Consider the following 85394-nt stretch of genomic DNA (forward strand, 5'->3'; position numbering starts at 1 on the left):
GGAATTTAACTCATTTTTCAATTGAACCATTGGTTTGAAATGTTGATATGATAAGGTTTTGAGCGTTTATGTGAGAAAACCTGACATACTTTTGTATTATAAGTAAATCTATGCTAAATTAGTGTCAAGTTCAAAAGTAGAGGAGAGGTACAAGTGCAGTCTAACGATTCCATCAGACGAAACATGGCCGTATTCTCTATGAGTGTTGTGAGCAAACTAACTGAATTAAGTCCAAGACAAATTCGTTATTATGAAACACATGAACTCATTACACCAGAAAGAACTCAAGGTAACAAAAGGTTATTTTCAATGAATGATTTGGACCGCCTTTTAGAAATTAAGAGTTTAATTGAGAAAGGATTTAATATCAAAGGTATTAAACAAATCATATTTGATGACCAAGATCACTTAACTACAGACGAACAAGAGACTAGAAAAAGAATGATTGTAGATGCAACGCAGAAACCGCGTAGCGAAACATTACCAATAAATCGTGGTGACTTATCAAGATTTATTAAATAAAATTTGGAGGATTCAAACCATGCCAAAACGTAGTTTTACAAAAGACGATATTCGTAAGTTTGCTGAAGAGGAAAACGTAAGATATTTAAGATTACAATTCACTGATATTTTAGGAACAATTAAAAACGTTGAAGTTCCTGTAAGCCAATTAGAAAAAGTTTTAGACAATGAAATGATGTTCGATGGTTCATCTATCGAAGGTTTCGTACGTATTGAAGAATCTGATATGTACTTACAACCAGATTTAGATACTTGGGTGATTTTCCCATGGACAGCAGGTCAAGGTAAAGTTGCGCGTTTAATCTGTGACGTATTTAAAACAGATGGTACACCATTTGAAGGTGACCCTCGTGCTAACTTAAAACGTGTCTTAAAAAAAATGGAAGATATGGGCTTCACAGACTTCAACTTAGGGCCTGAACCAGAATTCTTCTTATTCAAATTAGATGAAAAAGGTGAACCTACATTAGAATTAAACGACGATGGAGGTTACTTCGACTTAGCACCAACAGACTTAGGTGAGAATTGCCGTCGCGACATCGTTTTAGAATTAGAAGATATGGGATTCGATATCGAAGCAAGTCACCACGAAGTTGCACCTGGACAACATGAAATCGACTTTAAATATGCTGATGCTGTTACAGCTTGTGATAACATTCAAACATTTAAACTTGTTGTTAAAACAATCGCACGTAAGCATAACTTACATGCGACATTTATGCCAAAACCATTATTCGGTGTCAACGGAAGCGGAATGCACTTTAATGTTTCATTATTCAAAGGTAAAGAAAATGCATTCTACGATCCAGATGGTGAAATGCAATTAACTGATACGGCTTACCAATTTACAGCAGGTGTGCTTAAAAATGCACGTGGATTCACTGCAGTATGTAACCCATTAGTAAACTCATACAAACGTTTAGTACCAGGTTACGAAGCACCATGTTACATTGCATGGAGTGGTAAAAACCGTTCTCCATTAGTACGTGTACCTTCTTCAAGAGGTTTATCAACTCGTATCGAAGTACGTTCAGTTGACCCAGCAGCTAACCCTTATATGGCTTTAGCAGCTATCTTAGAAGCTGGATTAGACGGAATTAAAAACAAATTAGAAGTACCAAAACCAGTAAACCAAAATATTTACGAAATGAATCGTGAAGAACGTGAGGCAGTTGGCATCCAAGACTTACCTTCAACATTATATACTGCATTAAAAGCAATGCGCGAAAATACTTCAATCAAAAACGCTTTAGGTAATCACATTTACAATCAATTTATTAACTCTAAATCAATTGAATGGGATTACTATCGCACTCAAGTTTCTGAATGGGAACGCGAGCAGTACATGAAACAATACTAAAGCGCTAAACAAAACAGGGGAAAAACAATAGGGGTAAGAGCTGAGACACAATTGTCTTGGCTCTTTTTTGCGTTGTGAAAAGATATCCTTTTGGTCAGTTACATTTTGAAAAATAGATCATATTAAAGTATGGATAGAGTGAAGCTATTTTGAAAGAGATTTTATATGTGAATAAAATATTATTTTTAGTAGTTAAAGGTAATGAAAAGACTCGCTATAATTTTAGTTTTATTATTTTGGTTAAATATCTTTTTGGATAATAGAATTACTCATATTACCTTAGCACTCATTACTACACTAGTTATTATCAGACTCAATAAAATAATAGTAATAAAAATTAAATAATTAAAAGACATTGAAGTAAGATTCTGTTATTCAGTATCAAAAGAATGAAATTTGATTGACCGCTTGATTTGCATATTTAGTTACTAAATATGTGAAGCGTAAAGATTTTAGCGATGAGGCAAACAACGCACTTAAGCTTTATAACTTGTCTATGAAAGTATCTAGAGAAAAACTATTAAAGCAGCAATTAGATTTGATAGTCAAAGACTCCACTTTAGATATTCAAGATGAAATAAAAAATAACTTAGTTGATGCAGTTGATAGAGAAGTTAAAAGACAAGCACATATACTTGGTGAACATGTGAAAATTGATGACACTGAAGTAAAAGCGGTTGTTAACAGTAACTTCAAAGGTGTGAACTGGTCAACTAGATTATGGCAAGATATGGCTGTAGTTCAAAAAGAAGTAGAAAGAACAACGAGTAATGTATTACTTAGAGGGAGACATCCCAATGAGTATATAAAGGATTTTAAGAAACAAACTAACACTACTACTTATAATGCAAGTAGATTGTTAGTTACTGAATCAGCACGTGTTCAGGCTGAATCACAGAAGCTAACTTATCTTAAAGATTTAGGTGAAGATGGCGAGTATAAATACGTGGCCAAAATAGATAAGAAAACATCTAAAATTTGTCACTCTCTAAATGGCAAAGTATTTAATGTTAAAGACATGATACCTGGCATAAATGCACCACCAATGCATCCTTGGTGTCGGAGTACTACAGTACCACATGTGGGAAACTGGCGGGATAAATTCTTTACTGAGCGTAAAGGTAAGTATCAGACAGAGAATAAAGAATCAGAAAAAGAAAAAATACAAGAAAAAGCAAAAAAAGAAATGCTTGATATGATACGTAGTGGTAAAATAAAATTAGATATAAACCCAGAAAAACAAAATAGACATTTGTTAGGTCATAAATCATACGAAGAATACAAACTGAAGAATTTAAAAAATGGAAAAGCAACTCCTAGTTTTACATTACTAACAAGCGATGAACTTAATCCTTTGATAATTCAAAAAAGCGGTAGTGGAAGACTGATAACTGATTCAAAAGGAAAATGGAAAAATAAAGAAATAATTGACTTCGGAAAAATTATTGGCAAAGATTATATTGAGGGTAAATTTAAAACTACAAAAGTGGGTACAGTACATTATTCAAAAACTGGTACTCATATTATTCCAAACGGAAAAGAGGAGAAGTGATGAAATTATGGTCTTACATAGGTGAAAATGTATTGATAGAGTTGACCAATGGACAACAATTCATTGGTAAAGTTACAAACTATGATGATGAAGTAGACAACGAAAGTGGAGAAGATTCTATACATTTAGATGATGGAAAATTGTTATATGATTTTGATGAAAGTGAAATTAAATATATAAAGATTATAGATAAAGCATCTACCCGATAATAAAAGGCCGAGATGCTATTTTTATACACTTTTTAACCTTCTACGGAAGGTTATTTTTTTATGTCCAAAACGTGCTGATGACGTTATAAAAGCAAGTATGGAATGTAAAGTCGACAGACTATAAATGGAGGTATATCTCATGGAACACAATCAAAGTAATATTACTGAAGAAACGAAGCATAATGATAATTTTGAAACAACTCATGAACAAGCACAACAAAATGAGAAAACATTCTCTCAAGAAGAAGTGTCTCAAATGATTAAAGACCGTCTAGCTAGAGAAAGAAGAAAATCTGAAGAACGTATGAAAGATGCAATTCAGGAAGCTGAAAAACTAGCCAAGATGAATAAAGACCAAAAGAATCAATATGAGTTGGAAAAGCTGTTAAAAGAAAATGAAGAACTAAAAGCAGAAAAAGCTTTATCTCAAATGAAGAATGAAACGCGTTCAATGCTTAATGAATTTGGTGTGCAAAATTTTGATGAACAAATTGTTAATGTATTAGTCGAAGCATGACAGCAATAGATAATGTGATTGTTAAAGTAACATCTGCGTTTATAAGTGATATTGATATTATCAATTGAATAATTGATAATATAAAATATTCAATTAAAATTATAACATTGGAGTGATACAGCATGAGTAATATAACTATTCATATAGATGATCAATTTATGCATAAATTAGTTGAAGATAAATTAGAAAAAATACTACAAAATTATAAAAGACAATATGCTTCGGTAGATATTAAAGATTTGGTAATGATAACAGGACTTAGTAAATCAACACTTCAAAATAAAATAGTCTGTGAACCAGAAATAGTGAAAATAACTCGTCGCATTGGATCTAGGGTAATTTATCTATATCCTCAAGTACTTGAAGCATATCAACAAGTAATAACAAGAATAAGTAACTAAGATTGTATTTATCAAATTAATAAAAATATTTCACTTAGAAAGGTATTACTATGAAAATTAAAATCAGAGAAACTACAATTTAAGAAAAATTAGAATTTTTAAATGGAATTGCAATTATGACTTTACTTTATATATTTATTAAAAATAGATATTGAAATAGAAAACAAACATAATAAAAAAGATTTCGTCGAATTCTTATAATATTTAAAACGTTTACTTTTTATTACTATATTTTACGTTCAAAGTAAACTAAGAATAGACGAAATCTTTTTAACACAAACTTCCATTCGATATAATAGCTTCAAATTTAAAAACGATATATTAAATTAACTTCAATAACTCTTCTACATTTTCTTCGGTAGTTGCCCAGCTTGTCGCAAATCTTACAACGCGGTGATTATCGTCATACTTCTCCCAAATTGCAAATTTAACTTTTTGTTCTAATTCTTTAATTTTATCATTACTTATCACAAAGAATTGCTGATTCGTAGGGGAATCGAAATATAACTGATACCCTTTATCTAAAAATCCTTTCTTAACTTTCTTAGCCATATTAATGGCATGTTTACTAATTTTAAAATACAAATCATCTGTAAATAATTCTAAAAATTGTATGCCAGTTAAACGACCTTTAGCTAATAACGCACCATGATGTTTAATAATTGTTGTGAAATTCTTAGGTTCATTGTTTTTAGTAAATACAATGGCTTCACCACATAATGCACCAATTTTAGTACCACCTATGTAAAAGATGTCACAGTACTTTGCGACGTCTTTTATTGTGACATCAGTATTCTCACTCATTAAACCATAACCGAGTCTTGCGCCATCCATAAATAAAGGAATCTCGTGTTTTTTGCAAACCTTTGCCAAACTTTTCAATTCATCTTTGGTATACAATGTTCCATATTCAGTTGGGTGTGAAATATAAACCATTCCTGGAAAGACCATGTGCTCTCTTTTAAAATCACTATAGAAAGTATCTAAGTACGCTTCAACACCCTCGGCAGATATTTTACCTTCACTTGATGGTATAGCTAACACTTTGTGCCCACTAAATTCAATTGCGCCGCCTTCATGAACAGCGACATGGCCTGTATCTGCTGAAATAACGCCTTCATAACTCTTTAACATTGAATTGATGACAACTTGATTCGTCTGAGTTCCGCCAACTAAAAATCTTATCGTTGCATCAGGACATTGTATTGTTTCTCGAATTTTGTCAGCTGCTTGTGCTGAAAAATCATCAAATCCGTATCCAGCAGCTTGTATTCTGTTTGTTTCAACTAATCGTTTTAACACTTGTTCATGTGCACCTTCTAGGTAGTCATTTTCAAATGAAATCATTAACTTTCCCTCCTAAGTTAAATCCATGTTGCAATATTTTCCAACTTATCTTCACGCTCTAACTTTTATTAGAAAATAAATTCTTTATAAATAAGAGGTAGTTATCAAGAAAATATAAACTAATAAATTATAGTAAAAGATAGATAATTCTGAATATTCAATCGAATGTTGTTATTATACATCATAATACCTTAAATTCAAATATATTCCGTACAACCTATTAAAGTTCATTTCATCACATCTGATTGTCTTAATAATAATTGAATTTTTGTATGAAAAGTTCTATCATTTAATCAACATAGAGAAAGGGGAATGAACCTTATGCAACAAATTAAATTTAAAACATTTACTGAAGATTCTTTAGAAAGATTAGAAAAAAGTGTTAACGAGTTCCTTCGTTCTGACGATGGGAGTTCATACAAATTATTAAATATTTCGATTAAGCAAGTCGAGGAACGTAAGTTTCCAAATATAGAAGAAGACTATAACGCTGTGTTAACATTAGTTACTCAAGAGTAGTAAAATTAAATTATCCACTTGAATCATTTTGAGTGGAAATACATATAGGAGTACAATTTCATGGATTTTGGATATTTAGGTACTATATTAACAATCATATTAGTACTCGGATTTATTATTAATCTAGTACTTGCGTTTGTCATTATTTTTCTAGAGAAGGATCGAAGAAGTGCAAGTTCCACTTGGGCCTGGTTATTTGTTCTCTTCATACTACCGATTATCGGTTTCATTCTATATCTATTCTTAGGCAGAACCGTTTCTAAAAAGAAAATGGAAAAAAATAATGGTAAAGAGTTAGATGCCTTTCAAGATTTAGTAAAAGCTCAAGCTGATAGTTTCGAAAAATTAAATTTTGAATCTACGAATGACCAAGTTGAGAAACATCACGATTTAATTCGTATGTTATTAATGAAACAAGATGCTTTTCTAACTGAAAATAATAAAATTGACTTATTTACAGATGGTCATAAACTATATGACAAAGTAATAGAAGATATTTATAATGCGAAAGACTACATTCATTTAGAGTATTACACTTTCGAACTTGATGGTTTAGGGAAAAAGATTATAGATGCGCTTGAAACTAAACTTAAAGAAGGTTTAGAAGTTAAATTATTATATGATGATGTTGGTTCTAAAAAAGTCAATATGGCTAAATTTAAGCAATTCAAATCTTTAGGTGGAGAAGTTGAAGCATTCTTTGCATCAAAATTTCCACTTGTCAATTTTCGAATGAATAATCGAAATCACAGAAAGATCATTATTATTGATGGCCAAATAGGTTATATTGGTGGATTCAATATCGGTGACGATTATTTAGGATTAGGTAAGCTTGGCTATTGGAGAGATACACATTTACGTGTTCAAGGTGATAGTGTGGATGCGTTACAATTAAGATTTATTTTAGATTGGAACTCTCAAGCACATCGTCCACAGTTTGAATATGATCAAAAGTATTTCCCTAAAAAGACAGGCGAAAAAGGTGACAAAGCATTACAAATTGCCTCAAGTGGGCCTGCGTTCGACTTACATCAAATTGAATACGGTTATACGAAAATGATTATGAGCGCTAGAAAGTCAATTTATCTTCAAAGTCCGTATTTTATACCGGATCAATCTTATATTAATGCGCTGAAAATGGCTGCAAATAGTGGTGTTGAAGTTAATTTAATGATTCCTTGTAAACCTGACCATCCATTTGTTTATTGGGCTACATTTTCAAATGCGGCAGATTTATTAGATAGTGGCGTGAATGTTTATACCTATCAGAATGGTTTCATTCATTCAAAAATTCTTATGATTGATGATGAAGTATCTTCAATAGGTAGTGCGAATATGGACTTTAGAAGTTTCGAGTTGAACTTTGAAATCAATGCATTCGTCTATGATAAGGAGATTGCGCAACAATTGCGACAAGCTTTTGAAGAAGATATTAAAAAATCTAAATTACTTACTAAAGAAAAATATGATCAACGTCCGTTATCAATTAAATTTAAGGAAGATTTAGCTAAATTAGTTTCTCCAATTTTATAAAATACTTAGAATTCCTGCTTTCTATAAGCGGGAATTTTTTGTTGTACATAGAAATATTATGTAAACTTAAAAGAATTTTCATGACAAATGTCATATACAAAACGTGACAAAATGAACTAAATATCATAACGACTCAATGCTAAATTAGAATTATCTTATAGCAAAGGTGTGACATGTGGTGATAAAGTTACAAAACTTAGCAAAGTCCTTTAATAACAACAAAGTTCTTAATGATATCAGTCTTGAGTTGAAAGAAAATACGTGTACGGCTTTAATAGGCAAAAATGGAGCAGGGAAAACAACACTTATCGATATCCTGATTGGCAACATACAGGGTGACGAAGGGCATATTGTTGATGAATCGAAGATGATTGATACAAATCATATGGGTGTGTTATATCAAAAAACGAATTTTCCTAAATTTTTCAAAGTAAAGGAATTGTTTCACTTGCATCAATCATTTTATAAAAATCCTATTACGCTTTCACAATTTATCAATATTACTCAATTTAATGACAAGCAGATGAACCAAATGGCGAGTCAGTTGTCTGGAGGTCAGAAGAGGATACTAGATTTCGCCTTAACATTAGTAGGACAACCTGAATTTTTGATACTTGATGAGCCAACGTCAGGGATGGATATTGAAACAAGAGAACATTTTTGGAGTATCATAGAAAAGCTTAAGCAAGCGCATGACACTATTCTTTATACTTCTCATTACATTGAAGAAGTCGAAAGAATGGCCGACCAAGTAGTTCTTCTTGATCAGGGTCAAATTCAACTCGACGATTCTCCTGAACATATTAAAAACACTCAAAATAACTCAATCATCGTACTTCCAGTTATTGATGATGGATTATTAAGTGACCTAAAGAATGAGTTCAATATTAAAAAGTTAAAAAATCATTATGAGATAAAAACGAATCAAGTTGAACCAGTCATCCAGAAATTAATAGAGTATAAGTTCGATTTAAACAAAATAGAAATTCATAAAATGTCATTATTGGAAATCATGTTTTCAGGTATTGAGAATCAAAAAGGAGTGATGACCGAATGTTAGATACATTTTTAAAGACAGAAATTAAAATCATGTTTAGGAAAAAATTATATCTATTTATGTCTATTTTCCTACCTGTCGCATTTTACTTATTATTTACCTCATTATTAGATTTACCAGAGGAAGCTAAAAAACCATTTTATAAAGAATATATGTATAGTATGACAGTGTTTAGTTTGATGAATTTTTGTATGATGTCGTTCCCTTTAGATATGATAGAAGAAAGAAACAATGGTTGGTATAAACATTTAATGTCTACGCCTTTGAAACCTGTTCATTATTACTTAGCTAAAGTTTTAAAGACGATGTGCCAATTTTTAGTGGCAATTATTATTATTTTTATGGTTGCTCATTTTTATAAAAATGTGAATATGGACTTCACAAATTGGATATTATCAAGTGTTGTTTTATGGATAGGAGCGAGTTTATTCTTAACATTTGGGTTAGTTATAGCTCAATTTAATGATATTCAAAAGGCAAGTAGTGTTGCAAATTTACTCAATATAGCGATGGCCATTGTAGGTGGCTTATGGTTTCCAGTCAATACCTTTCCCGATTGGTTACAAGTCATTTCGAAAAAGATGCCAACGTATCATTTAAAACAAATAGCACTAGATCTAGGGAAGGATAAAGGTATTAACTTTACGTCATTTGGCTTTTTAATTCTTTATAGTATAATTTTTTTGAGTATTGCTTTATTGATTAATAAAAAGAAAGATGTGTCATAGATGAACGTAAAACGTAGTTTCGGAGTTAGAATGGGAGAAATTTCTTCACTAGTTTATTTAATATTTCCGATTTTTGGTTTATTTGATTCTGAACATATATTTAATAAGTCGATATATTTTATCGCTTTATCCATTTTTACGGTTTCATATTTAATGCTCGTTCTGCTGCACACTAAGTTGAATAAAAATCATCTATATATCTTACTGCTTATCCATTATGTATGTATTATGTATTTCGTTTATGCTTATGAACCATTACTAAGTATGTTTTTCTTTTATAGTGCCTTTGCATTGCCCTTCATTTTCGATGTGGGATTGAAATCAAAAGAATTTATAAGCTATATCATCACAATGATTATTTGTGTTTTGTTTATTTATATTATGCATCATGATCAAGTTTATATGATGATTATATATTATGTCGTCATTTTAATGATTATGTTTGGAAATTTTCAAGTTAGAAAGGATCGCAAAGTTCGAAAAGAGCTTGAAGAAAAGAACCGCTATATTAATGTGTTAATTACGGAACAAGAACGTAATCGTATTGGTCAAGATTTACATGATACACTCGGACATGTCTTTGCAAGTTTGACTTTAAAGTCTGAATTAGCTGCGAAACTCATAGATACTGATAAAGAATCTGCGAAGAAAGAAATGATGGCTATCAATCAACTTTCTAGAGAAACCCTTAATAAAGTTCGTTCAATTGTTGATGATTTAAAGGTACAATCTTTCGATGAGGAAGTGTCTTCGGTAGAGACGATTTTACGTGATGCGAATTTGAGGTTTATTTTCAAAAATAAAGGCGTAGCAAAGTCATTAAACCCTGCTAAGCAGTCAATATTATCCATGATATTAAAAGAGGCAATTAATAATGTGATTAAACACGCCCATGCTACAGAAGTCATAGGGCAACTGGTTGAAGAACATCAGCAAATTAAATTAATCGTACAAGATAACGGCGTTGGCATAAAAGATAAAGAAGCATGTCATTTAAGAAGTATTAAAGAACGCGCTGAATATTTAAATGGCAAGGTGGCTGTTAAATCTGAAAATGGAACAACCGTGGTCGTGACGATACCAAGGGGTGAATTAATGTGATTTCACTAATTATTGCAGAAGATCAACTTATGCTTAGAAAAGCGATGGTTCAGCTTATTGAGTTAAATGAGGAAATGAAGGTTTTGAAAGATGTTGAAAACGGCAAGGAAGCACTTCAATTTATTGAAAATGAAAAACCAGATGTGGCTATTTTAGATATTGAGATACCTGGCATGACAGGATTAGAAATTTTGGCACAAATAAGGGCTAAAGGATTAAATACGAAAGTGATTATTGTGACGACGTTTAAGCGACCAGGTTATTTTGAGAAAGCTGTCGCCAATGGTGTGGATGCCTATGTACTTAAAGAACGTTCAGTAGAAGACTTGGTCAGTACGATTTATAACGTAATGAATGGTGAAAAAGAGTACAGTACATCATTAATGACCTCTCTATTTAAAGAATCCAATCCATTGACACATAAAGAACAAGTCGTTCTGAGGGAAATAGGAAATGGTTTAAGTAGCAAAGAAATTGCTGAAAAATTATATCTTTCTGATGGCACAGTTCGAAATTACACAAGTACAATTATCGATAAATTATATTCTGACAATCGGTTTGATGCATGGAAAAAAGCTACGGCGAAAGGTTGGATATAGTTCGTTAAAATATATATTTAAATTTGATTATTTATATTTTAAGCTTGGTTTGATTCGATTTATCAATATGATCTGATAAAAGAGTTAGAATTTCTATTACTTTTTTAGTGGGTGTATCAGTACTTAATGTATGATGAAACACATTACCGCCTGTCGTTTTCACTATATAAATTGCTGAATTTGTATCAATCACGCAATCAAGAATTTCCATTATGTTGTACCTCCTATTTGAATAAGTTGTAAAGTGGCCACTTTAGTATGATGTAACTATACCACTATTGAGATTACTTACTCTTGATTTCAAGAATATAATAGGGAAATTGCTAAAAAAGTTAAAAACGCCTTCAAAAGATAGTTTGAATAATCTTTTGAAGGTGTTTATTTTCGAGATATTTAATTAATTTGAAATTCTATTTTTTTCTTTTATTAAGCGTAGATTGAATAAGGTACACGATAAAACCGACTAAGATACCTAGTAATATTGCTACAACTACACTTACTATAATCGGTAACTTAAAGACGATTTGTAATATAACGCCAACAATAATTGCTACGATAATTGCGACTAAAGATATTTTACTTTCATTAGATGAATCCATCTATTTCACTCCTAACGTATTGTATTATACCATGCACTTCTCATTTGAAAAAATAAGTTTAAAACAAGCGTTTTCAATCAATATTTTTTATTTTATCAATATTGACTGTGAAAGTATTTTTAATTAACATTAATCAGTATATAAAGTGAAGTAAGGTGACAACTATGAAATCGAAAAAATCATTATCGCTGATTGTTCTTGCACTTATTGCGATAATTGTAATAATGTTCCAATTGATCAATCATTCCGGTCCTTTTAGTAAAATTGGAACAAATCAACAGAACCAAAGTACTGATTTAAAAGGTAAAGACAAAGTGTATGTCGAACGAGTAGTGGATGGGGATACTTTTGTAGCCAATAAAGATGGCAAAGAAATCAAGGTGAGAATGATAGGTATGGATACCCCTGAAACCGTTAAACCCAATACGCCTGTTCAACCTTATGGGAAAGAGGCTTCAAATTATACGAAGAAAGCTTTAACGCGTCAAAATGTTTATTTAGAGTATGATAAAGAAAAAAATGATAGATACGGACGAACTTTAGCATATGTATGGATAAATGATAAAAGAATGTTCAATGAAGAATTGGTTGAAAAAGGTCTAGCTAGAGAAAAATATTACTCACCTAATGGTAAATATCGAGATGTATTGATTAAAGCTCAAAACAAGGCAAAACAGAATAAAGTGAACTTATGGAGTTAAGTTAATTGAAAAAGCCTAGAAGATTTCAAACGAATGCTTCTAGGCTTAACTATTGTACTTCATTATTTAGGATTTAAGAATGCAACTTTATTTAGTTATTCATATGTTGTTTGAAACTGTTAGATATTTCTTCAATTTGATTATCGTTAAGTGGATGTTTAGAAAGTTGCACAGCTTCGTCTATGACTTTTTCAAGTGAAGAACGCGTAGAGACTGTATCTACATATTTATCACTTTCGTCAGAACCTTCAATGATATTTACACTTCCATCACTGAAGTAAATCACACCGATACTTTGTATTTTAAACTGGTAATCCTTTTCAATCTGATCTTTCAATGCCTTAGCATTGTTTGCAGCTTGTTGATACGGATCATGGTCATAGAATTCATATATCACGCGATTATCTTGAAGAATTTCAGTGAATGTGTAAACACCACTACGAGTTGTGTTAAATTGGCTGTGATATCTACTACTGATGTAATGACCTACTACTTTATCAGTGTTATATTGATTGCTTCCTTCTTCAGCGTGTTTGTCTGGTACATCAAAGTGATAGAATGTTTTTTGATTCCAATTTTTAACATCTACATTAATCAGACCAACTTCTGTAATGATTATGAAATCAAAGGAGCGCGCATATTCAAATAATGGATGTTTAATAGCTAAATTACTTGTAGGAATAATTGTATATGATTTTAGTCGACCCTGTTCTATAAAACGATCTAAAATCTTTTGTAATTCACGTTTCGCATTTTTAAAAGCGTGATGGCCAACATCATTATTCGAACTCAACATTTGGTTCTTTAATGATAAATTTTCCTCGCTTAATATAGAATTTTTCGCAATTAATTGATTTCTAGCATATTCTTCCGTCTCAACTCTATCTTTCATGTATCTTTGATTTAGGAATAGAGCTATTACTAAAATAATGATAATTACAGATAAAATGACCGTTACAGACATAAATATTCACCCGAATCTTTAAATTTTAAATTCTAATTGCCAAAATAAATTATAAACGTCTTAAAATTTGAGTTCAATAAAAATGAGAAGAGAATATGATTAATTAAATAGTGAGTACGACAAATGTTTACAAAATTTTAAGAATTATAAAATTGTTCTCAGAATACAAATAATTGTTTATTCAAATCTTTATGATATGTGATAAAGATTCAATTTTTACTTTTTACAAATAGTTTAATTTTAATTTACTAAATGTTCACAAATCTGCGTTTGATTATTAAGTACTTCAAATGTATAATTAAAGTTATGAAAGCGCTTGCTTAGGAGGTGGTTGAATGAAATTAGAAGAGCGAAATGCTGTAGATGACCTTGTTCAAATTTTGATGCAAACGTCCTCGCACTCATTTAAATTTCATGGTGTTGTTGCTATGCAATTATTTTTAAATGATGAGTTTAAACTGCCAGCCAAAGTTGATATATGTGTGGAACGTAAAAAATTAATTGAAATTATTAAAGTGATTCCTAAAGACTTTTCAATACAATATTATGGGAAAGGTCATTCTCCACATCAAACTGAGAGACCTTCGCTATCAGAAGTTGCACACGTTGAGATACTTAAAGATAACAATATCGTACTTAATATTTTTGTTTACGATGTGGTAAATGATGAGTGGATTTTTAGGTTAGATAGTAGTATTCGTTTACCGAAGAATAATATATATTTTCATTCATTAAATTGGAACGTAGATTATATTAAACCAGAAATAGTTTTAATGTATGATTTGATGGATAATCAAGAGTATCATCAATTTTCAAATTATAAAGCAGTTATAGATGCATTGAGTTACTACCAATTTTATATCTTGAAATTAGTAGTAGGGGAAAAGCGTATTGAAGAAGCGGTTATTAATAATAGAAAGACATCATAAAAAGATTTCTACGACATACACACTTTTTAGATTATAGAGTGAAGTAGTATATGTTTTGTAGAAATCTTTTTTTATTTTAAGAACATAAATTTTTTAAACAGACACCGTGATAGCAAAATTCATAAGTAGAAAGCACAGCCTTCTCTGCATCTTCTTCACGAATACCGAACATCATTGAGATTTCAGAGGCACCTTGGTTAATCATCTTTAAATTAATATTGGATTCTGAAAGTGCATGAGTGATTTTACTTGCAGTACCAACAACTTGGTTCATTCCTTCTCCGACAATCATCAGTATTGCTAAATCATGATCGACACTCAACTCATCAACCTCACAACGTTTACGTATTTCATTTAACACTTGGCTTTCTTTTCCTTTAAGTTGATTGCTCCGCATAATAATACTGATATTGTCGATTCCTGATGGCATATGGTCAAATGAAATATTAAATTGTTCTAATACTTCTAAAATCTTTCTTGTAAAGCCAACTTGTCTATTCATTAGATATTTTTTGATGTTAATGACTGTAAATCCTTTGTCACAGCTAATACCACTAATAACATTGTCTGAATTAATTTCTCTGTCATGTCTGATATATGTTCCTTTATCATTTGGGCGATTCGTATTCTTAATAACAACTGGAATTCGGTCTTTATAGAGCGGTTGCAAAGCTTCGTCATGAAACACTCCAAATCCTGCGTATGACAATTCTCGCATTTCTCTATAAGTAATTTCTTCAATTAATTCTGGTTGATCAATAATTGTAGGATTTGCTTTGAAAATACCAGAAACGTCAGTAAAGTTTTCATAAATAGAGGCTTTCACACCTCTAGCAATAATTGCACCTGTAATGTCAGAACCTCCTCGAGGAAATGTAACAATGTCATTTTGTTTAGAAATACCGAAGAAACCTGGAATAATAAGTTTTTCTTTATAATCACGTAATTTATAGATATTTTCATATGAAGAATCTAAAATTTGAGCTTGTTGTGGTAAATCAGTCACTATTAAACCGGCTTCTTTAGGAGAAATATAACGTGTTGGTATCCCTTGGTTGTTATTATAATTAGCAATTAATTGCGCATTAAAATCTTCACCACAAGAGACTAAAGCATCGTAAAGACGAGAAGGTTTATCTGAAAGTTGACTAATGTAAAGTTCTAACGTTTCATCAATAGTGGTTAATATCTCATCGTCCATTTTTAAACCTTCAACAATATCAGCGTATCGTTGAATAATTTCATTCTTCTTATCCTGATAATTAATTCCGTTTAATACCTTTTCATATAAACGGATGAGTAAATCAGTTGTTTTAATATCATCTTTACTTCTTTTACCTGGCGCAGAGACAATGATAATCTTTCGTTCAGGATCTTCGTTTACAATTTTTAATACTTTTTTAATTTGTTTGGCATTGGAGACAGAGCTACCTCCGAATTTTGCAACTTTCATGAGTTATCAACCTTTCTAAAAAATCAGAAAATTCTATTCAGTTTTCTGATTAAGCATGGTACTATAGATTTGTATTTTCAATATTAAGAACTTTACAAAAATTAAGAATGATTTTATACTAAACCATTATCTAGTATTTTTCAACAGTACAATTGTTTTTCTCGAAAGCACAAACGGAGGTATGATATATGAGAGAATTGAATATTGCATTACTTGGTTTGGGAACTGTCGGATCAGGTGTTGTAAAAATCATTGAGGAGAATAGGCAACAAATTAAAGACACCATCAACAAGGATATCGTCATTAAGCATATTTTAGTGCGCGACACATCAAAAAAGCGTCCGTTAAATATTAGTCAATATCATCTAACAGAAGATATTAATGAGATATTAGAAGATGAATCAATTGATATTGTAGTTGAGGTGATGGGAGGTATAGAACCAACCGTAGACTGGTTAAGAACAGCATTAAAAAAGAAAAAGCACGTCATCACTGCGAATAAAGACTTGTTAGCAGTTCATTTAAAACTTTTAGAAGATTTAGCAGAACAAAATCATGTAGCATTAAAATTTGAAGCAAGTGTTGCAGGTGGAATTCCTATTGTTAATGCTATTAATAATGGATTAAATGCTAACAATATTTCTAAATTTATGGGTATTCTTAACGGAACTTCTAATTTTATTCTCTCTAAAATGACACGTGAGCAAACGTCATTTGAAGAAGCATTAGACGAAGCACAGCGTTTAGGTTTTGCCGAAGCGGACCCTACTGATGACGTAGAAGGTGTAGATGCAGCTAGGAAAGTAGTCATCACATCTTATCTATCATTTAACCAAGTGATTAAATTGAATGACGTTAAATTAACAGGTATTAGCGGCACAACTTTATCAGATATTAATGCAGCTAATGACTTAGGATATAAAATTAAATTAATTGGTAAAGGGACTTATGAAAATGGACGAGTTAACGCATCTGTCGAACCTACACTCATTCACAAAACACATCAACTTGCGTCTGTTGAGAATGAATATAATGCTATTTATGTAATTGGAGATGCCGTTGGAGACACAATGTTTTATGGTAAAGGTGCTGGTAGTTTAGCTACAGGTAGTGCCGTAGTAAGTGATTTACTCAATGTAGCATTATTCTTTGAGTCAAATCTTCACACTTTACCACCACATTTTGAATTAAAAACGGATGAAACAAGGGAAATGATGGATGGTGAAGAACCTGTAGCAATTAAAGAGAAGTTAAATTATTACATAGTATTGCAACGTAACAACTTAGCTATAGATAAACTGGAAAATGAAATTAAAGCACAATTACCATTCCATAAATCATTACAGATTGTTGAACGAGATGATCAAACAGTAGCAATTATCGTTATTGGTCTAGATCAATCTCCAGAGAAAGTGTTAAATAAAGCAGGATTCAATGTTGAAAAAATTTATCCTGTAGAAGGAGTTTAATAAATATGAAAAGATGGCAAGTTTTAGTTAAAGAATTTAGCGAATATTTACCAGTCAATGAGGAAACACCACAACTTACATTAAATGAAGGTAGTACACCGCTCATTTATTGTGAAAAACTTTCAAAAAAATTAGATATCGAATTATATGTGAAATATGAAGGTGCAAATCCTACTGGTTCTTTTAAAGATCGTGGAATGGTAATGGCGGTAACAAAGGCAAAAGAACAAGGCAAGAAAGTAGTCATTTGTGCTTCTACGGGAAATACTTCTGCTTCAGCAGCAGCTTATGCAGCACGTGCTGGTTTAAAAGCGATTGTAGTAATTCCAGAAGGTAAAATCGCTTTAGGAAAGTTATCGCAAGCAGTGATGTATGGTGCTGAAATTGTTTCAATTGAGGGTAATTTCGATGAAGCTTTAGAAATAGTGAAAGAAATTGCTGCAGAAAACAAAGAAATTGAACTGGTGAACTCAGTCAATCCTTTTAGAATAGAAGGTCAAAAAACAGGTGCATTCGAGGTAGTCGAACAACTTGATGGTGAAGCTCCTGATGTTTTAGCAATTCCAGTAGGTAACGCTGGAAATATCACTGCTTACTGGAAAGGATTCGTTGAATATCACGATAAGAAAAAAACGCAATTACCACAACTATTTGGATTCCAAGCAGAAGGTGCTTCTCCAATTGTTCAAAACAAAGTTGTGAAAAACCCTGAAACAATTGCAACAGCTATTCGAATTGGTAACCCAGCAAGCTGGCAAAAAGCAGTCAAAGCTCTAGACGAATCAAATGGGTTAATTGATAGTGTAACTGATGAAGAAATTTTAGAAGCATATCAATTAATGACGACAAATGAAGGGGTATTTAGTGAACCAGCAAGTAATGCATCTATTGCAGGCTTAATCAAACTTCATAGAAAAGGTAAGTTGCCTAAAGGTAAGAAAGTCGTAGCAGTACTCACTGGTAATGGCTTAAAAGATCCTGATACAGCCATCTCATTATTAGATAATCCAATTCAACCGTTACCAAATGATAAGGATAGTATTATTAGTTATATTAAAGGGGCAATTTGATATGGAAGAAGTTTTAAAACTTAAAATTCCGGCATCAACTGCTAATTTAGGTGTAGGTTTCGATTCTATTGGAATGGCATTAGATAAATATCTCTATATGTCTATTAGAAGAATAGAAGGTAGAGATTGGGAATTTTTATATTATAGTCCAGAATTAGAGTCCCTTCCAAAAGATGAAAGTAATTATATATATAAAGTAGCACAAGAAGTTGCTCAAAAATTTAATGTAACTTTGCCATGTTTACAAATTGAAATGAGAAGTGATATCCCACTAGCTAGAGGACTTGGTTCTTCTGCTTCAGCGCTAGTGGGCGCTTTATATATCGCTAATTACTTTGGGAATATTCAATTGTCGCAATATGAGTTATTACAGTTGGCGACAGAAATTGAAGGTCACCCTGATAATGTGGCGCCTACGATTTACGGTGGACTTATATCTGGTTATTACAATCCTGATACTAAAGTTACAGATGTGGCACGCATTGATGTACCAAAAGTTGACATTATTATAACAATTCCACCTTATGAACTAAAAACGGAAGACTCTAGAAATGCATTGCCAGAAACTTTTTCACATAAGGCTGCAGTACAAAATAGTGCTATAAGTAATACAATGATATGTGCGTTAATTCAACATAAATATAAATTGGCAGGTAAAATGATGGAACAAGATGGTTTTCATGAGCCATATAGACAGCATCTTATTCCGGAGTTTGGACAGGTACGACAAATATCAAGAGAACACGATGCATATGCTACTGTCATAAGTGGAGCAGGTCCTACAATTTTAACATTGAGTCCTAGAGAATATAGTGGAGAATTAGTAAGAACATTGCGCGATAAAGTGACAAATTGCATATCTGAACTCGTTACAATTAACGAAGTAGGCGTGATAGATGAAGTAGTGTACCAAAAGTCTTAAACTGTTGTAAAATATAGTTAAGAAAGAGTTTTGACTATGTCATGGAAGGAGTTCTATTGCTATATGAGTAAATATAAAATGATAGTATTAGACATGGATGACACACTAATGAATGGTGAGAATCAAGTTTCACCTGAAACTAAATCCTATTTAATTGATATTCAAGAAAAAGGATACAGTGTCGTTTTAGCTTCTGGCCGTCCTACAGAAGGTATGATTCCAGTAGCTAAAGATTTAAAGTTAAACCACAATGAAAGTTTTATTATTAGTTATAATGGTGGGAAAACTATCAGAATGTTTGACGAAGAAGTTGAAGTGAGCAAAACAGTTTCTAAGGAAAACTTTGATTTAATTGTTGATTACTGTAGAGATAGAGGATTTTTAGTTTTAACCTATGATAATGGCTATATTATTCATGATAGTGATCATGAGTATATGAATATTGAATCTGAATTAACTGGCTTGCCAATGAAACGCGTTGATGACATTAAGACTTACATTAAACATGATGTCCCAAAAGTTATGGGTGTCGATTATGTAGGTAATATCACTGAAGCACGTATTGATTTAAATGGTTTCTTCAACGAAGACATTGATGTTACAACTAGTAAGCCATTCTTCTTAGAGTTCATGGCGAAAGATGTGTCGAAAGGGAATGCAATCAAAGCGCTCTGTAATAAAATGAATATAGGTTTAGAAGAAGTGATTGCATTTGGTGATAGTTTGAATGACCAATCTATGTTTGAAGTTGCTGGTTATTCAGTTGCTATGGGTAATGCAAGTGATGAACTGAAAGCTCTAGCTGATGAAGTTACATTAGATAATAATTCGAATGGAATTCCACATTTATTAAAGACATTGCTTTAAAATATAAATAAGACTTAGGTAAAGTTTGAAAAGAAGTGCTCTGAACCTTAAAAGTTAGACTGAAATTCTAACCTAAAGGGTACACTTTTATCAAATAACCTAAGTCTGTTTTTTTATTTTTATTTAGCTGTGTGCGTCCAATCATGTTTACCTTTATATCGTTTCACATGAGCATAAACTTGATCAGCAGCATAATCTAGGTTTGTATATACAGTAATGCTAAAGGCTGATTGGTTTTCTTCAAAAGGTTCATCTAAGAATACTTCTTTTAGATGCGTAAATAAATCGTTCATTTGATTATGTTCTAAACTAGGATATTCTCTTAATGTACGTTTCAATAACTTACCGTTTTTTTCTTCTAGTGCTTGTACGACGATAACAAAGCGTTCATCCTGTTTCATAACATCATCAAATAAGTTAGTTTGTCCAACCATGTTATCCACCTCTAAACCGTTTTATTACTTATATTATACATGATTACTTATAAACATAAAATATTGAAAGTTAGCGCTAGAAAAGTTTGTTTTCAAAAATTTGAATAAGAAAATTTGAATATTGTAATAAAAAAACGATGATTCAAAAATGAATCATCGCTTTTAAAAATTAATCTTTATAATTGTGTGGTGTTAAGTCCATCGCCTCTAATTTAACAAAGTGTGTACGTTTAATAACTTTATGAACAAAATAAATAATTGCAAGTATGATGATTGGCGTAAAGTTTCTTAATACGCTTAAGAAATCGCCTGAAATAATACTTCCGAACGAGTTACCTAATAGTAAAAATAACAATGTAATAATCACTATAATTGGACCAACTGGATAAAATGGTGCTTTATAAGACAGTAATTCATTTGGATTCTTACCTTGTCGTTTAATAGCTCTACGTAATCTAATTTGAGACCATATACTTGATCCCCATACAACTATAACCATTGAACCAATGATATTAAGAAGATTAAACACTGCGTTAGCATTAAAATTTGCGTATATAATGACAAGCACAATTAATACATAAGTTGTAACTAACGCACGCATTGGTAATTTAGTTTTGTCGTTTAACTTACCGAAAAATTTAGGAGCTTGACCATTTGCACTTAATGAAAATAGCATTCTACTCGTTGTATAGATACCAGAGTTTGCCGCTGATAATAATGAAGTTAAAATGACAGCATTAATCACTGATGCCGCAAAAGCAATACCAATCCTATCAAATACAATTGTAAACGGACTTTGAGATACAGATTCGTGTTTATTAAGTAACAAAGGATCTGTATATGGAATAATTGCCGCGATAACTGCGATAGATAAAACATAGAATAAGAGAATTCTCCAGAAAACTTGTTTAATCGCTTTAGGCATAGATTTCTGAGGATTATTAGACTCTCCAGCAGTTACTGCAACAACTTCGGTACCTCCAACAGAGAATCCGGCTACAAGTAACACACTCAATATTCCTGATATACCTCCAACAAATGGTGCTTCTCCTTTAGTATAATTTTCAAAACCATAAGAATGGCCACCTAATATACCGAAAATCATTAATATACCAAATATTATAAAAACAATAATCGTAATGACTTTAATAAGTGATAGCCAGAATTCAGTTTCACCAAAGGCTTTTACTGAAAATATATTGATTAAGAAAATGAATGTTAGGAATATCAAACTCCAAGTTAAAGGACTTAATACTTTAAATACATCCCAGAATTGTAAAACATTTGAAGCTACAATGACGTCCACGCTTGTTACAAGCGACCACATTCCCCAATAAAGCCAACCCATAGTAAAACCTAAAGAAGGGTCAACGAAGCGGGTAGAATAGGAACTAAAAGAACCTGAAACTGGGTAAAATGTCGCTAATTCACCAATAGATGACATTAAAAAGTAAAGCATAACTCCAATAAGTATGTAGGCTAATATTGCACCGCCAGGCCCAGCTTGTGAAATTACACTGCCGGTTGCTACAAATAGACCTGTACCGATAGCGCCACCAATTGCAATCATAGATATATGTCTCGAATTGAGACTTCGTTTCATATTGTTATCTTCCATATGGTGTCTCCCATCTAATTAAATATATCCACCATTTTAATCGTTTTAGATAGAGTATTCAATAACTTTTTAGCACTTTAAAGTGAAAAAATATTTAAAATTTCTGTGAAAATTCTAATACGTAGTGAATTTGTGTTTAATTGCTTATTAAAACGGGTTTAATTAAAATGTATATTACATTGTAATTATTATTAAAAGTAATAAGAGGGGGAACTTATAATGTCAAAACAAGATGGGAAATTAACGGGCTTATTTGGTGCACCAGTATCAGATAGAGAAAATAGTATGACAGCTGGTCCACGTGGTCCTTTATTGATGCAAGACATTTATTATTTAGAACAAATGTCACATTTTGATCGCGAGGTTATTCCAGAACGTCGTATGCATGCAAAAGGTTCTGGGGCTTTCGGTACTTTCACAGTGACAAACGATATAACAAAATATACGAACGCTAAAATCTTTTCTGAAGTTGGAAAACAAACTGAAATGTTTGCACGTTTCTCAACAGTATCTGGTGAAAGAGGGGCTGCAGATTTAGAACGTGATATTAGAGGATTTGCTTTAAAATTCTACACTGAAGACGGTAACTGGGATTTAGTAGGAAATAATACACCTGTATTCTTCTTTAGAGACCCAAAATTATTTATTAGTTTAAACCGTGCTGTGAAGCGTGATCCTCGAACAAATATGAGAAGTCCTCAAAATAACTGGGATTTCTGGACAGGGGTCCCTGAATCATTACACCAAGTTACAATCTTAATGTCAGATCGTGGTATGCCTAAAGGGTTCCGTAATATGCATGGATTCGGTTCCCATACTTATTCAATGTATAATGACGAAGGTGAACGCGTTTGGGTAAAATACCATTTTAGAACGCAACAAGGTATTGAAAACTATACTGATGAAGAAGCGGCTGAAATCGTGGGAATGGATAGAGATTCTTCTCAAAGAGATTTATACAATGCCATTGAAAAAGGGGATTATCCTAAATGGAAAATGTATATCCAAGTTATGACAGAAGAACAAGCTAAAAATCATCCAGACAATCCATTTGATTTAACTAAAGTATGGTACAAAGGTGATTATCCATTAATAGAAGTCGGAGAGTTTGAATTAAACCGCAATCCTGAGAACTATTTTATGGATGTAGAACAAGCCGCATTTGCACCTACAAATATTGTACCTGGATTAGACTTTTCACCTGATAAAGTGTTACAAGGTCGATTATTCTCATACGGTGACGCACAACGTTATAGATTAGGAGTTAACCACTGGCAAATTCCTGTTAATCAACCTAAAGCTGTTGGCGTAGAGAACTTATGCCCATTTAGTCGTGATGGTCAAATGCGTTTCTTAGATGATAACCAAGGTGGAGGGCCACACTATTATCCTAATAACCAAGGTGTTTATGATTCACAACCTGAATTCAAGAAACCGCCATTCCCAACTGATGGCGATGGTTATGAATATAACTTCCGTCAAGATGATGATAATTATTTTGAACAACCAGGTAAGTTATTCCGTTTACAATCAGATGATGCGAAAGAACGTATCTTTACTAATACTGCAAATGCGATGGACGGGGTGACTGAAGATGTGAAAATTCGTCATATACGTCATTGTTATAAAGCTGATCCAGAATATGGTAAAGGTGTAGCTAAAGCATTAGGCATCGATATCAACCAAATTGATTTGGAAACTGAAAAAGACGAAACTTATGAAAATTTTAAATAATTAATTTGAAATGATTAGATTGCACACCTTCATATAATATGGTAGAATTTTAAATCGTAAGAATTCCTAACAACATTAGAAAGGGTGTTTAACGTGCGCGTAAATATTACATTAGCTTGCACTGAATGTGGCGATCGTAACTATATTACTACTAAAAATAAACGTAATAATCCAGAACGTATTGAAATGAAAAAATACTGCCCTAGATTAAATAAATATACGTTACATCGTGAAACTAAATAATTTTCTTATCTTTCAAATACGACAATTTGAAATTGATAGTCTCTTCTGTAATTTATGGAAGAGACTTTTTTGTTGCTTAAATAGTTTTTAATGACAGACGGGTAAATTAGTAGACATGTATGATGATTGTTAAAAGAAATTTTTTACTTGTATAAATGAGAATTTATGTTATTCTATAAAACGTAATAATTACGATTTATAGAAAAGAGGTTATTTTAATGGCTAAGAAATCTAAAGTAGTAAAAGAACAAAAAAGACAAGAACTTGTAGAAAAATATTATGAGTTGCGTAAAGAATTAAAAGCAAAAGGTGATTACGAAGCTTTAAGAAAACTACCAAGAGATTCTTCTCCTACAAGACTTACTAGAAGATGTAAAGTCACTGGTAGACCAAGAGGCGTTTTACGTAAATTTGAAATGTCTAGAATTGCTTTTAGAGAACATGCACATAAAGGTCAAATTCCTGGCGTTAAAAAATCAAGCTGGTAATTTTAATATAAGTCTTTAGTCCATTTACAATAGTCGAAAAACAATGTACAGTTAATAAGGATATAAATAACTGAATAATATAAGTGTTTTTAATGAGATTATTCGGTTTTAATAAATTATCCTGATTAAAATTTTCTATTGTAAGGGGAAAAAGAAAAAATGAAGATTTTTGATTATGAAGATATACAATTAATTCCAAATAAATGTATTGTTAGTAGTCGTTCAGAATGTGATACTTCTATAAAGTTCGGACCACGTTCTTTTAAATTACCTGTGGTACCTGCAAATATGCAAACTGTAATGAATGAAGAATTAGCTCAATGGTTTGCTAAAAATGACTATTTCTACATTATGCATCGTTTCGATGAGAAAGCACGTATTCCTTTCATCAAAAAGATGCAAAATGAAGGGCTATTTGCTTCAATTTCTGTTGGCGTGAAAGATAATGAATTTAAATTTGTAGAAGAACTCGCTTCAGAATCTCTAGTTCCTGAGTATATTACAATCGATATTGCACATGGTCATTCAGACTCTGTAATTAATATGATTAAACATATCAAAACATATTTACCAGAAAGCTTTGTGATTGCTGGTAATGTTGGAACACCTGAAGGCGTTAGAGAGCTTGAGAATGCAGGTGCTGATGCCACAAAAGTAGGTATTGGACCAGGACGTGTTTGTATCACTAAAATTAAGACAGGATTTGGTACAGGTGGTTGGCAATTAGCTGCACTTAATATCTGCAGTAAAGCAGCACGAAAACCTATTATAGCTGACGGTGGGTTAAGAACACATGGTGATATTGCCAAATCTATTCGATTCGGAGCATCAATGGTTATGATTGGTTCACTATTTGCGGCGCACGAAGAGTCTCCAGGTGAAACAGTTGAACTTGAAGGTAAAAAATATAAAGAGTATTTTGGTAGTGCTTCAGAATTCCAAAAAGGTGAACATAAAAATGTTGAAGGTAAAAAGATGTTTGTAGAACATAAAGGTTCACTTAAAGATACTTTAACTGAGATGCAACAAGATTTACAAAGTTCAATTTCATATGCAGGTGGTAAAGACTTGAAATCACTAAGAACTGTTGACTATGTCATTGTGAGAAACTCTATTTTTAATGGTGATAGAGACTAAAATGAAGTAGTAGGTGGAAATAATTAAAAGGTTTCTATTATTTTTTGTAGTTTTATTATGTGTTGTTATATTCACTCCGATTAAAGAAGTAGCGCCTTTGATTCATTTTCAAAATGAGGTTCGACACAAAGTAGACATTTGGTTAAATGATGATACAAACAGTAGTGAAAATGCTTTAGCTATACCAAATAAACAAGAATTTGCGATTAACAATATTCAAATGAATATGACTAAAAAAGATGTTGAAAATAAATTAGGTCATCAAAAGCGTGTGACTTCCAATGAGTATGGAACAAATTGGTATACGTATTACGACAAAGATTATAATAACTTTATTATGATTAGCTATATTAAAAATCGAGTTAATGCGATGTATACAAATCAGAACTTAATTTCTTCCAAATCAAAGATAAAATATGCAACTCCTAAAGAAACTGTTAGATCTCGGTTAGGAAACCCCATTCAATATATTAATAAAGGGAGATATCGTTTCGAAGTTAAAAATAAAGAGTACGATGTGTTCCACAAAGATCATGTATACACGACGGTGTTCTATGATAAACATGAAAGTAATGGGGTAACCTCATTGTTGCAAGTAAGTGAAAATATGGAGAATCGTTTACGAAATCAATACGGAGCTCCTTCTAAATCACTGGAAAAGAGTTTTGAATTACAAGATTTTGATTTAGTTAATTCAGAACGTAAACAACATGGATTAAATACTTTGAAATATTCAAGCACAATTTCTAATACTGCTAGAAAGCACAGTGTCAATATGTCTGAAGATCACTTTTTCGATCATACCGACAAACAAGGGAACTCTCCATTTGATAGATTGAAAATGGACCATATAGATTTTAATGCAGCAGGAGAAAACTTGGCCTATGGGCAAGTAAGTAGTATATATGCTCACGAGGGACTCATGAATTCCTTAGGTCATAGAAAGAATATACTCAATACGCATTATAAGAATTTAGGTTTAGGTGTTGACTTTAATGAAGATAAACAACCATTTTGGACCGAAGATTATACCGGATAAACGTTTATCTATAAGATATAGGGGTATTTGTATGTTGTAAGGATGTAGATATATATGACAACTAAAAATGAAAAACAACCCGATGTATTGGATAAAGTCAAAGATATTTTAAAAAAAGGTTCTAAACAAAAGACTAGGTAGTTCGATAAATGAACTGCCTAGTCTTTTTACATGTTATATGAGTTATATATGATAAAGGAGGTCTTATTAGAGAGAATAGTAATTAATCACTACATTTCTCTGTATAATCCAATAACTTTTCCAATTACTATGACATTATCTAAATAAATAGGTTCCATAGTACTATTTTCAGGTTGTAAACGATAACGATTCTTTTCTTTATAAAAACGTTTTACTGTAGCTTCTTCATCTTCTGTCATTGCAACAATGATATCACCATTCTCAGCAATCGTTTGGCTTCGTACAATCACTTTATCGCCATCTAGAATTCCAGCTTCAATCATACTGTCGCCGACTACATTTAAAATAAAGATATCACTGTTATGCGTTGACGTTAAATGTTCTGGTAATGGGAAATATTCTTCAATATTTTCTACTGCTGTGATTGGCATACCCGCTGTAACTTTACCAATTACCGGAACGTGAATGGTTTCTTCTACATTTACTTCATCTAATTGTTCGCTAACTATCTCAATGGCTCTTGGTTTTGTAGGGTCTCTTCTAATATAGCCCTTTTCTTCTAGTCTTGATAAATGTCCATGTACTGTGGAACTAGATGCCAAGCCAACTGCTTCACCAATTTCTCTAACACTAGGTGGATAACCCTTTGTTTGAACAATATGTTTAATGTAATCATAAATCTCACTTTGTCGTTTAGTTAGTTCTCTCATATATAGGCACTCCCTAATTTTATTTAATTTGATTATAGCATTAATCTACAATAAAAACAAACGTTTGTTCGTTTTGTTGTTGACAGAGAACATTCGTTCTGGTAAATTAAATATACAAACAAACGTTCTAGGAGTGAGATTGATGTTAACTAATACAAAACAAAAGTTTTTAATATATATAGCTGTAGTACTCGTCTCTTGCATGGTATTTCTAACATTCTTTTTAAGTGTGAATCAAAGCGCCCATTCAGAACAAACGTACGAAATGACGGATCATGAAATTCATCAAAAAGATAATAATAAAACTAACGATAAAGTTGAATATAAACAAAATAGCGAACAAAATGACACTTCAGTGTTCGCATTAGTTAATTAAAGCTATTATAAAAGAATGAATTAAGATGGATGAAATGAGCTTAACGATTTGGTTATGCTCATTTTTTTGATATATTCTATTCAAGAATTTTACTTCTATAATATTTATAGAAACTCATCGTAAAATATTAAATGAGCATCTTTAATGAGTAATTTTTATAAAAAAGGAGTTGCAATATATGTCTAAGGAAGATTTGAATATAGACAGAATTAATGAATTAGCTAAGAAAAAGAAGGAAAAAGGTTTAACTGAAGCAGAGGCTAAAGAACAATCAAAGCTAAGAAAACAATATTTAGATTCATTTAGAAAGGGATTCAAACAACAAATCGAAAATACTAAAGTAATAGACCCTGAAGGTAATGATGTAACACCTGAAAAACTTAAGAAAATACAGGCCGAAAGAGAAAATAAAGGAAAAGATTAAATGAATTGATATTGTTTATTCATCATATGATGTGAGTGAATTTATCTGATTTTTCTTTATCATTTTAATTTAAAATAAGTTATAATTAAATATAGATATTATTTGAAGAAGGGAAGACACAACGATGTTTAATGAAAAAGACCAATTAGCTATCGATACGATACGTGCGCTTAGTATAGATGCTATCGAGAAAGCAAATTCAGGACACCCTGGTTTACCTATGGGAGCAGCTCCTATGGCATATACACTATGGACACGTCATCTGAATTTTAATCCTCAATCTAAAGATTATTTTAATAGAGATAGATTTATCTTATCAGCAGGTCACGGGTCTGCTTTACTATATAGTTTATTACACGTATCTGGCAGTCTAGAATTAGAAGAACTTAAACAATTTAGACAATGGGGTTCTAAGACGCCAGGTCACCCAGAATTCAGACATACAGATGGCGTAGAAGTTACAACTGGCCCTCTTGGACAAGGTTTTGCAATGTCAGTCGGAATGGCTCTAGCTGAAAATCACTTGGCTGGTAAATTCAACAAAGACAATTATGATATGGTTAATCATTATACTTATGTGTTAGCTTCAGATGGAGATTTAATGGAAGGAATTTCACATGAAGCAGCGTCATTTGCTGGTCATAATCAGTTAGATAAGTTAATTGTGTTATATGATTCTAATGATATTTCTTTAGACGGAGATTTAAATAAATCTTTCTCTGAAAACACAAAATCTAGATTTGAAGCATATGGTTGGAATTACATCTTAGTGAAAGATGGCAATGACTTGGAAGAAATAGATAATGCTATTAATAAAGCTAAATCACAACAAGGTCCAACAATTATTGAAGTGAAAACTGTAATTGGCTTTGGTTCACCTAATAAAGCTGGTTCAAATGGTGTTCACGGTGCACCATTAGGAGAAGATGAAAGAAAACTTACTTTTGAAGCATATGGTTTAGATCCTGAAAAACGTTTCAACGTGCCAGATGAAGTATATGAAATTTTCCAAACTACAATGCTAAAACGTGCAAATGAAAATGAAGATGCTTGGAAAGCTAAATTAGATGACTATAGTAAAGAATACCCTGAATTAGCTGAAGAATTTAAGTTAGCTATTAGTGGTAAATTACCTCAAAATTACGAAAAAGAATTACCAAAATATGATTTAGATCATAAAGGAGCTTCTAGAGCAGATTCTGGAGAGATTATTCAAAAACTTAGTCAAACTGTACCATCATTCTTCGGTGGCTCTGCCGATTTAGCAGGTTCAAATAAATCAAATGTTAAAGAAGCCAAAGATTATGACAAAGAAACACCTGAAGGTAAAAATATATGGTTTGGTGTACGTGAATTTGCCATGGGTGCAGCAGTAAATGGAATGGCCGCTCATGGTGGTTTACATCCATATGGAGCAACGTTCTTTGTATTCAGTGACTATCTGAAACCTGCCTTAAGATTGTCAGCTATAATGGGTCTTAATTCAACATTTATATTCACTCATGATTCGATTGCAGTAGGTGAAGATGGCCCAACTCATGAACCAATTGAACAATTAGCTGGTTTACGCGCAATTCCTAATATGAACGTTATTCGTCCTGCTGATGGTAATGAAACACGTGTTGCATGGGAAGTTGCACTTGAATCTGAAAATACGCCAACTTCTTTAGTATTAACTCGTCAAAATCTTCCTACATTAGATATTGCAGAAGAAACTGTTGAAGCAGGAGTTCGTAAAGGTGCATATGTAGTATTTGAAACTGAAAAAGAACCTGAATACTTATTATTAGCATCTGGTTCAGAAGTAAGTTTAGCAGTAGAAGCTGCCAAAGACTTAGACAAACAAGGTAAAGGTGTTAGAGTCGTATCTATGCCAAACTGGTTTGCATTTGAACAACAATCTGATGAATATAAAGAATCAGTGATACCAACTTCTATTACAAAACGTGTCGCTATAGAAATGGCTTCTCCACTTGGTTGGCATAAATATGTAGGTACTGAAGGTAAAGTTATCGGTATTGATGGCTTTGGCGCAAGTGCTCCAGGAGATTTAGTCGTTGAAAAATATGGCTTCACTAAAGAAAATATTTTAAATCAAATTCGTACATTTTAAGTAAATAAATACTTAGAATTGTAAAATAAACAATATTATATTTGGGTTACTAGCTAAAGTTTATTAGTTAGTAACCTTTTTATTTTATTATTGATGATTGTATTGTGTTGTAAAACTGTAATTTGTTATCATAACTTTTGGAATAGCATATACGAGTCTTAAAGAAGCTCTTGAAATAACTAAGTGAATTTAGTAAAATTCAGTAGGATAAAGAAAGTGGGTGAAACAATGGCAACTTGGTTAGCAATAATTTTAATCATTTTAGCACTTATCATAGGATTAATCGGTGGTTTCTTCCTAGCAAGAAAATATATGATGGATTACCTCAAAAAAAACCCACCTATCAATGAAGAAATGCTACGTATGATGATGATGCAAATGGGTCAAAAACCATCACAAAAGAAAATTAATCAGATGATGACAATGATGAATAAAAACATGGATCAAAACATGAAAGGTAAATAAAATTTACTATGACGGACGTTGCAGTGTATATAGCATTGTGACGTCCGATTTTTTATTTTTCTAAGAAGTTGGGATATCATTTAATTTTTCAGTCGCATTTAACGCATTGGGGAGAGTTCTCAGAATTGAAAGTGTACTAATACAAGCTTCTCTCAATCCTAGCGTTTCCATAAGCAATTTTTACAAATTAAATCATTCAACTTTTTAATTTTTAGAAAGTTTAAAGTAGTCATTGATATAGTGATAGTGATATACTATCATGTGATGAATTAAGAGTATTAAGTTTATGTCATAAGAAGGTGTCAAATTGGCTTATCTAATATTTTCTATTGTAGTCGCGTTTTTAATGGGTGCAGTAGTAATTGTAATCAGAATGAAAGCTCAAAAGTTTCCTGTTAATGAAAAGAAAATCATTTTACCTCCATTTTTTATGGCGACAGGAGCTTTAATGTATATAATTCCATATTTCAGACTAACTGGAATGGAAATGTTGGAATCTCTGATTTTAGGTGTACTCTTCTCTACGGTTTTAATTTGGACATCTAGATTTGAAGTAAAAGGTAGCGAAATTTATATGAAACGCTCTAAAGCTTTTCCCGTTATCTTAATTTCTTTATTAATCATAAGAACAGTCATCAAAATTTTTATTAGTAATGAAATTGATCCTGGAGAAATTGCTGGTATGTTTTTCTTATTAGCATTTTGTATGATTGTGCCTTGGAGATTAGCAATGTTTTATAAGTATAAAAAATTAAAAAAATCATTAGTTAAATAATGGGGGAAAAGCCACTTGTCATCAGATTTGATAAGTGGCTTTTTTACTTGAAAGTATGATAAAAAGATTATACAATAAAAATACGAACAAACGTTCTTATTAGGAGGATGAATATGAAAATCATACATACGGCTGATTGGCATCTTGGGAAAATATTAAATGGTAAACAACTGTTAGAAGATCAAAAATACGTGTTAACTCAGTTTGTAAATCAAATGAAAGTGGAGAAACCTGACGTTATAGTTATTGCAGGTGACTTGTACGATACATCTTATCCTAGTAAGGAGACAATGGGTTTACTTGAAGATACAATTGCGGAATTGAATATCAAACTTCACATACCTATCATTATTATTAGTGGAAACCATGATGGTAAAGAAAGATTGAATTATGGTGCATCGTGGTTTGAAAGCAATCATTTATACATAAGGACGAAATTAGAAGATATTCATAAGCCTATTGAGATTAATGGTATTCAATTTTTCACATTACCATTTGCTACTGTGAGTGAAGTACAAGACTTTTTCAAAGATAAGGACATATCAACGCATCAAGAAGCTTTGAATAGCTGTTTAGAGTATATGACTCAAAGTATAGATCGTAACAAAGTTAACATTCTTATTGGTCATTTAACTATTCAAGGTGGTAAAACTTCTGAATCTGAAAGACCTCTAACTATAGGAACTGTTGAATCGGTAGAGAAACAATCTTTTAAACAATTTGATTACGTTATGCTCGGTCATCTACATCATCCTTTTAGTATTAATGATAATACGATTAAGTATAGTGGTTCATTGTTACAATATTCATTTTCTGAAATTAATCAAGCGAAAGGTTACCGAATTGTTCGTATTAAAGAGAAGCAGGATATTGAAGATACATTTGTACCAATAAAACCTTTACGTGAGTTAGAAGTCATAGAAGGAGATTATGATGATGTCATTCAAGAGCGTTTACCAATCAAAAATAAAGATAATTATATACATTTTAAACTCTCGAATATGTCTCACATCAATGATCCTATGATGAAATTAAAGCAAATATATCCAAATACATTAGCGCTAACTAATCAAACTTTTGAAATTAATGAAGAATATAGAAATATAGAGATAAAAAAACAAGACGACCAATCGATTATTAAAAATTTTTATGAAACGATGACGAATGAGACTATGAGTGAAAACCAGTCAAAAAAAGTTGCAGATATTTTAAATCAAATTATGGGAAAGGAAGTCTAAATTATGAAACCAATCAAACTCCAATTAAATAACTTTGGTCCTTTCCTTAATGAGACAATAGACTTTAGCCAAATTGAAAATAATCAGCTATTTTTAATTAGTGGTAAAACAGGCTCTGGTAAAACTATGATTTTTGATGCCATTGTATATGCTTTATTCGGTAAAGCTTCTACTGAAAATAGAAAAGAAGATGACTTAAGAAGTCATTTTGCTGATGGTAAATCACCTATGAGCGTGACTTATGAGTTTAAACTTCATAATCAGATTTTTAAAGTTCATAGAGAAGCACCTTTTATAAAGGAAGGAAACACAACAAAGACGCACGCAAAACTTGATATTTATGAACAAATTGATCATCAATATGAATTGAAAGAAAGTAGAGTGAATGCTGGAAATCAATTTATTGTTCAATTAATGGGAGTGAATGCTGAGCAATTCCGTCAACTCTTTATATTACCTCAAGGTGAATTTAAAAAATTTCTTCAATCAAATAGTAAAGATAAGCAATCTATTCTTAGAACTTTATTTAATAGTGAACGTTTTGAGGAAATAAGAAGTTATTTAATGGATAGTGTTAAAAATGAAAAACTTCAAATAGAAAACAGATATAATCAAATCAATCATTTATGGAACAGTCTCGCTACGTATGAAAATGATAATTTATCAAAGTTAAAAGAAATAGATAGCTCTCAAACTGATAAAATTATTCAAAAGACATCAGATTTTATTGAATATGGTAAACAGTTATTATCAGATTATAAAGATAAGAAGACATCAGTTAATAAAGAAGTAGAAGAAATATCTAATAAATATAATTTAAATAAAGAGTTGAAGCAAAATATTGAAGCTTTAAACCAACAAATAGAACAATTTGAAAATTTAAAGAAAGAACAAGACAAAATAAAAGAACTAAAGGTTGAATTAAATAAAATAAATGAATCAAATATTCTAATCACTTCTTTTAAGAGAGAACAAGTAGTGAATAGTGAAATCGAAGAATTAAAATTAGCGATAGAAAAAGCTGAGATTAAAGCGGAAAATTTTAAAAAGAAGATTAGAAATCTAGAAAATGAATTTAATACTCTAAAGCCTAAAGAAAAAGAATTTGAAAAAATTAATGATTATCTTAAATTGAATGTTAATTTTTATAATAATGCCGATACCTTCATAAAAAGTTATAACCGAAAAACGGAATTAATTGAAGAAATAGGCAAACTTGAAGAAAAGCATAAACATTTTAAAGCTGAAAAAGAAAATTTATTAAACCAATCTAATGGGAAGACGAGAGACTATGAAATAATAGATCAATATTCTCAACAAATAGTTGAACTTAAAAAATCAATAGAGGATATAGATAAATATATAGAAAAAGAAAACCAATTTAAGAAAATTCAACAAGACAGACAGGAAAACAATGAAAAAATTAAAGAAGTGAATGAGAAATATAGTAATATTAAATCTTTAATCGCTAAAGTGGATGCTACAAATGTTGATCTTAATGATAAACAAACATTTATTAAAGAAATCAAATCAGCTCTTTCTATAGGTGACACTTGTCCAATTTGTGGTAATGAAATTCAATCTTTAGGTGAACATATTGATTTTGAGTCAATTGCTAAAAAGAAAGAACAGATAGAAAAACTTGAAAATAATAAAACCACACTAAAAGAAACATTAATTCGATTAGAAAGTAGAAGAGAAGAATTAAAAAATAGAGAAAGTGAGTTAGATTTTCAGGTTCAAGAAACACAAGATATAGAGACACTCAAAACTAAGTTAGCACACATAGAAGATGTTAAAAGTAAACAACAAAAAGAAAATAAATTTTTAGAATCGATTAATGAGAAAGAAAAAGATCTTGATAAAAGTCGTCACGAATTAGATTTAGAGATAAATAATAAGAAAGCTCAACTTGAACAAATTAATATTAGACTCAATGATTTTGAAGATAGTACAGAATTTGAAAAGGTTAGTACATTTAAAGACTACTATGAAAAGAGAAAAGAAGAATTACATTCGTTCAATACTCATTTAGAAGACATTAAAAATCAATTGACTGAAAATAAAAGTAATTTAACCATTGAATTAAATAACGTGGAGAACTTTAATAATAATTTAGAAAAAAGAAACAATGAAAAAACAGAACTTGAAAATAATATTGAAAAAGAAATGAAGCGTATTGGCTTTGAAACTTATGAACAAATAGAAGAGACAATTGAGTTAAGTAATCAAAAGCAAACGATTGAAGAAAAGATAAATAAGTATAATATTGAATATCAAAACTATGAATTTGAAATAAAACGCTTGGAAAAACTTGTTAACGGCAAAGAATTATCAAATATAGAAGATATTGAAGCTCAATTGATTAATAAAAAACAAGAACTAGATGAGATTAATTCAGAAATTGCAACGATAGATTATAAAAATGAAACTAATCTTAAGAATATCAAACAAATCAAAGAACTTATTTCGATTCTCAATGATGAATTAAAAGAACAACAAGAGATATTTCTGTTAACTGAAATACTTTCTGGTAAAAATAGTCACAAATTAACTTTAGAGAACTATGTACTGATTTACTATTTAGAGAAAATTATCTTCCAAGCTAATCAAAGACTATTACAAATGAGTGGTAATAGATACCAATTGGTTAGGAGAGAAGTAGTTTCACAAGGGTTTAGCGGTTTAGAGATTGATGTATTTGATTTTCATTCTAATAAATCAAGACATATCAGTTCTTTATCCGGAGGAGAAACATTTCAAGCTTCTCTTGCTTTAGCTTTAGGATTAAGCGAAATCGTGCAACAAGAATCAGGAGGTATTACTTTAGAATCAATGTTTATTGATGAAGGGTTCGGCACATTAGATCAAGAAACGTTGGAAACTGCACTTGATACACTCATCAATTTAAGATCGTCGGGGAGAATGGTAGGAATTATCTCTCACGTTAGTGAATTAAAACAAAGGATACCATTAATACTAGAGGTTTCAAGTAATCAATACCAAAGCAACACACAATTTAAGAGAAATTAGAAGACAAAAAATGGGAGTGAGACAGAAATATAATTTAGCAAAATTATTTTCGTTGTCCCTCTCCCAACTTGCATTGTTTGTAGAATTTCTTTTTAAGAAATTCTCTATGTTGGGGGCCCTCCGGCAAGGATGGCTAGGATTGAAAGAAGCTTGATATAAGCGCACTTTCAATTCAGACATCTACTGCCAATATGTTAAAAAAGGCTGAGACAATTAATTATGTCCCAACCTCAAATGTTTATTAATTTTTTTCTCTTAATAGGTCTCTGATTTCAGTTAATAAAACTGTATTTTCTTCTACTTCTTCCTCTTCTTCTTCTTTTTTCATAATTGTATTAGCAATTTTTACAAAGATGAAAAGAGCAAAAGCAACAATTATAAAATCAATGATTGATTGTATGAAAAGACCATATTTTATGCCCCAGAAAGACCAATCTTTAGCAAAATCTACTGAACCGAAGATTTTACCTATTAAAGGCATAATGATGAACTGAACTAATGAAGTGACAATTTTATTGAATGCTGCGCCCATTACTACGGCAACGGCTAAATCTAATACATTACCTTTAAGGGCGAACTCTTTAAATTCCTTTAACATATGTATAGTCCCTTTCTATGTAAAATGTAAGAGTAATTATACAACATATAATAAATTTAGCAAATACTATATTTATGCAAATTTGATTATGAAAAAGACGTTTGATATCCTAGTAGAAGTGTATTAGTAAAGTTAAATTTTTTAAGATAAAAATATAATTATTTAATTTTACTACTTTGAAAATTAAATATTTGGATGAAGGGAGTAATTAATTATGAATTCTTCTTCTCAAAAAAGAGGGAATAAGAAGTTTTCTTCTGTATTCATCTATAGTTCGATTATAGTAGCTATAGTCGTACTCATAGGTGCAATCTGGCCTGAGAAGTTTGATGGCATTACAAATGCTATTAAAATGTGGATTACTAATAAATTAGGTTGGTATTACTTAATTCTTACTACGATTATTGTTTTCTTTTGTATCTTCCTAATTTTCAGCCCAATCGGCAAACTTAAGTTAGGTAAACCTCATGACAAACCTGAATTCAACTCAATTTCATGGTTCGCAATGTTATTCAGTGCTGGTATGGGAATAGGATTAGTTTTCTATGGTGCTGCTGAACCAATGGCCGATTTTGCTGCGCCCCCAACAGCTGATCCTAAAACAACTCAAGCCTATACTGAAGCTTTAAGATCAACATTCTTCCATTGGGGATTCCATGCGTGGGCTATTTACGGTGTGGTTGCATTAGCTTTAGCATATGCACAATTCCGTAAAGATGAACCTGGGTTGATTTCTAGAACACTACGTCCGATTTTAGGAGATAAAGTTGAAGGACCTATTGGGACATTCATCGACGTTCTTTCTGTCTTTGCTACTTTAGTCGGCGTAGCAGTTTCCTTAGGTATGGGAGCTTTACAAATTAATGGTGGATTGAATTACCTATTTAAAGTTCCTAACAATACATTAGTCCAAGGAATCATCATTGTAGTTGTAACTATTTTATTCATCGCAAGTGCGTGGTCTGGTTTAAGTAGAGGTATTCAATATTTAAGTAACTTAAATATTGGTTTAGGTGCTATATTAATGATTATTACATTAATTATTGGACCTACAGTTTTAATACTAAATATGTTAACTAGTTCAACTGGTAATTTACTTAATACATTCTTATTCAACAGTTTTGATACTGCAGCTTTAAATGGCCAAAAACGTGATTGGATGTCTACTTGGACACTATACTATTGGGGTTGGTGGCTAAGTTGGAGTCCATTTGTTGGTGTATTTATTGCCCGTGTATCAAAAGGACGCTCAATCCGAGAATTTATTTCAGGTGTATTATTAGTTCCAGCTTTAGTAAGCTTTGTATGGTTCAGTGTATTTGGTGTATTAGGTATTGAAACAGGTAAAAAACATCCTGAATTATTCAAAATGTCACCAGAAACGCAACTATTCGGTGTATTCAATCATATGCCAATAGGTACGATACTATCTATCATTGCATTATTATTAATTGCTTCATTCTTTATAACTTCTGCGGACTCAGCTACTTTCGTTTTAGGTATGCAAACAACATTTGGTTCTCTAAATCCAAGTAGTTTAGTTAAAGTTACATGGGGTATTGCACAAGCTCTAATTGCTTTCGTACTGTTACTAGCTGGTGGCGGTGATGGTTCAAAAGCGTTGAATTCTATTCAAAGTGCTGCGATTATTAGTGCCTTCCCATTCTCGTTCGTCGTCATAATGATGATGATTAGTTTCTATAAAGATGCCAATCAAGAGCGTAAGTTCCTTGGTTTAACACTGACTCCAAATAAACATCGTTTACAAGATTATGTTAAATATCAACAAGAAGATTATGAGTCAGATATTCTTGAAAAAAGAGAAGCTAGAAGAAATAAAGAAAAAGAAGAATAGTTAAATTTTAGCCTATAGTATGAAAATTAATTCATACTATAGGTTTTTTTATTATTAAATTTTTTGAAAAGCAAAAAGGTTCATTTTAATTGGGATTGATAACCATTCTCAATTAATAATATTTACTTATTGCACTAACAGTCAATGATAACTTTTACTTATACTACCTGATTAAAAATGCGAAACGTAAATAGTGTCTTTTATGATGTTACACAGTTGTTTTGATAAACATATAATAATACAATTTAATTAACGGCATATAAATATATAGAAATATCAAGGGGGATATTAAATGGCTTCTAATTTTAAAGAACAAGCAAAGAAACATTTCCAATTAAATGGCCAGTCATACACTTACTATGATTTAAAGACATTAGAAGAAAAAGGTTTAACTAAAATTTCAAAATTACCTTACTCAATTCGTGTTTTGTTAGAATCTGTATTACGTCAAGAAGACGACTTTGTAATTACTGACGATCACATTAAATCATTAAGTGAATTTGGTAAAGAAGGTAACGAAGGTGAAGTACCTTTCAAACCATCTCGAGTAATCTTGCAAGACTTTACAGGTGTGCCAGCAGTAGTAGATTTGGCATCATTACGTAAAGCTATGAATGATGTGGGTGGAGATATTAATAAAATTAACCCTGAAGTACCAGTTGATTTAGTTATTGACCACTCAGTACAAGTAGATAGCTATGCAAACCCTGATGCTTTAGAACGAAATATGAAATTAGAATTTGAACGTAACTATGAACGTTATCAATTTTTAAACTGGGCTACTAAAGCTTTTGATAATTATAACGCTGTACCACCTGCAACAGGTATCGTACACCAAGTAAACTTAGAGTATTTAGCTAATGTTGTCCACGTGCGTGACGTTGATGGTGAACAAACTGCATTCCCAGATACTTTAGTAGGTACTGACTCTCATACTACAATGATCAATGGTATCGGCGTATTAGGTTGGGGCGTTGGTGGTATCGAAGCTGAAGCTGGTATGTTAGGTCAACCATCTTACTTCCCAATTCCAGAAGTAATCGGTGTACGTTTAACTAATTCATTACCACAAGGTTCTACAGCAACTGACTTAGCTTTACGTGTTACTGAAGAGTTACGTAAAAAAGGTGTGGTCGGTAAATTTGTAGAATTCTTCGGCCCTGGTGTACAACATTTACCATTAGCTGACCGTGCTACAATTGCTAACATGGCGCCTGAGTATGGTGCAACTTGTGGTTTCTTCCCAGTAGATGAAGAATCACTTAAATACATGAAATTAACTGGTCGTAAAGATGACCATATTGAATTAGTTAAAGAATATTTACAACAAAATAATATGTTCTTTGATGTTGAAAAAGAAGACCCAGAATATACTGATGTTATTGACTTAGATTTATCTACAGTTGAAGCTTCATTATCTGGTCCTAAACGTCCTCAAGATTTAATTTTCTTAAGTGACATGAAGACTGAATTTGAAAAATCTGTTACTGCTCCTGCAGGCAACCAAGGTCATGGTTTAGATGACAGTGAATTTGATAAGAAAGCAGAAATTAAATTCAATGATGGTTCAACTTCAACAATGAAAACTGGTGACATTGCAATTGCTGCAATTACATCTTGTACAAATACGTCTAACCCTTACGTTATGTTAGGTGCAGGTTTAGTTGCTAAAAAGGCAGTTGAAAAAGGTCTTAAAGTACCTGAATTCGTTAAAACTTCATTAGCACCAGGTTCAAAAGTTGTTACAGGTTATTTAAGAGATTCTGGCTTACAAGAATACTTAGATGATTTAGGATTCAACCTAGTAGGTTATGGTTGTACTACATGTATCGGTAACTCAGGTCCTTTATTACCAGAAATTGAAAAAGCAGTTGCGGACGAAGATTTATTAGTAACTTCAGTATTATCTGGTAACCGTAACTTCGAAGGTCGTATCCATCCATTAGTAAAAGCTAACTACTTAGCTTCACCTCAATTGGTTGTTGCTTATGCATTAGCTGGTACGGTAGATATCGATTTACAAAATGAACCAATTGGAAAAGGCAAAGATGGAGAAGATGTTTATTTACAAGATATCTGGCCTTCAATTAAAGAAGTTTCAGATACTGTTGATAGTGTCGTTACTCCAGAATTATTCTTAGAAGAATACAAAAATGTATATAATAATAATGAAATGTGGAATGAAATCGATGTTACTGATGAACCATTGTATGATTTCGATCCAAATTCAACATACATTCAAAATCCAACATTCTTCCAAGGTTTATCTAAAGAACCAGGAACAATTGAACCACTTAAAGACTTACGTGTGATGGGTAAATTTGGTGATTCAGTTACAACTGACCATATTTCTCCAGCAGGTGCTATCGGTAAAGATACACCAGCAGGTAAATACCTATTAGATCATGATGTACCTATTCGTGACTTTAACTCATATGGTTCACGTCGTGGTAACCACGAAGTAATGGTAAGAGGTACATTTGCAAATATTCGTATTAAAAACCAATTAGCTCCAGGTACTGAAGGTGGCTTCACAACGTATTGGCCAACTGAAGAAATTATGCCTATATATGATGCTGCAATGAAATATAAAGAAGATGGTACTGGATTAGCTGTATTAGCAGGTAATGATTATGGTATGGGATCTTCTCGTGACTGGGCAGCTAAAGGTACTAACTTATTAGGTGTTAAAACTGTTATTGCTCAAAGTTACGAACGTATTCACCGTTCAAACTTAGTAATGATGGGTGTTTTACCATTACAATTCCAACAAGGTGATTCTGCAGAGTCATTAGGTTTAGATGGTAAAGAAGAAATCTCAGTGGATATTACTGAAGATGTTCAACCACATGACTTAGTTAAAGTTCATGCTAAAAAAGAAAATGGCGATGTTGTAGACTTTGAAGCTATCGTACGTTTCGACTCATTAGTAGAATTAGATTACTATCGTCATGGTGGTATCTTACAAATGGTACTAAGAAATAAATTAGCACAATAATCTTATTTCATAATAATTTAAGTATGTGTTAAGTTGAACCACTTGCCGTGTTAACGTTTATGTTGGCACGGCTTCTTTGTGTTATGCTTACAATATAACTAAGAAACAAAAGCTGAAAGAAGGACTTATTAATATGATTTATAGTTTGACTGAAATTGAAGCGAGGTACCAAGAAACAGATAAAATGGGAGTTATTTATCATGGGAACTATGCTACATGGTTTGAGGTTGCTCGAACAGACTACATAAGAAAACTGGGATTTAGCTATGCTGATATGGAGAAAGAAGGTATCATTTCTCCTGTAACTGATTTAAATATCAAGTATAAGAAATCTATTTTTTATCCTGAAAAAGTAACGATTAAAACATGGGTTGAAAAGTATTCAAGACTACGTTCTTTATATTGTTATGAGGTTTACAATGAAAAAGGTGAACTCGCAACTACAGGATCAACTGAATTAATTTGTATGAAAGCTGATAATTTTAGACCTATTCGTCTAGATCGCTACTTCCCTGAATGGCATGAAACTTATAGTAAAGTTTCCGAATTAAATCAAGAAGGTAAAGATGCAGAAGTTAAAAATGGCATCGAAAATTTATAAATATTAAACTGACCCGCTTCTGAGTGATTCAAAAGAGGGTCGTTTTTTTACTTTTTACTATATGATATTTCATCTTCATGATTCACAACATCTACCTTGATTTCATCATCTTGGAAGTACCATAAGTCTTTTTCAGCTACAACAACATTTAAACCATTGTAGTTCTTTTCAAAACCAATTTCTATATCTTCTCGTTGCTCGACATTAAACGCAGGGCTAAATCCTTGTTTAAGTTGAAATTCTCCACCATATCTTACATAAAATTGAAGTACTTTATTAGCTTCTGGCAAATCAAGTTCATCTTTGAACCAATTAACCGCTTCATCTGTAAGTTCAATATTCATTTTTTCACCCCTTCAGTATTAATTATATTTAAAATGTAATTTAAATCTTTAATAATATTCGCATTATAGCACATCACAAATGTAAAGATAATTTATACAGCCTACAAGCGTATTAAAAAACACTGAGTTTAGCCGTTCTATAATTTTTGAAAATAAAAACACTAGAAGTAAGTATACCTCTAGTGTTGAATTTCAAAATTTTAAGTTACATCCATTTAATTTTAGGTTCTTCACCTTTAAAAATTCTAACAATATTTGTTCTATGTCGAATAATGAGTATAATTGATACAAGTCCACTCATTCCGAGCAATATATAGTCATGTATAATAAGAGAGCCGATGACACAGCTAATAGCAGCGATAATGCTAGATAATGAAACATATTTGAATATCTTCAAAACACTGAAAAATATAATCGCTAAGACTAAGAGTAGAATAGGATTAACGCCAAGTACTACTCCAGCACTTGTAGCTACAGCCTTGCCACCATTAAATTTAAGGTAGATAGGGTACACATGGCCTAAAATTGCAAATAACCCTACAATCAACCCGTTAGTGAAGAAAGTACTAATCACTCCGTCCGCATGTACTGGGAACCATAATGGGAAAAAGACTGTAATAAATCCTTTGAAAATATCTAGAAATGTTACTACAAAACCAGCTGGCCTCCCTAAAACACGAAAGCTATTTGTTGCTCCAGTGTTGCCACTCCCATATTGTCTAATATCCTTTTTAAAGAATAACTTTCCAATTACTAATCCACTTGGAAATGCACCGATAAGATAACTTAAAACTAACATGACGACAATCATCATAAAACTTACACATCCTTTAGTGACTTAGCTTCATTTTACCATATTCATAAACAATTAGAACATTGATAATTCAATTTATTAAATTACTGCAATCAAAACAACTTGATTATATAAATGATACTTGCAATTTAAGCCAATTTATATAAGAATAACTATTGTATAGTTTTAAAAACGAACGTACGTTTGTAGGAGGGCGAAATCATTGGCAATGAATAAACAAAATACTTATTCAGATGATTCTATACAGGTACTTGAAGGCCTTGAGGCTGTTAGAAAGAGACCTGGTATGTATATAGGATCAACTGATAAACGTGGATTACATCATCTCGTATATGAAGTTGTCGATAACTCCGTCGATGAAGTATTAAATGGTTATGGTGATGAGATTACTGTAACTATTAATAAAGATGACAGTATTTCAATTGAAGATAATGGACGTGGGATGCCTACAGGTATCCATGCCTCTGGTAAACCAACTGTTGAAGTCATTTTCACGATTTTGCATGCTGGGGGTAAATTTGGTCAAGGCGGCTACAAAACATCAGGTGGTCTTCATGGTGTAGGTGCCTCAGTTGTTAATGCCTTGAGTGAATGGTTAGAAGTTGAAATACATAGAGATGGAAATATTTATACTCAAAGTTTTAAAGATGGTGGAATGCCTGCGACAGGTTTGAATAAAAAAGGAAAAACTAAAAAGACGGGTACGAAAGTCACTTTTAAACCTGATCCAGAGATATTTAAGGCGACAACGTCATTTAATTTTGATGTTTTAAGTGAACGCTTACAAGAATCTGCGTTTTTATTAAAAAATTTAAAAATCACGCTTACTGATTTACGTAGTGGTAAAGAACGTGAAGAAGTTTACCATTACGAAGAAGGTATTAAAGAATTTGTTAGTTATGTCAATGAAGGTAAAGAAGTACTACATGACGTTACTACTTTTTCAGGATTAGCGAACAATATTGAAGTAGATGTTGCTTTCCAGTATAACGATCAATATTCTGAGAGTATTCTAAGTTTCGTAAATAACGTTCGTACGAAAGACGGCGGAACACATGAAGTTGGGTTCAAAACTGCGATGACACGTGTGTTCAACGACTACGCGCGTCGTATCAATGAATTAAAAGAAAAAGATAAAAACTTAGATGGTAATGATATACGTGAAGGATTGACTGCAATCATTTCTGTACGTATCCCTGAAGAATTACTACAGTTTGAAGGCCAAACTAAATCTAAATTAGGTACTTCTGAAGCTAGAAGTGCTGTTGATTCAGTTGTATCTGAGAAATTGCCATTCTACTTAGAGGAAAAAGGACAACTTTCTAAATCATTAGTTAAAAAAGCTATTAAAGCGCAACAAGCTCGAGAGGCTGCACGTAAAGCACGTGAAGATGCACGTTCTGGGAAAAAGAACAAGCGCAAAGATACATTACTATCTGGTAAATTAACACCTGCTCAAAGTAAAAACACTGATAAAAATGAGCTCTATCTTGTAGAGGGCGATTCTGCTGGTGGTTCTGCTAAACTAGGGCGTGACCGTAAATTCCAAGCTATTTTACCGCTTCGTGGTAAGGTTATTAATACGGAAAAGGCACGTCTTGAAGATATCTTCAAGAATGAAGAAATTAACACAATCATTCACACAATTGGTGCTGGTGTAGGTAATGAGTTTAAAATTGAAGATAGTAATTACAATCGTATAATTATTATGACCGATGCGGATACAGATGGTGCGCACATCCAAGTATTACTATTAACATTCTTCTTCAAATACATGAAGCCACTTGTACAAGCAGGTCGTGTCTTTATAGCGTTGCCTCCTTTATATAAATTGGAAAAAGGAAAAGGTAAATCTAAAAAAGTAGAATACGCATGGACGGATGATGAATTAGAAAAATTACAAAAGCAATTGGGTAAAGGCTTTACATTACAAAGATATAAAGGTTTAGGTGAGATGAATCCGGAACAACTATGGGAAACAACAATGAACCCAGAGACGCGTACATTAATACGTGTACAGGTTGAAGATGAAGTGCGCTCATCTAAACGTGTAACGACACTAATGGGCGACAAAGTTGCACCACGTCGTGAATGGATTGAAAGCCATGTAGAGTTTGGTATGCAAGAAGATCAAAGTATCTTAGATAATAAAGAAGTTCAAGTATTAGAGAACGAAGAATATATTGAGGAGGAAACGAATTGAGTGAGATAATTCAAGACTTGTCACTTGAAGATGTTATCGGTGACCGTTTTGGTCGTTATAGTAAATACATTATTCAAGAGCGTGCATTACCCGATGTACGAGACGGATTAAAGCCAGTACAACGTCGAATTTTATTTGCAATGTATTCAAGTGGTAATACATTTGATAAGAATTTCCGTAAAAGTGCTAAAACAGTCGGGGATGTTATTGGACAATATCACCCTCATGGCGACTCTTCAGTATATGATGCAATGGTACGTTTAAGCCAAGATTGGAAACTACGTCACGTACTTATTGAAATGCATGGTAATAACGGTAGTATCGATAACGATCCGCCTGCAGCTATGCGTTATACAGAAGCTAAATTAAGCCAGTTATCTGAAGAATTACTACGCGATATTAATAAGGAAACTGTATCTTTCATTCCCAACTATGATGATACGACTTTAGAACCAATGGTATTGCCTTCAAGATTCCCGAATCTTCTAGTTAATGGTTCTACTGGTATTTCATCTGGTTATGCTACAGATATTCCACCTCATAATTTAGCAGAGGTCATTCAAGCTACTTTGAAATACATAGATAACCCTGATATCACTGTGAGTCAATTAATGAAATATATTAAAGGTCCTGACTTTCCTACAGGTGGCATCATACAGGGTGTTGATGGTATTAAGAAAGCTTATGAATCTGGTAAAGGTAAAATAGTCGTTCGTTCACGTGTAGATGAAGAAGAGTTAAGAAGTGGACGAAAGCAACTTATTGTTACTGAAATACCTTATGAAGTAAATAAAAGTAGTTTAGTTAAACGTATTGACGAACTCCGTGCAGATAAAAAAGTTGACGGTATTGTAGAAGTTCGAGACGAAACAGATAGAACTGGTTTACGTATTGCTATCGAATTGAAGAAAGATGTAAATAGTGAATCGATTAAAAACTATTTATATAAAAATTCTGATCTTCAAATTTCTTATAATTTCAATATGGTCGCTATTAGTGATGGTAGACCTAAATTAATGGGATTACGAGAAATTATTGAAAGCTATTTAAATCATCAAATTGAAGTTGTCACTAATCGAACTCGTTATGATTTAGATCATGCAGAAAAACGTATGCATATCGTTGAAGGTTTAATGAAAGCTTTATCTATTTTAGACGAAGTGATTGCTTTAATTCGTAATTCTAAGAACAAAAAAGATGCTAAAGATAATTTAGTTGCTGAGTTTGATTTTACAGAAGCACAAGCAGAAGCCATCGTCATGCTACAATTGTATAGATTAACTAATACGGATATCGTGGCACTAGAAGAAGAACATGACGAATTAGAAGCATTAATTAAAAAATTAAGAAATATTTTAGATGATCATGACGCGTTATTAACAGTTATCAAAGACGAACTCAATGAGATTAAGAAAAAATTCAAAGTAGATCGTTTATCAGCAATTGAAGCTGAGATTTCTGAAATTAAAATCGATAAAGAGGTTATGGTTCCTAGTGAGGAAGTCATTTTAAGTATTACTCGTCACGGTTATATCAAACGTACATCTACTCGTAGTTTTAACGCGAGCGGTGTGACTGAAATTGGATTAAAAGACGGAGACAGATTGTTAAAATATCAAGAAGTAAATACTCAAGATACAGTATTAGTATTTACTAACAAAGGACGTTATCTATTTATTCCAGTACACAAGTTAGCTGATATTCGTTGGAAAGAATTAGGTCAACACGTTTCACAAATTGTTCCTATCGACGAAGATGAGCAAGTGATTAATGTTTATAATGAAAAAGATTTTAATCATGATGCTTTCTATGTAATGGCAACAAGAAATGGAATGATTAAGAAGAGTAGTGTCTCTCAATTTAAAACAACAAGATTCAATAAGCCACTTGTAGGTATGAAAGTGAAAGACAAAGATGAAATAATCAATGTGGTACGTTTAGAATCGGATCAGCTTATCACGGTAATTACTAATAAAGGTATGTCACTTACATATTCTACAGCCGAATTATCAGACACAGGTCTAAGAGCAGCAGGTGTTAAATCTATTAATCTTAAAGATGAAGATTATGTGGTGATGACTGAAGAGGTAAATGAATCTGATTCAATCATTATGGTTACACAACGTGGCGCTATTAAACGTATTAGCTATAAAGTGCTTCAAGCAGCGAAACGTGCTCAACGCGGTATTACTTTATTAAAAGAGCTGAAGAAAAATCCACACCGCATTGTCGATGCAGCTGTAGTGAGAGAAAATCAAGAAACGTACACAATTTTCTCAAATAGTAATGAAGAATCGGGCAGTATAACTGATGTTCATCTGTCTGAACAATATACGAATGGTTCATTTATCATCGATGTAGATGAATTTGGACAAGTTGTAAATATGGTTTTAGAATAAAAAAAGTATATGCAATCGCATAATAAAATGATAAAATTATTCTTAATAATCTTAACTAAAAAATTCACAAGGGATTTATGTTTAATTTGAGGATTCAAAAAGTTAGGTATACGGTACTGATTCAGTACTAGTAAAACTTTTTTGATGATAAAAAAGTAGCATAAATCTCTTGGTGCGTTTAAGAGAATAAATTTAAGAGGATGAGAGGGATTCGATTTGCAAGATTTCGATAATTTGATTCCTGGCTGGTTTAAATCTTTTGTTCAAGTCGGGAATGATTTGATTTGGTCGCAATATCTTATTGGATTACTATTAACAGCAGGATTTTTCTTTACAATTAGTTCTAAATTTGTCCAATTAAGAATGTTGCCTGAAATGTTTAGAGCACTCACTGAGAAACCTGAGACATTAAGTAGTGGTAAAAAAGGAATATCACCTTTCCAAGCATTTGCGATTAGTGCTGGTTCACGTGTAGGTACTGGTAATATTGCCGGTGTAGCTACGGCGATCGTTTTAGGTGGACCTGGTGCAGTATTTTGGATGTGGATTATCGCATTTATTGGTGCAGCAAGTGCATTTATGGAAGCAACATTAGCACAGGTTTATAAAGTGCATGATAAAGAGGGCGGTTTCCGTGGTGGTCCAGCCTATTACATTACAAAAGGGTTGAACCAAAAATGGTTAGGTATTGTCTTTGCGACATTAATCACGGTTACATTTGCGTTTGTATTTAATACAGTGCAATCTAATACAATCGCAGAGTCTCTAAATACGCAATACCATGTGAGTCCTGTTATAACTGGTATTATCTTAGCGGTTATCACTGCTATTATCATTTTTGGTGGTGTACGAAGCATTGCAACATTATCATCACTCATCGTACCTATCATGGCAATCATTTACATAGGAATGGTACTCGTTATTTTATTATTAAATATTGATCAAATCGTTCCAATGATTGGCACTATTATTAAAAGTGCATTTGGTTTACAACAAGTCACTGGTGGTGCTGTAGGTGCAGCTATACTTCAAGGGATTAAACGTGGTTTATTCTCAAATGAAGCTGGTATGGGTTCTGCGCCAAATGCTGCAGCAACAGCTGCTGTGCCACATCCAGTTAAACAAGGTTTAATTCAATCATTAGGTGTGTTCTTTGATACAATGTTAGTTTGTACAGCTACAGCCATTATGATTCTGTTATATTCTGGCTTGAAGTTTGGAGAAAATGCGCCTCAAGGTGTTGCGGTTACACAATCAGCACTAAATGAACATTTAGGTTCTGCTGGCGGTATTTTCTTAACAGTTGCAATTACTTTATTCGCATTCTCATCTGTAGTTGGTAACTACTATTATGGGCAATCAAACATCGAATTTTTATCTAAAAATAAAGCAGTATTATTTATCTTTAGATGTTTAGTTGTTCTTTTAGTATTTATTGGTGCAGTTGCGAAAACTGAAACGGTTTGGAGCACTGCTGACTTATTTATGGGATTAATGGCTATCGTAAATATCATTTCGATTATCGGATTATCTAATATAGCCTTCGCTGTGATGAAAGATTATCAGCAACAACGTAAAGAAGGTAAGAAACCTGTATTTAAACCTGAAAATTTAGAAATCAACTTATTTGGTATTGAATCTTGGGGACAACAAGGTAAGATACCTCGTAATCACAAATAATGAAGTAAACGTAACGACTTGAGGCATTCATATGCTTATCAAGTCGTTCTTTTTGTTTAATATCGAATGATACATTTTGTTGTACAATTTCAATTTATGAATGATACATATGTGCCTTCATAAGTCGCTTTTCATTTTCAAAAAATAGCATTATAATCTTACTAATGATAATAGAAAGGTGATTATGATGAGTAGATATGAGATAACCAAAACACTAAATAACAACGTCATCATATGCACAAGTGATAATCATGAAGTTGTCTTAATTGGTAAAGGGATTGGGTTTAATAAGAAAGTGGGGATGACTTTAGATGATAGTGCCTCCATTGAAAAGGTTTATAAATTAGAACAGAAGCAACAAAAAGAACACTATCAAACGTTGGTTGAAATGGGAGAAGACCACGTTGTACAGGCAGTAATTGAATCAGTTAATATTATCTCTGATGCTGCGATTAGAACTGATGATAAAAGTTTAGTTGTAGCACTCACGGATCATATTATTTTCGCATATAAAAGATTAAAACAAAATCAAGTGATTTCTAATCCTTTTGCAATAGAAACACAACATTTATATAGTGATGCTTATCAAATTGCTAAACAAGTGATTAATAATTTGAACCAGACATTAGATGTATATTTTCCTGAAGATGAAATCGGCTTTATTGCATTGCATATAGCTTCTAATTCTGAAGATTTATCCATGCATGATATATCAGTAATTAATAAATTGATAAGTAAAATTATGACAATTATTGAAACGGATTTAAATCACGAAATTGATAAAACTACAATTCAATATCAGCGTTTTATCAGACACATACAATTTTTAATTTATAGATTAACTAAAGGTGAAAATGTCGCCGCTCAGGACAATTTTATTTCTATGATTAAGCAACTTTATCCGCAATGTTTTAATACTGCTTATAAAATATTGAAAATGATTCAAAGACAATTTGACGTTATTATAGATGAATCTGAGATTGTATATCTCGCATTACATATTTATCATTTTGAAGCACAAATAAATATTAAACGATGAATGAATGGCTCATTTATTTTACTATTTTCAAACAAATATGATTAACTTTAATTGTTTTGTGTTATGATGATTATTGTATTTTTAAACAAATTCGTTTATTAATCTAACTTAATACAAATCTCAATATCAATTGACTTATAAATGTAAGGTATGGTGAATTTAATGACAAATGAAAATAAGTCCAGTGAAAAGAAAAAACATATTTTTAGCTTTTCTGAATCAAGATTTATGAGATTTTTAGGTGGCAATGACCTTATTTACGGTTTAACTGCACTTGTGTTACTAGGTATAGTCATTTTTATCTTTGATAAAGTGTCTTATGTGTTTGAACCATTTATAATTGTTTTTAACACGATTGCTGCACCTATTATCGTTTCATTAGTCTTATTCTATTTATTTAATCCAATTGTGAATTTAATGGAACGTTATCGAATACCTAGATTACTTGGTATTACAATTATCTATGTTGCTATAGTAGGTATTATTACGTTGATAGTGAACTTACTTATTCCATTAATTGGTTCACAAGTAGAGAGTTTCATTAAGAACTCTCCACATTATTTAAGTAAAATCACTCAATCAGTAGATAAGATTACAAATAATTCACTTCTATCTGGCTATATGGGCCAAATTAATGATTGGTTAGAGTCAGCTCAGAAGAAAATTCCATCGATGCTATCAGATTACTTTGATGGCTTTGGTTCGAAACTTGCATCATTTGCAGAGGCAGTAGCAAACGTAGGCGTAGTTATTGTAACGACACCTTTCGTTTTATTCTTTATGTTAAAAGATGGTCATCGCTTCAAAGACTATACTACAAAAATTATGCCTCCAAAATTCAGAAAAGACTTCCATGATTTACTTGAAAAAATGAGCGTTCAAGTTGGTTCATATATTCAAGGACAAATCATCGTTTCATTCTGTATTGGCGTTTTATTATTTATAGGTTATTCCATTATCGGATTAAAATATGCCTTAGTTTTAGCAAGTATTGCAGCCGTAACAAGTGTTGTTCCATATCTGGGACCAACAATCGCAATTTCGCCTGCAATTGTTATCGCAATTATTACTTCTCCATTAATGTTGCTTAAGTTAGCCATTGTATGGACACTTGTTCAATTCTTTGAAGGACACTTTATTTCACCTAACGTAATGGGTAAAACGTTAAAAATTCATCCATTAACAATTATATTTATCTTGCTATGTGCAGGTAACTTAATGGGTGTTGTAGGTGTTATTATTGGTATTCCATTTTATGCTGTATTAAAAGTATTAGTTTCTCATATCTTCTTACTATTTAAACGTAGATATAACCGTTATTATGGGGAAGATGCTGGGGATTATAGTATTAAACAAGAAGAAGAAATTACTGATTAGTTGTGGTGTTTAATCGAGGTTGAGACATCATTTAATATATTAGTCTTAAAACAGCGCAAGTTGGGAGCGGGACGACGAATATAATTTTGTTAAATTATATTTCTGTTCCGCTCTTTTTTTATTAAAATTGTGTGTCTAACAAGTTGTTTTCAAAGGATTCACTTACCTGTTTTGCATAAAATTTTCATCAAATTCATGTAATCTTACTTTGCATTACAATTCTGTTAGATACATATCTATCAATTTATATTCTATAACGGCTGGCTTTATGATATATTTTGACATGTAATAGATTTAAATTAGAATTGAAGTGAAAAAATGACGCAAGAATTAAAAAGTAAATTATTTTCCATATTAAAATTTATCTTTGCCACAGCGTTATTCATTTTTGTCATCTTCACATTGTATCGTGAGCTATCGCATATAAACTTTAAGGATACTTTGATGCAATTTGGCAAAATTAATCGAGTGTGGCTTGTTTTATTATTTGCAGGTGGCGGTGCTTCATTAATCCTCCTGTCACTGTATGACATCATTTTAGTCAAATCACTAAAATTACAAATGCCGATACCGAAAGTATTAAGAGTAAGTTATATTATCAATGCTTTAAATGCGATTGTAGGTTTCGGTGGCTTTATTGGCGCAGGGGTTAGAGCTTTCGTATATAAAAATTATACACATGATACTAAAAAGCTCGTTCACTATATTTCAATTATATTAATTTCCATGTTAACCGGACTTAGTCTCTTGTCCATATTAGTCGTTCTCCATGTATTTAATGCATCACACATGATGGATAAAATCACATGGGTACGTTGGATTTTATATATTGTGGCGTTATTCCTCCCAATATTTATTATTTATACAATTGTTAAACCAGCGGATAAGTCTAATCGCTATATGGGTGTTTATTGTACACTTGTATCTTGTATAGAGTGGATGGCGGCAGCTACAGTGCTTTACTTTGCTGCACTTATCGTTGGTATTCACGTCTCATTTATGACGTTTATTGGTATTTTCGTCATTGCTGCATTATCTGGTTTAGTCAGTTTTATTCCAGGTGGATTTGGGGCATTCGATTTAGTTGTATTACTTGGTCTTAAATCTTTAGGCGTATCTGAAGAAAAAATACTTTTAGCTTTACTACTTTATCGATTTGCGTATTATTTTGTGCCAGTACTTATTGCACTTGTATTATCTACCTTTGAATTTGGTACAACTGCTAAGAAATATATTGAAGGTTCGAAATATTATGTTCCTGCGAAAGATTTTACGTCATTTTTAAGATCTTATCAGAAAGACATTTTAGCTAAAATACCTTCATTTTCATTAGCAACATTAGTGTTTTTAACAAGTTTAATTTTCTTTATTAATAATTTAACGATTGTTTATGACGGCTTATATGATGATAATCACTTTGCCTACTATATCACCTTAGCCATTCATACGAGTGCTTGTTTATTACTTATCTTGAACGTGAGAGGTATTTTTAAACAGAGTCGACGTGCGATTATCTTTGCGATGATTTCTATTATTTTAATTGTTGCAGCTACAATTTACACGTATGCGTCGTTCTTATTATTAACTTGGCTTGTGCTTATTTTTGTATTATTAGTTTTAGCTTATCGTCGTGCGCAAGTTCTTAAACGTCCTTTCCGTTTCAGAAAGTTAGTTTTAATGTTAGTAGTAAGTGTGATTGTTTTATATTTAAATCATTTTCTAATTGCAGAAACACTCTATGCATTAGATATTTATCACATAGAAGTAGATACGTCGTTATTAAGATATTACTTCTGGATTACGATTTTAATTGTAATTCTCATTGTTGGTTTAATTGCGTGGCTTTTCGATTATAAATTCGAGCGACCTCATCGTATGACTGATGTATCAATTTGTGAGTCGATCATTCATGAATATGGTGGAAATTATTTGAGTCATCTTGTTTATAGTGGAGATAAAGATTGTTTTATCGATGAAAATGAAAAATCATTTCTTATGTACCGTTATAAATCCAATACTTTAGTAGTACTAGGCGATCCAATTGGAGATCCCAACACATTTGAATCTTTATTGGAAAAATTTTATCAATTTGCTGAATATCGTGGTTACAATATTATTTTCTATCAAATTAGTGATCGTCACATGCCACTTTATCACAATTTTGGAAATCAATTTTTCAAATTGGGAGAGGAAGCAATTATTGATTTAACCACTTTCACGACTTCTGGTAAAAAACGTCGAGGCTTTAGGGCAACTTTAAACAAAATTGAGGATTTAAATATCTCTTTTGAAATTATTGAACCACCGTTCTCACAAGATTTCTTTAATGAACTTAAATATGTCAGTGATAGATGGTTAGATGGACGAGATGAAATGCATTTTTCTGTAGGACAATTTACACAACCTTATCTCTCTAAAGCGCCAATTGGTGTCATGCGAGATCAATATGGTAAGATGATTGCATTTTGTAGTCTGATGCCGACACATTTCAACGATGCTATTTCTGTGGATTTAATTAGATGGCTTCCTGAACTTGATCTGCCTCTAATGGACGGACTTTATCTTCATATGTTGTTATGGGGTCAAGAAAAGGGATATAAAGCGTTTAATATGGGAATGGCTACACTTTCAAATGTGGGGCAATTACATTACTCTTATTTAAGAGAACGTCTAGCAGGACGAGTGTTCGAACATTTCAATGGATTATATCGATTCCAAGGTTTAAGACGTTATAAGGAAAAGTATGGACCTAACTGGGAACCAAGATTTTTAGTTTATCGAAAGGATAGTTCCTTGTGGGAAAGTATGTTAAAAGTTATGAGAGTCATTAGACATAAATAAAACAATAGCGATTGTAGTGAATTTGTTTATTCATTACAATCGCTATTTATCTTATTTATAGTAATTTGCTCTATCTTGTTGTTCTTTTGCATAGCGTTCGGGATTCTTTTTATAGAAATCTTGATGGTATGCTTCTGCTTCGTAGAATGTTGAAGCGGGTAAGATTCGAGTCGCTATCGCTTTGTCGGCGTTTAAACTGTCTTGAAGTTTTTCAATATACTCCTCAGCTGATTTCTTTTGATCTTTATTGGAATAGAAGATAGCTGTTTGATATTGAGAACCTCTATCTTGAAATTGTCCACCTTCATCTAATGGATTAATAACGGAAAAGAATATTTCTAATAGTTTATGATATGAAAAAAGAGCTACATCATATTCTATTTTTACTGTTTCTAAGTGACCAGTAGTACCGGTTTTTACTTCTTCGTATGTTGGATTCTCAGTATGTCCGCCCATGTAACCAGAAGTGACCTTTTCAATACCATCAAATGTGTCAAAAGGTTTAGTCATACACCAAAAACAGCCACCAGCAAAGTATGCCGTATTAATATTCATTTGTGACATCCTTTCATTGGACCTTAGTACCATTTGTTAAAAAAACTCTTGCAATTTGAATACTTTTTCTATAACGTTAATACATATTAATTATAGTATATAGGTATGTAATTTTGAAGATATAAGGTAGGTAAATATGACACAACAGAAGGATAATAGAGAAACAGAGTATCGACGTCACACAGGCACAACATCGACACCTTCTAGGCGACGAAAGAACAAACGACTACGCAAATTACCTTTTATCATTTTAATTTTCCTCATCATTCTTATTGCACTCATTGTATATATCGTACATCAATACAATAGTGGTATGAAATATGCTAAAGAACATGCAAAAGATGTCAAGGTGCATAAATTTAATGGCGCCGTAAAAAATGATGGTAAGATTTCTGTGCTTGTACTTGGTGCGGATAAAGCACAAGGCGGGAAATCTCGTACTGACTCAATCATGGTCATGCAATATGATTATGTAAATAAAAAAATGAAAATGATGTCTGTTATGAGAGACATTTATGCAGATATTCCGGGATATGACAAATATAAGATTAACGCTGCTTACTCACTGGGTGGCCCTGAACTATTAAGAAAAACACTTAATAAAAATTTAGGTATCAATCCTGAATATTATGCAGTTGTAGATTTTACCGGATTTGAAAAAATGATTGATGAATTAGAACCTAATGGTGTTCCTATGGATGTAGAAAAGGATATGTCTGCCAATATAGGAGTATCATTGAAAAAAGGACATCATAGATTAAATGGTAAAGAGTTATTAGGTTATGCAAGATTCCGTCATGACGCAGAAGGCGATTTCGGTCGTGTTCGACGCCAGCAACAAGTTATGCAAACTTTAAAACAAGAGTTAGTGAATTTTAATACAGTTGCAAAACTGCCGAAAGTTGCAGGTATTTTGAGAGGTTATGTTAATACGGACATGCCTAATTCAGCTATTTTCCAAACTGGATTAAGTTTTGGTATTCGAGGAGATAAAGATGTTAAATCTTTAACAGTGCCTGTTAAGAATACGTATCAAGATATTAATACGAACAACGACGGAAGTGCACTGCAAATCGATAAAGAGAAGAACAAAAAAGCAATCCAAGAGTTCTTTGATGATAATAACTAAGATGATGAGAAAAATAAATAATTGATAAAAATTAATTTAATCCCTGAGACCGAAGTAATTATGATAACATGCTTCGTGTTTCAGGGATTTTGCGTTTTATTGATCAGATTTTCTTACTCCGCCAACTGCATAGTGACTCTTTTTCATTTCTTCAATGACCACATGTATCGCTTCTTTGTTTGCTCCTGTTGTTTTCTCAACAGCATGCGTTACTTCAGTCACTAAATTTTTTAATTGTTCATCTGTACGTCCTTCTAATAATTTCACGTTGATGATAGGCATATATAACATCCTCCTTAATGAATTGAAATGTTCTTCTTTAGTATAGCATGAAAGTTATCTAAAGGTTTGCTCATAATAAAACAGAACATTTGTTCCTATTTTCATTGAATGAGAACTCACGTTCGTATATAATAGATTTTGTAAGGGAGGCGTAGTTATGTATGACTATAATCTATTAGAGGATAGAGATGTATTATGTATTGATCAGAAAAGCTTTTTTGCGAGTGTTTCGTGTATGGAAAAGGGGTTAGATCCTTTAGAAACGAAATTGGCAGTCGTAGCCGATACTAAAAGACAAGGTTCTGTGGTATTAGCAGCGACACCAAAATTGAAGGAAATTGGGATTAAAACAGGCTCAAGACTTTTTGAAATACCACATCGTAGTGATATTTATATTATTAATCCAAGTATGAGAAAATATTTGAATGTTTCTGTTGCTATTTCGAAAATTGCTTTACGTTATGTGCCACCCGAAGATTTACATCAATATAGTATTGACGAATTCTTTATGGACATTACTGATAGTTATCATAGATTTAGTTCCACGGTTTATGCATTTTGTGAAAGATTAAAAAAAGAAATATTAGAAGAGACAGGTATTCATTGTACTGTTGGGATAGGCTCCAACATGCTATTGAGCAAGGTAGCTATGGATATAGAGGCAAAGCATACCAAAGATGGAATTGCGGAGTGGCGCTATCAAGATGTACCTGAAAAGTTATGGCCAATTCAACCTTTAAGAGATTTCTGGGGAATTAATAGACGTACGGAGGCAAAGTTGAACAAAAGGGGCATATTTACGATTGGAGATTTAGCAAAATATCCATATCGCTATTTGAAACGAGATTTTGGTGTGTTAGGTGTGGATATGCATTTACATGCTAATGGTATTGATCAAAGCAAAGTAAGAGAAAAATATAAAGTTACAAACCCTTCAATATGTAAAAGTCAAATTTTAATGAGAGATTATCAATTTGAAGAATCGAAAGTAGTCATGCAAGAACTTATTGAAGATGTAGCAAGTCGTTTAAGAGCACAAAAAAAATTAGCACGTACAATTCATTTTTCCTTTGGTTATGCTGATGAAGGAGGCGTACACAAACAATATACTTTGGAAGATCCTACAAATTTAGAAAGGGATATTTTCAAGGTGGTTAATTATTTTGCCAATCGATTATGTGATAAAAATGCACTTTATAGAACGTTAAGTATATCTTTGACACAATTTGTTGATGAGCAAGATCGCCAACTTAATTTATTTATCGACGAATATGAACGCAAAAGAGATGAAAAACTTGCTAAAACAATTGACCATTTACATTTGAAGTATGGCAAAGGTATTGTTTCTAAAGCTACTTCCTATACTGAAGCTGGAACAAAGCATGGTCGATTAGGTCTCATGGCTGGACATAAAATGTAGGTGATGAATAATAGAGACATTAAAAAATCCCCTAAAAATAGTTGCAAGCAAAAAAGTTCTGCAATATTTTAGGGGATAAATATTATTCAATATACGTATCGAAGTCTTTTAACGCTTCAATGCCACGTTCACGATCTTCTGGAGTTTTAAAACTAATTTGAAGAGCACCATAGATATCCTCACGCACTTCTAAAATTTTTAAGTTGCTTATAGAAATATTATGTAAACTTAAGATATGAGTAACTTGGCTAATCATACCCGCTTTATCCGGAATATCTACATATAGATCATACGCAATAGATAGAGCACCACGTTGTTTAACGGGTAGTTCGTCACGATATTGTTTTGCCTCTGCGAAAAAATCATAAATATTTTCTGCATTTTTAGAGATAATCATATTTTCGAAAGAGGTAATTTGAGATTTTAGTTCGTGGAGCAAAGACAAGATATGATTTTGATTATTTAAAGTTATATCTTTCCACATTTGAGCGTTACTACTAGCTATACGAGTAATATCTCTAAAACCACCGGCAGCTAATTTTTCTACTAAAGTATGATGACTGACATGATTAGCGCTTAAGTGAACTAAACTAGAAGCGATAATATGAGGGACGTGACTTACTATACCTGTAACATAATCATGTTCATTAGCATTAGTAGTAATAAACTTAGCTAATGTAGTTTTAAATAATTTCTTTAGATATTCAGCTGACGCTTTATTATCTTTTTCGTTAAACACCAGGATATAATATGCGTTTTCAAACAGATGTTTTTTCGAATTTAATACGCCAGATTTATGACTACCTGCCATAGGATGACCGCCGATAAGATGAATATTATTATTTAACAATATTTTTTCAAAAGCTTGGATTGTAGATTTTGTACTACCCGTATCAGTTACAATCAAATGGGGCTTAGTTTTATAATTAGGTAGTTCCTTCAGGTACTTAACGGTTTGTTCTACAGGAGTAGCATAAATAATGATATCTGCATTTTCTACGCCATACTGATAATTAGTTATTTTTTCATCGATAATTCCAATGGACAATGCTTTGTCTAATTGTGTTTCATTAGCATCATACGCTAAAAGCTTAATGTTAGAATTATAATATTTTAAATTACTCGCTAAACTACCACCAATAAGTCCTAGACCTACAAATAGGATATGTTGCATCTAAAATCACCTTATTTCGAAATTTTCAGAATAGTAATATTGTATATGAGAGTGCCAATGTAATCAACATAATTAAAGAAGCTAGTACTTATTAGATTAAATAGACTATTTAGTTTAAAATATAATGTAATTTAAAGAGGGGGTATAATGTTGACTCATGTTATGGAAACAATCAAACAATTAACCGAAATTAATAGTCCATCTGGCAATACTGAAGAGGCAATCAATTATCTGAAACATTTAGCTGAGAATCTAGGTTACCGTACAGAATTGACTAATAAAGGTGCGTTAATTATTACGGTTGATGGTCTTAATAACAGTGAGCAAAGATGTATCACAGCTCATGTAGATACACTAGGAGCAATGGTTAAAGAGATCAAAGAGAACGGTAGATTAGCATTAGATTTAATAGGCGGATTTCATTTTAACGCAATTGAAGGAGAATATTGCGAAATTCAGACACAAACAGGTCAAACGTATACTGGTACGATATGTCTTCATGAAACAAGTGTTCACGTTTATAAAGATAATCATAAAATACCAAGAAATAGTGAACACATGGAAGTACGTATTGATGAAATTACCAGTTCTGAACAAGAAACAAGAGATTTGGGTATTGAAGTAGGCGACTTTATATCATTTGATCCAAGAACGATTATTACCTCTTCAGGCTTTATAAAATCTAGACACCTAGATGATAAAGCTAGTGTTGGAATTATAATAGAATTATTGAAAAAGCTTAAAGAAGAAAATACCAAATTGCCACATACCACACAATTTTATATCTCTAACAACGAAGAAATAGGCTACGGAGCAAATGCTACGATTTCAGATAGTATTGTAGAATTTATAGCGCTTGATATGGGAGCACTTGGAGAAGGGCAGTCTTCAGATGAATATACAGTTTCAATTTGTGCAAAAGACAGTTCTGGTCCATATCATAAAGCATTAAAAAATCATTTGGTTAATTTGTGTAAAATAAACGATATTCCTTATAAGATAGATATTTATCCTTACTATAGTTCTGACGCATCAGCAGCTTTAAAAGCAGGAGCCGACATACGCCATGGTTTATTTGGAGCTGGAATAGAATCTTCACACGCAATGGAAAGAACGCATATCGATTCAATAACCGCTACTCAAAATTTACTTTATGCGTATTGTTTATCGCCAATTAATAAATAAATTATATTAATTAAAGTTGACAAAATAGATTTATCTAGGTATGATACTAAATAATTAGAAATATCAGACAATTTGATTGTAAAAGTAGCTATTATATTTTGTAGAAATCAGAAAGCTAATGGTTGATGTAAATTAGCACAGTATAATAGACGAATTGGGCTTTCAAATTTAAATATCATATTTTAAAGTGAACAATAAAATTTGTTAACTAAGGTGGCACCACGGTAACGCGTCCTTACAGATGATAAGCGTTATTGTGGTGTTTTTAATTATAAGCAAAAGGTAGTATCTAAAGAATCGGTAGTATAAGAAAGTTAGTGGTAAATGGAAACTAACACCCTCTTTAGAGAAATTGGGTTTTGTGGATAAAAGTGAATTAATACAATGAGTGAGTTGATTGTGTTTCGAATAGTCAACTAATTAAGGTGGTACCACGCGTCAGCGTCCTTCTATTTGAGGATGCTGATTTTTTATTAAAAGGAGGATAACTATGGATATAGCTTACAAAAAATTAAATGCGCAGATTACACCAGAAGCATTAGCGCAATTAAAAACATCAAAAATTATCTTCGAGAGTACGAACCAAGATAAATTAAAGGGAAGATATTCTATTGTAGTGTTAGATGATTTTGGCTCAGTCACATTAGATAATCATCAATTAATGATAAAAACTGAATATGAAGAAAAAGAAGTGACAGAAAAACCTTATGACTATTTAAAAAGTCTCGTGAACAAATATTATACAGATATTGAAGATGAACACTTGCGAGACTTACCATTTATTGCAGGGTTTATAGGAACGTGTAGTTTTGATCTTGTGAGACATGAATTTGAAAAACTACAAGAAATAAAGCTTTCAGATCATAGAGATCATGATGTGAAATTTTATTTAGTTGAAAATACTTACGTTTTTGATCACTACAAAGATGAATTATATGTGATAGCAACCAATCTATTTTCTAATAAATCAAAAGATGAATTATTTGAAGATGTCGAAAAAAGAATTGAAGATTTAAAGCATATAAATTTAGTATATGAAAAGATTGAGTTTAACACTGAAAACAGAAAAATAAAGGCGAATATACCAGAAGATGAATTTATAAAAACGATAAAAGCTTTAAAGAAGAAAATTACTGAAGGAGATATGTTCCAAGTCGTACCTTCCAGAATTTATAGTTATGAACATCACTTTCATCATCATTTACAACAACTGACTTTTCAACTCTATCAAAAATTAAAGAGACAGAATCCTAGTCCATATATGTTTTACATTAATAAAGATATACCGATTATTGTTGGTAGTTCACCAGAAAGTTTTGTGAAAGTAAAAGATGGCTGGGTTTATACGAATCCTATAGCTGGAACTATCAAGAGAGGAAAGGACTTAGAAGAAGATGAAAAAAATAGTGAGTTATTATTGAATGATGAAAAAGAAAGAAGTGAACATAGTATGCTCGTTGATTTAGGAAGAAATGATATTCATAGAATTAGTAAAATAGGTACTTCTAAAATTACTAAATTAATGGAAATAGAAAAATATGAACATGTGATGCATATCGTGAGTGAAGTTGTTGGTGAGTTAAAAGAAGGGTTATCGCCCATGAGTGTCATAGCAAGTTTATTACCTACAGGCACAGTATCTGGAGCGCCAAAATTAAGAGCTATACAAAGAATATATGAGGCCAATCCGCATAAGAGAGGGATTTACAGTGGGGGCGTTGGCTACATTAATTGTAATCACAATTTAGATTTTGCACTTGCGATTCGGACGATGTTAATTGATGAGAATCAGGTTGATATTGAAGCAGGTTGTGGCGTAGTTTATGATTCAATTCCAGGAAAGGAACTAGAAGAAACGAAATTAAAAGCAAAAAGTCTCTTGGAGGTAACTCCATGATATTAATAATAGATAATTATGATTCATTTACTTATAACCTTGTAGATATTGTAGCTAAACGAACAGAGGTAGTGGTTAAATATCCAGATGATGTTGATATTTTTAAACTTACGAATATTTCAGCCATCATTATTTCACCTGGTCCAGGGCACCCTCTAGACAATAATTTACTCATTAAATTAATTGAATATTTCGAAAATAAACCGATTTTAGGTGTATGTTTAGGTGCGCAAGCATTAACTTGTTATTACGGTGGTGAAGTGATTCAAGGGACAAAAATTATGCATGGTAAGGTCGATGATTTAAAAATAATAAGTTCAACGCCACTATATCAAGAACTGCCTTCAAAATTTAAAATTATGCGATATCACTCGCTCATAAGCAATCCTAATCAATTTCCAAAGGAATTAGAAATCACTGGACGTACTGAAGATTGTATACAGTCATTCCAACATAGAGATAGACAGCACTATGGTATTCAATATCATCCAGAATCTTTTGCTACAGAAAATGGGGAACAAATCATTAATAATTTTATAAAAATTGCAACGAGAGGAAACTGACAATGAAATTATTAGAAGAAATCAAAGAAAATAAACATTTAACAGAAGAGGATATGAAAGAATTTATTCATCTGTTACTCAATCCACAAGTGTGTAATGAAAGAAAAATTGAAATTTTAACATTCTATACTCAAAAGGAAATGCAACAAAGTGAACTTACATATTTAGTCAAACATCTCATTCATACCATGTATCCAGTTCAACCGTTTTATGAAGGCGCAATGTGTGTATGTGGAACAGGTGGTGATGGCTCGAATAGTTTCAACATTTCAACTACGGTTGCATTTATCGTTGCGAGTGCAGGCGTGCCAGTAGTTAAACATGGAAATAGAAGTGTTACGTCTCAATCAGGGAGTACAGATGTTTTACAAGAAATGGGCATTCAAACATGCAAAGTAGACGAAGTTGTTAAAGAATTAAACGCCAGAGGTCTTTCATTTATCAGCGCAACTGACTCTTATCCGATTATGAAACATCTCCAACCAGTAAGAAAAAGCATTCATACACCTACTATTTTTAATTTAGTGGGTCCTTTAATTAACCCATTTAAGCTTACTTATCAAGTGATGGGGGTCTATGATGTTACGCAACTTGATAAGATTGCACAAACCATTAAAGATTTAGGTAGAAAAAAAGCAATTGTAGTTCATGGCGCAAACGGAATGGATGAAGCAACGCTATCTGGAAATAATATTATCTATGAAATTAATCAAGATGAACCTATTAAGACATACACAATGAATGCTAAAGATTATGGTTTAACTTTGGCTGAAAATGAAACATTAATCGGTGGTTCGCCGAAAGAAAATAAAAAAATTACAATAAATATTTTAAACGGCAATGATAAGTCGAGTAAAAGAGATGTGGTATTACTAAATGCTGCAATCGCACTTTATGTTGCTGAAAAAGTCAACGATATTCAAAGTGGTATAAAATTAGCTCGTCATCTCATAGATAGTGGACAAGCTATGAAACAGTATTTGAAGATGGGGGTCTAATCATGACGATACTGAATGAAATAGTAGAGTATAAAAAAGAATTGTTGAATAAAGGTTACTATAAGCATAAGTTGGATGAACTTAAACAAGTAGATGTTACCAATAAAACTAAACTGATAGACGCTTTGAAGAATGATAAAAACTTATCTATTATTGCTGAAATAAAGTCTAAAAGTCCGACATTAAATCAATTACCTGAGAGAAATTTGCATACTCAAGTCAGAGAATATGAGTTATATGGAGCTAATGCCATTTCTATTTTAACCGATGAGAAGTACTTTGGAGGGAGTTTTGAACGTTTAACCGAACTTACAATAGAAACCAAATTACCTGTACTTTGCAAGGATTTTATTATAGATAAAATACAAATTGATGTAGCGAAAAAAGCTGGTGCTTCAATTATTTTATTAATTGTCAATATTCTTTCAGATACGGAATTAAAAGAGTTATATGACTATGCAACACAATTAGGTTTAGAAGTTTTAGTAGAAGTACACGATCAAGATGAGCTCAAAAAAGCATATCAACTTTCACCAGAAATCATTGGCGTCAATAATCGAGATTTAAAACGATTTGTGATCAAAGTGGAACACACAAATGAAATTTTAAAAGCTAAAAGACGTGGTTTTCATTACATTTCTGAAAGTGGGATTCATAGCATCAATGATGTTAAGACCATTTTAAACTCTGGTATAGATGGTTTACTAATCGGAGAAGCTTTAATGAAATGTGATGATTTGAGTCAATTTTTACCAAGTTTAAAACTAGAAAAGGTACGCCAATGATAGTAAAATTTTGTGGTTTTAAAAGTGATGAAGATATTGAAAAAGTGAAGGATTTGAACGTTGATGCTGTAGGTTTTATTCATTTTCCTAAAAGTAAAAGACATGTATCCATAAATCAAATCAAACATTTAACAAAGTCTATTCCGCATTGCATCGATCGTGTAGCAGTTGTAGTAAATCCTACGTTGGAATTAGTGACTGAAATCATAAGTGAAACGGATATCAATACCATTCAATTACATGGAAATGAAAGTATAAAGTTAATCAATCAAATTAAACATTTAAATTCTGAAATTAAGATAATTAAAGCATTACCTGCTGATTATCAATTAAATGACAATATAAAAAAATACGAGAGTTATGTGGACTTATTTATTATAGACACACCTACAGAGAATTATGGTGGTACAGGGAAAGTATTTGATTGGAATATGCTAACTCATATCCGAGATGCTAAGTTTTTAATTGCTGGAGGTCTAGATATCAAACATTTAAAACAACTTAATCAAATTGAACTTGGACAGATGGGTTATGACATTGCGAGCGGGATTGAAACAAATAATAAAAAAGATCTAACAAAAATGAAGGAAATTATTGAATTCTTAAAAGGGGATGAATGACATGAAAATTCAAACAGAAGTTGATGATTTAGGATTTTTTGGTGACTATGGAGGACAATATGTGCCCGAAACGCTTATGCCAGCGATTATTGAGCTTAAGAAAGCCTATCATGTAGCCAAAAAAGATCAAAGCTTTCAAGAAGAACTTGATTATTATCTGAGGGAATACGTTGGAAGAGAAACACCTCTTACTTATGCAAAGTCTTATTCAGAACAATTGGAAGGGGCTAAGATTTATCTTAAGCGTGAAGATTTAAATCATACCGGTGCTCACAAAATTAATAATGCACTGGGCCAAGCGCTTTTAGCAAAGCGCATGGGTAAGAAAAAGTTAGTCGCTGAAACAGGAGCAGGTCAACATGGTGTTGCAAGTGCAACGGTAGCAGCATTATTCGATATGGATCTTATTGTTTTTATGGGGAAAGAGGACATTAAACGACAACAATTGAATGTATTTAGAATGGAGCTTCTAGGAGCGAAAGTAGTTGCAGTTGAAGAAGGGCAAGGGACGTTATCAGATGCAGTCAATAAAGCTTTACAATATTGGGTGAGTCATGTAGATGATACACATTATCTATTAGGTTCAGCCTTAGGACCTGATCCATTTCCAACCATGGTAAGAGACTTTCAAAGTGTGATTGGAAATGAAATTAAAGCACAGATACAAAATAAGGAAGGACGTTTACCAGATGCAATTGTGGCATGCGTAGGTGGTGGTTCCAACTCTATAGGAACGTTTTATCCATTTATTAAAGATAATGTTAAATTATTTGGAGTGGAAGCTGCCGGAGAAGGAGCAAATACAAATAAGCATGCATTAGCGATAGGTAAGGGAAGACCAGGTGTACTTCATGGTTCTAAAATGTATCTTATTCAGGATGATTATGGACAAATAGAATTAGCACATTCTATATCAGCTGGTTTGGATTACCCTGGTATCGGGCCTGAACATTCATATTATCATGATATAGGACGTGTCGAATACGTGAGTGCGACAGACGAAGAAGCTATGGAAGCATTAATTCGTTTTTCAAAAGCTGAAGGAATTATTCCAGCGATTGAGAGCGCTCATGCACTGAGTTATGTTGAAAAGTTAGCGCCACAAATGAAAAGTAATGAAATAATTGTTGTGACAGTCTCTGGAAGAGGAGATAAAGATATGGAAACAATCAGAACGTACATTGAAAGTCGTGGTGAAAAGGATGCGTAAATTATTTATTCCATATATCATGGGTAATTTGAACTTTATTAAGAACCTTAAAATATTAAGTGAAGCAGGCGCAGATATAGTCGAAATAGGTGTCCCATTTTCGGATCCTGTAGCTGACGGACCAACAATTATGAATGCAGGCGCTAAAGCAATAGCAGAGGGCGTAAATGTAGATTTCATATTTAACGAATTGATCAATCATAGTCGTGACATTACTTCTAAATATATTTTAATGACTTATTATAATATTATTTCTTCCTATGGAGAGAAACAATTTTTAGATAAATGTGTAGAAGCAGGTGTATTTGGATTAATTATTCCAGATTTACCTTTTGAACTTATTGAAAAATTTAAAAAAGATTTTCCAAATCATAAAGTTAAAATTATTCCTCTAATAGCTATGACAACTTCAAAGGAAAGAATGAAAGCCATTGCGAAAAAAGCAGAAGGTTTTATTTATACTGTAACTATGAATGCTACAACAGGTGAAAATGGGCAGTTCCATCCAGAATTAAAAAATAAGATTCAAATGTTAAAAGACATTGCAGACGTCCCTGTTGTTGCAGGTTTCGGTATCAGAAATGAAAAACATGTGAAAGATATAGGAGAAGTAGCCGATGGTGTTGTTATTGGTAGTGAAATTGTAAAAAGATTAGCAGAAAATGATGTTAATCAATTTAAACAATATGTAAATGGTATAAGACGCACTTTAGATGCTCTATAAAACAATAATAAAAATAGCAATATAAATTGAATAATGAAGTACGTGTCAGGGTAAATATAAATCATAATTAAATTATAAAGAGGTGAATAAGAATGAGTAAAAAAGTATTATTCGTTCTAACAAGCACTAATCAATATCCTGATGGTACTGAAACGGGTTTATGGTTAGAAGAAGCAGGCGAACCTTATGATATTCTAACTCAAGAAGGCATTGAGGTTGAGATAGCTTCTATTAAAGGCGGACATGTTAATTTAGATCCAAATTCAACTTCAGATGAATTATTAAATCAATATAGTACATTCGTATCACACTTAAATGATACACCAAGTATAGATGACATCAACGCTGATGACTACGATGCAATTTATTTACAGGTGGTCATGGAACAGTCTTTGATTTTGCTAATAATGAAAAGCTTGCAAATATTTTAGTACACTTCAGAGATAAAGATAAAATTATTTCATCAGTTTGTCATGGACCAAGTGCTTTTGTAGGAGTTAAAGGAAGCAATGGTAAATATTTAGTAGATGGTATTCAATTAACAGCGTTTACAGATAGTGAAGAAAAAGCTATGGGATTAGAAGAAAAAGTGCCATTTTTAACTCAATCTAAATTAGAAGAACAAGGCGCAAGATTCGTAGCAAGTGATGACTTTACGTCTCATTTAGAAGAAGACCGTAAATTTATTACTGGTCAAAATCCTCAATCAAGTGAAGTCATTGGTAAAGCACTCGTAAATGCATTAAAATAAAAATGAACACAAAATAATATGGACCGACACCTTGTTCAGTCCATATTATTTTTTACATAAAAGTTTCAATATTGCATTGGTTATCAATTAAGTACAATTTTTATATCAGTTAATATTTTAGTTTTGGTAATATCTATTGTATACTTGTCTAGATTAGAAATATAGTTAACATGGATCATCAAAATGATTACATATTATATGCAAGAGAACGACCTATATTCCTTAAAAGTTAAAAAGAGAGTTATAAAGATATAAATGGGAGTTATGATAATGAAGTTTACAAATTTAACAGCCAAAGAATTTGGTGACTTTACAGATCAAATGCCTTATAGCCATTTTACTCAGATGGAAGGCAATTATGAGCTTAAAGTTGCTGAAGGAACTGAATCACATCTTGTAGGGATTAAAAATAATGAGAATAAGGTAATTGCAGCCTGCTTGTTAACTGCAGTACCAGTCATGAAATTTTTCAAATATTTTTATTCTAACCGTGGTCCTGTAATTGATTATGATAATAAAGAACTTGTTCACTTCTTCTTTAATGAATTTAGTAAATACGTAAAAAAACATAACTGTCTATATCTAAGAGTCGATCCTTATCTTCCTTATCAATATTTAGACCATGATGGTGAAGTTATTGAAAATGCTGGACATGACTGGTTTTTCAATAAAATGGAAGACTTAGGATACGAACATGAAGGGTTCCACAAAGGATTTCATCCTATATTACAAGTGAGATATCATTCTGTTTTAGATTTAAAAAATAAAACAGCAAAAGATGTTTTAAATGGAATGGATAGTTTAAGAAAACGTAACACCAAGAAAGTACAAAAAAATGGAGTCAAAGTTCGATTTCTAACTGAAGAAGAATTACCGATTTTTAGATCATTTATGGAAGATACGACAGAAACAAAAGAGTTTACTGACAGAGACGATAGCTTCTATTACAATAGATTCAAATATTTTAAAGATCGAGTATTAGTACCTTTAGCTTATATTGATTTCAATGAATATTTAGAAGAACTTAATACTGAGAGAGACGTATTAAATAAAGATTTAAACAAAGCGCTTAAAGATATTGAGAAACGACCTGAAAATAAAAAAGCGTATAACAAAAAAGAAAATCTTGAACAACAGCTAGATGCAAATCAACAGAAGATAGAGGAAGCTCAAAATTTACAGCAAGAACATGGGAATGAGCTACCTATCTCAGCTGGTTATTTCGTAATCAATCCATTTGAAGTAGTATATTATGCCGGTGGTACTTCAAATCGTTACCGCCATTTTGCAGGTAGTTATGCGATTCAATGGAAAATGATTAATTACGCTTTAGAACATGGCATTAATCGTTATAATTTTTATGGAATAAGTGGGGACTTCAGTGAAAACGCTGAAGACGTAGGAGTAATTAAGTTCAAAAAAGGCTATAACGCTGATGTTATTGAATATGTAGGTGATTTTATCAAACCAATAAATAAACCTATGTATGCAATCTACAACGCACTTAAAAAGTTAAAGAAATAGATTTTTTTAGGAAGGGAATTATCTAATTATGAAATTTACAGAGTTAACAGTAAAAGAATTTGAAAACTTTGTACAAAATCCATCATTAGAAAGCCATTATTTTCAGGTGAAGGAAAATATTGCTACGCGTGAAGCAGATGGGTTCCAAGTTGTATTATTAGGTGTGAAAGATGACGATAATAAAGTAATCGCAGCAAGTCTTTTCTCTAAAATTCCTACAATGGGAAGTTATGTATATTATTCTAACCGTGGTCCAGTCATGGATTATTCAGATTTAGGTTTGGTTGATTTTTATTTAAGAGAATTAGAAAGATACTTACATCAGCATCAATGTTTGTATGTAAAATTAGATCCTTATTGGATGTATCAATTGTATGATAAAGACATCAATCCTTTAACAGAAAAGAATGATGCCTTAGTTAACCTATTAAAATCACATGGCTATGAACATCATGGTTTCACTACAGAGTATGATGCTTCTAGTCAAGTAAGATGGATGGGTGTGCTTGATTTAGAAGGTAAAACGCCTGCTTCATTGAAAAAAGAATTTGATAGCCAACGTAAAAGAAATATAAATAAAGCGATAAACTATGGAATTAAGGTGAGATTTCTCGATAAAGATGAATTCGATATCTTCTTAGATTTATATCGTGAAACTGAAGCTAGAACTGGATTTGTTTCTAAAACAGATCAGTATTTCTATAACTTTATTAATCACTACGGTGATAAGGTTTTATTACCATTAGCGTATATTGACTTAGATGAATACATAGAAAAAGTTCAACACACACTCAATGACAAAGAAAATCGTCGTGATGATATGATGGCTAAAGAAAACAAAAACGATAAGCAATTAAGAAAAATCGCCGAATTAGATAAACAGATTGACCATGATAAAAAAGAATTACTTAATGCAAGTGAAATTCGTCAAACTGATGGATCTATTTTAAATTTAGCTGCAGGTGTATACTTTGCTAATGCCTATGAAGTCAATTATTTCTCTGGAGGTTCTTCAGAAAAGTACAATCAGTACATGGGACCTTACGCAATGCATTGGCATATGATTAATTATTGCTTTGACAATGGCTACGATAGATATAATTTTTATGGTTTATCTGGGGACTTTACTGAAGATAGTGAAGATTATGGTGTTTATCGCTTCAAGAGAGGATTTAATGTTCAAATTGAGGAATTAATTGGAGATTTCTATAAACCAATTAATAAAGTGAAATATTGGTTATTCACGACATTAAACCGTATACGTAAAAAGATAAAAAAATAACTATATATTTAAAAAGTAGAGCATATTGGGATAGAGCCAATATGCTCTTTTGCCGTTTAGAGAAGGGTTGGTAAACTCTAAATGGCTTAATGTAGGTATATTAAATCTAAGTTGTCGAAATCGTGTTGCACCCTACATAATTAATCATAGCATATGAGTAAAATGATACAATAATACTTATTGATTAATTTTTAATAATGTTTTTATAACTTAGCTTATTAAATTAGTATAATGATGTCATTGATTTATGAAATAAAAACTTAGTCATAATGTAAATGTTAACCAACAAACAATACTTAAAAAATAATAAGAAATGAAACTTTAAAACGTTACATTAGCAATTTATATAATGTCATATACCTTTGTGCAGCAAAATAGGTGATTATAAAAGTATTATGTAAACCTATAGAGTGTCTGCTATTTATTAAACATATAGTTAAGGGTTTCTAAGGGTTTCGACTAAATACTTTTGTTTTCTAAATTTAAATCGCAATTGGGCATCCTATAATTTTAAATGATGAATGTTGATATGTAATACTGTATCTTTAGCAAATGGAGTTGTGTATCTTTATGAAGTTTAAAGAATTAGTTTTATGTTGATTCAACACGCATGTTCATAAATGAATTAGATTAGTAAATGTGATGCAGATTAAATTACAAATCACTCAAGGATAGATATTTAAATAATGAGGATGAATAACGTTAAATATTGGAACATATTTAGCTTTGAATATTTTAGTTTACATAATATATATTATAGGAAGTTATGTATAGATCTATAGGGGGCTTACCTCTTTAGTATTTGCCTCATTTACATTCTCATTCTAAGCTGAGTTCTTATCATCAATTATATCCTTATTATTCTACGTTTAAATTATCTGTGTGTTTCTCACTTCAAAAATTCTTATCAGTTTCAAATACATCCTTAACCATGAACAAACAACGCATCATCATTCCGTTAGTAATTTTATGTTTCAAGACATCATCGATATGCTATACTAGATTCATTATTATCATTTTGGAGTGACACGTTCATGAATTTTATTTTCGATATTGATGGTACGATTTGCTTTGACGGTAATCATATTGACCAATCTATTAAAAATCGTCTTATGCAACTCAACGATGAAAACCATAAAGTTATATTTGCATCTGCACGTCCTATAAGAGATTTGCTACCAGTGATTCCTGAATTTGCAGATTATACTTTAATTGGTGGTAATGGCTCAATTATATCTAAAACCGGACAAATCGAAATCATTTCGGAAATCAATTAACACGATATTAACCTCATTAAACACCTCATTAAACAATATGGATTGTCGTATATTATTGATGATAAATTCAATTATTCAACGAATTTAAATGCTGATAATGAAATTTATCAACGTATCGATCCTAATCGTACTGCACAGGCTTTACATATGGATGACATTAAGGATCCGATTAAAGCAATCCTTTTGAATATTAAACCTGATGACTTCGATACTATTGCTAAGATTTTGAAAACAGAATCAGACGGTATTGAGCTTATTTATCACTTCAATGAATCATATATTGATGTGACCGCTCAAGGTATCGATAAACATACGACAATTCAATATTTAATAGGTTCAGATACAGATTATATTGCATTTGGTAACGATCATAATGATATTCACATGTTAGATAACGCTTCGCAAGGTTATTTTGTGGCTAATGCACTGGTTGAACATCAGTCATTTTTGAAAAATCCTAATATCAAAGTCATTGATAATTCGAATGATGCAATATGTAAAGTGTTAGATAACTATTTAGCTATCAAAAGTTAAATTAAATATGAACTATATTAAAAAGCCTCTTACAATAATTAAGGTTTGAACATTATCAAACACGTTGTAAGAGGCTTTTGCTATTTTAAGAATTGATGAGTAATTGAGTATACGGATGGCGTGATTTATCGAACAAATCCTCAATCTTAAAATCATCTACCACTTCTCCATCTTTTAACACAATCACACGTTGCGTCAGTCTTTGAATAACTGAAAGATCGTGGGAGATAACAAGTAGGGTTTTAGGATTGATGTGGTCTTCGTTTATTAAAATATCAATAACATTTTGCTCAGCTACAACATCTAGATTGGATGTAATTTCATCACATATCAAAATATCTGGCTGAGAAATGAGTGATCTTATGATATTCAATCTTTGTAACTGACCGCCACTGACTTCTCGTGGAAACTTTTGCAACAAATGCTCTGATAAACTAAATGATTCTAAATATTTTAGTAAGTTGGACTTTATTTCCGAAGTTTTCATTTTATTATAAAAAATGAGTGGTTCTTCAAGAGATTGTTGGATTGTATAATGTCTATCAAAACTTTCAAAGGCATGCTGAAATACTGGGAGTACGCGTTTTGAATTGACTTTAACTTGTCCACGCGTAGGATTTAACTCTCCTAATATTAAAGAACTTAAAGTACTTTTACCTGCCCCGCTTTCACCTAATATCCCTACTTTTTCATTTTTATCGATTTTAAAGTTTACACCGTTAAGAACAGAATGGTTTTTACTATATCCAAAATGAACATTTTCAAATTTTATGATAGTCAACGATTTCCATCCTTTCTTAACGTGTTTCTGTATTTTAATAATTGCTTTGTATACGTATGTGTAACTTCATTTTCAGTAAGTTTACTAATTGTGCCAGATTCAACAATGCTACCATTTCTCATAACATTAAAATAATTTCCATAATTAAGTACGTGATTCATATTGTGAGTAATTAACAACACTGTATGATGATGGTCTTTAACTATATGTTTAAGCATTTGCATAATTTGATGACCATTGACGACATCTAAAGATGCTACAGGTTCATCGGCAATGATAAGTGGAGGTTTCAACATGAGCACGCTAGCAATGTAAACACGTTCAAGTTGACCACCAGAAAGTTGAAAACTGTATTTTTTAATAATACTAGAATCATTTAAATTAACCCAAGTTAAAGCAGTGATAATGTTCTTTAATGCCTCCTCTTTAGATACATTAAAGTGTGTTCGATATATTGCAATAAGTTGTTTATCTAGACGTGAGTATTCATTAAAGCTTTGCGCATAATTCTGAGAAATATAACCAATTTGTTTACCTAAAAGATGATTCATATTAGTAGCATTTTCTCCAAAATCATACTCATCATATGTCATATTTAATCCTTCTGGTAAATATTTCAAAAGTGCCCTTGCTGTGAGACTCTTACCTGCCCCACTTTCGCCAAAAATAACATTAAGTTTTCCTTGATAAATATTTAAATCGACGTTTTGGACTAACTTATAATTATTAGAATCGCTAATGTTAAGATTTTTTATTTTCAAAAGCGTCAAACTCGACACCTCTCTTCTCTAATAATCGATCTCTGACAGCGTCTCCGGTTAAGTTGAAGATTAATATCGTTATCGAGATTAATGTCGCTGGTGCAATGATCATGATTGGATGTGATGTGATAAAGTTACGTCCCGCTTGAAGCATAGCGCCCCACTCTGGAGATGGTGGTTGTGCGCCTAATCCTAAAAATGACAACGAACTAATGTAAAGAATAATTTTACCAAAATCAACAATCATAATAACCAAAATGGATGGAAACACTTTAGGTAATAAATGTTTAAATAAAATATTAAAAGCTGATACATTAAATAATTTGGCCATTTTTATATAGGAAAGATTCATTTCTGAATTGACGATCCCTCTTGTTACCCTTGTATAATTCATCCATTTTATAACAGTAATGGCAATCACTAAATTCCATATGCTTGGATGGAAGAAACTTGCTAAAGCAATCATAATGACGAATTCAGGTATACTCAAACCGATATCTATCATTCTCATGATAATCGAATCGATCCAACCTTTTTGATAGCCTGAAAGTAAACCAAGTGGTACGCCGATTAAAACAGTAAAAAGTAAAGTCAATAAAGTAACAAATAAAGTTGTTCGTGCGCCTATGATGAGTCGACTAAATAAATCGCGACCATAGTCATCGGTTCCTAAAAAGTGATGTAAACTTATGGGCTCGAATGTTTCTGATAAATTAACTTTAAAAGCTGCATCATTACTAACAAACAGTTGAAGGGCGATAATTATAAATATATAGATACTAAACACATAGAAAATGAGATTCTTCTTTGTTAATTTAAGCTTCATTATCATCACCTTCTTTTTTATAATTTCTCAGATGTGCAAACTTAAATAAATCTATCTTAGATGATCGATTGTAACGCTGTTTAGGATCAATAAATAAAGTGATTATATCAGCAATCGTATTAATAATTACAACGAAAAATCCTATAAAGAGTACGCAACCTTGAATGACCGGATAATCTCTAGACTTAATACTATCGACTAGAAAGTAACCTAAACCTGGAATATCGAATAAATTTTCAATCACGACGGTACCTCCGATTAAGCTTCCTACTGACAGACCTAATAAGGGAATAATAGGAATTAAAGTAGGTTTGAAAATATCATGAAATAAAATATAACGTTCTGACATCCCTCTTAATCGAGAAGCTTCTACAACTGGACTCCGATATTGTTCTAATAAATTAGAGCGTATAAGACGTATGTAATATGCACACATACCCACACTCATTGTAATAATCGGTAAAATATACGCAGCTATTGATCCATCCTCTGACGTTGGTAATACATTTAACTTTTGGTTGAAAATAAATAACAATATTAAACCAATAAAAAATGAAGGTAAGCTCACAGATAAAGAAGTTAAAACTCGAATCATTTTGTCTAAAGTTTTGTGATAATTTATTGCGGCTATCACTCCTAAAGGTATTGAAACAAGCATAGATAAAATTAATGTTCCAAAAGTAATGATTAATGTTGGAACAATATAGTTCATGATTTCTTTAGATACTGGAGCACCTGTTTGATAACTTGTACCTAAATTTAATTTTAATAATTGACTGAACCAATGCCACCATTGACTGAGTAAAGAATGATCCAGTCCTAATTGATGTTCTGTAGCTTTGATTTGAGATTGTGAAACTTGAGAGGTATCAAGATGAAGAATTTTATTAACTGGGTTCCCTGGTGATAATTTCATTAAAATAAATGTGATTGTTGTTAAAACAAAAAGCACGATAATCATTTGCAATATTTTTGAAATGATTGTTTTAAACATCTTCGCAACATCCTTCTGTATTAAATGGATTAATTATTTATATATTGAAATTTTACATTAAATTATTTTTATCGTCATTTACCTATTATAATAGTCACATTGAAAAAATAATAGTATAAGCGATGTAGCCCTCCAATTTAACAAAAAAACTCAACGCCATCTAAGTAAATAGACAGCGTTGAGTTACAAAATATTATTTACGATGGCGCCCTCTTAACATTTTTAAATCTTCTTCATCTTCATATTTACGAATTTCTTTTTCAAGTTTATTCTTCTTACGTTCTCGTCTCCATTTACGTGTAAAGTACCATAATAAGAAACTAATGATTAAACTCATTAAAGCTAAGAAAGCAGCGTAACCTAATAACGGCTGATAAGAAATGTGTTGGAAATTAGGAATAAAGAATGCTAATAAACCTAAAACTACAAATGTAATTACTGCGGCAATCAACCATCTATGTAAAACTAATGTACAGAATACTGTTAATAAAACCATTGCTAAGATAGTAATCCATAAGTAATTAGGCATATCAAAAATTGTCATAATACTATCTCCTTGTTAGTTCATTTAATAATAATTTTATTATACTATTTATTTGAATTAAACCACTCAGTCTAGAGAAGTAACGTTCCTAAAGAATATTCAGAGATTGGGACATCATTTATTATTTCTGTCCTACTCCTATTCACATACTTAAATTAATTATTCCCTACTCTTATGTTTGATAAACGAATACTTGCCTTCTCTAAACGCTTCGAATGTTATTCTGACTTGAGTTTTGTATAATAAAGGTAATACATATCAAAGGAGTGTTCCCAATGACACAAGGTTTACCTTTAAGAAAGGATGTCCCTACTCAAGAAACATGGGATTTGAAAGACCTTTTTGAAAATGATGAAGCATTTTATCAAACTCTTAATCAAGTGCTCCAATCTTCTAAAGCGTTCAAATCTACATATCAAAATCAACTTAAAGATATCGAAACAGTTGAACGTGCGCTTAAAGATTATGAAGATATTTTAATTCAATTGGATCGTCTTTATAATTATCCCGAACTAAGAGTGAGCGTAGATGCCACTAACGAAGAAGCGCAAAAAGTAAATGCTAAATTGAATACGATGTCTGGTAAAATAGCAGGCTTACTCTCATTCGTAGATTCTGAAATCTTAGCATTACCTGAGGACATGTTAAATCAATTACAACAACAATCGAATTATCCTCACTTCATTAAACAGTTGAAAGATAGAAAGCCGTATCAACTATCTACAGAAGTAGAACAAGTATTGGCTACTCTAACGCCAACACTTAGAAGTCCTTTTGAATTATATGGAACAACCAAAAGTTTAGACATTGACTTTGAGTCATTTGAGCATAATGGTATGACTTACCCTCTCGATTATGCCACTTTTGAAAATGAATATGAAGATAATCCAGATGCCGAATTTAGAATAAAGAGTTTTAAAGTATTTAGCGACTCAATTCGCAAATATCAAAATACAACAGCAGCTACGTATAATATGCAAGTTCAACAAGAAAAAATTGAAGCAGATATGCGTGGATATGATTCTGTGATCGATTACTTATTACAAGACCAAGAAGTGACACGCGACATGTTTGATCGTCAAATAGACGTTATTATGAGTGATTTGGCTCCGGTAATGCAAAGATATGCTAAGTTAATCCAACGTGTCCATGGACTTGATAAAATGCGATTTGAAGATTTAAAGATATCTATCGATCCTAGTTATGAACCAGATATTTCAATTGAAGAGTCTAAAAAATATATTTATGGCGCTTTAAATGTTTTGGGTGAAGATTATGTGAAAATGTTAGAATCTGCCTATGACAATCGATGGATAGATTTTGCTCAAAATAAAGGAAAAGACACAGGTGCTTATTGCGCGAGTCCTTATTTTACACATTCATATGTATTTATTTCTTGGACAGGAAAAATGGCTGAAACCTTTGTGCTTGCTCATGAGCTAGGACATGCTGGTCATTTTACTTTAGCGCAGAAACATCAAAATTTATTAGAATCAGAAGCATCTATGTACTTTGTCGAAGCGCCATCCACGATGAATGAAATGTTAATGGCAAATTATTTATTCAATAGTAGTGATGATCCTAAATTTAAACGTTGGGTCATTGGTTCTATACTTTCTAGAACGTATTATCACAATATGGTAACTCACTTGTTAGAAGCGGCATATCAGCGTGAAGTGTACAGATTAGTAGATGAAGGAGAGTCGCTTACTGCCCCACTTCTTAATAAGATTATGTTAGATGTTTATGAAAGATTCTTTGGCAATGCAGTTGAGATGACAGATGGTGTTGAACTCACTTGGATGCGTCAACCTCATTATTATATGGGATTGTACTCATATACTTACTCTGCAGGTTTAACAATTGGTACTGTGGTTTCTCAGAAGATTAAAAATGAAGGACAACCAGCTGTAGACCAATGGTTAGAAACACTTAAAGCTGGCGGAAGTAAATCACCAGTAGAGTTAGCGCAAATAGCAGGTGTTGATATAACAACGGAAGCACCGTTAAAAGCGACGATTAAATATATCTCGGAATTAGTCGAAGAACTAGAAACTCTTACAGATCAAATTGAAGCAGGCTAATTAAAAATTTTTTCTCATAACCAAAAAATCGCCCTCATAGACTTAAAGCCTATGGGGGCGATAATTTGTTATTAATCAAATGTATCAAAATGTTCACCTGTTAAATAGTAATAAACGCTTTCGGCAATATTACTAATATGGTCTCCAATACGTTCTAAATGTCGAGCAGCTAAATGTGCCTGACCAGCAACAAATGGATCATTATCAATTAAATAAGTTGTGTTAACAATATTGATGTATAAGTCATCAATATCTTTATCTCTTTCAATAATTTCTTTAATTAATGTTAAATCCTCTGTTTTGACAGCGGTATTGAGATCTTCCAACATGAGCATTGCTAATTTACCCATCGTTTTTAAACGTGTAAATACATAGTCATCGTTAATTTTAACCCTTAGACGAATGTGCGCGATACTCGCAGCATTATCTCCCATTCTTTCAAAGTCTGTTGAAATTTTTAACGCAGCCATCATCATACGTAAATCCGTAGCAATAGGTTGCTGTTTGGTAATTAACATAATCACTTTTTCATTTATTTCATAATCTAATTGATTAATCTCTCTATCCTTTTCAATGGTTTCTCTAGCGAAGGTTCTCTTTTCCTCACTTAACGACACTAATGCATTTTTAATATTAAAATAAACACGAAGGCCAAGACGACGTAAATCTTTAATTAACTCATCTAGCTGACCTTCGTATTTATGTCTAATGATTGCCATATATTATCCGAAACGTCCTGAAATATAATCTTCTGTTTGTTTATCAGAAGGATTAGAGAAGATTTTATCAGTGTCGTCGTATTCGTTCACATAACCATTAAGGAAGAAAGCAGTTTTATCAGATACACGTGCAGCTTGTTGCATATTGTGTGTAACCATAATAATTGAATAATTTTCTTTTAATTCTTGTACTAATTCTTCAACTCTTAGTGTTGAAATTGGATCGAGTGCTGATGTAGGCTCATCCATTAAAATAACATCCGGTTCGATTGCTAAACATCTTGCAATACAAACACGTTGTTGTTGCCCCCCTGATAAGCCATAAGCATTTGTGTGTAATCTATCTTTTAATTCATCCCAAATTGCCGCGCCACGTAATGATTTTTCTACGATTTCATCTAAAACTTTTTTGTTTTTAATGCCATGAGTTTTAGGACCATAAGTGATATTATCATAAATTGATTTAGGGAATGGGTTTGGTTGTTGGAAGACCATTCCTACGTTAGTTCTTAACTTTTCTTTAGAGTATTTCGGATCAAAGATATTTTGATCTCGATATAAAATTTTTCCTGCAGTTTTAACTGAAGGTACGAGTTCAACCATACGATTGAGTGCTTTGATATATGTTGATTTACCACAACCTGATGGTCCGATAATCGCTGTAACATTGTTTTCTAAGATATCTAAATTAATATTTTGTAATGCGTGATTTTCACCATACCATAAATCTAGATTTTGTGTTGAATAAACAATATTCTTTTGACTATCTGGTGTTGTATCTTTTCTATCATTTTCAGTAGTCACGATAGTAGAGACTGAACCATTCGTTTTGTCAGTTTGTTCACTTAATTTATTTTTTTCTGCGACTTGTGAATTAGCCATAATTAAAAACTCCTTCTATATAGAGGAAAAGATGTAAAGAAACAAATCTTTTCTTCGTTGAAATAACAATTTTCCCAATAAGCTATATTAATATTTTTTACTGAATTTATTTCTTAAAAGAATCGCAATTGCATTCATTGCTAATAAGATAACAAGTAATACGATAATTCCTGCTGATGCCACATTTTGGAATTCAGCTTGAGGCATTTTAGCCCAAGTATAAATTTGAGTTGGTAAAGCAGAGAATTGATCTAATAGTCCACTTGGTGTAGCTAATAGAATTGTAGGAATACCAATAACTACAAGTGGTGCCGTTTCGCCTAATGCACGTGATAAAGATAAAATGAAACCAGTTAAGATACCAGGTAGTGCTGCTGGTAAAACAACCTTTCTGATGGTTTGCCATTTATTAGCACCTAAACCAAATGAGGCTTCTCTTACAGAACCGGGTACAGCTCTAATTGCTTCTTGGCTTGAAACAATAATTACTGGAAGAATAAGTAATGACATTGTTAATGCAGCTGCTAAAACACTGTTTCCCATTCCAGCTGCTCCAACGAAAAGTGTGTAACCTAAAAGACCAAATACGATTGAAGGCACACCGGCTAAGTTTGAAATACTTATTTTTACTATGCTTGTAAAAATATTGTCCTTTGCGTATTCCTCTAAATAAATAGCAGTACCAATACCTAGAATAATTGTGATTGGAATGATACTAACAATTAACCAGATTGAACCAATGACTGCCCCTTTAACACCAGCATCTGCAGGTGTTGAAGAAGAGAAATTAGTAAAGAATTCAGGTGTTAAATGGCCGGCTCCTTTGATGATGGTTTGTGCTAATAATGCTACTAACACAACAAGACCGATTAACGTACAGAGGAAGAATAACCATTTGTTAACTTTATTTTTAGTATCTCGAGTAGAAATATTTTTGTCGACTTTGTTTTTGTCGATTAACGTTTTATTATTAGAATTTGTTGTCGCTGTCATATTAATACTCCTCTCTGAAGCGTTTTGAAATCCATTGTGAAAGTAGGTTCATAAGTAAAGTAAAGATGAATAAAGTGAAACCTACTGCATAGATACTGTAGTAGATATCAGAACCAAATGGTGCATCACCAGTTGCGACTTCTACAATGTATCCAGTCATGGTTTGAATTGAACTTGTTAAGCTTAGAGATGAAGTTGGCGAACTACCAGCCGCTAGTGAAACGATCATTGTTTCACCAATTGCTCTTGAAATCCCTAATACGATTGATGCAACAACTCCTGAAGTGGCTGCAGGTAAAACAACTTTAGTAGCAACTTCAAATTTAGTTGCACCTAAGCCGTAAGCACCCTCACGTATTTTATTTGGCACTGAAGACATTGCATCTTCACTCATACTTGTAATAACTGGAACAATCATAATACCAACAACGATTCCAGGACTGATAGAGTTAAACTCACCTAATATAGGTATAAAACTTCTTAAAAGCGGTGTTACAAATGTAAGGGCGAAGAAACCGAATACAATTGTAGGAATACCTGCTAAAATTTCCAAAATTGGTTTAATAATTCTACGTGCTTTATCGCTTGCATATTCATTAAGGTAAATAGCTGCACCTAAACCAATAGGAACAGAAACGATAGTGGCAATGATTGTAATTTTTAAGGTACCAATGATTAAAGCCCAAATACCATATTCTGGTGAAGAACCTGTAGGATTCCATGTACCAGATAAAAAGAATTTAGAAAATGGTACGCGTGTAAAGAAAGTAATCGTCTCAGTTAACAAAGTGAATAAAATAGCAATTGTCGTTAAGATTGAAATAGCTGAAATAATACCTAGAATAATTGGAACGATTTTATCGCTTGCTCCACCCTTTTTAGCATTATTCTTAGCTATCATTTCTCTAACATTCGTTTGTGAAGCCATGTAAAACCCTCTTTCTTAATCTCCCAAAATAATTTAAAAAAAGATTGGGAATTGCTAAAGGGAATTGTTGAGTACTAATTAAACTACCATTTAGTAATGACTCAATTCTCTTCCCTGAAGCTGAATAGTACAGACAAAGCGGTTGATTAACCGCTTTGTCAAATACCTTCACAAATTCCCAACCCTTTAAAATTCGTACGTTATATATTATTTTTTATCGTCAGATTTTTTGTCATCAGATTTTTTATCAGATTTCTTATCTGATTTTTTGTGTTTGTCTACGAATTTATTTAATTCTTTTAACTCAGATTTATAAGTTTTCTTAGGTGAAGCTACATAACCAGCATCTTCAGCTGATTTACCTTCATCTTTAAGAACGAATTTCATAAATTCAGACATTACTTTGTTATCTTTTAATGATTTATCTTTAACGTAGATGAATAATGGTCTACTTAAAGCGTATGAACCATTTTTGATTGTTTTCTTAGTTGGTTCAGTTAATTTGCCGTTATCGTCTTTGATTTTAACTTCTTTTAATTTATCTTTATTTTGTTCGTAGAAGTTATAACCGAAGTAACCGATACCTTCTTTGTTTTTAGTTACTGAAGAAACGATAGCGTTTGTATCAGCATTTTTCTCAGCTTTGATATCTTGTTTGTCCATTACTTCCTCTTCGAAGAAGTCGTAAGTACCATGACTTGAGTTAGGTGATACGGCATTGATTTTTTTGTCTGGCCATTTAGAGTTAACATCTTTCCATGTTTTAGCTTTACCAGAGTAAATTTCTTTTAATTGAGATTTAGTTAATTCTTTAACAAAGTCGTTATCTTTGTTAACTGCAATTGTTACACCATCTTGTGCAATTTTGAATTCGTGGTATTTAATACCTTTATCTTCTAATTTTTTCTTTTCTTCATCTTTAATAGGTCTTGAAGCGTCTGAGAAATCAGTTTCGCCAGCAATGAATTTTTGGAATCCAGCACCTGTACCAGCTTGGCCAGAAGAAATTTTAGCGTCTTTATGATCTTTAGCCCATTTTTCGTTTAATTTTTCAACGATTGGAGCTACTGTTGATGAACCTTCACCTTTTGCAGAACCTTTAAGATCGCTTCCACTTCCAGAACCTCCATTATTACCGCCACAAGCGCCTAGTAAGAACGAAGCTCCTAATACAGTAGTACCGACTAATTGCCACTTTTTCATTGATACATCCTCCTAATATAAATAACCCTAATGTTATATGTATTTCTTACAGTTTTTATGATACATACCTTTTGTTAATTAAAAATAGAGTAATTGTAAATCTTTTGTTAAGAATGTTTAAAGGTTGATATGGCGAGTTTTATAGAGATATAGATGGAATTTATATTTATGGGATTTGGTTGAAAAGAAACCTCGAAATTTAGCTATCGTGAGTTAATAAATTTGGAGTGGAGTTTGTGAAGTAAAACACTAGTAATAAAGAAGAGGTTTATACAAAAATTTCGAGAAATTGAAAACTATGTCGAGTTAGAAAAACGCATCACAAGACATTAATCTTGCAATGCGTTTTGGTAATTAGTCTAAACTAAAATAAGGTGTTTAAAATTTATAATTATTAATTTTTGAGAACCTTCTTTTAAATAAACAGTACTAACTATCATTTTCCTTTAATTTTTCCCATTGTGCCTTCAATTTTAGTTTGACCGTAGAGAATAGAATTTTGAAATAATATTATAAAGAAAAATACGATAATACCAAAGATGTATAAATAGTTGGACATCTTTGAAAATAAAAATTCATATAGAAGAAGTAAAAATAATAAGGATTATTTTTCACTCTTTGTTTTGTGAACAAAATCTTGTTTATATAACTTAGCTCATTCAATTTATTTCAGATATCTTTCCGTAAATCTTTATTTTTCCATATAGTCTAATATTCTGAAATAAAATAAGTAACAAAAATATAATCATTGTTAGTATGAAAAATATATTAGAATTTTCCATAGAATAAAATGCAATTAAAGACATCAAATATAGAAAAGAAAGTATCAAATAAAGTACCGTATTCTTAATAACGATTTTAAAATTAGGTAAAATGTATGCAAGTTTTACATTAGTTCCATTTCTTAAGGCTAAAACATCACGTTTTCTTTTGTCGAAAATAAATTTCGTTAATATTAAAGCAAAATTTGTTAGTAGAATTATCAATAAGTTGAAAATTCTACTTGATGGAAAGTTTCCATAATCAAATAAAGGTCTTAATAAAACTCCTAAAATAACAGTTATACCAACACTTAAGCTTAATAAAGCTTCATTAAATTTATCTTCATTTTTAGTTATACTTTTTTCATTATTTATATCATTTAATGATACTTCTATTAATTTATGAGGAGTAAAGTAATTTAGCAGTGGGAAAATGTACGACAATTTATTAGAATTGAGATCTATAACATAGTTTTTCCCCTCATATTTAATTAATTTATATTTACTGTTACCTTTTATGCTTTTAATTTCTATTTGTCTTTTTAATTTTTTGTCCATAATAAATTCCCTACTATCATTTCCTTTTAATTTCCCCCATCTTGCCGTGGATTTCAACATATGAGTAAAGCATGTTGTTTTGAAATAAAATAATAAAAAATAAAAATGCGATTAAGAAAATAAAACTAAAGTTTGAAATAGTCATAAATAAAAACGCATAAATTGTAGCTAGCAAAAAAATAGTGGAAGATATACCAATTAAAATATTTGACAGTAAAATAGAAAAATGAGGCCATACATATGCACTTTGTTGAGCATTTTCTATTAAAATATCAATTTTTCTTTCATCTTTTTTATTAATCACAATTTTAAAT

76 protein-coding genes and 5 pseudogenes are annotated in these 85394 nt (G+C 31.9%); 55 read left to right on the forward strand and 26 right to left on the reverse strand.

The features are described 5' to 3' along the window. The first annotated feature begins 153 nt into the window (after positions 1 to 153). The 7 genes and pseudogenes from CD155_RS08115 to CD155_RS08140 all read left to right on the forward strand — a co-directional run bounded on the left by CD155_RS08115 (position 154) and on the right by CD155_RS08140 (position 4561). Positions 154 to 522 carry a MerR family transcriptional regulator gene (locus tag CD155_RS08115; RefSeq protein ID WP_161792476.1) on the forward strand — a complete coding sequence of 123 codons (369 nt, stop codon included), beginning with the start codon at positions 154 to 156 and terminating at the stop codon, positions 520 to 522. 19 nt (positions 523 to 541) lie between these two features. Next, positions 542 to 1882 (forward strand): type I glutamate--ammonia ligase, encoded by a 1341-nt coding sequence (glnA, locus tag CD155_RS08120; protein ID WP_103213024.1) that lies wholly within the window; start codon positions 542 to 544, stop codon positions 1880 to 1882. Positions 1883 to 2312: 430 nt separating this feature from the next. After that, a pseudogene (locus CD155_RS08125) lies at positions 2313 to 3434 on the forward strand (minor capsid protein); the annotation flags it as partial. Beyond that, positions 3434 to 3643: an LSM domain protein gene (locus CD155_RS08130; RefSeq protein WP_103213026.1), complete on the forward strand. Its 210-nt coding sequence runs from the start codon at positions 3434 to 3436 to the stop codon at positions 3641 to 3643. The pseudogene CD155_RS08125 and the gene CD155_RS08130, both read left to right, overlap by 1 nt. A 52-nt stretch (positions 3644 to 3695) precedes the next feature. Further along, positions 3696 to 3795: pseudogene (locus tag CD155_RS13245) on the forward strand (hypothetical protein); the annotation flags it as partial. Continuing rightward, on the forward strand, positions 3783 to 4160 hold the full coding sequence (locus CD155_RS08135; protein ID WP_103213027.1) for a DUF4355 domain-containing protein: 378 nt from the start codon (positions 3783 to 3785) through the stop codon (positions 4158 to 4160). The pseudogene CD155_RS13245 and the gene CD155_RS08135, both read left to right, overlap by 13 nt. A gap of 122 nt (positions 4161 to 4282) precedes the next feature. After that, entirely contained in the window at positions 4283 to 4561 is a 279-nt protein-coding gene (locus CD155_RS08140; protein WP_002442668.1) for a hypothetical protein, read from the forward strand. Positions 4562 to 4882: 321 nt separating this feature from the next. Here the strand turns inward: CD155_RS08140 and CD155_RS08145 are convergent, their stop codons facing one another. Then, on the reverse strand, positions 4883 to 5908 hold the full coding sequence (locus CD155_RS08145; RefSeq protein ID WP_103213028.1) for a threonine aldolase family protein: 1026 nt from the start codon (positions 5906 to 5908) through the stop codon (positions 4883 to 4885). Positions 5909 to 6229: 321 nt separating this feature from the next. On the opposite strand from CD155_RS08145, the gene CD155_RS08150 reads away from it, so the two are divergent. The 6 genes from CD155_RS08150 (at position 6230) to CD155_RS08175 (ending at position 11445) form a co-directional block, all read left to right on the forward strand. Continuing rightward, the gene (locus CD155_RS08150) at positions 6230 to 6427 is read left to right on the forward strand and encodes a hypothetical protein (protein WP_070831540.1); all 198 of its coding nucleotides are present in this window, start codon (positions 6230 to 6232) and stop codon (positions 6425 to 6427) included. 60 nt (positions 6428 to 6487) lie between these two features. Next, complete coding sequence (gene cls, locus CD155_RS08155; RefSeq protein ID WP_103213029.1) at positions 6488 to 7960, forward strand: cardiolipin synthase; 1473 nt, start codon at positions 6488 to 6490, stop codon at positions 7958 to 7960. Positions 7961 to 8138: 178 nt separating this feature from the next. Continuing rightward, positions 8139 to 9020, forward strand: coding sequence for an ABC transporter ATP-binding protein (locus CD155_RS08160; protein ID WP_172605833.1), 882 nt, complete (start codon positions 8139 to 8141; stop codon positions 9018 to 9020). Beyond that, positions 9014 to 9745: an ABC transporter permease gene (locus tag CD155_RS08165; RefSeq protein ID WP_103213031.1), complete on the forward strand. Its 732-nt coding sequence runs from the start codon at positions 9014 to 9016 to the stop codon at positions 9743 to 9745. The genes CD155_RS08160 and CD155_RS08165 overlap by 7 nt, the downstream gene beginning before the upstream one ends. Continuing rightward, a complete protein-coding gene (locus tag CD155_RS08170) occupies positions 9746 to 10846 on the forward strand; it encodes a sensor histidine kinase (RefSeq protein WP_103213032.1) in 1101 nt (366 codons plus the stop codon). Then, complete coding sequence (locus CD155_RS08175; protein ID WP_002442681.1) at positions 10843 to 11445, forward strand: response regulator transcription factor; 603 nt, start codon at positions 10843 to 10845, stop codon at positions 11443 to 11445. Before CD155_RS08170 ends, CD155_RS08175 begins: the two co-directional genes overlap by 4 nt. 31 nt (positions 11446 to 11476) lie before the next feature. Here CD155_RS08175 and CD155_RS08180 read toward each other — a convergent pair whose 3' ends face one another. Together CD155_RS08180 and CD155_RS08185 are read right to left on the reverse strand one after the other, a co-directional pair. Then, entirely contained in the window at positions 11477 to 11656 is a 180-nt protein-coding gene (locus tag CD155_RS08180) for a hypothetical protein (RefSeq protein ID WP_002442683.1), read from the reverse strand. 199 nt (positions 11657 to 11855) lie between these two features. Further along, entirely contained in the window at positions 11856 to 12044 is a 189-nt protein-coding gene (locus CD155_RS08185; protein ID WP_103213033.1) for a hypothetical protein, read from the reverse strand. A 164-nt stretch (positions 12045 to 12208) separates the two neighbouring features. Between CD155_RS08185 and nucI the strand changes: the two genes are divergently transcribed. After that, positions 12209 to 12745 carry a thermonuclease NucI gene (gene nucI, locus CD155_RS08190; protein WP_103213034.1) on the forward strand — a complete coding sequence of 179 codons (537 nt, stop codon included), beginning with the start codon at positions 12209 to 12211 and terminating at the stop codon, positions 12743 to 12745. 91 nt (positions 12746 to 12836) lie between these two features. On the opposite strand, the gene CD155_RS08195 is transcribed toward nucI, so the two are convergent. Beyond that, on the reverse strand, positions 12837 to 13709 hold the full coding sequence (locus CD155_RS08195; protein WP_070872679.1) for an NERD domain-containing protein: 873 nt from the start codon (positions 13707 to 13709) through the stop codon (positions 12837 to 12839). A gap of 335 nt (positions 13710 to 14044) precedes the next feature. On the opposite strand from CD155_RS08195, the gene CD155_RS08200 reads away from it, so the two are divergent. Then, positions 14045 to 14638 carry a hypothetical protein gene (locus CD155_RS08200; protein ID WP_103213035.1) on the forward strand — a complete coding sequence of 198 codons (594 nt, stop codon included), beginning with the start codon at positions 14045 to 14047 and terminating at the stop codon, positions 14636 to 14638. A 76-nt stretch (positions 14639 to 14714) separates the two neighbouring features. On the opposite strand, the gene CD155_RS08205 is transcribed toward CD155_RS08200, so the two are convergent. After that, the gene (locus CD155_RS08205) at positions 14715 to 16091 is read right to left on the reverse strand and encodes an aspartate kinase (protein ID WP_070831513.1); all 1377 of its coding nucleotides are present in this window, start codon (positions 16089 to 16091) and stop codon (positions 14715 to 14717) included. A gap of 188 nt (positions 16092 to 16279) precedes the next feature. Between CD155_RS08205 and CD155_RS08210 the strand changes: the two genes are divergently transcribed. From CD155_RS08210 to CD155_RS08225, 4 genes are all read left to right on the forward strand, one after another. Then, entirely contained in the window at positions 16280 to 17560 is a 1281-nt protein-coding gene (locus tag CD155_RS08210) for a homoserine dehydrogenase (protein ID WP_103213036.1), read from the forward strand. A gap of 5 nt (positions 17561 to 17565) precedes the next feature. Further along, complete coding sequence (gene thrC / locus CD155_RS08215; RefSeq protein ID WP_103213037.1) at positions 17566 to 18630, forward strand: threonine synthase; 1065 nt, start codon at positions 17566 to 17568, stop codon at positions 18628 to 18630. Position 18631: 1 nt separating this feature from the next. Beyond that, positions 18632 to 19552: a homoserine kinase gene (gene thrB / locus CD155_RS08220; protein WP_103213038.1), complete on the forward strand. Its 921-nt coding sequence runs from the start codon at positions 18632 to 18634 to the stop codon at positions 19550 to 19552. 63 nt (positions 19553 to 19615) lie between these two features. Beyond that, a complete protein-coding gene (locus CD155_RS08225; RefSeq protein ID WP_002442702.1) occupies positions 19616 to 20419 on the forward strand; it encodes a Cof-type HAD-IIB family hydrolase in 804 nt (267 codons plus the stop codon). 119 nt (positions 20420 to 20538) lie between these two features. Here CD155_RS08225 and CD155_RS08230 read toward each other — a convergent pair whose 3' ends face one another. Next, positions 20539 to 20853 (reverse strand): hypothetical protein, encoded by a 315-nt coding sequence (locus CD155_RS08230; RefSeq protein ID WP_002442704.1) that lies wholly within the window; start codon positions 20851 to 20853, stop codon positions 20539 to 20541. Positions 20854 to 21022: 169 nt separating this feature from the next. Beyond that, the gene (locus tag CD155_RS08235) at positions 21023 to 22471 is read right to left on the reverse strand and encodes an amino acid permease (RefSeq protein WP_103213039.1); all 1449 of its coding nucleotides are present in this window, start codon (positions 22469 to 22471) and stop codon (positions 21023 to 21025) included. A 219-nt stretch (positions 22472 to 22690) separates the two neighbouring features. Between CD155_RS08235 and CD155_RS08240 the strand changes: the two genes are divergently transcribed. From CD155_RS08240 to CD155_RS08260, 5 genes are all read left to right on the forward strand, one after another. Then, positions 22691 to 24205: a catalase gene (locus CD155_RS08240; protein ID WP_103213040.1), complete on the forward strand. Its 1515-nt coding sequence runs from the start codon at positions 22691 to 22693 to the stop codon at positions 24203 to 24205. Positions 24206 to 24298: 93 nt separating this feature from the next. Next, positions 24299 to 24448: a 50S ribosomal protein L33 gene (gene rpmG / locus CD155_RS08245; RefSeq protein WP_001831295.1), complete on the forward strand. Its 150-nt coding sequence runs from the start codon at positions 24299 to 24301 to the stop codon at positions 24446 to 24448. A 218-nt stretch (positions 24449 to 24666) separates the two neighbouring features. Next, a complete protein-coding gene (rpsN, locus tag CD155_RS08250) occupies positions 24667 to 24936 on the forward strand; it encodes a 30S ribosomal protein S14 (protein ID WP_002442709.1) in 270 nt (89 codons plus the stop codon). Positions 24937 to 25095: 159 nt separating this feature from the next. Further along, positions 25096 to 26073 carry a GMP reductase gene (gene guaC / locus CD155_RS08255; protein ID WP_070831500.1) on the forward strand — a complete coding sequence of 326 codons (978 nt, stop codon included), beginning with the start codon at positions 25096 to 25098 and terminating at the stop codon, positions 26071 to 26073. Positions 26074 to 26086: 13 nt separating this feature from the next. Next, on the forward strand, positions 26087 to 27112 hold the full coding sequence (locus CD155_RS08260) for a CAP domain-containing protein (protein ID WP_172605832.1): 1026 nt from the start codon (positions 26087 to 26089) through the stop codon (positions 27110 to 27112). 230 nt (positions 27113 to 27342) lie between these two features. On the opposite strand, the gene lexA is transcribed toward CD155_RS08260, so the two are convergent. After that, the gene (gene lexA, locus CD155_RS08265; protein WP_002442714.1) at positions 27343 to 27963 is read right to left on the reverse strand and encodes a transcriptional repressor LexA; all 621 of its coding nucleotides are present in this window, start codon (positions 27961 to 27963) and stop codon (positions 27343 to 27345) included. A gap of 142 nt (positions 27964 to 28105) precedes the next feature. Here lexA and sosA point away from each other — a divergent pair, with 142 nt between their 5' ends. From sosA to sbcC, 7 genes are all read left to right on the forward strand, one after another. After that, on the forward strand, positions 28106 to 28339 hold the full coding sequence (sosA, locus tag CD155_RS08270) for a DNA damage-induced cell division inhibitor SosA (RefSeq protein WP_002442716.1): 234 nt from the start codon (positions 28106 to 28108) through the stop codon (positions 28337 to 28339). Between the two features lie 178 nt (positions 28340 to 28517). Next, the gene (locus CD155_RS08275; protein ID WP_002442718.1) at positions 28518 to 28763 is read left to right on the forward strand and encodes a DUF896 domain-containing protein; all 246 of its coding nucleotides are present in this window, start codon (positions 28518 to 28520) and stop codon (positions 28761 to 28763) included. A gap of 124 nt (positions 28764 to 28887) precedes the next feature. Beyond that, on the forward strand, positions 28888 to 30876 hold the full coding sequence (gene tkt / locus CD155_RS08280) for a transketolase (RefSeq protein WP_103213041.1): 1989 nt from the start codon (positions 28888 to 28890) through the stop codon (positions 30874 to 30876). Positions 30877 to 31104: 228 nt separating this feature from the next. Then, positions 31105 to 31341 (forward strand): YneF family protein, encoded by a 237-nt coding sequence (locus CD155_RS08285; protein ID WP_037541427.1) that lies wholly within the window; start codon positions 31105 to 31107, stop codon positions 31339 to 31341. Between the two features lie 307 nt (positions 31342 to 31648). Continuing rightward, positions 31649 to 32116 (forward strand): CcdC family protein, encoded by a 468-nt coding sequence (locus tag CD155_RS08290; RefSeq protein WP_037541428.1) that lies wholly within the window; start codon positions 31649 to 31651, stop codon positions 32114 to 32116. A 113-nt stretch (positions 32117 to 32229) separates the two neighbouring features. Further along, positions 32230 to 33354, forward strand: a complete 1125-nt coding sequence (gene sbcD / locus CD155_RS08295) for an exonuclease subunit SbcD (protein ID WP_103213042.1) — start codon at positions 32230 to 32232, stop codon at positions 33352 to 33354. Positions 33355 to 33357: 3 nt separating this feature from the next. Continuing rightward, complete coding sequence (sbcC, locus tag CD155_RS08300; protein WP_103213043.1) at positions 33358 to 36387, forward strand: exonuclease subunit SbcC; 3030 nt, start codon at positions 33358 to 33360, stop codon at positions 36385 to 36387. A 241-nt stretch (positions 36388 to 36628) separates the two neighbouring features. Here the strand turns inward: sbcC and mscL are convergent, their stop codons facing one another. Beyond that, the gene (gene mscL, locus CD155_RS08305; protein ID WP_002442730.1) at positions 36629 to 36985 is read right to left on the reverse strand and encodes a large conductance mechanosensitive channel protein MscL; all 357 of its coding nucleotides are present in this window, start codon (positions 36983 to 36985) and stop codon (positions 36629 to 36631) included. A gap of 214 nt (positions 36986 to 37199) precedes the next feature. On the opposite strand from mscL, the gene CD155_RS08310 reads away from it, so the two are divergent. The 3 genes from CD155_RS08310 to menI all read left to right on the forward strand — a co-directional run bounded on the left by CD155_RS08310 (position 37200) and on the right by menI (position 42439). Further along, positions 37200 to 38840 carry a BCCT family transporter gene (locus CD155_RS08310; RefSeq protein WP_002442731.1) on the forward strand — a complete coding sequence of 547 codons (1641 nt, stop codon included), beginning with the start codon at positions 37200 to 37202 and terminating at the stop codon, positions 38838 to 38840. 292 nt (positions 38841 to 39132) lie between these two features. Continuing rightward, on the forward strand, positions 39133 to 41838 hold the full coding sequence (gene acnA, locus CD155_RS08315; RefSeq protein ID WP_002442733.1) for an aconitate hydratase AcnA: 2706 nt from the start codon (positions 39133 to 39135) through the stop codon (positions 41836 to 41838). Between the two features lie 133 nt (positions 41839 to 41971). Then, positions 41972 to 42439 (forward strand): 1,4-dihydroxy-2-naphthoyl-CoA hydrolase MenI, encoded by a 468-nt coding sequence (gene menI, locus CD155_RS08320; protein ID WP_103213044.1) that lies wholly within the window; start codon positions 41972 to 41974, stop codon positions 42437 to 42439. Positions 42440 to 42486: 47 nt separating this feature from the next. On the opposite strand, the gene CD155_RS08325 is transcribed toward menI, so the two are convergent. Then, positions 42487 to 42783, reverse strand: a complete 297-nt coding sequence (locus CD155_RS08325; RefSeq protein ID WP_070872654.1) for a HesB/YadR/YfhF family protein — start codon at positions 42781 to 42783, stop codon at positions 42487 to 42489. A 205-nt stretch (positions 42784 to 42988) separates the two neighbouring features. Next, positions 42989 to 43597, reverse strand: a complete 609-nt coding sequence (gene plsY / locus CD155_RS08330; RefSeq protein ID WP_002442738.1) for a glycerol-3-phosphate 1-O-acyltransferase PlsY — start codon at positions 43595 to 43597, stop codon at positions 42989 to 42991. A 208-nt stretch (positions 43598 to 43805) separates the two neighbouring features. Between plsY and parE the strand changes: the two genes are divergently transcribed. The 6 genes from parE to mprF all read left to right on the forward strand — a co-directional run bounded on the left by parE (position 43806) and on the right by mprF (position 55136). Continuing rightward, positions 43806 to 45800: a DNA topoisomerase IV subunit B gene (gene parE / locus CD155_RS08335; protein WP_083321690.1), complete on the forward strand. Its 1995-nt coding sequence runs from the start codon at positions 43806 to 43808 to the stop codon at positions 45798 to 45800. Continuing rightward, positions 45797 to 48199, forward strand: coding sequence for a DNA topoisomerase IV subunit A (gene parC / locus CD155_RS08340; RefSeq protein WP_103213045.1), 2403 nt, complete (start codon positions 45797 to 45799; stop codon positions 48197 to 48199). The genes parE and parC overlap by 4 nt, the downstream gene beginning before the upstream one ends. A 216-nt stretch (positions 48200 to 48415) precedes the next feature. Continuing rightward, positions 48416 to 49879: a glutamine transporter AlsT gene (gene alsT / locus CD155_RS08345; RefSeq protein ID WP_103213046.1), complete on the forward strand. Its 1464-nt coding sequence runs from the start codon at positions 48416 to 48418 to the stop codon at positions 49877 to 49879. 187 nt (positions 49880 to 50066) lie between these two features. Continuing rightward, entirely contained in the window at positions 50067 to 50918 is an 852-nt protein-coding gene (glcT, locus tag CD155_RS08350; protein WP_103213047.1) for a glucose PTS transporter transcription antiterminator GlcT, read from the forward strand. Between the two features lie 162 nt (positions 50919 to 51080). Then, positions 51081 to 52295, forward strand: coding sequence for an AI-2E family transporter (locus tag CD155_RS08355; protein WP_002442748.1), 1215 nt, complete (start codon positions 51081 to 51083; stop codon positions 52293 to 52295). A gap of 318 nt (positions 52296 to 52613) precedes the next feature. Then, a complete protein-coding gene (mprF, locus tag CD155_RS08360; protein ID WP_103213048.1) occupies positions 52614 to 55136 on the forward strand; it encodes a bifunctional lysylphosphatidylglycerol flippase/synthetase MprF in 2523 nt (840 codons plus the stop codon). 51 nt (positions 55137 to 55187) lie between these two features. On the opposite strand, the gene msrA is transcribed toward mprF, so the two are convergent. Further along, positions 55188 to 55691, reverse strand: a complete 504-nt coding sequence (gene msrA, locus CD155_RS08365) for a peptide-methionine (S)-S-oxide reductase MsrA (protein ID WP_037541434.1) — start codon at positions 55689 to 55691, stop codon at positions 55188 to 55190. 136 nt (positions 55692 to 55827) lie between these two features. On the opposite strand from msrA, the gene CD155_RS08370 reads away from it, so the two are divergent. Beyond that, on the forward strand, positions 55828 to 56820 hold the full coding sequence (locus CD155_RS08370; RefSeq protein ID WP_002442751.1) for an LCP family protein: 993 nt from the start codon (positions 55828 to 55830) through the stop codon (positions 56818 to 56820). 96 nt (positions 56821 to 56916) lie between these two features. Here CD155_RS08370 and thmT read toward each other — a convergent pair whose 3' ends face one another. After that, positions 56917 to 57102, reverse strand: a complete 186-nt coding sequence (thmT, locus tag CD155_RS08375; RefSeq protein WP_103213049.1) for a 2-hydroxymuconate tautomerase — start codon at positions 57100 to 57102, stop codon at positions 56917 to 56919. Between the two features lie 157 nt (positions 57103 to 57259). Here thmT and CD155_RS08380 point away from each other — a divergent pair, with 157 nt between their 5' ends. Then, the gene (locus CD155_RS08380; protein WP_044466273.1) at positions 57260 to 58522 is read left to right on the forward strand and encodes a Y-family DNA polymerase; all 1263 of its coding nucleotides are present in this window, start codon (positions 57260 to 57262) and stop codon (positions 58520 to 58522) included. Positions 58523 to 58604: 82 nt separating this feature from the next. Here CD155_RS08380 and CD155_RS08385 read toward each other — a convergent pair whose 3' ends face one another. Then, complete coding sequence (locus CD155_RS08385) at positions 58605 to 59696, reverse strand: prephenate dehydrogenase (RefSeq protein WP_103213050.1); 1092 nt, start codon at positions 59694 to 59696, stop codon at positions 58605 to 58607. 147 nt (positions 59697 to 59843) lie between these two features. Between CD155_RS08385 and CD155_RS08390 the strand changes: the two genes are divergently transcribed. From CD155_RS08390 to CD155_RS08445, 12 genes and pseudogenes are all read left to right on the forward strand, one after another. Then, positions 59844 to 60881, forward strand: coding sequence for a M42 family metallopeptidase (locus CD155_RS08390; RefSeq protein WP_103213051.1), 1038 nt, complete (start codon positions 59844 to 59846; stop codon positions 60879 to 60881). Between the two features lie 490 nt (positions 60882 to 61371). Further along, positions 61372 to 62778, forward strand: a complete 1407-nt coding sequence (locus CD155_RS08395; RefSeq protein WP_103213052.1) for an anthranilate synthase component I — start codon at positions 61372 to 61374, stop codon at positions 62776 to 62778. Beyond that, on the forward strand, positions 62775 to 63341 hold the full coding sequence (locus tag CD155_RS08400) for an anthranilate synthase component II (protein ID WP_103213053.1): 567 nt from the start codon (positions 62775 to 62777) through the stop codon (positions 63339 to 63341). The genes CD155_RS08395 and CD155_RS08400 overlap by 4 nt, the downstream gene beginning before the upstream one ends. A 2-nt stretch (positions 63342 to 63343) precedes the next feature. After that, on the forward strand, positions 63344 to 64339 hold the full coding sequence (trpD, locus tag CD155_RS08405; RefSeq protein WP_103213054.1) for an anthranilate phosphoribosyltransferase: 996 nt from the start codon (positions 63344 to 63346) through the stop codon (positions 64337 to 64339). 2 nt (positions 64340 to 64341) lie between these two features. Then, the gene (trpC, locus tag CD155_RS08410) at positions 64342 to 65124 is read left to right on the forward strand and encodes an indole-3-glycerol phosphate synthase TrpC (protein ID WP_103213055.1); all 783 of its coding nucleotides are present in this window, start codon (positions 64342 to 64344) and stop codon (positions 65122 to 65124) included. After that, on the forward strand, positions 65121 to 65744 hold the full coding sequence (locus CD155_RS08415; protein ID WP_103213056.1) for a phosphoribosylanthranilate isomerase: 624 nt from the start codon (positions 65121 to 65123) through the stop codon (positions 65742 to 65744). The genes trpC and CD155_RS08415 overlap by 4 nt, the downstream gene beginning before the upstream one ends. A gap of 1 nt (position 65745) precedes the next feature. Continuing rightward, on the forward strand, positions 65746 to 66954 hold the full coding sequence (gene trpB, locus CD155_RS08420; protein WP_103213057.1) for a tryptophan synthase subunit beta: 1209 nt from the start codon (positions 65746 to 65748) through the stop codon (positions 66952 to 66954). Then, the gene (gene trpA, locus CD155_RS08425) at positions 66947 to 67678 is read left to right on the forward strand and encodes a tryptophan synthase subunit alpha (RefSeq protein WP_172605829.1); all 732 of its coding nucleotides are present in this window, start codon (positions 66947 to 66949) and stop codon (positions 67676 to 67678) included. The genes trpB and trpA overlap by 8 nt, the downstream gene beginning before the upstream one ends. A gap of 92 nt (positions 67679 to 67770) precedes the next feature. Beyond that, positions 67771 to 68429 (forward strand): annotated as a pseudogene (locus CD155_RS08430) (type 1 glutamine amidotransferase domain-containing protein). 270 nt (positions 68430 to 68699) lie between these two features. Beyond that, positions 68700 to 69953, forward strand: a complete 1254-nt coding sequence (locus CD155_RS08435; RefSeq protein WP_103213058.1) for an aminoacyltransferase — start codon at positions 68700 to 68702, stop codon at positions 69951 to 69953. A gap of 28 nt (positions 69954 to 69981) precedes the next feature. Beyond that, a complete protein-coding gene (locus CD155_RS08440) occupies positions 69982 to 71235 on the forward strand; it encodes an aminoacyltransferase (protein ID WP_103213059.1) in 1254 nt (417 codons plus the stop codon). A gap of 1034 nt (positions 71236 to 72269) precedes the next feature. Then, positions 72270 to 73046, forward strand: a pseudogene (locus CD155_RS08445) (HAD-IIB family hydrolase). Between the two features lie 85 nt (positions 73047 to 73131). Here the strand turns inward: CD155_RS08445 and CD155_RS08450 are convergent. The 5 genes from CD155_RS08450 to CD155_RS08470 form a co-directional block, all read right to left on the reverse strand. Then, positions 73132 to 73821 carry an ATP-binding cassette domain-containing protein gene (locus CD155_RS08450; RefSeq protein WP_172605869.1) on the reverse strand — a complete coding sequence of 230 codons (690 nt, stop codon included), beginning with the start codon at positions 73819 to 73821 and terminating at the stop codon, positions 73132 to 73134. Positions 73822 to 73823: 2 nt separating this feature from the next. Next, positions 73824 to 74597 (reverse strand): ATP-binding cassette domain-containing protein, encoded by a 774-nt coding sequence (locus CD155_RS08455; RefSeq protein WP_103213061.1) that lies wholly within the window; start codon positions 74595 to 74597, stop codon positions 73824 to 73826. Beyond that, the gene (gene nikC, locus CD155_RS08460; RefSeq protein ID WP_103213062.1) at positions 74569 to 75414 is read right to left on the reverse strand and encodes a nickel transporter permease; all 846 of its coding nucleotides are present in this window, start codon (positions 75412 to 75414) and stop codon (positions 74569 to 74571) included. The genes CD155_RS08455 and nikC overlap by 29 nt, the downstream gene beginning before the upstream one ends. Continuing rightward, entirely contained in the window at positions 75404 to 76408 is a 1005-nt protein-coding gene (nikB, locus tag CD155_RS08465) for a nickel ABC transporter permease (protein ID WP_103213063.1), read from the reverse strand. The genes nikC and nikB overlap by 11 nt, the downstream gene beginning before the upstream one ends. Positions 76409 to 76601: 193 nt before the next feature. Next, a complete protein-coding gene (locus CD155_RS08470; protein WP_002442782.1) occupies positions 76602 to 76952 on the reverse strand; it encodes a membrane protein in 351 nt (116 codons plus the stop codon). Positions 76953 to 77227: 275 nt separating this feature from the next. Between CD155_RS08470 and pepF the strand changes: the two genes are divergently transcribed. Then, the gene (pepF, locus tag CD155_RS08475; protein WP_103213064.1) at positions 77228 to 79036 is read left to right on the forward strand and encodes an oligoendopeptidase F; all 1809 of its coding nucleotides are present in this window, start codon (positions 77228 to 77230) and stop codon (positions 79034 to 79036) included. A gap of 71 nt (positions 79037 to 79107) precedes the next feature. Here pepF and phoU read toward each other — a convergent pair whose 3' ends face one another. The 7 genes and pseudogenes from phoU to CD155_RS13025 all read right to left on the reverse strand — a co-directional run. Continuing rightward, the gene (gene phoU / locus CD155_RS08480) at positions 79108 to 79755 is read right to left on the reverse strand and encodes a phosphate signaling complex protein PhoU (RefSeq protein ID WP_002442786.1); all 648 of its coding nucleotides are present in this window, start codon (positions 79753 to 79755) and stop codon (positions 79108 to 79110) included. Between the two features lie 3 nt (positions 79756 to 79758). Further along, on the reverse strand, positions 79759 to 80637 hold the full coding sequence (gene pstB, locus CD155_RS08485; RefSeq protein ID WP_002442788.1) for a phosphate ABC transporter ATP-binding protein PstB: 879 nt from the start codon (positions 80635 to 80637) through the stop codon (positions 79759 to 79761). 87 nt (positions 80638 to 80724) lie between these two features. Continuing rightward, on the reverse strand, positions 80725 to 81630 hold the full coding sequence (pstA, locus tag CD155_RS08490; RefSeq protein ID WP_002442790.1) for a phosphate ABC transporter permease PstA: 906 nt from the start codon (positions 81628 to 81630) through the stop codon (positions 80725 to 80727). Position 81631: 1 nt separating this feature from the next. Beyond that, the gene (pstC, locus tag CD155_RS08495; RefSeq protein ID WP_002442792.1) at positions 81632 to 82558 is read right to left on the reverse strand and encodes a phosphate ABC transporter permease subunit PstC; all 927 of its coding nucleotides are present in this window, start codon (positions 82556 to 82558) and stop codon (positions 81632 to 81634) included. A 207-nt stretch (positions 82559 to 82765) separates the two neighbouring features. Next, complete coding sequence (locus CD155_RS08500) at positions 82766 to 83761, reverse strand: PstS family phosphate ABC transporter substrate-binding protein (protein WP_002442795.1); 996 nt, start codon at positions 83759 to 83761, stop codon at positions 82766 to 82768. A 659-nt stretch (positions 83762 to 84420) separates the two neighbouring features. After that, positions 84421 to 85080, reverse strand: coding sequence for a DUF443 domain-containing protein (locus CD155_RS08505; RefSeq protein ID WP_172605828.1), 660 nt, complete (start codon positions 85078 to 85080; stop codon positions 84421 to 84423). 16 nt (positions 85081 to 85096) lie between these two features. Next, positions 85097 to 85394, reverse strand: a pseudogene (locus CD155_RS13025) (hypothetical protein); the annotation flags it as partial.

It is taken from the genome of Staphylococcus caprae (assembly GCF_002902725.1).
GTDB lineage: Bacteria > Bacillota > Bacilli > Staphylococcales > Staphylococcaceae > Staphylococcus > Staphylococcus caprae.

What these genes read in the sequence shown, in the direction of transcription:
- rpsN (WP_002442709.1), top strand. Translation starts at nt 24,667, where the DNA reads ATGGCTAAGAAATCTAAAGTAGTAAAAGAACAAAAAAGACAAGAACTT.
- CD155_RS08470 (WP_002442782.1), bottom strand. Translation starts at nt 76,952, where the DNA reads ATGACAATTTTTGATATGCCTAATTACTTATGGATTACTATCTTAGCA.
- CD155_RS08505 (WP_172605828.1), bottom strand. Translation starts at nt 85,080, where the DNA reads ATGGACAAAAAATTAAAAAGACAAATAGAAATTAAAAGCATAAAAGGT.
- CD155_RS08235 (WP_103213039.1), bottom strand. Translation starts at nt 22,471, where the DNA reads ATGGAAGATAACAATATGAAACGAAGTCTCAATTCGAGACATATATCT.
- CD155_RS08205 (WP_070831513.1), bottom strand. Translation starts at nt 16,091, where the DNA reads ATGAAAGTTGCAAAATTCGGAGGTAGCTCTGTCTCCAATGCCAAACAA.
- CD155_RS08195 (WP_070872679.1), bottom strand. Translation starts at nt 13,709, where the DNA reads ATGTCTGTAACGGTCATTTTATCTGTAATTATCATTATTTTAGTAATA.
- sbcD (WP_103213042.1), top strand. Translation starts at nt 32,230, where the DNA reads ATGAAAATCATACATACGGCTGATTGGCATCTTGGGAAAATATTAAAT.
- CD155_RS08150 (WP_070831540.1), top strand. Translation starts at nt 6,230, where the DNA reads ATGCAACAAATTAAATTTAAAACATTTACTGAAGATTCTTTAGAAAGA.
- CD155_RS08275 (WP_002442718.1), top strand. Translation starts at nt 28,518, where the DNA reads ATGTCTAAGGAAGATTTGAATATAGACAGAATTAATGAATTAGCTAAG.
- menI (WP_103213044.1), top strand. Translation starts at nt 41,972, where the DNA reads ATGATTTATAGTTTGACTGAAATTGAAGCGAGGTACCAAGAAACAGAT.
- CD155_RS08355 (WP_002442748.1), top strand. Translation starts at nt 51,081, where the DNA reads ATGACAAATGAAAATAAGTCCAGTGAAAAGAAAAAACATATTTTTAGC.
- tkt (WP_103213041.1), top strand. Translation starts at nt 28,888, where the DNA reads ATGTTTAATGAAAAAGACCAATTAGCTATCGATACGATACGTGCGCTT.
- CD155_RS08130 (WP_103213026.1), top strand. Translation starts at nt 3,434, where the DNA reads ATGAAATTATGGTCTTACATAGGTGAAAATGTATTGATAGAGTTGACC.
- mscL (WP_002442730.1), bottom strand. Translation starts at nt 36,985, where the DNA reads ATGTTAAAGGAATTTAAAGAGTTCGCCCTTAAAGGTAATGTATTAGAT.
- CD155_RS08180 (WP_002442683.1), bottom strand. Translation starts at nt 11,656, where the DNA reads ATGGAAATTCTTGATTGCGTGATTGATACAAATTCAGCAATTTATATA.
- plsY (WP_002442738.1), bottom strand. Translation starts at nt 43,597, where the DNA reads ATGATGATTGTCGTCATGTTAGTTTTAAGTTATCTTATCGGTGCATTT.
- CD155_RS08185 (WP_103213033.1), bottom strand. Translation starts at nt 12,044, where the DNA reads ATGGATTCATCTAATGAAAGTAAAATATCTTTAGTCGCAATTATCGTA.
- CD155_RS08230 (WP_002442704.1), bottom strand. Translation starts at nt 20,853, where the DNA reads ATGGTTGGACAAACTAACTTATTTGATGATGTTATGAAACAGGATGAA.
- guaC (WP_070831500.1), top strand. Translation starts at nt 25,096, where the DNA reads ATGAAGATTTTTGATTATGAAGATATACAATTAATTCCAAATAAATGT.
- CD155_RS08370 (WP_002442751.1), top strand. Translation starts at nt 55,828, where the DNA reads ATGACACAACAGAAGGATAATAGAGAAACAGAGTATCGACGTCACACA.
- acnA (WP_002442733.1), top strand. Translation starts at nt 39,133, where the DNA reads ATGGCTTCTAATTTTAAAGAACAAGCAAAGAAACATTTCCAATTAAAT.
- CD155_RS08285 (WP_037541427.1), top strand. Translation starts at nt 31,105, where the DNA reads ATGGCAACTTGGTTAGCAATAATTTTAATCATTTTAGCACTTATCATA.
- nikC (WP_103213062.1), bottom strand. Translation starts at nt 75,414, where the DNA reads ATGAAGCTTAAATTAACAAAGAAGAATCTCATTTTCTATGTGTTTAGT.
- CD155_RS08200 (WP_103213035.1), top strand. Translation starts at nt 14,045, where the DNA reads ATGAAATTAGAAGAGCGAAATGCTGTAGATGACCTTGTTCAAATTTTG.
- CD155_RS08380 (WP_044466273.1), top strand. Translation starts at nt 57,260, where the DNA reads ATGTATGACTATAATCTATTAGAGGATAGAGATGTATTATGTATTGAT.
- thrB (WP_103213038.1), top strand. Translation starts at nt 18,632, where the DNA reads ATGGAAGAAGTTTTAAAACTTAAAATTCCGGCATCAACTGCTAATTTA.
- cls (WP_103213029.1), top strand. Translation starts at nt 6,488, where the DNA reads ATGGATTTTGGATATTTAGGTACTATATTAACAATCATATTAGTACTC.
- thrC (WP_103213037.1), top strand. Translation starts at nt 17,566, where the DNA reads ATGAAAAGATGGCAAGTTTTAGTTAAAGAATTTAGCGAATATTTACCA.
- CD155_RS08415 (WP_103213056.1), top strand. Translation starts at nt 65,121, where the DNA reads ATGATAGTAAAATTTTGTGGTTTTAAAAGTGATGAAGATATTGAAAAA.
- CD155_RS08210 (WP_103213036.1), top strand. Translation starts at nt 16,280, where the DNA reads ATGAGAGAATTGAATATTGCATTACTTGGTTTGGGAACTGTCGGATCA.
- CD155_RS08500 (WP_002442795.1), bottom strand. Translation starts at nt 83,761, where the DNA reads ATGAAAAAGTGGCAATTAGTCGGTACTACTGTATTAGGAGCTTCGTTC.
- CD155_RS08400 (WP_103213053.1), top strand. Translation starts at nt 62,775, where the DNA reads ATGATATTAATAATAGATAATTATGATTCATTTACTTATAACCTTGTA.
- CD155_RS08325 (WP_070872654.1), bottom strand. Translation starts at nt 42,783, where the DNA reads ATGAATATTGAACTTACAGATGAAGCGGTTAATTGGTTCAAAGATGAA.
- pstC (WP_002442792.1), bottom strand. Translation starts at nt 82,558, where the DNA reads ATGGCTTCACAAACGAATGTTAGAGAAATGATAGCTAAGAATAATGCT.
- parE (WP_083321690.1), top strand. Translation starts at nt 43,806, where the DNA reads ATGAATAAACAAAATACTTATTCAGATGATTCTATACAGGTACTTGAA.
- msrA (WP_037541434.1), bottom strand. Translation starts at nt 55,691, where the DNA reads ATGAATATTAATACGGCATACTTTGCTGGTGGCTGTTTTTGGTGTATG.
- trpB (WP_103213057.1), top strand. Translation starts at nt 65,746, where the DNA reads ATGAAAATTCAAACAGAAGTTGATGATTTAGGATTTTTTGGTGACTAT.
- trpC (WP_103213055.1), top strand. Translation starts at nt 64,342, where the DNA reads ATGACGATACTGAATGAAATAGTAGAGTATAAAAAAGAATTGTTGAAT.
- CD155_RS08225 (WP_002442702.1), top strand. Translation starts at nt 19,616, where the DNA reads ATGAGTAAATATAAAATGATAGTATTAGACATGGATGACACACTAATG.
- trpD (WP_103213054.1), top strand. Translation starts at nt 63,344, where the DNA reads ATGAAATTATTAGAAGAAATCAAAGAAAATAAACATTTAACAGAAGAG.
- CD155_RS08390 (WP_103213051.1), top strand. Translation starts at nt 59,844, where the DNA reads ATGTTGACTCATGTTATGGAAACAATCAAACAATTAACCGAAATTAAT.
- glcT (WP_103213047.1), top strand. Translation starts at nt 50,067, where the DNA reads ATGAGTAGATATGAGATAACCAAAACACTAAATAACAACGTCATCATA.
- pstA (WP_002442790.1), bottom strand. Translation starts at nt 81,630, where the DNA reads ATGACAGCGACAACAAATTCTAATAATAAAACGTTAATCGACAAAAAC.
- pstB (WP_002442788.1), bottom strand. Translation starts at nt 80,637, where the DNA reads ATGGCTAATTCACAAGTCGCAGAAAAAAATAAATTAAGTGAACAAACT.
- CD155_RS08165 (WP_103213031.1), top strand. Translation starts at nt 9,014, where the DNA reads ATGTTAGATACATTTTTAAAGACAGAAATTAAAATCATGTTTAGGAAA.
- CD155_RS08395 (WP_103213052.1), top strand. Translation starts at nt 61,372, where the DNA reads ATGGATATAGCTTACAAAAAATTAAATGCGCAGATTACACCAGAAGCA.
- phoU (WP_002442786.1), bottom strand. Translation starts at nt 79,755, where the DNA reads ATGGCAATCATTAGACATAAATACGAAGGTCAGCTAGATGAGTTAATT.
- CD155_RS08440 (WP_103213059.1), top strand. Translation starts at nt 69,982, where the DNA reads ATGAAATTTACAGAGTTAACAGTAAAAGAATTTGAAAACTTTGTACAA.
- mprF (WP_103213048.1), top strand. Translation starts at nt 52,614, where the DNA reads ATGACGCAAGAATTAAAAAGTAAATTATTTTCCATATTAAAATTTATC.
- CD155_RS08385 (WP_103213050.1), bottom strand. Translation starts at nt 59,696, where the DNA reads ATGCAACATATCCTATTTGTAGGTCTAGGACTTATTGGTGGTAGTTTA.
- lexA (WP_002442714.1), bottom strand. Translation starts at nt 27,963, where the DNA reads ATGAGAGAACTAACTAAACGACAAAGTGAGATTTATGATTACATTAAA.
- sbcC (WP_103213043.1), top strand. Translation starts at nt 33,358, where the DNA reads ATGAAACCAATCAAACTCCAATTAAATAACTTTGGTCCTTTCCTTAAT.
- CD155_RS08145 (WP_103213028.1), bottom strand. Translation starts at nt 5,908, where the DNA reads ATGATTTCATTTGAAAATGACTACCTAGAAGGTGCACATGAACAAGTG.
- sosA (WP_002442716.1), top strand. Translation starts at nt 28,106, where the DNA reads ATGTTAACTAATACAAAACAAAAGTTTTTAATATATATAGCTGTAGTA.
- CD155_RS08135 (WP_103213027.1), top strand. Translation starts at nt 3,783, where the DNA reads ATGGAACACAATCAAAGTAATATTACTGAAGAAACGAAGCATAATGAT.
- pepF (WP_103213064.1), top strand. Translation starts at nt 77,228, where the DNA reads ATGACACAAGGTTTACCTTTAAGAAAGGATGTCCCTACTCAAGAAACA.
- trpA (WP_172605829.1), top strand. Translation starts at nt 66,947, where the DNA reads ATGCGTAAATTATTTATTCCATATATCATGGGTAATTTGAACTTTATT.
- thmT (WP_103213049.1), bottom strand. Translation starts at nt 57,102, where the DNA reads ATGCCTATCATCAACGTGAAATTATTAGAAGGACGTACAGATGAACAA.
- nucI (WP_103213034.1), top strand. Translation starts at nt 12,209, where the DNA reads ATGAAATCGAAAAAATCATTATCGCTGATTGTTCTTGCACTTATTGCG.
- glnA (WP_103213024.1), top strand. Translation starts at nt 542, where the DNA reads ATGCCAAAACGTAGTTTTACAAAAGACGATATTCGTAAGTTTGCTGAA.
- CD155_RS08435 (WP_103213058.1), top strand. Translation starts at nt 68,700, where the DNA reads ATGAAGTTTACAAATTTAACAGCCAAAGAATTTGGTGACTTTACAGAT.
- CD155_RS08240 (WP_103213040.1), top strand. Translation starts at nt 22,691, where the DNA reads ATGTCAAAACAAGATGGGAAATTAACGGGCTTATTTGGTGCACCAGTA.
- CD155_RS08170 (WP_103213032.1), top strand. Translation starts at nt 9,746, where the DNA reads ATGAACGTAAAACGTAGTTTCGGAGTTAGAATGGGAGAAATTTCTTCA.
- CD155_RS08140 (WP_002442668.1), top strand. Translation starts at nt 4,283, where the DNA reads ATGAGTAATATAACTATTCATATAGATGATCAATTTATGCATAAATTA.
- CD155_RS08310 (WP_002442731.1), top strand. Translation starts at nt 37,200, where the DNA reads ATGAATTCTTCTTCTCAAAAAAGAGGGAATAAGAAGTTTTCTTCTGTA.
- nikB (WP_103213063.1), bottom strand. Translation starts at nt 76,408, where the DNA reads ATGTTTAAAACAATCATTTCAAAAATATTGCAAATGATTATCGTGCTT.